Source organism: Rhodobacteraceae bacterium Araon29 (genome assembly GCA_039640505.1).
Taxonomy (GTDB): domain Bacteria; phylum Pseudomonadota; class Alphaproteobacteria; order Rhodobacterales; family Rhodobacteraceae; genus CABZJG01.
Window position 1 is genome coordinate 1417501 of record CP046865.1, and the last position, 115343, is coordinate 1532843.

108 protein-coding genes, 2 tRNA genes, 2 rRNA genes, 1 pseudogene and 1 riboswitch are annotated in these 115343 nt (G+C 50.3%); of the genes and pseudogenes, 62 read left to right on the forward strand and 51 right to left on the reverse strand.

Going from position 1 to position 115343, the window contains the following annotated elements:
* The first annotated feature begins 356 nt into the window (after window positions 1-356).
* Window positions 357-3200, forward strand: a 23S ribosomal RNA gene (locus tag GN278_06645).
* Between the two features lie 103 nt (window positions 3201-3303).
* A 5S ribosomal RNA gene (gene rrf, locus GN278_06650) occupies window positions 3304-3418 on the forward strand.
* A gap of 295 nt (window positions 3419-3713) precedes the next feature.
* Here the strand turns inward: rrf and purD are convergent.
* Window positions 3714-4976, reverse strand: a complete 1263-nt coding sequence (gene purD, locus GN278_06655) for a phosphoribosylamine--glycine ligase (GenBank protein ID XAT60519.1) — start codon at window positions 4974-4976, stop codon at window positions 3714-3716.
* A gap of 70 nt (window positions 4977-5046) precedes the next feature.
* Here purD and GN278_06660 point away from each other — a divergent pair, with 70 nt between their 5' ends.
* From GN278_06660 to GN278_06680, 5 genes are all read left to right on the forward strand, one after another.
* Window positions 5047-6594 (forward strand): exodeoxyribonuclease VII large subunit, encoded by a 1548-nt coding sequence (locus GN278_06660; protein ID XAT60520.1) that lies wholly within the window; start codon window positions 5047-5049, stop codon window positions 6592-6594.
* A 199-nt stretch (window positions 6595-6793) separates the two neighbouring features.
* A complete protein-coding gene (locus tag GN278_06665) occupies window positions 6794-8479 on the forward strand; it encodes an NADH-quinone oxidoreductase subunit F (GenBank protein ID XAT60521.1) in 1686 nt (561 codons plus the stop codon).
* 169 nt (window positions 8480-8648) lie between these two features.
* Window positions 8649-9914, forward strand: coding sequence for a signal recognition particle-docking protein FtsY (gene ftsY / locus GN278_06670; GenBank protein ID XAT60522.1), 1266 nt, complete (start codon window positions 8649-8651; stop codon window positions 9912-9914).
* Between the two features lie 64 nt (window positions 9915-9978).
* Entirely contained in the window at window positions 9979-10881 is a 903-nt protein-coding gene (locus GN278_06675) for an EamA family transporter (GenBank protein XAT60523.1), read from the forward strand.
* An 11-nt stretch (window positions 10882-10892) separates the two neighbouring features.
* Window positions 10893-11489, forward strand: coding sequence for a septation protein A (locus GN278_06680; GenBank protein XAT60524.1), 597 nt, complete (start codon window positions 10893-10895; stop codon window positions 11487-11489).
* An 18-nt stretch (window positions 11490-11507) separates the two neighbouring features.
* Here the strand turns inward: GN278_06680 and GN278_06685 are convergent, their stop codons facing one another.
* On the reverse strand, window positions 11508-12212 hold the full coding sequence (locus GN278_06685) for a glutathione S-transferase family protein (GenBank protein ID XAT60525.1): 705 nt from the start codon (window positions 12210-12212) through the stop codon (window positions 11508-11510).
* 431 nt (window positions 12213-12643) lie between these two features.
* Window positions 12644-12720, forward strand: a riboswitch (SAM riboswitch).
* 58 nt (window positions 12721-12778) lie between these two features.
* On the opposite strand from GN278_06685, the gene metZ reads away from it, so the two are divergent.
* From metZ to GN278_06705, 4 genes are all read left to right on the forward strand, one after another.
* Window positions 12779-13960, forward strand: coding sequence for an O-succinylhomoserine sulfhydrylase (gene metZ, locus GN278_06690; GenBank protein XAT60526.1), 1182 nt, complete (start codon window positions 12779-12781; stop codon window positions 13958-13960).
* A 138-nt stretch (window positions 13961-14098) separates the two neighbouring features.
* Window positions 14099-15190 (forward strand): GTP cyclohydrolase I FolE2, encoded by a 1092-nt coding sequence (locus GN278_06695; protein XAT60527.1) that lies wholly within the window; start codon window positions 14099-14101, stop codon window positions 15188-15190.
* A 58-nt stretch (window positions 15191-15248) separates the two neighbouring features.
* A complete protein-coding gene (locus tag GN278_06700) occupies window positions 15249-16697 on the forward strand; it encodes a potassium transporter TrkH (protein XAT60528.1) in 1449 nt (482 codons plus the stop codon).
* A gap of 4 nt (window positions 16698-16701) precedes the next feature.
* Window positions 16702-18276 carry an acetolactate synthase isozyme1 large subunit gene (locus tag GN278_06705; protein ID XAT60529.1) on the forward strand — a complete coding sequence of 525 codons (1575 nt, stop codon included), beginning with the start codon at window positions 16702-16704 and terminating at the stop codon, window positions 18274-18276.
* A 9-nt stretch (window positions 18277-18285) separates the two neighbouring features.
* Here GN278_06705 and GN278_06710 read toward each other — a convergent pair whose 3' ends face one another.
* Window positions 18286-20034 (reverse strand): peptidoglycan-binding protein, encoded by a 1749-nt coding sequence (locus GN278_06710; protein XAT60530.1) that lies wholly within the window; start codon window positions 20032-20034, stop codon window positions 18286-18288.
* Between the two features lie 239 nt (window positions 20035-20273).
* Between GN278_06710 and GN278_06715 the strand changes: the two genes are divergently transcribed.
* From GN278_06715 to GN278_06750, 8 genes are all read left to right on the forward strand, one after another.
* Window positions 20274-21197, forward strand: coding sequence for a glycine--tRNA ligase subunit alpha (locus GN278_06715; protein ID XAT60531.1), 924 nt, complete (start codon window positions 20274-20276; stop codon window positions 21195-21197).
* Complete coding sequence (locus GN278_06720; protein XAT60532.1) at window positions 21197-21721, forward strand: histidine kinase; 525 nt, start codon at window positions 21197-21199, stop codon at window positions 21719-21721. The genes GN278_06715 and GN278_06720 overlap by 1 nt, the downstream gene beginning before the upstream one ends.
* Window position 21722: 1 nt before the next feature.
* On the forward strand, window positions 21723-23783 hold the full coding sequence (locus GN278_06725) for a glycine--tRNA ligase subunit beta (protein XAT60533.1): 2061 nt from the start codon (window positions 21723-21725) through the stop codon (window positions 23781-23783).
* An 80-nt stretch (window positions 23784-23863) separates the two neighbouring features.
* On the forward strand, window positions 23864-26404 hold the full coding sequence (locus tag GN278_06730) for a pyruvate, phosphate dikinase (GenBank protein XAT60534.1): 2541 nt from the start codon (window positions 23864-23866) through the stop codon (window positions 26402-26404).
* A 263-nt stretch (window positions 26405-26667) separates the two neighbouring features.
* Window positions 26668-27156: a cell wall hydrolase gene (locus tag GN278_06735; protein ID XAT62577.1), complete on the forward strand. Its 489-nt coding sequence runs from the start codon at window positions 26668-26670 to the stop codon at window positions 27154-27156.
* A 105-nt stretch (window positions 27157-27261) separates the two neighbouring features.
* The gene (locus tag GN278_06740; protein ID XAT60535.1) at window positions 27262-28194 is read left to right on the forward strand and encodes a diguanylate cyclase; all 933 of its coding nucleotides are present in this window, start codon (window positions 27262-27264) and stop codon (window positions 28192-28194) included.
* A gap of 25 nt (window positions 28195-28219) precedes the next feature.
* Window positions 28220-29239 (forward strand): dihydropteroate synthase, encoded by a 1020-nt coding sequence (gene folP, locus GN278_06745; GenBank protein XAT60536.1) that lies wholly within the window; start codon window positions 28220-28222, stop codon window positions 29237-29239.
* On the forward strand, window positions 29229-30581 hold the full coding sequence (locus tag GN278_06750; GenBank protein XAT60537.1) for a phosphoglucosamine mutase: 1353 nt from the start codon (window positions 29229-29231) through the stop codon (window positions 30579-30581). Before folP ends, GN278_06750 begins: the two co-directional genes overlap by 11 nt.
* Before the next feature lie 42 nt (window positions 30582-30623).
* Here GN278_06750 and GN278_06755 read toward each other — a convergent pair whose 3' ends face one another.
* Together GN278_06755 and ilvC are read right to left on the reverse strand one after the other, a co-directional pair.
* Complete coding sequence (locus GN278_06755; GenBank protein XAT60538.1) at window positions 30624-31535, reverse strand: EamA family transporter; 912 nt, start codon at window positions 31533-31535, stop codon at window positions 30624-30626.
* A gap of 174 nt (window positions 31536-31709) precedes the next feature.
* Complete coding sequence (gene ilvC, locus GN278_06760; GenBank protein ID XAT60539.1) at window positions 31710-32732, reverse strand: ketol-acid reductoisomerase; 1023 nt, start codon at window positions 32730-32732, stop codon at window positions 31710-31712.
* A gap of 130 nt (window positions 32733-32862) precedes the next feature.
* Between ilvC and GN278_06765 the strand changes: the two genes are divergently transcribed.
* The 3 genes from GN278_06765 (at window position 32863) to GN278_06775 (ending at window position 34998) form a co-directional block, all read left to right on the forward strand.
* Window positions 32863-33318, forward strand: coding sequence for an AsnC family transcriptional regulator (locus GN278_06765; GenBank protein XAT60540.1), 456 nt, complete (start codon window positions 32863-32865; stop codon window positions 33316-33318).
* On the forward strand, window positions 33315-33770 hold the full coding sequence (locus GN278_06770; GenBank protein XAT60541.1) for an AsnC family transcriptional regulator: 456 nt from the start codon (window positions 33315-33317) through the stop codon (window positions 33768-33770). The genes GN278_06765 and GN278_06770 overlap by 4 nt, the downstream gene beginning before the upstream one ends.
* A gap of 100 nt (window positions 33771-33870) precedes the next feature.
* Window positions 33871-34998: an aminotransferase class V-fold PLP-dependent enzyme gene (locus GN278_06775; GenBank protein ID XAT60542.1), complete on the forward strand. Its 1128-nt coding sequence runs from the start codon at window positions 33871-33873 to the stop codon at window positions 34996-34998.
* Window positions 34999-35012: 14 nt separating this feature from the next.
* On the opposite strand, the gene GN278_06780 is transcribed toward GN278_06775, so the two are convergent.
* Window positions 35013-36218, reverse strand: coding sequence for a UbiH/UbiF family hydroxylase (locus GN278_06780; protein XAT62578.1), 1206 nt, complete (start codon window positions 36216-36218; stop codon window positions 35013-35015).
* 70 nt (window positions 36219-36288) lie between these two features.
* A complete protein-coding gene (locus GN278_06785; protein XAT60543.1) occupies window positions 36289-36936 on the reverse strand; it encodes a pyrimidine 5'-nucleotidase in 648 nt (215 codons plus the stop codon).
* 77 nt (window positions 36937-37013) lie between these two features.
* Here GN278_06785 and GN278_06790 point away from each other — a divergent pair, with 77 nt between their 5' ends.
* Complete coding sequence (locus GN278_06790) at window positions 37014-37655, forward strand: FCD domain-containing protein (protein ID XAT60544.1); 642 nt, start codon at window positions 37014-37016, stop codon at window positions 37653-37655.
* Here the strand turns inward: GN278_06790 and GN278_06795 are convergent.
* Complete coding sequence (locus tag GN278_06795; GenBank protein XAT60545.1) at window positions 37630-39519, reverse strand: glycosyltransferase; 1890 nt, start codon at window positions 39517-39519, stop codon at window positions 37630-37632. The genes GN278_06790 and GN278_06795 overlap by 26 nt on opposite strands.
* 80 nt (window positions 39520-39599) lie before the next feature.
* Window positions 39600-40757, reverse strand: coding sequence for a glutamine-hydrolyzing carbamoyl-phosphate synthase small subunit (gene carA, locus GN278_06800; protein ID XAT60546.1), 1158 nt, complete (start codon window positions 40755-40757; stop codon window positions 39600-39602).
* A 168-nt stretch (window positions 40758-40925) separates the two neighbouring features.
* On the opposite strand from carA, the gene GN278_06805 reads away from it, so the two are divergent.
* Complete coding sequence (locus GN278_06805; GenBank protein XAT60547.1) at window positions 40926-41387, forward strand: GatB/YqeY domain-containing protein; 462 nt, start codon at window positions 40926-40928, stop codon at window positions 41385-41387.
* 34 nt (window positions 41388-41421) lie between these two features.
* Here GN278_06805 and GN278_06810 read toward each other — a convergent pair whose 3' ends face one another.
* From GN278_06810 to lipB, 4 genes are all read right to left on the reverse strand, one after another.
* Window positions 41422-41916, reverse strand: a complete 495-nt coding sequence (locus tag GN278_06810) for a DUF2244 domain-containing protein (protein ID XAT60548.1) — start codon at window positions 41914-41916, stop codon at window positions 41422-41424.
* Between the two features lie 127 nt (window positions 41917-42043).
* Window positions 42044-42748, reverse strand: coding sequence for an HAD-IA family hydrolase (locus GN278_06815; protein XAT60549.1), 705 nt, complete (start codon window positions 42746-42748; stop codon window positions 42044-42046).
* Window positions 42749-42828: 80 nt separating this feature from the next.
* Complete coding sequence (locus GN278_06820; GenBank protein XAT60550.1) at window positions 42829-44517, reverse strand: cytochrome c oxidase subunit I; 1689 nt, start codon at window positions 44515-44517, stop codon at window positions 42829-42831.
* Between the two features lie 160 nt (window positions 44518-44677).
* Window positions 44678-45325: a lipoyl(octanoyl) transferase LipB gene (gene lipB, locus GN278_06825; protein XAT60551.1), complete on the reverse strand. Its 648-nt coding sequence runs from the start codon at window positions 45323-45325 to the stop codon at window positions 44678-44680.
* Between the two features lie 219 nt (window positions 45326-45544).
* Here lipB and GN278_06830 point away from each other — a divergent pair, with 219 nt between their 5' ends.
* Complete coding sequence (locus GN278_06830; protein XAT60552.1) at window positions 45545-46027, forward strand: DUF2306 domain-containing protein; 483 nt, start codon at window positions 45545-45547, stop codon at window positions 46025-46027.
* Window positions 46028-46057: 30 nt separating this feature from the next.
* On the opposite strand, the gene GN278_06835 is transcribed toward GN278_06830, so the two are convergent.
* Complete coding sequence (locus GN278_06835; GenBank protein XAT60553.1) at window positions 46058-47803, reverse strand: adenylate/guanylate cyclase domain-containing protein; 1746 nt, start codon at window positions 47801-47803, stop codon at window positions 46058-46060.
* Between the two features lie 380 nt (window positions 47804-48183).
* Here GN278_06835 and GN278_06840 point away from each other — a divergent pair, with 380 nt between their 5' ends.
* Window positions 48184-48393, forward strand: coding sequence for a hypothetical protein (locus GN278_06840; GenBank protein ID XAT60554.1), 210 nt, complete (start codon window positions 48184-48186; stop codon window positions 48391-48393).
* A gap of 9 nt (window positions 48394-48402) precedes the next feature.
* Here GN278_06840 and GN278_06845 read toward each other — a convergent pair whose 3' ends face one another.
* Both GN278_06845 and GN278_06850 read right to left on the reverse strand, forming a co-directional pair.
* On the reverse strand, window positions 48403-48723 hold the full coding sequence (locus GN278_06845) for a hypothetical protein (protein XAT60555.1): 321 nt from the start codon (window positions 48721-48723) through the stop codon (window positions 48403-48405).
* A gap of 60 nt (window positions 48724-48783) precedes the next feature.
* Window positions 48784-49170: a hypothetical protein gene (locus GN278_06850; GenBank protein XAT60556.1), complete on the reverse strand. Its 387-nt coding sequence runs from the start codon at window positions 49168-49170 to the stop codon at window positions 48784-48786.
* 363 nt (window positions 49171-49533) lie between these two features.
* On the opposite strand from GN278_06850, the gene GN278_06855 reads away from it, so the two are divergent.
* Window positions 49534-51105: a long-chain-fatty-acid--CoA ligase gene (locus tag GN278_06855; GenBank protein XAT60557.1), complete on the forward strand. Its 1572-nt coding sequence runs from the start codon at window positions 49534-49536 to the stop codon at window positions 51103-51105.
* Window positions 51106-51112: 7 nt separating this feature from the next.
* Here GN278_06855 and GN278_06860 read toward each other — a convergent pair whose 3' ends face one another.
* Window positions 51113-51571, reverse strand: a complete 459-nt coding sequence (locus GN278_06860; protein ID XAT60558.1) for a hypothetical protein — start codon at window positions 51569-51571, stop codon at window positions 51113-51115.
* Window positions 51572-51958: 387 nt separating this feature from the next.
* Between GN278_06860 and GN278_06865 the strand changes: the two genes are divergently transcribed.
* Entirely contained in the window at window positions 51959-54361 is a 2403-nt protein-coding gene (locus GN278_06865) for a glycosyl hydrolase (protein XAT60559.1), read from the forward strand.
* Window positions 54362-54373: 12 nt separating this feature from the next.
* Here GN278_06865 and GN278_06870 read toward each other — a convergent pair whose 3' ends face one another.
* On the reverse strand, window positions 54374-55579 hold the full coding sequence (locus tag GN278_06870; GenBank protein XAT60560.1) for a DNA photolyase: 1206 nt from the start codon (window positions 55577-55579) through the stop codon (window positions 54374-54376).
* A gap of 178 nt (window positions 55580-55757) precedes the next feature.
* On the reverse strand, window positions 55758-56378 hold the full coding sequence (locus GN278_06875; protein XAT60561.1) for a LysE family transporter: 621 nt from the start codon (window positions 56376-56378) through the stop codon (window positions 55758-55760).
* A gap of 510 nt (window positions 56379-56888) precedes the next feature.
* Here GN278_06875 and GN278_06880 point away from each other — a divergent pair.
* The 4 genes from GN278_06880 to GN278_06895 are packed head-to-tail and all read left to right on the forward strand — an operon-like array spanning window position 56889 to window position 61242.
* Entirely contained in the window at window positions 56889-57632 is a 744-nt protein-coding gene (locus GN278_06880; protein XAT60562.1) for an SDR family oxidoreductase, read from the forward strand.
* Window positions 57633-57636: 4 nt separating this feature from the next.
* Window positions 57637-59430, forward strand: coding sequence for a dihydroxy-acid dehydratase (locus GN278_06885; GenBank protein XAT60563.1), 1794 nt, complete (start codon window positions 57637-57639; stop codon window positions 59428-59430).
* Window positions 59431-59440: 10 nt separating this feature from the next.
* Window positions 59441-60289, forward strand: coding sequence for a 2-hydroxyhepta-2,4-diene-1,7-dioate isomerase (locus GN278_06890; protein ID XAT60564.1), 849 nt, complete (start codon window positions 59441-59443; stop codon window positions 60287-60289).
* A 2-nt stretch (window positions 60290-60291) separates the two neighbouring features.
* Complete coding sequence (locus GN278_06895) at window positions 60292-61242, forward strand: 2-hydroxyacid dehydrogenase (GenBank protein XAT60565.1); 951 nt, start codon at window positions 60292-60294, stop codon at window positions 61240-61242.
* Between the two features lie 11 nt (window positions 61243-61253).
* Here GN278_06895 and GN278_06900 read toward each other — a convergent pair whose 3' ends face one another.
* The 6 genes from GN278_06900 to GN278_06925 all read right to left on the reverse strand — a co-directional run bounded on the left by GN278_06900 (window position 61254) and on the right by GN278_06925 (window position 65197).
* Window positions 61254-62084 carry an EamA family transporter gene (locus GN278_06900; protein ID XAT60566.1) on the reverse strand — a complete coding sequence of 277 codons (831 nt, stop codon included), beginning with the start codon at window positions 62082-62084 and terminating at the stop codon, window positions 61254-61256.
* Between the two features lie 282 nt (window positions 62085-62366).
* Window positions 62367-62699, reverse strand: a complete 333-nt coding sequence (locus GN278_06905) for a hypothetical protein (protein XAT60567.1) — start codon at window positions 62697-62699, stop codon at window positions 62367-62369.
* 248 nt (window positions 62700-62947) lie between these two features.
* Window positions 62948-63757, reverse strand: a complete 810-nt coding sequence (locus tag GN278_06910; GenBank protein XAT60568.1) for a creatininase family protein — start codon at window positions 63755-63757, stop codon at window positions 62948-62950.
* A gap of 681 nt (window positions 63758-64438) precedes the next feature.
* A complete protein-coding gene (locus GN278_06915; GenBank protein XAT62579.1) occupies window positions 64439-64537 on the reverse strand; it encodes a hypothetical protein in 99 nt (32 codons plus the stop codon).
* A gap of 12 nt (window positions 64538-64549) precedes the next feature.
* A complete protein-coding gene (locus GN278_06920; protein XAT60569.1) occupies window positions 64550-64726 on the reverse strand; it encodes a hypothetical protein in 177 nt (58 codons plus the stop codon).
* Window positions 64727-65053: 327 nt separating this feature from the next.
* Window positions 65054-65197 (reverse strand): hypothetical protein, encoded by a 144-nt coding sequence (locus GN278_06925; protein XAT60570.1) that lies wholly within the window; start codon window positions 65195-65197, stop codon window positions 65054-65056.
* 79 nt (window positions 65198-65276) lie between these two features.
* Between GN278_06925 and GN278_06930 the strand changes: the two genes are divergently transcribed.
* On the forward strand, window positions 65277-65471 hold the full coding sequence (locus GN278_06930; GenBank protein ID XAT60571.1) for a hypothetical protein: 195 nt from the start codon (window positions 65277-65279) through the stop codon (window positions 65469-65471).
* A 106-nt stretch (window positions 65472-65577) separates the two neighbouring features.
* Here GN278_06930 and GN278_06935 read toward each other — a convergent pair whose 3' ends face one another.
* The 4 genes from GN278_06935 to GN278_06950 all read right to left on the reverse strand — a co-directional run bounded on the left by GN278_06935 (window position 65578) and on the right by GN278_06950 (window position 69886).
* Window positions 65578-66744, reverse strand: a complete 1167-nt coding sequence (locus GN278_06935; protein ID XAT60572.1) for a CoA transferase — start codon at window positions 66742-66744, stop codon at window positions 65578-65580.
* A gap of 37 nt (window positions 66745-66781) precedes the next feature.
* On the reverse strand, window positions 66782-68131 hold the full coding sequence (locus GN278_06940) for a TRAP transporter large permease subunit (GenBank protein XAT62580.1): 1350 nt from the start codon (window positions 68129-68131) through the stop codon (window positions 66782-66784).
* Window positions 68132-68142: 11 nt separating this feature from the next.
* Window positions 68143-68778: a TRAP transporter small permease subunit gene (locus GN278_06945; GenBank protein XAT60573.1), complete on the reverse strand. Its 636-nt coding sequence runs from the start codon at window positions 68776-68778 to the stop codon at window positions 68143-68145.
* A gap of 76 nt (window positions 68779-68854) precedes the next feature.
* Window positions 68855-69886 carry a C4-dicarboxylate ABC transporter substrate-binding protein gene (locus GN278_06950; GenBank protein ID XAT62581.1) on the reverse strand — a complete coding sequence of 344 codons (1032 nt, stop codon included), beginning with the start codon at window positions 69884-69886 and terminating at the stop codon, window positions 68855-68857.
* 278 nt (window positions 69887-70164) lie between these two features.
* Here GN278_06950 and GN278_06955 point away from each other — a divergent pair, with 278 nt between their 5' ends.
* Both GN278_06955 and GN278_06960 read left to right on the forward strand, forming a co-directional pair.
* Window positions 70165-71076 (forward strand): LysR family transcriptional regulator, encoded by a 912-nt coding sequence (locus GN278_06955; GenBank protein XAT60574.1) that lies wholly within the window; start codon window positions 70165-70167, stop codon window positions 71074-71076.
* A gap of 85 nt (window positions 71077-71161) precedes the next feature.
* Window positions 71162-71692 (forward strand): annotated as a pseudogene (locus GN278_06960) (IS3 family transposase).
* Between the two features lie 278 nt (window positions 71693-71970).
* On the opposite strand, the gene GN278_06965 reads toward GN278_06960, so the two are convergent.
* Together GN278_06965 and GN278_06970 are read right to left on the reverse strand one after the other, a co-directional pair.
* A tRNA-Leu gene (locus GN278_06965) sits at window positions 71971-72057 on the reverse strand.
* A gap of 108 nt (window positions 72058-72165) precedes the next feature.
* Complete coding sequence (locus tag GN278_06970) at window positions 72166-72960, reverse strand: enoyl-CoA hydratase (protein XAT60575.1); 795 nt, start codon at window positions 72958-72960, stop codon at window positions 72166-72168.
* Between the two features lie 181 nt (window positions 72961-73141).
* Between GN278_06970 and GN278_06975 the strand changes: the two genes are divergently transcribed.
* Together GN278_06975 and GN278_06980 are read left to right on the forward strand one after the other, a co-directional pair.
* Entirely contained in the window at window positions 73142-74296 is a 1155-nt protein-coding gene (locus GN278_06975; protein ID XAT60576.1) for a CoA transferase, read from the forward strand.
* The gene (locus GN278_06980) at window positions 74286-75443 is read left to right on the forward strand and encodes an acyl-CoA dehydrogenase (GenBank protein XAT60577.1); all 1158 of its coding nucleotides are present in this window, start codon (window positions 74286-74288) and stop codon (window positions 75441-75443) included. Before GN278_06975 ends, GN278_06980 begins: the two co-directional genes overlap by 11 nt.
* Before the next feature lie 5 nt (window positions 75444-75448).
* Here the strand turns inward: GN278_06980 and GN278_06985 are convergent, their stop codons facing one another.
* Genes GN278_06985 through GN278_07000 form a run of 4 tightly spaced genes read right to left on the reverse strand, consistent with a single transcriptional unit; the run spans window position 75449 to window position 78019 of the window.
* Complete coding sequence (locus GN278_06985; GenBank protein XAT60578.1) at window positions 75449-75847, reverse strand: rhodanese-like domain-containing protein; 399 nt, start codon at window positions 75845-75847, stop codon at window positions 75449-75451.
* 2 nt (window positions 75848-75849) lie between these two features.
* Window positions 75850-76308 (reverse strand): CoA-binding protein, encoded by a 459-nt coding sequence (locus GN278_06990; GenBank protein ID XAT60579.1) that lies wholly within the window; start codon window positions 76306-76308, stop codon window positions 75850-75852.
* The gene (locus tag GN278_06995; protein ID XAT62582.1) at window positions 76305-76670 is read right to left on the reverse strand and encodes a 2Fe-2S iron-sulfur cluster binding domain-containing protein; all 366 of its coding nucleotides are present in this window, start codon (window positions 76668-76670) and stop codon (window positions 76305-76307) included. The genes GN278_06990 and GN278_06995 overlap by 4 nt, the downstream gene beginning before the upstream one ends.
* Window positions 76670-78019 carry a selenium-binding protein gene (locus GN278_07000; protein ID XAT60580.1) on the reverse strand — a complete coding sequence of 450 codons (1350 nt, stop codon included), beginning with the start codon at window positions 78017-78019 and terminating at the stop codon, window positions 76670-76672. Before GN278_07000 ends, GN278_06995 begins: the two co-directional genes overlap by 1 nt.
* A gap of 87 nt (window positions 78020-78106) precedes the next feature.
* Here GN278_07000 and GN278_07005 point away from each other — a divergent pair, with 87 nt between their 5' ends.
* Window positions 78107-78862: a helix-turn-helix domain-containing protein gene (locus GN278_07005; GenBank protein XAT60581.1), complete on the forward strand. Its 756-nt coding sequence runs from the start codon at window positions 78107-78109 to the stop codon at window positions 78860-78862.
* Between the two features lie 126 nt (window positions 78863-78988).
* Here GN278_07005 and GN278_07010 read toward each other — a convergent pair.
* The 6 genes from GN278_07010 to GN278_07035 all read right to left on the reverse strand — a co-directional run bounded on the left by GN278_07010 (window position 78989) and on the right by GN278_07035 (window position 83512).
* Window positions 78989-79072: transfer RNA gene (locus GN278_07010), tRNA-Tyr, on the reverse strand.
* A gap of 148 nt (window positions 79073-79220) precedes the next feature.
* A complete protein-coding gene (gene nusB / locus GN278_07015; protein ID XAT60582.1) occupies window positions 79221-79700 on the reverse strand; it encodes a transcription antitermination factor NusB in 480 nt (159 codons plus the stop codon).
* Window positions 79697-80236 (reverse strand): 6,7-dimethyl-8-ribityllumazine synthase, encoded by a 540-nt coding sequence (locus GN278_07020; GenBank protein XAT60583.1) that lies wholly within the window; start codon window positions 80234-80236, stop codon window positions 79697-79699. The genes nusB and GN278_07020 overlap by 4 nt, the downstream gene beginning before the upstream one ends.
* Window positions 80236-81360, reverse strand: coding sequence for a 3,4-dihydroxy-2-butanone-4-phosphate synthase (ribB, locus tag GN278_07025; protein XAT60584.1), 1125 nt, complete (start codon window positions 81358-81360; stop codon window positions 80236-80238). The genes GN278_07020 and ribB overlap by 1 nt, the downstream gene beginning before the upstream one ends.
* A gap of 165 nt (window positions 81361-81525) precedes the next feature.
* Window positions 81526-82305: a 23S rRNA (guanosine(2251)-2'-O)-methyltransferase RlmB gene (gene rlmB / locus GN278_07030; protein XAT60585.1), complete on the reverse strand. Its 780-nt coding sequence runs from the start codon at window positions 82303-82305 to the stop codon at window positions 81526-81528.
* 73 nt (window positions 82306-82378) lie between these two features.
* The gene (locus tag GN278_07035) at window positions 82379-83512 is read right to left on the reverse strand and encodes a hypothetical protein (GenBank protein XAT60586.1); all 1134 of its coding nucleotides are present in this window, start codon (window positions 83510-83512) and stop codon (window positions 82379-82381) included.
* Between the two features lie 743 nt (window positions 83513-84255).
* Here GN278_07035 and GN278_07040 point away from each other — a divergent pair.
* The 16 genes from GN278_07040 (at window position 84256) to GN278_07115 (ending at window position 97953) form a co-directional block, all read left to right on the forward strand.
* Window positions 84256-85599: an ATP-binding protein gene (locus GN278_07040; protein ID XAT62583.1), complete on the forward strand. Its 1344-nt coding sequence runs from the start codon at window positions 84256-84258 to the stop codon at window positions 85597-85599.
* A gap of 118 nt (window positions 85600-85717) precedes the next feature.
* Entirely contained in the window at window positions 85718-86908 is a 1191-nt protein-coding gene (locus GN278_07045) for a phage portal protein (GenBank protein ID XAT60587.1), read from the forward strand.
* A complete protein-coding gene (locus GN278_07050) occupies window positions 86901-87134 on the forward strand; it encodes a hypothetical protein (GenBank protein XAT60588.1) in 234 nt (77 codons plus the stop codon). The genes GN278_07045 and GN278_07050 overlap by 8 nt, the downstream gene beginning before the upstream one ends.
* Before the next feature lie 33 nt (window positions 87135-87167).
* Entirely contained in the window at window positions 87168-87746 is a 579-nt protein-coding gene (locus GN278_07055; GenBank protein XAT62584.1) for an HK97 family phage prohead protease, read from the forward strand.
* Complete coding sequence (locus GN278_07060; GenBank protein ID XAT60589.1) at window positions 87743-88930, forward strand: phage major capsid protein; 1188 nt, start codon at window positions 87743-87745, stop codon at window positions 88928-88930. The genes GN278_07055 and GN278_07060 overlap by 4 nt, the downstream gene beginning before the upstream one ends.
* A gap of 143 nt (window positions 88931-89073) precedes the next feature.
* The gene (locus GN278_07065; protein XAT60590.1) at window positions 89074-89667 is read left to right on the forward strand and encodes a hypothetical protein; all 594 of its coding nucleotides are present in this window, start codon (window positions 89074-89076) and stop codon (window positions 89665-89667) included.
* A complete protein-coding gene (locus GN278_07070) occupies window positions 89664-90008 on the forward strand; it encodes a head-tail adaptor protein (GenBank protein XAT60591.1) in 345 nt (114 codons plus the stop codon). Before GN278_07065 ends, GN278_07070 begins: the two co-directional genes overlap by 4 nt.
* A complete protein-coding gene (locus tag GN278_07075; protein ID XAT60592.1) occupies window positions 90005-90415 on the forward strand; it encodes a DUF3168 domain-containing protein in 411 nt (136 codons plus the stop codon). Before GN278_07070 ends, GN278_07075 begins: the two co-directional genes overlap by 4 nt.
* Before the next feature lie 24 nt (window positions 90416-90439).
* Window positions 90440-90853: a phage major tail protein, TP901-1 family gene (locus GN278_07080; GenBank protein XAT60593.1), complete on the forward strand. Its 414-nt coding sequence runs from the start codon at window positions 90440-90442 to the stop codon at window positions 90851-90853.
* 2 nt (window positions 90854-90855) lie between these two features.
* Complete coding sequence (locus GN278_07085) at window positions 90856-91182, forward strand: gene transfer agent family protein (protein XAT62585.1); 327 nt, start codon at window positions 90856-90858, stop codon at window positions 91180-91182.
* Window positions 91179-91397, forward strand: coding sequence for a phage tail assembly chaperone (locus GN278_07090; protein XAT60594.1), 219 nt, complete (start codon window positions 91179-91181; stop codon window positions 91395-91397). Before GN278_07085 ends, GN278_07090 begins: the two co-directional genes overlap by 4 nt.
* On the forward strand, window positions 91390-92055 hold the full coding sequence (locus GN278_07095; GenBank protein XAT60595.1) for a phage tail tape measure protein: 666 nt from the start codon (window positions 91390-91392) through the stop codon (window positions 92053-92055). The genes GN278_07090 and GN278_07095 overlap by 8 nt, the downstream gene beginning before the upstream one ends.
* A gap of 15 nt (window positions 92056-92070) precedes the next feature.
* The gene (locus GN278_07100) at window positions 92071-92703 is read left to right on the forward strand and encodes a TIGR02217 family protein (GenBank protein XAT60596.1); all 633 of its coding nucleotides are present in this window, start codon (window positions 92071-92073) and stop codon (window positions 92701-92703) included.
* A complete protein-coding gene (locus tag GN278_07105) occupies window positions 92700-93581 on the forward strand; it encodes a DUF2163 domain-containing protein (protein XAT60597.1) in 882 nt (293 codons plus the stop codon). Before GN278_07100 ends, GN278_07105 begins: the two co-directional genes overlap by 4 nt.
* Window positions 93578-94021 (forward strand): peptidase, encoded by a 444-nt coding sequence (locus GN278_07110; GenBank protein XAT60598.1) that lies wholly within the window; start codon window positions 93578-93580, stop codon window positions 94019-94021. The genes GN278_07105 and GN278_07110 overlap by 4 nt, the downstream gene beginning before the upstream one ends.
* Window positions 94021-97953, forward strand: a complete 3933-nt coding sequence (locus GN278_07115) for a host specificity protein (GenBank protein ID XAT60599.1) — start codon at window positions 94021-94023, stop codon at window positions 97951-97953. Before GN278_07110 ends, GN278_07115 begins: the two co-directional genes overlap by 1 nt.
* A gap of 269 nt (window positions 97954-98222) precedes the next feature.
* Here the strand turns inward: GN278_07115 and GN278_07120 are convergent, their stop codons facing one another.
* A complete protein-coding gene (locus GN278_07120; protein XAT60600.1) occupies window positions 98223-98561 on the reverse strand; it encodes a TraR/DksA family transcriptional regulator in 339 nt (112 codons plus the stop codon).
* Between the two features lie 92 nt (window positions 98562-98653).
* Here GN278_07120 and cysE point away from each other — a divergent pair, with 92 nt between their 5' ends.
* Window positions 98654-99472 (forward strand): serine O-acetyltransferase, encoded by an 819-nt coding sequence (gene cysE / locus GN278_07125; GenBank protein XAT60601.1) that lies wholly within the window; start codon window positions 98654-98656, stop codon window positions 99470-99472.
* Window positions 99473-99591: 119 nt separating this feature from the next.
* Here cysE and GN278_07130 read toward each other — a convergent pair whose 3' ends face one another.
* The 6 genes from GN278_07130 to pgk all read right to left on the reverse strand — a co-directional run bounded on the left by GN278_07130 (window position 99592) and on the right by pgk (window position 106138).
* Window positions 99592-100908 (reverse strand): pyruvate dehydrogenase complex dihydrolipoamide acetyltransferase, encoded by a 1317-nt coding sequence (locus GN278_07130; GenBank protein XAT60602.1) that lies wholly within the window; start codon window positions 100906-100908, stop codon window positions 99592-99594.
* Between the two features lie 12 nt (window positions 100909-100920).
* Complete coding sequence (locus tag GN278_07135) at window positions 100921-102306, reverse strand: pyruvate dehydrogenase complex E1 component subunit beta (GenBank protein ID XAT60603.1); 1386 nt, start codon at window positions 102304-102306, stop codon at window positions 100921-100923.
* A gap of 20 nt (window positions 102307-102326) precedes the next feature.
* Window positions 102327-103316, reverse strand: a complete 990-nt coding sequence (gene pdhA / locus GN278_07140; GenBank protein XAT60604.1) for a pyruvate dehydrogenase (acetyl-transferring) E1 component subunit alpha — start codon at window positions 103314-103316, stop codon at window positions 102327-102329.
* Between the two features lie 123 nt (window positions 103317-103439).
* On the reverse strand, window positions 103440-103742 hold the full coding sequence (locus GN278_07145; protein ID XAT60605.1) for a septum formation initiator family protein: 303 nt from the start codon (window positions 103740-103742) through the stop codon (window positions 103440-103442).
* 145 nt (window positions 103743-103887) lie between these two features.
* Window positions 103888-104781 carry a fructose bisphosphate aldolase gene (locus tag GN278_07150; GenBank protein XAT60606.1) on the reverse strand — a complete coding sequence of 298 codons (894 nt, stop codon included), beginning with the start codon at window positions 104779-104781 and terminating at the stop codon, window positions 103888-103890.
* Between the two features lie 163 nt (window positions 104782-104944).
* Complete coding sequence (pgk, locus tag GN278_07155; protein XAT60607.1) at window positions 104945-106138, reverse strand: phosphoglycerate kinase; 1194 nt, start codon at window positions 106136-106138, stop codon at window positions 104945-104947.
* Between the two features lie 131 nt (window positions 106139-106269).
* Here pgk and GN278_07160 point away from each other — a divergent pair, with 131 nt between their 5' ends.
* The 4 genes from GN278_07160 (at window position 106270) to GN278_07175 (ending at window position 109032) form a co-directional block, all read left to right on the forward strand.
* Window positions 106270-106776 (forward strand): peptidylprolyl isomerase, encoded by a 507-nt coding sequence (locus GN278_07160; GenBank protein ID XAT60608.1) that lies wholly within the window; start codon window positions 106270-106272, stop codon window positions 106774-106776.
* Entirely contained in the window at window positions 106769-107317 is a 549-nt protein-coding gene (locus tag GN278_07165; protein ID XAT60609.1) for a peptidylprolyl isomerase, read from the forward strand. Before GN278_07160 ends, GN278_07165 begins: the two co-directional genes overlap by 8 nt.
* 101 nt (window positions 107318-107418) lie before the next feature.
* On the forward strand, window positions 107419-108381 hold the full coding sequence (locus GN278_07170; protein ID XAT60610.1) for a DUF3179 domain-containing protein: 963 nt from the start codon (window positions 107419-107421) through the stop codon (window positions 108379-108381).
* A gap of 117 nt (window positions 108382-108498) precedes the next feature.
* Window positions 108499-109032, forward strand: a complete 534-nt coding sequence (locus GN278_07175) for a hypothetical protein (protein ID XAT60611.1) — start codon at window positions 108499-108501, stop codon at window positions 109030-109032.
* A gap of 29 nt (window positions 109033-109061) precedes the next feature.
* Here GN278_07175 and GN278_07180 read toward each other — a convergent pair whose 3' ends face one another.
* A complete protein-coding gene (locus GN278_07180; protein ID XAT60612.1) occupies window positions 109062-110315 on the reverse strand; it encodes a tyrosine--tRNA ligase in 1254 nt (417 codons plus the stop codon).
* Window positions 110316-110735: 420 nt separating this feature from the next.
* On the opposite strand from GN278_07180, the gene GN278_07185 reads away from it, so the two are divergent.
* Complete coding sequence (locus GN278_07185; protein ID XAT60613.1) at window positions 110736-112157, forward strand: MFS transporter; 1422 nt, start codon at window positions 110736-110738, stop codon at window positions 112155-112157.
* A 155-nt stretch (window positions 112158-112312) separates the two neighbouring features.
* Window positions 112313-113212 (forward strand): EamA family transporter, encoded by a 900-nt coding sequence (locus tag GN278_07190; GenBank protein ID XAT60614.1) that lies wholly within the window; start codon window positions 112313-112315, stop codon window positions 113210-113212.
* Window positions 113213-113291: 79 nt separating this feature from the next.
* Here GN278_07190 and GN278_07195 read toward each other — a convergent pair whose 3' ends face one another.
* Window positions 113292-113597: a hypothetical protein gene (locus tag GN278_07195; GenBank protein ID XAT60615.1), complete on the reverse strand. Its 306-nt coding sequence runs from the start codon at window positions 113595-113597 to the stop codon at window positions 113292-113294.
* Window positions 113598-113833: 236 nt separating this feature from the next.
* Between GN278_07195 and GN278_07200 the strand changes: the two genes are divergently transcribed.
* Window positions 113834-114559, forward strand: a complete 726-nt coding sequence (locus GN278_07200) for a glutathione S-transferase (protein XAT60616.1) — start codon at window positions 113834-113836, stop codon at window positions 114557-114559.
* Between the two features lie 62 nt (window positions 114560-114621).
* Here the strand turns inward: GN278_07200 and GN278_07205 are convergent, their stop codons facing one another.
* Window positions 114622-114906: a hypothetical protein gene (locus GN278_07205; GenBank protein XAT60617.1), complete on the reverse strand. Its 285-nt coding sequence runs from the start codon at window positions 114904-114906 to the stop codon at window positions 114622-114624.
* Window positions 114907-115343: the final 437 nt, after the last annotated feature.

Consider the following 115343-nt stretch of genomic DNA (forward strand, 5'->3'; position numbering starts at 1 on the left):
CAACACTGTTTGATGCCCCGAGTATGGGTCGCATCTCAGTTTGGTGAAGCAGATTATATCTGCTGACAGCTTTTGGATCTGGCCTTTCCTCGGCCGCCCTTAAGTATGCCGGTCTGAAACGAACAGCGTTGTCCAAGTCAAGTACACTAACCCGAGCAATAGCGATATTGCTCACAGTCTGAACGCACCGACATGTGTTCAGGCGGGAAAGTATGACTTTTGACCAGGAAAAGCGATTGCATGTGAACCAGCGTGTGATCTGCGGATTGAGGATGGTGTATCGATGGTGTTATGCGATGTCTTTTGGCCTCAAGTAGCGCGGCGGTAGGCTTTATAAATCAGTCTGACTTTTTCTGGATCAAATCAAGCGCGAAAAGGGCGTTTGGTGGATGCCTTGGCAGTAAGAGGCGATGAAAGACGTGATACTCTGCGATAAGCCATGGGGAGCTGAGAATAAGCTTTGATCCATGGATGTCTGAATGGGGGAACCCACCTGATACTCAGTTATTGTTAACCTTTTGGTTATGGATAATTGGGTAAAACAGGGACTTAAGACCTGAATACATAGGGTTTTAAGAGCAAACCCGGGGAACTGAAACATCTAAGTACCCGGAGGAAAGGAAATCAATAGAGACTCTGTTAGTAGCGGCGAGCGAACGCGGACCAGCCAAGCCTGATAAGTGACTAGAATGATCTGGAAAGATCAGCCAGAGCGGGTGACAGCCCCGTATAGGAAGCTTTGAAGGATGTATTAAGTAGGGCGGGACACGTGAAATCCTGTTCGAAGATCGGGGGACCACCCCCGAAGGCTAAGTACTCCTTACTGACCGATAGCGAACCAGTACCGTGAGGGAAAGGTGAAAAGCACCCCGACGAGGGGAGTGAAACAGTACCTGAAACCGAACGCCTACAATCAGTCGGAGCACCCTTGCGGTGTGACGGCGTACCTTTTGTATAATGGGTCATCGACTTGGTCTATCTAGCAAGCTTAAGCCGTTAGGTGTAGGCGCAGCGAAAGCGAGTCTTAATAGGGCGCATGAGTTAGATGGATCAGACCCGAAACCGAGTGATCTAGGCATGGCCAGGTTGAAGATACGGTAACACGTATTGGAGGACCGAACCCACATCCGTTGAAAAGGATCGGGATGAGCTGTGCCTAGGGGTGAAAGGCCAATCAAACTCGGAGATAGCTGGTTCTCCGCGAAATCTATTTAGGTAGAGCGTCATCCGAATACCCCGGGGGGTAGAGCACTGGATGGGTAATGGGGCCCCACAGGCTTACTGATCCTAACCAAACTCCGAATACCCGGGAGTACTAGATGGCAGACACACGGCGGATGCTAACGTCCGTCGTGGAGAGGGAAACAACCCTGACCGACAGTTAAGGCCCCCAATTCATGGCTAAGTGGGAAAGCAGGTGGGACGACCAAAACAACCAGGAGGTTGGCTTAGAAGCAGCCATCCTTTAAAGATAGCGTAACAGCTCACTGGTCTAAATAAGTTGTCCTGCGGCGAAGATGTAACGGGGCTCAAGCCATGAGCCGAAACTTCGGATGCATTTAATGCATGGTAGCGGAGCGTAGTGTGACATAATACCTATCCTCTTTAGCCGTCTTCGGGCGGCCTTGGAGGATAAGGTATTTTCTGTGAAGCCGGGCTGTAAGGCATCCGGTGGAGAGATCACTAGTGAGAATGATGACATGAGTAGCGACAAAGAGTGTGAGAGACACTCTCGCCGAAAGTCCAAGGGTTCCTGCTTAAAGCTAATCTGAGCAGGGTAAGCCGACCCCTAAGCCGAGGCCGAAAGGCGTAGGCGATGGGAACCAGGTTAATATTCCTGGGCCAGGAGGAAGTGACGGATTGTGAAGGTTGTTTGCCCTTATCGGATTGGGCAGGCCGCTGATCAGTCCCTGGAAATAGCCCTCCATGAGATCGTACCCTAAACCGACACAGGTGGACTGGTAGAGCATACCAAGGCGCTTGAGAGAACTACGTTGAAGGAACTCGGCAAAATACCTCCGTAAGTTCGCGAGAAGGAGGCCCAGTTTCTACGCAAGTATTGGCTGGGGGCACAAACCAGGGGGTGGCGACTGTTTACTAAAAACACAGGGCTCTGCGAAGTCGCAAGACGACGTATAGGGTCTGACGCCTGCCCGGTGCCTGAAGGTTAAAAGGAGGGGTGAGAGCTCCGAATTGAAGCCCAGGTAAACGGCGGCCGTAACTATAACGGTCCTAAGGTAGCGAAATTCCTTGTCGGGTAAGTTCCGACCTGCACGAATGGCGTAACGACTTCCCCGCTGTCTCCAACGTAGACTCAGCGAAATTGAATTGCCTGTCAAGATGCAGGCTTCCCGCGGTTAGACGGAAAGACCCCGTGCACCTTTACTACAGCTTCGCACTGGCATCAGAATTGTGATGTGCAGGATAGGTGGTGGGCTTTGAAGCAGGAACGCTAGTTTCTGTGGAGCCACCCTTGAGATACCACCCTTCGCACTTTTGATGTCTAACCGCGGTCCGTTATCCGGATCCGGGACCCTGCGTGGCGGGTAGTTTGACTGGGGCGGTCGCCTCCTAAAGAGTAACGGAGGCGCGCGAAGGTTGGCTCAGAGCGGTCGGAAATCGCTCGTTGAGTGCAATGGCAGAAGCCAGCCTGACTGCGAGACTGACAAGTCGAGCAGAGTCGAAAGACGGCCATAGTGATCCGGTGGTCCCGAGTGGAAGGGCCATCGCTCAACGGATAAAAGGTACGCCGGGGATAACAGGCTGATACTGCCCAAGAGTCCATATCGACGGCAGTGTTTGGCACCTCGATGTCGGCTCATCTCATCCTGGGGCTGGAGCAGGTCCCAAGGGTACGGCTGTTCGCCGTTTAAAGAGGTACGTGAGCTGGGTTTAGAACGTCGTGAGACAGTTCGGTCCCTATCTGCCGTGGGTGTAGGATACTTGAGAGGAGTTGCCCCTAGTACGAGAGGACCGGGGTGAACGATCCACTGGTGGACCTGTTGTTGCGCCAGCAGCAGTGCAGGGTAGCTATGATCGGACAGGATAACCGCTGAAGGCATCTAAGCGGGAAGCCCCCCTCAAAACAAGGTATCCCTGAGGGCCGTGGTAGACCACCACGTCGATAGGCCGGAGATGTAAGCGCAGCAATGCGTTCAGTTGACCGGTACTAATGGCCCGATAGGCTTGATTTGATCCAGTAACAGTCAGACTAAAATACTGATTTTACGGTCAATAAAGCATACCAACCCATAAATATTACCTGACTTGGACAACACTTTGATATCATGGATCTTTATTCGGTTTGGTGGCCATAGCACGAGCAAAACACCCGGCTCCATTCCGAACCCGGCCGTTAAGTGCCGTTGCGCTGATGGTACTGCGTCTTAAGGCGTGGGAGAGTAAGTCACCGCCAAACCTAATAAAGACCCATGAAAAAAATATCTCTCTTAAATGATCAATCAAATATATCAAGACATACCAAATCACTCGGCTCTAACAGCAGGCTGACCTAAACTAGTCACCGCTTTAACGGCGTGAGCAAAGTCTTAGGACGAACCTCACGAGCCGCCTTGAATAAACTAAACGTCTGATTAACGTAGTTAACTGCAGCCGAAATTTGCGCCCTATTTTTTCTTTGGAAAAATACTCTGGGGGTCTGGGGGCAAGCCCCCAGAGATGAGTTTAATCCCACAGAATGTTTTCAGTAAAACCTATAAAGCCCGCCAGCCTATATCTCTTCGGAAAAAACCTTCTGGCCAATCGATTTGATCTGCTAAAGCATAGGCTCTGTTGCGGGCTTCTTGTAGGCTCGTGCCCCGCGCTGTGAGGTTTAAAACCCGTCCGCCAGCTGCCACAACGTTCGGCCCATCTTGCTGGGTTCCGGCGTGAAAGCAAATCTCAAATGAGGTCTCGGCAAGGTCTCCTAGTCCTCCGATTACACTGCCTTTGTCATAGCTTCCCGGATATCCATTTGCTGCCATAACAACTGTTATCGCATGGTCATCGGCCCAATTGACCTTGGCCTCAGAAAGGTCTTCATTGGCGGTGGCCAGCAAAAGGTCAAGCGCCTGTGCACCCAGACGCAACATCAATACCTGACATTCAGGATCACCAAACCGAACGTTATATTCGACCAGACGGGGCTGTCCGTCTTTGATCATCAAACCGGCATAGAGCACGCCTTTATAGGGGCTGCCGCGACGGGCCATTTCGGCCATTGTTGGCTCAATAATCTCTTTAAGCGCGCGCTCTGCAATCGCGGGTGAAAGTACTGGCGCCGGGGAATATGCGCCCATCCCGCCAGTGTTGGGGCCGGTATCACCTTCGCCCACGCGCTTGTGATCTTGAGCCGTGCCAATCGGCAGCACTGTTGTGCCATCGCACAGCACAAAAAATGAGGCTTCTTCGCCGTCCATAAACTCTTCGACGACAACTTCTGCGCCGCTTTGCCCAAACTGCCCGCCAAACATATCATCAATTGCCTGAAGTGCGTTTTCCACCTTCATCGCAACAACCACGCCCTTACCAGCAGCCAACCCATCGGCTTTGACCACAATTGGGGCACCTTGCTTGCGCACAAAGGCTTTGGCCGATGCAGCATCGGTAAAATGCCCATAGGCCGCCGTCGGCGCTCTAGCGGTTTCACAAACCTGTTTGGTAAAATGTTTGCTGGCTTCAAGCCTTGCAGCGGCCTGATCGGGGCCGAAGGTTAAAATGCCCGAGGCGCGCAAGGCATCGGCAACACCGGCGACCAAAGGCGCCTCGGGGCCGATAATAACAAAGTCAATCGACCGTGATTTGGCATATGCCACGACGGCTAGGCCATCATTGATATCCAAATCCACGCATTCAGCGATGGTTTGCATCCCTGCATTTCCCGGAGCAACAATGAGATGATCGCATTTTGGGTTTTGTTTGACAGCCCAGGCCAGCGCATGTTCACGTCCGCCGCCACCCAAAATCAAAATATTCATCTCTGTCTCCTCTTGGCCTTTGCTTGCCCGCGTTCTAAGCTGCGCTTGCGCAAGAGGCAAGTGAGGTAAGATGTCTGATTTGATCGATGATCCCAAAGCCGGATTGAATGATCCCGAATTTACGATTTCGGAAATTTCAGGCGCTATAAAACGCCTTATCGAGGGTGAATTTTCCCATGTGCGCTTGAAAGGCGAAATCGGGCGCGTATCCTTTCCCCGATCCGGTCATGTCTATCTTGACTTAAAAGATGAAAAGGCGGTGATTTCAGCGGTCATCTGGAAAGGCGTTGCCGCGCGGTTACAAATCCAACCCGAAGAGGGGATGGAGGTGGTTGCAACCGGTCGGGTGACAACTTTTGGGGGCCAATCAAAGTATCAATTGGTGATCGAACAACTCAAGCCAGCAGGTGTTGGCGCTTTGATGGCCATGCTTGAAAAGCGTAAGGCGGCTCTGGCAGCCGAAGGTTTGTTTCAAACATCGCATAAGAAACAAATTCCCTATCTGCCTGAGGTTATTGGTGTTGTTACCTCGCCGTCTGGTGCGGTCATCCGGGATATTTTACATCGTTTGCGGGATAGGTTTCCGCGCAAAGTGCTGATCTGGCCAGTGGCGGTCCAAGGGGACCGCTGCGCCCCAGAGGTATCTGCTGCCATCGCTGGGTTTAACAGCTTTTCATTAGGGGGGTCTTTGCCGCGGCCTGATTTGCTGATTGTTGCGCGCGGGGGCGGCTCACTTGAGGATTTATGGGGATTTAATGAAGAGGCGGTTGCCCGCGCGGCTTTTGCATCCGAGATCCCGCTGATCTCTGCGGTAGGCCATGAAACCGACACCACATTGATTGATTATGTGGCAGACCACCGGGCGCCAACCCCGACCGCCGCCGCTGAACTGGCTGTTCCCGTGCGCCATGAACTTCTGGCGACGCTTGAAAGCCATGAGGCGCGTATGAGCCGCGCTATGAGCACGGTTTTAACCACCAGAGGGCAGCGTATGTGGGATGTGGCCCGCGCTTTGCCGCGGCTTGAGACGTTATTAGAAAGTCCCCGGCAGAAAATAGATCATCTCGCGGATCGGCTTCCCACAGGGCTTAAATTGGCGCTGCAGCAGCGCCGAGTGAAACTCAACCAGTGCTCTGGCAGCCTTCGGCCCGCAGCTTTGAAAAATATTCTCGTTGTTGCAAATCAGCAAATATCGGCGCTGTCCCCACGGCTTGAACCAGCCTTGCTGCGCGGAATTGATATTCGAAAAATGGCTTTTGCAAATACCCATAAAAGGTTGGATATCAGACCTCTTGAGCGCGTTTTGTTGCAAAACCGTAAAGATTTGGATCAGCTTGGTAAACGGTTCTGTGACACTGGCCTACGCCATATTTCCCAGCTTGGCGAGCAACTCACTGCGCTTGATCGATTGCGCGAAACGTTAGGCTACAAAGCCACCTTAAAGCGCGGTTACGCAGTTGTCAGATCAGACCAAAAGGTCGTGACAACCAAGGATCAGGCGGCCAAATCCGCTAGTCTTGAAATTGAATTCAAGGACGGCAGGATGAAGTTGCGGAGTGGCGGTGGGGCCAAACCGGCGCGGGCAAAAAGATCACCTGATCAAGGCTCTTTGTTTTAGGTTTATCCCCGCTGAATTCAGATCAAGTGATTAAAGCCTTGATCTGCTGCGAATGGCGCAAACCTTCTTCTCCGAGATATGTCTAAAGTGCAAATTTTTCCTCGGCGCAACGCATCCGTCGGGTTCTGTGTCGTTTTTAGCCTCGCGTTTTGACGTATAGTATAGATAGAGTGATTCAAATTTGTCAGCGGAGCTATAAATGGCATTGGATGATCGCAAAGGCGTTTGGAAATCAGGCAAAGGCAAAGGGCGGCGCACGCCCAAGGGGCGGCAATACGATGACGCGGCCCTTACCGAAGTTCGCTTGCTTTTGCAGGGCCGTGGCAGAGATCGGGATTTGCTAATTGAATTTCTGCATTTAATCCAAGACAAATTTGGACATTTATCGGCCGCACACTTGCGGGCTTTGGCCGAGGAAATGCGTCTTTCCATGGCCGAGGTCTATGAGGTTGCAAGTTTCTATGCTCATTTTGATGTGATCAAAGAAGATGAAACACCGCCGCCGGCTCTAACTATTCGTGTATGCGATAGCCTCAGTTGTGAGTTGGCTGGATCGCAGCAGTTGCAAAAAGCACTTGAAGACGGGCTTGATCCAACGGAAGTGCGGGTGCTGCGCGCGCCTTGCATGGGGCGCTGCGATACGGCGCCGGTTTTAGAATTAGGCCATAAACATATCGATCACGCGACACCCGAAAAGGTAAGGTCGGCCATAGCGGCTGGCGATACGCATGCCGTTATACCACAGTATGAAACATTATCAGCTTATCGTAGCGGCGGCGGTTATACTGCTTTGGCCGATCTGCGCAGCGGCGGTGATTGGCAAGAGGTGCAGGAAAAAGTGCTGTCCTCTGGGCTGCGCGGTCTTGGCGGCGCTGGATTCCCATCGGGTAAAAAATGGGGGTTCGTGCGCATGAACGAGGGGCCGCGCTACTTGGCGGTCAACGGGGATGAAGGTGAGCCTGGCACCTTTAAAGATCGGTTTTACCTTGAGCGCACGCCGCATCTCTTCCTTGAGGGAATGCTGATTGCCGCTTGGGCTGTGGGCGCCGAAAAAGCATTTATTTATATGCGCGATGAATATCCTGCGGTACTTGCAATTTTAGCTAATGAAATTTCTGCACTTGAAGATGCAGGTTTGACACCGCCTGGCTATATCGAACTACGGCGCGGTGCGGGCGCCTATATTTGTGGTGAAGAAAGCGCGATGATTGAAAGCATCGAGGGCAAACGGGGCATGCCGCGTCACCGCCCACCTTTTGTGGCAGCTGTTGGTATTTTCGGCCGCCCAACCTTGGTGCATAATGTCGAAACCCTTCATTGGGTGGCGCGGGTATGCCGCGAAGGTCCTGAGATACTTTCTTCAGTGGAAAAAAACGGCCGTGTAGGTTTGCGCAGCTATTCCGTATCTGGGCGCGTTAAAAAGCCAGGCGTTCATCTATTGCCTGCTGGATCGACAATTTCGGATATTATTGCTTCTGCAGGCGGAATGCTGGATGGGCATGAATTCAAAGCATATCAACCCGGTGGTCCATCCTCTGGCCTGCTGCCTGCGCATATGAATGATATTCCGCTTGATTTTGACACCCTGCAACCCCACGGCTCTTTCATTGGCTCAGCGGCCGTTGTTGTGCTGTCTGATCAGGATCGGGCCCGCGATGCAGCGCTTAATATGCTACGGTTCTTCGAAGATGAAAGCTGTGGGCAATGTACCCCTTGTCGGGTTGGCTGTGAAAAGGCCGTAAAGCTCATGCAGTCAGAGACATGGGATCAAGATCTGCTTGAGGACATCAGCGCGGCGATGATTGATGCGTCGATTTGCGGTTTGGGACAGGCAGCGCCTAATCCGATTCGGCTGACCATCAAACACTTTGCCAACGAAATTTAAGCTGGCATCAGAGCAATTTTATAACCCAGGCATTTCCTTGCGGACATGCTTTGGAACAGTGCAGCCCAATTGCTGTTGCTACAAATCCAGTTTAATCATTGGTATGCTATCTTTAATGGGCATACGAAAAAGGATAGATATCCAACTGTATTGGGTTTAGAGGCGCAGAATGGCATTTTTCAAGAAACTAAAAGACAGGCTGTTTAGATCTTCTTCCAAGCTGGAAGAAGGCTTGGACGCAATTGTCGAAGACGGGGGCGTGCAAGAGGCCGAAACCGAAGTTGATGCCAGCGTTCCAGACGTGGCTGAGATTGAAGAGCCGGAAAGCCCGCCTAGCGAAGAACCCCCAGCCGTCGAACCCACTTCTGATGTGCCCTTAGCCGATGCGCCCACGATGGAAGAGCCCGTGGTTGAGGAAACGCCGCATCAGCCGGTAGAAGTCGAGCCGGAAGAAAATATCCCACTTGAGCCCATTCAACCCAAAGACCCAGAGCCAGAGACATCGAAAGAGCCGGCAAAAGCCCCGACGAAAAGTGATGACAAAGTCGGGCAGGGGTTAATCGGCCGATTGATGGGGCGCAGTGCGCAGGCGCCGGTCATGCGCCGTACTCTGGATGATGATATGCTTGAGCAACTAGAAGAGTTGCTTATCGCTTCGGATATGGGGGTGGACACGGCGCTGCGTGTGACGGCGAATTTAGCCGAAGGCCGCTATGGCAAAAAACTGTCAGTTGAGGAAATCAAGCAACTGCTTTCGGACGAAATAACCCGGATTATGGAGCCCGTAGCAAAGCCATTGCCAATTTATCCAAAGACGCCTCAGGTGGTTTTGGTTGTGGGGGTAAACGGGTCGGGAAAAACCACAACAATCGGCAAGCTGGCAAGCCAGTTCAGAGCAGCTGGAAAATCTGTTGTCATTGCCGCTGGCGATACATTTCGGGCCGCTGCAGTAGAACAGCTCCAAATCTGGGGTGAGCGCGCCGGCGTGCCGGTGCTGACAGCGCCAGAAGGGTCAGATCCTGCTAGTTTGGCGTTTGAATCGATAACAAAAGCACAGGCAGAGGGCGCTGATTTATTGATGATTGATACCGCAGGACGATTGCAAAACCGTGCGGATCTGATGGAAGAACTGGCTAAAATTGTGCGCGTTATTCGAAAAAAAGACCCTGATGCACCGCATAACACTTTGTTGGTTCTGGATGCCACCACCGGTCAAAACGCGCTTAGTCAGGTCGAAACCTTTAAGAAGTTGGCAAATGTAACCGGTTTGGTGATGACCAAACTTGATGGAACTGCCAAAGGTGGTGTTTTGGTTGCCTTGGCCGATAAATTTGGACTGCCAATCCATGCAATAGGGGTGGGCGAGCAGATTGATGATTTGGCTCCGTTTGATCCAGAAGACTTTGCCAAGGCCTTAACGGGTCAGGACCTGTAAAAGTTGGAAAAACAAGACACCAGTAATTTGGATAGATTCTTTTTCAATACGTTTAAGCACGCGTATGACTGAGTGGATCATAAGCCTTGAAGGCACCGAGGCCGGCAACACGTTTGCCATGGCTCTTGCTATTTCGGCTGCCTTTTTACATGCCGTCTTTGGCGCTTTGCAAAAGGGCAGGCATGATCCTTGGTTGGCCCGCGGAGCGATTGACTTTGGGTATTTCACAATGGCGGCGCCGGTTGCCTTTTTCATTCTGCCCTGGCCTGAGCCAGCCCTATGGCCGGTGTTTGGGTGGATGTTTCTTATCCACCTAATTTACAAGCTACTTCAAGGTCTTGCCTACACACGGGGCGCCTATACTGTGGTCTATCCAATTGTGCGGGGCTCTGCGCCCATTTTCGCAATTTTAGGTGCGTTTTTGATGTTTGGAGAAACATTATCGGCGGTTCAGTGGGGCGGGGTTTTTGTGCTATTGTCTGGGATATTTGGTCTCGCGATCTTTAATGCGTTTTACCTTCAGGCGGCGCGTGAAACTTTGTTTAGCGCGCTTCTTTTTGCCGTTCCCACGGGCCTTTTTGTTGCGCTTTATACAACCTATGATGCGTTCGGAATTCGGTTGGCGGAAAACCCGATGACCTTTCTGGTGTGGTTTTTTGTCATTGACGGTGTGGCGTTGCCGCCTTTTGCCTACTGGCGTTGGAAAAACATGGCAATCCGACCGCCTGTGATACCGCTTTTACAACGTGGTTTTATCGGCGGCATTGTTGCATTTTTTAGCTTTGGCTCGATAATGTTGGCAACCCGACTAGACAAAGTCGGAGAAGCCGCCATATTGCGGGAAACATCGACAGTGTTTGCGGCAATCATTGGCTGGTACTTTTTAAAAGAAACCGTCGGGCCTTGGCGTGTTGCCCTTATGACGCTTATCGCGGCGGGAGCCGTTATTGTAGAAATCGGCAGTTGAGAGAAAAAGAAATGTCTGAGAAAAACGGGTCGCCCTTAATAACGTCAACACTGGAAATTGGACCAGTCGCTGTTTTTTTTGCCATCTTTATTTGGCGCAAAGGGGAAACGGTGGTCTTAAATGGCGTCGAGTATTCAGCTATTATTCAAGCTACGGCTGTTTTTGTCCCTTTGATGATCTTCTCTACATTTTTGGCTTACTTGGTGAATGGCCGCGTGTCAAAAATGCAAATTCTGACCCTTATAATGGTGACATTCTTTGGTGCATTGACGATTTTCTTGAATGATGAGCGTTTCATAAAAATGAAACCAACCTTGATTTATTTGTTGTTTGGTGGCGTGCTGACCTTCGGGCATCTGCGGGGTAAAAACTACCTTGGGTCATTGATGGGCGAACGTTCCCCAATCCAAGATGAAGGTTGGGCCATCATCAGCCGTAGGGTGACGATGTTTTTTTTCGCATTGGCGTTTTTAAATGAACTGATCTGGCGCACTCAAACCAATGAAGTATGGGTATATTTCAAGACTTTTGGGCTAACGGCCGCCTTGTTCATATTTATGATTTTTCAGTACCCAGTTCTAAAGAAATATGGCGACTTCGAAGAGTAAGTCGCTCATAGATAGTATTTATCTTTGCTTGAACAAAAGCTCTTGAGCTTTTTTATCAGTTTGTAAGTTGGACCGCTGCGCGGCTGCAACTGCTCTTCCGGCTTGAACCGCAGGGCGCGCTTTTATGGCTTGCAGCCAGCGATCAAGATTTGGTTTGTCATCAAGTATTTGCTGTTGCCCGCGCCACAACGATACCCAAGGCCAAAGCGCCATGTCAGCGATCGAAAAAAAATCCCCTGCCACAAATTCGTGCCTCTCTAATTGGCGATTTAATATGCCATAGAGCCGACCCGTTTCGTCCCGGTATCGGTTCTTGGCATAAGGCAGATCATTTGGCGGTGTCATAGCTGGTGCGTATTTAAGAAAGTGATGGGCCTGCCCGGCCATCGGTCCGACGCCCCCCATTTGCCACATAAGCCATTGATCTACAGCCACTCTGTCACGCTCGTTTTGACCGTGGTACAAGCCTGTTTTTCGGGCGAGGTATTGTAAAATTGCGCCTGATTCAAAAACTGATATGGGCGCACCCTCTGGCCCGTCTGGATCAACAATGGCAGGTATTCGGTTGTTGGGCGAAATATTTAAAAACTCTGACTTAAACTGATCACCAGCCCCGATATCAATAAGGTTTACCTCATACGGCAAGCCCATTTCCTCAAGAGCAATTGAGATTTTCCAACCATTGGGAGTGGGCCAATAATACAGCTCTATTGGTTTGGTCATTTTGCCCTCCTAAATAATTCACCCATCATAGAGGGCTTTTTTAGTAATGCTGCAAGGGGGAAAATAGAAAGCTGTAGCTTTTTCAATCAATCATTTGGCGCTGTTTAGATTTTTTTTTAAAATCACTTGACCCCAGCTGGCCAGTATTTCGTGTAGGCAGTATAAATAGGCAGTGCAAAAATAAATGATGAGATGTCGGATATATTCAGACCACTGGCGAACGATTGGTCTTGGCCATGCTATATTATGCTTTGCTTGGCCTAAAGCCGCTTGGGAATTAGAATTGTCTGTCCAGTGAGCGTTAAAAACCTTTACTGCTATAAACTGCCGGATTTATTCCTAAGCCGGCTAAAATCAAATGTATCGTTCAAGTCGTAGGATGATTTGCTTGTTGCTATGTGACACTTGACCGCTTGATGGTGGGGACGTATACGCTGGGATGTGGCGATTTGTTACCGGATTGTGGGCCACGTTAAAAATTTCACTAAAAGGTCAGGAGGAATGCCCCCTTTCGCTTGACCGCGTTACTGGGGGTTTTTTTGAGCCTGATCGGCCCGAGGGATGCAATGAAACAAAATTTAGATAATCGGACCAAAATGGTCCACGCCGGTGTGCGCCGGAGCCAATATGGTGAGGTAAGCGAAGGTTTATTCCTCACACAAGGGTTTGTTTATGACAGCGCTGAACAGGCTGAAGCGCGCTTTTTAGAACCTGCAGAGGATGAGTTTATTTATGCGCGCTATGGCAATCCAACAATTGCGATGTTTCAAGATAGAATAGCCGCTTTAGAGGGGGCAGAAGATGCCTTTGCCACGGCATCTGGCATGGCTGCAGTAAGTGGCGCTTTATGCGCAATGGTGAGCTCTGGGGATCACATTGTTGCCGCGCGCGCGCTTTTTGGATCCTGCCTCTATGTTCTTGAAGAGGTATTGCGCCGATTTGGGGTGGAGGTCAGCTTTGTTGATGGGACCGATATAGATCAGTGGCAAAGGGCTATCCAGCCCAATACAAAAGTTGTTTTTTTCGAAACTGTGTCAAACCCAACACTTGAGGTTATTGATATTACTGCGGTCTCTGAGCTTGCACATGCAGTGGGTGCGAAAGTGGTTATCGATAACGTGTTTGCAACGCCTATTTTTTCAAAAGCATTAAGTCAGGGGGCTGATGTCGTTGTATATTCGGCGACCAAACATATTGATGGTCAGGGCCGGATGTTGGGTGGGGTTATTCTTGGTACAAAGGAATTTATACGAAAAACTATTGAACCTTATATGAAACATACCGGTGGCGCGATGAGCCCGTTTACCGCTTGGGTGATGCTCAAGGGGCTCGAAACAATAGAGCTAAGGGTCCGCGCGCAGGCGGAAACAGCCAAAATTATTGCTAAGCGTTTAACGGGTCACGAAAAACTCTGCCGCGTGATTTACCCAGGTCACCCGGCGCATCCACAACACGCATTGACCATAGCTCAGATGGAAAACGGTGGAACAGTTTTTTCTCTGGACGTAATTGGCGGAAAAAAGGCAGCTTTTGAATTTTTGAATTCGCTCGAAATTGTGATTATTTCCAATAACTTAGGGGATGCAAAGTCAATTGCCACTCATCCGGCAACAACAACTCATCAACGTCTACCCGAGGATCAGAAAGAAGCGCTAGGAATCACAGATGGCTTGATACGGTTTAGCGCCGGGCTAGAACATCCAGATGACTTAATTGATGATATATTACAGGCACTGGATAGAGTGTAATTCAACACATCTGCTTGTTGCGTCAGCATTAAAAGTGATCTGATGTGTCGCATCTCGCGTATTTAAATACGCAACTGGATTTTAAGTCTCCGATTGCATAGACTAGTTAAGAACAGCTCTGGCCAAAAGGGGGCAAGGATGAATATTCACACTCGTACTGTGGAGCAGAAACCAAGCCGTGATCAATTAAACGACGCAATGCGAGTTTTGCGGCAATGGGTTGCACACTCGGACGGCGTCAAAATTGAAACATTGGACGCAGAGATTTTATCACGGTTTTTACCCTCGAAATACCCAGAATTATCAGCGAAATATCCATCAGATTTCGAAGTTGATGAAACCTACAAAGCCAGTATGCCCGACCTGCAGAATGGTCCGAGCAAGTTGATCAAAGGTGAAAACCAGCAGATACAACATGTTGGCATTTCCAATTTTAGATTGCCAATACGATATATCTGCCGTGATGGTGGTGAACAAACGCTTGAAACATCGGTAACGGGAACAGTGAGCCTTGATGCGGATAAGAAGGGCATAAATATGTCCCGGATCATGCGTAGCTTTTACAAGCATGCAGAAAAAAAGTTTAGCTTTGATGTCATGGAAATGGCGCTTGACGATTACAAAAAGGATCTTGAGAGTTTTGATGCTCGTATTCTTATGAAATTTTCTTTTCCGGTCAAAGTGAATAGCTTGCGGTCGGGGCTTTCAGGATATCAGTATTACGATTTAGCTTTAGAACTCATTGATCAAAGCGGAGTGCGTTCAAAAGTTGTACATTTGGATTATGTTTATAGTTCAACCTGCCCCTGTTCTTTGGAACTGAGTGAGCATGCCCGCCGGGAACGTGGCCAACTGGCCACGCCGCATTCACAAAGATCAGTGGCGCGCATATCTGTCGCGCTTAATGAAGCAAAGGTGCTTTGGTTCGAAGACCTTATTGATTTGTGCCGCACTGCTGTTGCGACCGAAACCCAAGTGATGGTAAAACGCGAGGACGAACAAGCATTTGCGGAATTGAACGCAGCCAACCCAATCTTTGTAGAAGATGCGGCGAGGCTATTTTGCAAGCAATTAAAAGCAGATGCTCGGATGGGTGATTTTCGCGTCATCGCGAGCCACCAAGAAAGCTTGCACAGTCATGATGCTGTATCAATTCTCACCGAAGGTAACACCTTTGCTCAGCATTCGTTTGATCCCAAGCTGTTTGCTAGTTTGATCCATACTGGTTAAGCGCCTTTTGTCGATCCACTCTTGACAGTTCTTGGCGGAACAGCCAACGCTGACGCGCATGATTGACCTAAGACCTGTTGGATATGTAATCGGTATCTTGCTGGCCCTTTTAGGGGGGGCGATGGTGCTGCCGTTTCTTGTCGATTTGGCAGAGGGACGCGGCCAGTGGATGGTTTTTGCCCAAAGCGCGATTATTACGGGTTTGTTTGGCACACTTTTGGCTATTGCTTGTTCTAATGGGGTCAAAGAGGGCCTCACCATTCAGCAGACGTTTTTACTCACCACTGGTGTATGGTTGGCCTTGCCGTTATTCGGAGCGCTGCCATTTGTATTTGGGGCCACAGAGGCCCGTTATGTGGATGCCTTTTTTGAAGCTATGTCAGGTCTAACGACCACGGGCTCGACGGTGCTCAGCGGATTGGAAACTCTGCCTAAAGGTTTGCTTTTGTGGCGCGGAATTCTCCAATGGCTGGGCGGTATCGGTATTATCGTCGTGGCCATGGTATTTTTGCCAGAGCTTAGAGTTGGCGGCATGCAAATCTTTAAGGCTGAGGCTTTTGATACATTGGGGAAAATTCTACCCCGTGCGACGACTATTTCAATCCAGATATCCTTTATTTATGTCTCGATCACAATGGCCTGTATCGTGGCCTATTTTTCAGTTGGAATGTCTGCTTTTGATGCCACGGTGCATGCAATGACCACGGTGGCAACGGGTGGATTTTCAAATTATGACTCCTCGTTTGCGGCCTTTCCAGCGGCAGTGGAATATGTGGCAGTGGTGTTTATGATCCTCGCCGCTCTCCCGTTCGTACGGTACGTTCAATTGCTGAACGGCAATCAAACGGCTGTCTTTAAAGATGCCCAAGTACGCAGTTTTTTGATCTTGATTTGTGCACTGGTCGTTATAACTGCTTTGGTACTTTTAAGCTTTGGTCAGTTGGAAAATGAAACGGCTGTCCGAAAAGCCCTTTTCAATATCACATCAATTATAAGCGGCACTGGCTATGCCAGTTCTGATTATATGCAATGGGGTAGTTTTTTAGTCACCTTGTTCTTTTTCATCGGATTAATTGGTGGCTGCGCTGGCTCAACGGCTTGTTCGGTTAAGATTTTCCGCTACCAATTGGTATTTGCTTCGGTCAAAACGCAATTGATGAAGATCAAATCGCCAAATGGGGTATTTGTGCCGCAATATGATGGCCGCGCAATTGATGATGAAGTGCTGAATTCGGTAATGTCATTTTTTACGTTCTTTTTGGCAACCCTCGGTGCGGTCGCTGTCTTATTGGGCATGACCGGGTTGGATTTTATCACGTCACTTTCAGCCGCGGCATCGGCTTTGGCCAATATTGGGCCGGGTCTCGGCCCAGAAATTGGACCAACGGGAAATTTTTCTGGCCTGAATGATACTGCAAAGTGGATTTTATCTGCGGCTATGCTGATTGGCCGCCTTGAACTGCTGGCGGTTTATGCCATTTTGACCGTTCAATTTTGGAGAGCATGATTAGATGAAAAGACCACTAGGCGCACAAATTTCCCATTACCTTAAAAGCCAGGGTGTCGAGGTAATTTTCGGCATCCCAGGGGTACATAATCAGGAAATGTATCGGGGCATTGAGGAAGCAGGTATTCGCCATGTACTGGCGCGTCATGAACAGGGCGCGGGATTTATGGCTGATGGTTATGCGCGTGCAACGGGCAAGCCGGGTGTGGCTTATGTGATTACTGGGCCCGGGCTTTGCAATATTATGACACCCATGGGGCAGGCTTATTCAGATAGCGTATCGATGCTGGTACTATCCTCGTGTTTGGATGAAACATCTGCGCGGCGCGGTCAGTTGCACCAAATGCTGGATCAGGCTGCTGCAGCCCGAACGGTATGTGATTGGTCCGAACCTGCTCATAGTGCGGCGGCGGCCTATACATTGATTGATCGTGCCTTTGAAGAGTTTGCGCACCAAAGAGCGCGGCCGAAACATATTCAGGTTCCGATTGCGCAACTAGAAGCGATTGCTGATCCGGGGCCAGCGCGCCAAGTGCCGGCGCAGCCTGTCACAGGGGGTGAGGCCGCCTTGTCAGCTGTTGTCGGATTGATCCAAAAGGCGAACAAACCGCTGTTTATTTTTGGTGGTGGTGCTGTTAGTGCCAAGGTCATGCCCTTGCTTGAGAAAACAGGCGCTGCAGCCATTTCTACCTTTGCTGGACGGGGTGTGGTGGCGTCGGATTATCCTCTTTATCTCGGGGCGTGTTTGGCGCGGCCTAGTTCTGCAGATGTCATTGCAACGGCAGATTTGGTTGTGGTCATTGGCAGCGAATTGGCCGAGGTTGATTTGTGGCGTGCCCAATTGGGACATAAAGACAGCTTGGTTCGTGTTGACATTGACCCACAGGTATTGGCTGATCCTCAAAGCTCGGATATCCGCATTTTGATGCGGTCTGAAGACTTTGTTGGGCAGCTTACTGCACAGTTAGAGCCAAGCGATAAACGCACGGGCTGGCAGCCAGATGACGTCAAACAAGCAAGGCAAAAATGGACCGCTGAGACCGATGCCGAGTTCCCTGGTATTTTGCCAGTTTGCCGGGCCCTACAAGAGGTTATGCCAGAGCAGGCGATGATTTATTCCGATATGACCCAGTTTGCCTATTTGGCAAAGGAAGTATGGGATATGCCGCGTGCGGCCCATTGGCATCATCCCTTTGGATTTGGCACTTTAGGCTATGCTTTACCCGCAGCAATTGGCGGTGCTGTGGCGCGTAAGGATTTGCCCACTGTTGCCATTGCTGGCGATTATGGGTTTCAATACACGCTGCCCGAATTGGGGGTTGCGGTCGAACTAGGTTTAAGTCTGCCGATCCTTGTTTGGGACAATACCAAGCTGAAAGCCATCGAGGATAGTATGGTTGCTGCCCAGATTGCGCCCAATGCTGTTCAAGCGCTCAATCCAGATTTTAGCGCAGTGGCGCGTGCTTATGGCGCTGCCGCCTGCCGTCCGCAAACGCTGCGTGAACTGCAATCTGCGTTGATTAAGGCCTTTGTAGAACCCTGTCCGACAGTCATCCATATGACTCCTGAACTGCGGTGACTAAAGGATTTAATCCTTCCAGCAATTCACTAGCGCTGTGATAGACCGCGCTTGCTTTGCCAAAAGCACGTCTTCGGTCGGCTTTTGGCCTGAATAGCTCTGGACAAAAATTCCTAAGCTCGCCAGCCGGTCAATAATTTTTTGCGATTTAAGCGCCAGATGCACATTCTGTGGAAGGCTACGAGGACCTGTCGATGCGTCGAGCAGCAAACCCGACACAGCCCCAGCTTGGTTAAGTATCGGACCGCCAGCGTCACCCTTCATAGCAGGTATCGACAGTCTTATAATATCTTCACTGCCATCCAGGCCGCGCATCTCATCCACCGTTCCTTGCGTGATGCTTGGGAAATCGAGCCGTCCTTCATATGAGTAACCTGCGGAAATTACCTGATCCGATAAACCTAAAGGCGCGCGGGCGAATTGGGCCACAGACAGGGGAACCAGACGGCTTTCTGGCGCCAGTATTGCAAACCCAGAAGCTTCATCTGGGCTTAGTATCTTTGCCTTGTAATTCGGCCGGATAGTGATTTCGTCGCACCGTTCAAGCCCGCTTGCGTCGGTGATTACATGCCCATCAGAGGTCGCAAAAATTCCTGATCTAGAAAATAAAGGCTGCCTCAAATCCAATCCGAAAAGAGCGTCTACTTCTTCTAGGGCACCGGTTCCCGCCGTTGGTTCTAGGACGCCTGAGATTGTCTCGAAGCTGTTTTTGATATTCCTAAAAAGTCTCCGGCTCCGCGTATCATCATTAGATGGCCATACCAAGATATAGCCTTTGATCTCACCTTGGCTCATGAATGCTTCGGCAACAGATGTAATTTGACTGTTCTGACCAGTAATAGAAAAGCCAGTCTCATAAAGCCTGCGCGATCCATCAGGTGGCAGAATGCTTAAAGTTTGCAGAGCCCGATAGAGTGCCCTAAGGGCGGCTTTGTTGCCCTTTTGTGAGATTACATAAGCCGACTGAGGACCGCCGTCTGTTGCCTTAAAATGTGCAAGCGGGGGTTCATAGTGGGAAAACTCAAGCACACCCATTGGTAAATTAATGATAACACCAGTTTGCAAATCGGTGATTTTTTCTATTCCCGACTCAACCAGTATTTGATCGTATTGCTTTAGCAAAATATCACGCTGCAATGTGGACAGGACCCCGGTTTGTGGAAACTGATTGGCGTCTTGCCATTGTTTCATTGAGTTCCGCGTACCTGTCCCAAACATGCCATCTATAGAGGAGGTATAGTAGCCCGCCCATTGCAAAGCGCGCTGCAAGTCTTTCTTTGAAGATGTATCCAGTGCGGCTTCTGATTGTAGCGCTAGATCCAGTGTTTCATCTTTAGAGCGGTCGATGGCGCTAAAATCGTATCCTTGGGTTACCTCAACCGCTTGAGACAATATATTTGCCGAACCACTCACGTCTGTATTTTCAGCTGTTTGTGATCCAGGTGACCAAATTTTTTGACGAAAATTATCCCCTGTGGAAATGAAGCTATCGAAAGGAATTTCTAATTCTGTTCGCAGATTTTGATACTCTAATTCTATCTCATCCTGAGTATAGGGTCCAACGGCAATGGCATACCACCCAGAGCCCAAAGAAAACGCATGCACATTTGGCAATCGCTCTGCATATTTGCGAGCTCGATCTTCTGCTTCTAGAAGGCTGGGCTGCGCTTCAACTTGAACCCAAAGGCTATCATCAGCGAGTAAGAGGGTGGGTAAGAAAATCGTCCCTGCAATCACTGATAAAATCTGACGCCACATAAATTCTCCAATTCTAACTCTTGGTGGCTCGTCTGAGTGCTTCAGAGGCCTGAGTTCAACTATTTTTCCTGATATGTAGCGCTCTGCTAAAAACAATGCCAGAGGTACATTAAATATCTGCGCAAATTTTGTCTTGATTGCACCCCGAAAGCAACCCAGATCAGTAGATTGATTGACCCTCGTCGCGGCTTTGCCTAAGTAGAGGCGAGTAAAGCCGTCACAGACAGGGCAATAGAGAAATGACACCCACCAAGCCCACTTCTTTTCAAGATATTATTTTGCGTCTCCAAACCTATTGGTCGGAGAAGGGCTGCGCCATTATGCAGCCCTACGATATGGAGGTCGGGGCAGGGACCTTTCATCCCGCGACAACGCTGCGCTCGTTAGGCTCGCGGCCTTGGGCGGCTGCTTATGTCCAGCCTTCGCGTCGGCCAACAGATGGTCGATATGGGGAAAACCCCAATCGTTTACAGCATTATTATCAGTATCAAGTGCTGATCAAGCCAAGTCCGCCCGATTTACAAGAGCTATACCTTGGGTCCCTAGAGGCTATTGGAATTGATATGGCTCTGCATGATATCCGCTTTGTGGAAGACGACTGGGAAAGCCCGACCTTAGGCGCTTGGGGCCTAGGCTGGGAGGTGTGGTGTGATGGTATGGAAGTGTCACAGTTCACCTATTTTCAACAGGTTGGCGGCCATGACTGCCATCCTGTTTCGGGCGAGCTTACCTATGGTCTAGAGCGGTTGGCTATGTATGTTCTTGGTGTTGACCATGTAATGGAAATGCCCTTCAACGATCCGCAAACCCCGATTGCATTAAAATATGCGGATGTATTCAAGCAAACCGAAGAAGAATATGCGCGGTGGAATTTTGACGTAGCCGATACAGATATCTTGCTGCGCCATTTCGAAGATGCCGAAGCCGCCTGTGCAGCCATATTGGCGCAGGAACCGACTGACCCAAAAACCGGCAAACGCATCATCATGGCCCATCCGGCCTATGATCAGTGTATTAAAGCCAGCCATCTGTTCAATTTGTTAGACGCGCGTGGGGTCATTTCTGTGACCGAGAGGCAAGCTTACATCGGGCGCGTGCGCGCCTTGGCCAAACAATGCGCTGATGCCTTTGTGATGACCGAAGCTGGCGGGTTTAGGGCATAATGGGGAAGTTTTTGGCAATAGTTCTTGTGACCTGCGGCATTATTGCAGGCGGGGCAATGTATTATTTGCAAGTTTATGCTTATTACAGCACGGTTGTGCCAAATGGCAGTACGGATGTGGTTTTGAAACCTCTGGATGGCTCTGTTGCGCAAGCTATTGCGTATAGCGATTACAAAGCAATCGATTCCAACAGTTCGCCAATCCGTTATCGCGCGTGCTTTACTGCCGAAAACACCGCCGATGAGTTAAAGGCGCTTTACGTTACCATCAAGGATGCAGAACCTTTAGTCGCACCGGGGTGGTTTGATTGTTTTGATGCCAAAGAAATTGGCGCTGCTATAGAGTCCCAAAGCGCAACAAGTTTTCTATCGATCGAAAATGTTTCTTATGGCATCGACCGCATTGTCAGTGTGCTTGATGATGGCCGCGGCTATGCGTGGAATAAGATCAATCGATGCGGTAAAATTGCCTTTGCTGGAAAACCTCTCCCACCTGATTGTCCAACACCGCCCGAAAGTAACTGATATGCCAGATCTTCTCATTGAACTTTTTTCCGAAGAAATTCCGGCTCGGATGCAGGCCCGGGCAGCGGAAGATTTAAAAACCAAGGTCACCAATGGTTTGGTAGAAGCCGGGCTGACCTATTTAGGCGCAGCAGGTTTTTCGACACCGCGGCGTTTAGCGCTTACTGTTCATGGCTTGCCAGAAGAAAGCCCTTTGGTGCGTGAAGAGCGAAAAGGCCCCCGCGTTGATGCCCCGGAAAAGGCGATCGAAGGTTTTTTGCGCGGCACGGGTTTAAGCCGAGATCAACTTTCCATTCGGGATGAAAAAAAGGGTCAGGTGTATTTTGCCACACTGGAAACACAAGGCCGGCCCGCCGCACAGATTGTCAGTGCTGTTGTAGAAAATGTTGTTCGGAACTTTCCGTGGCCCAAGTCCATGCGCTGGGGCAGTGGTTCCTTGCGCTGGGTTCGACCGCTGCATTCGATTGTTTGCCTGCTGAGCGACGAAAGCGGCGCACAAATCGTTGATTTGGATATTGATGGCCTGCAAGCGGGTGATAGCACCTGCGGTCATCGGTTTATGGGGCCACAGAGGTTTTCGGTTTCTAGCTTTGAAGATTATACCGCCAAACTTAAGCGGTCGTTTGTCATTCTTGATGCTGCTGAACGTGCGGAATCCATTTGGCAAGATGCTAGCAATCAGGCGTTTGCATTGGGGCTAGAGCTTGTAGAGGATCGCGGTCTTCTGACCGAAGTTGCCGGCTTAGTTGAGTGGCCAGTGGTGCTTTTGGGGCGTATTGAAGATCAGTTCCTTGATCTTCCCCCCGAGGTCCTGCGGGCCTCGATGAAAGAGCATCAAAAGTTCTTTTCACTGCGCAATCCCAAAACAGGCCGCATTGAATATTTCGCAACTGTCGCCAACAGAGAAACCGCAGACCAAGGCGCAACAATTTTGTCGGGCAACCAAAAGGTTCTCGCAGCACGTTTGGCGGATGCAAAGTTTTTTTGGGAAAATGACCTGCGTATTGCCAAGTCTAACGGTTTGACACTTTGGGCGGACAGTCTTGGAAATGTCACATTCCACAACAAGCTAGGCAGCCAGAAGCAACGCGTTGACCGGATCGCCAGTTTGGCCGGAAATCTGGCGCCGTTTGTTGGCGCAGATAAGGGCTTGGCGGAGCAAGCCGCGCAGGTGGCAAAAGCGGACCTGGCCTCGGAAATGGTCTATGAGTTTCCCGAATTGCAAGGTCTTATGGGGCGGTATTATGCCAGTGCCGCTGGTTTGCCCGATACGGTTGCGCAGGCTGCCCAAGCCCATTATTCGCCATTGGGCCCATCGGACACCGTACCATCCGAGCAGGTCTCGGTTGCCGTCGCTTTGGCGGATAAGCTTGATATGCTCACTGGGTTTTGGTCTATCGATGAAAAGCCAACCGGCAGTAAAGACCCATTTGCACTTCGCCGTGCCGCATTGGGTGTGATCCGGCTGCTTTTGGAAAATGGGATAACATTGCCCTTGAAAGAGGCTTTTGCGCTGAGCAAAGCAAAAGTTGATGTTTCTGATTTGCTTGGGTTTTTTCATGACCGTTTGAAAGTATTCTTACGTGACCAAGGACTGCGCCATGATATCATTGATGCATGTGTGGCGCTTGAGGGGAACGACGATTTGCTGCTTGTTGTCAAGCGGGCGAAAGCGCTGTCTGAATTTCTTGTCTCAGAGGATGGAGAAAATTTGGTGCAGGGCTTCAAGCGCGCCAATAATATTTTAACCCAAGCCGAAGAAAAAGATGGTGTTGAGTATTCTTATGGCGCCGATGTGAAATTTGCCCAAAGCGATGAAGAACGCGGGTTGTTCGCGGCTCTTGAGGCCCAGTCTAAAGTGATTAAATCGGCTTTGAAGCAAGAAGATTTTTCCGAGGCGATGCGTGGAATGGCTGCGCTGAGGGTGCCGGTTGATGCTTTTTTCGAAGCTGTGCAAGTAAATACAGATAACGAAGTGGTGCGGCGTAATAGGCTAAATTTACTGAACCTCATTCGTTCCACCTGCTGGGCTGTAGCCGATTTGACAAAAATAGAAGGCTAACGCACCTTTGTAAGGGAAAGCTTTTTCTTGCTTGCGCGGCTAATGGCTTTATGCTGCGCTGACGAAAGAAGGATGCCGCAGTGCAGCAAGAACAATCAGATATAGCGCTAGTGACCCCAAACGCAGCGATTTCCGCCCCGACACATGGGGGGCGTGCCAAATGTTTACAGCGTTTGGTACGCCTTGAATTACCGGTTCCTAAAACGGTCGCCCTGCCTTTTGATGTGGTGCACGGTATTGCGGCCAATCAAATGCCTGATATGGCGCAGATATTAGATCATTTTGATCCAGATACTTTATTATGTGTTCGCCCGTCTTCCCAAAGTATTGACTGGGGCGGGCCAAAGGCAATTCTAAACATTGGTATGAACCATGCGCGGTTTTCGGCGCTTTCCGAGACGCTGGGAACAGAGGCTGCTGCCAAAGTTTATTATTGGTTCATACAAGCCTATTCCATTCATGTGGCACGACTGGACCCAGAGATTTTTGATCATATCCAAGGTCAGGGGCAGGCGGCACTTGAAGCTGCACTGCGCGCCTATGAAGAAGAAACAGAAGAGGTTTTTCCACAAGCGCGTGCGGTACAGTTGGCTGAAGTGTTGCGCTCGATGGCCCGCGCTTGGGAAGGTACCACTGCAAGATTACTGCGGCAGGCCAAAGGCGCGCCAGCAGATGCTGGCCTAGGGCTTGTCGTTCAAAAAATGGCCTTTGGCGTGGGGCGCGGCGAGTGTGGCTTTGGTGTGCTGCAATTGGTTGATAGTGATACAGGAAAGCCAAAGGTAGTTGGGCGATATCGCCGCCAAAGTCAGGGACGTGACGGATTAAGCAGTAATGAAGGTGTGATGTATTTGACCCGCGATAAGCGCGGACCGTCACTTGAGGAAGCCAAACCAGATATTCTTAATACTCTGCAGGAGCAGGCGGTGCTTATGCGCCAGCGTTTGCGCGAAGAAATGCAAATTGAATTTACCATTGAAGATGGAAATCTGCATATTCTTGATGGAATACGTGCGCCGCGCCGCGCCTCAGCAGCGTTGAGGATTGCGGTATCTTTGGCCAAAAGTGGCGTGATCTCTAAACAAGAGGCTTTGCTGCGAATAGAGCCTGGATCTTTGGGCGAATTACTACACAGACAAGTACATCCGGATGCAAACCGAGATGTTTTGGCACAAGCTGTTGCCGCCAGTCCTGGGGCGGCCACTGGCCAGATTGTCTTTAGCGCCGAGGCCGCTCAAGCCAGCGCTGCGCGCGGCGAGCCTTGTGTCTTGGTGCGCCGAGAAACCAGTCCCGAAGATATTCGCGGCATGCATGCGGCCTCTGCGGTGCTAACGGAACGCGGCGGAATGACAAGCCATGCTGCAGTGATTGGTCGTGGATTGGGTCTTCCTTGCGTTGTGGGGGCATCTGCAATCCGCTTTCAGATCAGGAAAAAGCAGCTGGTCACCCCTGATGGCAGGATATTCCAAGAAGGAGATACTTTGACCATTGATGGCAGCAATGGTCAAATACTTGCAGGTGAGCCGCCAATGGTCGAGGCTGTCCTAGATGATGCGTTCCAATCTTTGATGGGCTGGGCTGACGAGATTAGCGACATTGCCGTGCGGGCCAATGCAGATACGCCGGCAGATGCCCAGACAGCCCGTAATTTCAATGCTCATGGTATTGGATTGTGCCGCACGGAACACATGTTCTTCGAAGCGGACCGGCTTACGGTGATGCGCGAGATGATTTTTGCAAATGATAGCAATGAGCGCCGCGCCGTTTTGGACCGATTATTGCCAATGCAGCGGGCAGATTTCATCAAACTTTTTGGAATCATGCAAGGCTTGCCTGTGTGCATACGCTTGTTTGATCCGCCACTGCATGAATTTTTGCCCACTGATCGGGCCGGTCTTCGAGATTTGGCCGAGGCTTTGGATTTGCCGATGTCTGATGTAACACGCCGTGTTGAAGCAATGGGTGAATACAATCCAATGTTGGGACTGCGCGGTGTTCGCTTGGGCATTACGGTGCCTGAAATTTATGAAATGCAGGCGCAAGCCATATTTGAAGCCACTATTGAATCTAAAGACGCGGGTGCACCGGTGGTGCCGGAAATTATGATCCCCTTGGTCAGCGCCAAGCGAGAAGTTGAATTGGTAAAATCACGCATTGAAGCAGTTGCAGCAAGAGTGCGCACAAACAAAGGTGTGGATTTTGATTATAAGCTGGGTGTTATGGTTGAAACCCCGCGCGCAGCGCTTAGAGCCAATGAAATTGCGATCAATTCTGCCTTTTTGAGCTTTGGGACCAATGACCTGACGCAAATGACTTATGGTTTGTCCAGAGATGATGCCGGTAGATTTATGTCTACCTATGTGCAACAAGGCGTGTTCCCGGAAGATCCATTTCACACCCTAGACGTCGAAGGGGTTGGGGAATTGTTACGCCTTGGGGCTGAGCGCGCGCGCGCTTCCAGCCCTGAGGTTGTGATTTCAATTTGTGGAGAACACGGAGGCAGCCCGGAAGCAATCGCATTTTGCCGTGATCATGGCTTTGATTATGTGTCATGTTCACCCTTTCGTGTTCCCGTTGCTCGTCTTGCAGCAGCACAGCTTGCAATCCGGGATCAGACAACTTAAATGCCCCCAAAGCGACTCAGCCTGAGCATTCATTGGCGCTTGGCCTTGTTAATATAAAGGTACCAACTGCCGTTCTCATGCTGGGGTCGACTGGGTCGAAAAGGTGAAGCGCAGTGATACTCCGACTATTTACTTTGGTCTTCTTAATCTGGGGGGCGGCAGCTTCGGTTTTTGCTGATGTGCCAGATACCTCAATATCCACGGCGATTGATCTGGATAGAAAATTTCGCTCTGCCTTATCCCCTTTGACTCTAAGAACGCTGATGCGTAATTCAGAAGAGGGCAATGAAAAACTTTATACGCGTGATTATTTAGTGGCTATTCCCGCGCACAAGGGTGGCAAGCAGTGGGCATGTTTGGCTGAAGCGCTCTATTTTGAAGCTCGGGGGGAAGAGATTAAGGGTCAGTTTGCAGTTGCGGAAGTGATCCTAAACCGGGTAGATAGCGCGGCTTTTCCATCGTCGCCCTGCGGTGTGGTGCATCAGGGTACTGGGCGACGTTTTGCCTGTCAATTTACGTATGATTGTGATGGTCGAGCAGAGATTATTCGTGACAAAAAGGCCTATGTGCAAGTGGGTAAAGTTGCACAGCTTATGCTTGAAGGGGCGCCGCGACGCCTGACCAAAGGTGCGCTTTATTATCACACCAAATCCGTTAACCCGAGATGGGCCAAAAGCTTTTTCAAAACAGCGACTATTGGTCGTCATTATTTCTATGCGCCACCTCAAAAATTGTCAAAAGTAACTGAATAAGGCAATGTGTGACGTAGTTAGCGCTCTGGGTGCCGCGCTTGACCGAGGCACGCTTCAAAGCTTTAGCCTATCACTGTTGAGTGAAACAATTTTGGGTTTGGTACGATGACCAATGAAATTCGGCTCGCTTTTGCGCATCCCTTGGAACGGTCAGAAGCCAGCTCAACAAAGGTATTAGATAGAATTTCGTTGCGAGATCACGTGGTGGAAGTTGAAATTGGCGCCTTTCAGACAGAGCGCGGCACAACCCAACGCATTTGCTTTAATGTTGTCGTAGAAGTAAAGCCCGCTGGTCAAGCTGTCGATGATGTGGATCGTATTTTGTCCTACGATAAAGTGACAGATGCTATTTCGTATGAGTTAGAGCTTGAGCGCTTGAATTTACTGGAAACATTGGCTGAGCGTGTCGCTGAAAGAGTATTACTTGAGCCTCAGGCTCTACGGATTTTTGTCCGGATCGAAAAATTGGATCGCGGCCCGGGGGCATTGGGGGTTGAAATTGTTCGCGACCGTCAGGATATTGCGCAACTCGCAGAGCCGGAGGCAGAAGAGAAACTGCACCCGCGTTTGGTTTACCTGTCAAATGCTGCAATTGCATGCGAGTATTTGACTGGGTGGATCGACAGTTTGAGCGCTTCAGATATCCCAGCAATTTTATGTGTTGGTCTGCCTGAGGAAGCTGGGCCAGAGGCTGCAAATTCTGCTGTTGCACGGCGCATTGCCCTTTTGGCAATCGAACAAAATGCTTGGGTGCTGGCTGGACGCGACAGCCGCTGTGTTGTTGTGGCCTCAAAAACTGAGTTGGACTGGTCGATAAAGAACGGAATGATCAGCGTATGGGCGCCTTCAAAAATGGTATTGGATGCCACCCATCCACCACAGGCTGATGCCAGTGATGGGGTAGGGCTGGCGCAGTGGCTTGCAACAGTTTTAGAGGCGCAGGACATGGTGTTCGTTGGCGAAGAATTCTTAGAAAAAAAGGACTTTAGCGCTCGAGCTCAAGCCATAGGGCCATCCCTTTTACAAGGCTTGAAGTAGCGGTATTTTTAACCCAAATTAACGTATGGAAAACTATTATAGACCGATCCTATCAACCGACACGATGCGACCCGAGCAAGCATATAGTTTTGCCGGTGGCCCATTGTGGTTTTCCCATGCCGAGAAATTAAGCCGCAGCGCGCCTGCTTTGGTTTTGCCAGCGCAAGAGGTGCCTGACGATTGGTTAAAAATCTGGACCTGTCAAAGGTCGTCGATCATGGGCATGTCTTTTGCGATGCCAAAAGTCATGGGTATTCTGAATGTTACCCCAGATAGCTTTTCAGATGGTGGAAAGTTTGCCGGACGCGAAAAAGCTTTTCATGAAGCTTGTGAAATAGTCAACGCTGGCGCTGACATCATCGATATTGGTGGCGAATCTACCCGGCCAGGTGCCGATTTGATTGCCAGTGATATAGAAATTGCGCGCACAGCACCGGTGATTGAACAGATTTCAAAAAACTTGTCTAAGCCAATCTCGATCGACACGCGCAAAGCGGCGGTTGCAAAAGCGGCAGTCGCTGCCGGGGCTGGGTTGGTCAATGATGTTTCGGGGTTCACATTTGATAACGCCCTTCTAGAGTTTTGTGCATCCAAAAAATTGCCGGTCTGTGTGATGCATGCGCAAGGAGACCCTACAACAATGCAAGATCAGCCGGACTATGCAGATGTTTTGCTCGATATATACGATTTTTTGCACTCCCAAATTGCAAAACTCATCGCAGCGGGTATTTCCAAGGATGCAATCATTGCTGATCCGGGTATTGGCTTTGGTAAAACCTTGCAGCATAATTTAACTTTGCTAAACAAAATCAGCATCTTTCATGGGCTCGGCGTGCCCATATTACTTGGGGCCTCGCGAAAAGGATTTATTGGCAAGGTGAGCGGTGAACAGGATGCCCAGAGCCGTGTTGGGGGATCTATCGCAGCGGCCTTGACGGCGGTGTCACAAGGGGTGCAAATAGTCAGAGTGCATGACGTGGCACAAACACGTCAGGCATTGGCAGTTTGGCAGTCTATTACATTAGGATCATTTGATGGCGCGTAAATATTTTGGAACTGACGGCGTCAGAGGGCGTGCAAACCAGTATCCGATGACGGCAGAGATTGCTTTGCGGATTGGAGCTGCAGCTGGGCAATATTTTCGCAATGATGATCACAAAGTCCACCGCGTGGTGATCGGCAAAGACACGCGATTGTCGGGCTATATGTTTGAAAACGCTCTGACTGCGGGCTTAACTTCCACCGGTATGAACGTGCTGTTGCTTGGACCTGTGCCAACACCCGCGGTTGGGCTACTCACCCCGTCAATGCGCGCAGATTTGGGCATTATGATCTCGGCCAGTCACAACCCGCATGAAGACAATGGCATCAAGTTTTTTGGCCCCGATGGTTTCAAGCTCTCAGATCATGTTGAAGCAGAAATTGAGCATTTGATTGAAAATGGTGTCGAGCCTGCAGCAGTTGAGCGGATCGGGCGCGCGCAACGGATTGACGATGGTTTGTTCCGCTATGTCGAACGCGTCAAATCTTCTTTTCCAAACGGGATGCGGCTGGATGGAATGAAAGTCGTGATCGACTGCGCAAATGGCGCCGCTTATCGTGCAGCACCTGAGGTTTTATGGGAATTGGGCGCTGAGGTTATTCCGGTTGGCGTATCTCCTAATGGACTAAACATAAACGATAAATGTGGGTCAACAAAGCCTCAAACAGCGGCTGAGACAGTCGTTAGCCACGGTGCAGATGTAGGCATTTGCCTTGATGGTGATGCCGATCGGGTCATCATTATTGATGAAACTGGCGCTGTTGCTGATGGCGATCAACTGATGGCTCTGATGGCCATGCGCTGGGCTAAAAACAAGCAGTTGCGCGGTGATACTTTGGTCAGCACGGTAATGTCCAACCTTGGTCTTGAGCGCTTTCTGAGCGCCCAAGGTATTGCTTTAGAACGCACTGCTGTAGGGGACAGATATGTGGTTGAGCGGATGCGTGAGGGCGGCTTTAACCTTGGCGGTGAACAGTCCGGCCATATTGTGATGAGCGATTATTCGACAACAGGCGATGGGTTGATGGCAGGCCTGCAGTTTTTGGCTGAGATTGTTCGCACCGGCACCCCGGCCAGCCAGCTTATCAACGTGTTTGATCCGGTGCCGCAACTTTTAAAAAATGTACGCTTTACACCGTCAGAGGATCCTTTGAGCTCGCCAAAGGTCCAGCAGGAAATCACCGCAGCCGAAGCAGCGCTGGGCGATCAAGGGCGTTTGCTGATCCGCAAATCCGGCACTGAGCCGCTGATAAGGGTGATGGCCGAATGCGAAGATCAAGCGCTGCTCATTGAAACAGTCGATAGCATTTGCGCAGCTGTTGAAAACGCCAGCACTGTAATCTAAACAGTCGCAGGCAACGTTTTTTTTAGTGCGAGTATGAAACCACTAAAACCTGAATACGCGGCGCAAATCGCTGTACTGGCTCACTGCGACCCCGCATAAAATCACTGCCATTGAAAGTATTAATTGGGGGTTAAATTTTTCACCTAAAAACCAAATTCCCATAATAACGGACCACATTGGCACTTGGTAATTGGTGAGTGTCAAAAAGACTGGTCCGGCACTTCGGATCACCAAAACTCGAAGAAGATTTCCCAATGCTGTGGGAAAAATACCCAAATATGCTAGATATAACAATGTTTTGGAATCGATGCGAGGGGCGGGACCTTCTATCGCAATAGCCATTGGAACAACGAAAAAAGCACCGATTATTAAGGAAACAGCGGCCAATCCGATGGGGTCGATGGGCGGCAGTCGGCGCATTAAAACCGAGCTAAGCGCATAGCATCCAGCAGCTAAAAAACAGGCGATCCGCCCGGCCCATTCAAGTTCGGCATTAGACGAGAAAGTGGCGGTTTGGCCGATAAGCATAACAACCCCAGTAAAGCCAATAACAAATCCGGCCACACGGCGTAAGGTCAGCCGTTCGCTCGGCACTAAGAAATGTGCAAGCGGTAAAACTATCAAAGCAACTGCTGCCATTGATACCCCGGTGTAGCCTGATGTGACGTGTTGCTGCGCCCAAGTGATTAATTGAAACGGCACTGCCGTGCTTAAAATTCCTACAACGAATAACATCGCCCAAGAGCGCTCGTGGCCAAGGTGGAATTTCCAACCCATAACCCCCCAAAGTGCAGTGGTTAAGGCCGCTCCGATGCTTATTCGGGCAGCGGCAAGCCACATTGGTGATATGCCCTCTAACCCAAGCCTAATGACTGTAAACGCACTGCCCCAGATCAACCCCAAAGCGGCAATCATTATCCAGCTTTTTAATGTGATCCGGGGCTTATCTTGCATTTAGTCTTGGTCCTTTATACGGGCTAAAATCTACCCAAAACAGGCATCGGTTTTACGTCAGTATCGCGGCTGTATTGCGGTGGTGCCAAAAAAAGGCCTGCAGGGTTAATAAATTTGATAAAAAGCACCCCGGACCCACAGCCATAGCGTAGGTCCGGGAAAGGCGTTTAAAAATTAGTTCTTTGCTTTGTCGACCATTTTTCCAGCAGAAATCCACGGCATCATGCCGCGCAGCTTTTCGCCTATTTCTTCGATCTGATGGGCGTCATTCATCCGCCGCGTGCCTTTAAAGAATGGCTGTCCAACGGCATTTTCCAGCATGAAGTCGCGCACAAACTTACCGGTTTGAATATCGGTCAGAACCGCCTTCATCTTGGCTTTCGTCTCATCATAGGGCAAAATACGTGGTCCGCTGACATATTCGCCGTATTCGGCGGTGTTTGAGATCGAGTAATTCATGTTGGCAATACCGCCTTCATAAATCAGATCAACGATCAACTTGACCTCATGCAGACACTCGAAATAGGCCATTTCGGGCGCATAGCCGGCCTCGACCAGCGTTTCAAAGCCCATGCGGATCAATTCAACCAAACCGCCGCATAGAACGGCCTGTTCGCCAAAGAGGTCGGTTTCACATTCCTCGCGGAAATTGGTTTCGATAATGCCAGAGCGTCCGCCGCCAATGGCCGAGCAATAGCTCAGGCCGATCTCAAGCGCCTTGCCAGAGGCATCATTGTTGACCGCAACCAAACAGGGCACGCCGCCGCCTTTGGCATATTCGCCGCGCACCGTGTGGCCGGGGCCTTTGGGCGCCATCATAATCACATCAACGCCGGCTTTTGGCTCAATCAGGCCGAAATGAACGTTTAGGCCATGGGCAAATGCAATCGCTGCACCTTCGCGGATATTATCATGCACATATTTTTTATAGGTTTCGGCCTGCAATTCATCGGGCATGGTGAACATGATCAGGTCGCACCAAGCGGCCGCTTCGGCAATGCCCATCACTTCAAGGCCTTCGCCTTGGGCTTTTTTCGCCGAGGCAGAGCCTTCGCGCAGCGCTACCACAAGGTTTTTCGCGCCGCTGTCGCGCAGGTTTAGCGCATGAGCGTGGCCCTGGGATCCATAGCCTAGGATCGCTACTTTTTTGTCTTTGATAAGATTAATGTCGCAATCGCGATCATAATAAACTCGCATATCAGCACCTTTCTGATTTTTTTGATGTTACAAATATAGAGATATATGTCGAATATACGTTTCTAAAATTATTAAAATATGCTATAAAGAGAGTAAATCATGCTTATAAATATTAGAATAGATAAAAACTATGCTTGATGATCTGGATCGCCGTTTGTTGCGGCGGCTGCAAATCAATCCCGCAATGCCGGTGGCTGAGCTTTGCGATGCAGTGGGCAGCACTGCGGCGGTAATCTCTCGCCGGCTGACGCGGCTGCGCACCAAGCGGGTGATTTTGGGCAAAGAGGCGATCATCGACTGGACCAAGCTGGGCTATAGTGTTGAGGTTTCCTTGCGCATCGGTTTGGATAAAACCCAAAGCCGGGCGTTTGATGATTTTATCGAGGCAGCGCGCGAAGTGCCCGAAGTGATCGAAATTCAAACCTTTCTGGGCCGGGTTGATGTGCGGCTTTCGGTGATTGCAAAAGATATGGCCGAGTATCAGCGAATTTATCGCACCCGTATCCTGACCCTTCCACATATTGCGGATATTGAGGCGTTGATGCAGGTGGCGCGGATCAAATCGGACGAGGCATTGCCCATATGAGCAGTTTCGATGCCACTGATCACGCGCTGTTGCGGCAGCTATCCCGCGATGCAGATCAATCGGCTGCGGCGCTGGCGCAGCAGTTGGGTATGTCGCAACCGGCCATATGGCGGCGGCTGCGCCGGCTTGAGCAAAGCGAGGTTCTCAAAGGTCAGCGGCTGGTGCTTGACCGCGAAAAGCTCGGCTTTGGCGTCACCGTTTTTTTGGGTGTGAAACTGTCGGGCAAAGGCGGTGTTCTGCTTGAGGATTTCGAACGCGCGGTAACAGCAATCCCCGAGGTGCAGACCGTCGAGCATGTGCTTGGTATGTATGATTACCGGCTGCGGGTGGTGGCCCGTGATATAGCAGATTTTGAGCGTATCTTGCGCCGCCGTATTATGACCTTGCCGGGGGCAGGTGATGTTGAGGCCAATGTGCTGCTGAGCGAAGAGCGCCGGCCTGGGCCGCTTTAGCTCTTCGCGCTGCAGTTTTGGCACTGGGCTGCGTCGAAATAGACTTTGCCTTTGCAGGGTGGCTGAATTATTTGTAAATAAACAGTAGGAGAGTGCACAGATGGCTGCGTTACTAGAGCATATTGATCCAGACGGATTAGAAGAGTTTTCGGTTGTTTTCACTGACCGGTCACTAAACCATATGTCCAGTTCTTTTCAGCAGGTGATGAAGGACATCTCTTGCATGCTGAAAGAGGTTTATGCCGCTGATGCGGTGGCCTTGGTGCCTGGCGGCGGTACTTATGGGATGGAGGCTGTGGCGCGGCAGTTCGGTCAGAGCGCCAAAGTGCTTGTCGTGCGCAATGGCTGGTTTTCTTATCGCTGGTCGCAGATCTTTGAGGCCAGCGCCGATGCAAGCGAAACCGAAGTGATGAAAGCGCGGCAGCAGGGCAATGCGCCCCAAGCCCCATTTCGCCCCGCGCCGATCGAAGATGTGGTGGCCAAAATTCATGAGGTGCGTCCAGATATCGTCTTTGCACCGCATGTGGAAACATCTGCGGGGGTGATTTTACCCGATGATTATTTGGCGGCGATGGCCAGCGCAGCGCATGAAGTTGGCGCGTTGATGGTTCTGGATTGTATCGCCTCCGGCTGCGCTTGGGTGGATATGCGCAAAAGTGGTGTTGATTTGCTGATCTCGGCGCCGCAAAAGGGCTGGTCTGCATCGCCCTCGGCGGGACTTGTGATGTTGTCTGAGCGCGCTTTGGCGCGGCTTGAGACTACCACTTCAAACAGTTTTGCAATTGATTTGAAAAAATGGCATGCGATCATGCAAACCTATGAAGGTGGTGGTCATGCCTATCATGCCACCATGCCCACCGATGCGCTGCGCGCGTTTCGCGATACCATGATTGAGACCCGCGAGTATGGGTTTGACCGGCTGCGCGATGCGCAATGGGAACTGGGCAGCCGCGTGCGTGAGCTGCTGCGCGAAAAAGGCGTGCGATCGGTGGCGGCGGAAGGTTTCGGCGCGCCGGGCGTGGTTGTGTCCTATACTGCAGACCCCGGGGTGCAGAACGGCAGTAAGTTTGCTGCAAACGGTATGCAAATCGCTGCTGGCGTACCGCTGGCCTGTGATGAACCCGAAGGCTTTATGACCTTCCGCTTGGGGCTTTTTGGGCTGGATAAGCTTTATGATGTGGATGCAACGGTGGGCCGCTTGCGGCGCGTCATAGATCAAGTGCTATAAAGCTGCGCAGCTTCTTAAGATTGGTTTTTTGCACCTAGCCCGAGGTGCATCAATGCTCGGCGCACTGGCGCAATCCCGTGCAACGCGCCGAGACCCTGCGCGCGTAGATCCCGCAGAATTTGCGGATCGGCCATTGATGCCTGATTAAGCAAGGATATTCCGGCAACACGGGTGCGCAGATCACTGATACGGGCTTTGTTATAGCCGTCAAGCATCGCTTTGTTGCCCAATGTGTCAGGGCTGGCTTTCGCCAGATCACTCAAAGTTTGAATATCTGCCAAGCTCATATTCAAGCCCTGCGCCCCAATGGGCGGGACCACATGGGCGGCCTCGGCAATCAACGCCAGCCGCTGGGCGCTAAGGCGCTCGGCAATCTGGCTGATGATTGGCCAGAGGGTGCGTTGGGACGCCAGTTTAAGCGGCCCTAAAAGCCCACAAGAGCGCGTATTTATCGTATCTTCAAACGCCTCATCCGGCAATACCATAAGCCGCGCCGCTTCAGGGCCAGTTTCCATCCACACCACGGCAGAGGACGGCATCCCCTGATAATCAGGCAGCGGCACCAAGGTAAACGGCCCGCCGCTGCGGTGAATTTCGGTCGAGATATTTTCATGTGGGATCGGGTGGGTGACGGCAAAGGCAAGCGCCTTTTGCCCAAAACGGCGCGTGGTCACGGAAATACCCGCCGCCTTGCGCAGGGGCGAATTGCGCCCATCAGCGGCCAAAATAAGAGCCGCGCGCACCCTTTCGCCAGTGCTTAATGTGATCCGCGCTTCGGCCTCTCGGGAAAAATATCCGGTGCTGGCAACCCCGGTTAAAAAAATCACCTTTGGATGTGCCTTCAAGGCGCTGACTATAACCTTACGCGAAAACCAGTTGGGAACATTCCAGCCGAACGGTTTTTCAGAAACGTCATGGGCATCAAAGTCTTTTTGCTTTCGCACAGTTGAGGGCGCGTCTGCGCCACCGGCGTCGACAATTCGCATTTTTTCAAGCGGCATGGCGTGATCGGCCAAAGCCTGCCAAAGGCCAATATTTGCCAAAAATTGCTGCGCGGGCTGCAAAAAAGCGGTGGTGCGCAAGTCGGCGCCTTTACTGCCGCGCTTTGTGACGGGGGCATTTGGTTCTGCGCAGATCACCGAAAAGCCGGCCTGAGCAAAGGCTTGTGCCGCTATCAAACCTGCCAGCCCACCGCCGGAGATAAACACATCCGTGGTCATATGATCGGCTTTTTCTATCATGGTTCAAACATAGGGCTTTAACCGTCTGCAGCCAAGAGCACGGCCGCGTTTAGACGATCTGCCGCAGGAACGTGGTTAGCGTATGGGTTTCGTAATCAATATAGCCGGAATTTTCTGGGCGGGTGCCATGTACCAAAACCGTGCGCATGCCAAGCGAGGACGGCACCGCTAGATTGCGCGCTTCATCTTCGAACATGGCAGCGCAAGCTGGCGAAAGGCCGTCGCGTTGAAACACCTTTTCATAGGCTTCGGCTTTGGGCTTGGGGTGATAGTTCGCGTGCTCGACACCGTAAACCTTTGCAAACAGGTCCTTTAGCCCGCGCGTGGCAAGAACTTCATTGGCATAGGGGGCTGTCCCGTTTGTATAGACAATCTTGCGGCCGGGCAGCGCTGCGATGGCTTCGGCCAGTTCGGGGTCTGGCATCAAGGCGCTAAAGTCGATCTGGTGGACATCATGTAAAAACGGATCGGGCGCAATACCATGCTCTTGCATCAAACCGGCCAAAGTGGTGCCGTAGGTTTGCCAATAGTGCTGGCGCAGCTGATTGGCAGCCGCGGGCTCAATGCCAAGCAGCCGAACCATATAGTCGGTCATTTTCACCTCGATCTGATCAAAAAGCCGCACCGAGGGTGGATAGAGCGTGTTGTCGAGGTCAAAGACCCAATCGGTGACATGGTCAAAAGCGGGATCGGGCATTGCGTGGGCACCAGTGTTGTGGGGTTGATTTTTGATCTGTTAAGCAGATAGTTAGCAGGCAAATGCCGGAGTGCAATATGAGCCTAAGCAAACAGCAAAATAAAGATGCCTACGCGCTGATCCTAGAAGCGATTGACAGCGGGGTGTATAAACCTGGGGACCGTTTGGTTGAAAGCGATCTGGCTGAGCGCTTCGGCGTATCGCGCACCCCGATCCGCGAAGCGCTTCAACGGCTGGAAACCCAATCGCTTTTGACGCGGGATGGGCGCAGCCTCATTGTTGCCTCGCTGGATCATAATGAAGTTGCCGAACTTTATGTCGTGCGCGCAGAATTGGAAGGCCTTGCCGCCCAGTTGGCCGCCCGACATGCCACCCTTGAAGAAAAGCGTGTGCTGCAGGAATTGGTGGATGAAGATCGAAATATGTTGGGTGATCCGCAGGCTCTAGCCCGCGCAAACCGCCGGTTTCACAAACAAATCCACCTTGCATCACATAATCGCTATCTGGTGCAGCAGCTCGATCTGGTACACCGGTTTATGGCGTTGATGGCCACCACATCACTGGCGGTGGCGGGTCGCGGCGAACGGGCAATGGAAGAACATCAGGCAATTGTCACAGCCATTACTGCCAGCGATGAAGATGCCGCCTGTAGGGCCCTTCGTGACCATATATCAGCCGCGTTTGTCACCCGGCTTAAACAAGAGTCTGCGGCTGTTTAGGGCCGCGTTTGAGTTTGTTTCCGTGGCTGGTTTTATCCCAATAAAACGGATTTATAACCACTTCAAAAAGCGCCTTGAACGCCGCTAATGTAGCCAAAGGATAGTAAAAGTACTGGCTTGGAATCCAAGGCAATAGCCGCAAATGTCCGGCCTTAAAGACACCAATGGCTGATATCAGCAGATCGAGTGTAAAAGCGATTGCGTAAAGGCAGATTAATCCGACAAGCACCGGCGCCGGGACCCCAAAGCTTTCTTGCGGCACAAGCCCCAAAGCGATGAGCCAAAAGCTCCAGCTTACAGGGGCAAGCAAAAACATCAGTATAGCCGGCAAAAAGACCACCTGAAACCCGCAAAACTGCCAAATCCCAAGATCGCGTAGCAGTGTTTTGGGCGACCTCATATGCACCGCATAGGTCATGAAATAGCCTTTGATCCAGCGTGATCGCTGTTGCACCCACGATAGCGGTTTGTTGTTTGCCTCTTCAAACGTAGTGGTCTCGATCATGGCGCAGCTATAACCAGCGCGCGCCAGCCGGATCCCCAAATCGGCATCTTCGGTGACGTTATGGGCATCCCATCCACCAAGCTCGACCAAAGCCGAGCGGCGAAAGTATAAGGTTGTGCCCCCAAGCGGAATAGCAAAGCCGATCTGCGCCAGTGCTGGCAACATGACGCGAAACCAGCTTGCATATTCCATAGTGAAACAGCGCGCCAGCCAATTGCTTTGGGGGTTGTAATAATCCAGCCGGCCTTGCAAGCAGACCGTTTTTGCGCTGACCGACGAAAACTTGGTCACCACCGAGCGCAATTGATCTGGTTCAGGGGCATCTTCTGCATCAAGCACGCCAATAATTTCACCCGAGCAAAACGGCAGAGCATAATTCAAAGCGCGCGGTTTGGTTTTGATCGTACCGGGGGCAGCTTGAATAACGCGTATCCATTTGGGCAATTCAATGGCTGCCAGACAGGCCTTGGTCTGTGTGTCGTGGCGCTCTAAAACCAATATGATTTCCAGATGCGAGCGTGGGTAATTGAGCTTTTCAAGATTGTTTATAAGCTGTGCAGCTATATTTTTTTCCCGATAAAGAGGGATCAAGATCGACACTTTGGGCAGCACGTCCGGAAGCCCCTCAAAGGGTCTTTTTGAAGGCTGTTGGGACTGCAGCGAAAACAACAACGCAATCGCTTTTAGCAGCGTTGAGGCGATCAAATTGGAAGCCATCAACAAAACGCCCAAGATAAAAAAAGGATGAGTGGCGTTCAGGGTAATGAGCAAAAAAACAAGAGCTGCGAGGCCTGCTATCACGGCCCAGCGGATGCCTTTGTGCAGGGATGTAAATCCTAGACCTCGGCAACTTTGTTCGCGCGGGACGCAAACCTCGGCATGGCGGGCCAGTTGGGCCCCAAAAAGCTGTTGCTGGCGGGCCTGAATTTGCGCCCGGCTGGCCCAAACCATTGAGGCCGGCCCTAGCTTGCTTTGGATTGCACTGCGCTGTTTGTTAAAGCGGGATTGATCGCTGGTGGCAACTTGCCAATGGCCGCCATCTTTGCTCCAAGGCACCATTGCCTGTGTGATCCAATAGATCGGATCATTGGTTTCAAAGGGTTTCGGCGCATTGCTATTGTCGGCCACCGCTTTCCCGCTCTGTGCAGCAAGCGCGTTGATCACAGATATTTCGGCGCTTAGAGATTGGGCAATAAGAATCTCGCCCAGCGGTCCTTTGGTGGTTTTTTGCTGATCAAGGGCCAAAGATAATCCACTGCGGGATACATCACCCGCGGCTAATAAAATCTGGCCAAGTGGTTTTGCAACAGGCTTGAGTGCTTGACGAGTGCGCGGCTTTGGCCTTTGCGGTGCGCTCATAATAATCACCTGATCCCTTGGGGCTACAATGCCCGCAGAATGCGCGTGGGTGATTAAAATTTAATTAAACTGCGGCGGGGTCAGGCGCGCTGCGCCATATGCGCTGCAAAACGCTCGAAAAGATAAAAGCTGTCTTGCGGCCCGGGGCTGGCCTCGGGGTGATGCTGAACTGAGTAAACGGGTCTGTCCTGCATCCGTATCCCGCAGTTCGAGCCATCAAAAAGCGATACATGGGTTTCAAGAACCCCTTTGGGCAGGCTTTGACTATCCACGGCAAAACCGTGGTTCATAGAGGTGATTTCAACCTTCCCGGTGTCGCGATCTTTGACTGGATGATTTGCGCCGTGATGGCCGTGGTTCATCTTGACGGTCTTGGCGCCGAGAGCGATTGCTAACATCTGATGCCCAAGGCAAATGCCAAAGATTGGCAACGTTGTTGTATCCAAAATCTCGCGGATCATAGGCACGGCATAGGTGCCTGTGGCCGCTGGATCACCTGGGCCATTGGACAAAAACAACCCATCTGGATCATGCGCCAGCACCTCTTCTGCGGTGGCGGTTGCCGGCACGACGGTCACATCACACCCGGCTGAAGCCAGACAGCGCAGGATGTTGCGCTTTGCACCATAATCAATGGCCACAACTTTGTGTTTTGGTTCGTGTTGGCGGGAATAGCCTTCGGGCCAGGCCCAGCGCATTTCATCCCAGTTATAAGATTGTGCACAGGTCACTTCGCGGGCAAGGTCAAGCCCCTCAAGACCGGCAAAATCGCGCGCGGCGGCGATCAGGGCATCTGTATCAAATACGCCGTCTGGATTATGTGCAATCGCCACATGCGGCGCGCCTTGCTGGCGAATTGCTCGGGTTAGCCGGCGGGTATCGACACCGCCAATGGCAATCCGGCCGCAGGTTTTAAGCCAATCGGCTAAATGCCCCTGTGAGCGCCAGTTTGACGGCTCTGTCGGGTCCCATTTTACCACCATTCCGGCCGCCACCGGATCGCCGGTTTCGTTGTCCTCATCGGTTACGCCAACATTTCCGATGTGAGGAAAAGTAAATGTCACAATCTGCCCGGCATAAGACGGGTCTGTCATAATCTCCTGATAGCCGGTCATGGCGGTGTTGAAGCACAATTCTGCCACTGCTTGGCCAGTTGCGCCAAAGCCGTGGCCGTAAAACAGGGTTCCATCTTGCATCGCCAGACAGGCTGTCGGCGTTGGGGGGGGCGATTTTGCCATGCTGCGACTCTCTTGGGTAAGACTTGAGCGCAACCTAGTTCTATGGGCGATGAGGGTCAAGCACACTTCATATAGGAGGTTAGATTAATCATGATCATAAACTCTTGCTCCTCAAATTTCTTTTGGATACTATAGCGGCTCCGACGGTTTTAATGCATGAGGACTGCTATGGAACTTCGCGCCCGGATTAATGCGGCCATGAAACAGGCGATGAGGGACAAAGCGACAGCGCGTCTTTCGACAGTTCGGTTGATTAATGCAGCCATCAAGGATCGGGATATTGCAGCCCGCTCTGAAGGAAACGATGAAGGCGTCGATGATGCCGAGGTTTTGGCGATTTTGGGCAAGATGACCCGCCAACGACAAGAAAGCGCCCGCACCTATGAAGAAGCCGGACGGTTTGATTTGTCAGAGCGCGAATTGGCCGAGATCAAAGTGATCGAAGAATTTCTACCGCGTCAATTGTCCCAAGATGAAATCGAAACAGCCATTGCAGTAGCGGTGGACAATATAGGCGCATCTTCTATCCGTGATATGGGAAAAGTCATGGGGGCTTTGAAAGCAAAATACACTGGCCAAATGGATTTTGGCGCGGTTGGTCCGCTGGTAAAAGGAAAACTATCCTCTTAACCATCGCCTACACTGTTTAGAATGGCTGCATAGTCTATTGTTTGTATGCCTGCACGAGATGGCGCAAATCATCATAAAGTGCTTTACGTTCCTCTTCGCTCAGAAAAGCGCCGATTTCGACCTCGCGCCCATTGCCGCTAAGCGTGACATAATTTGGCACTGGTCCGCCCTTGGGATGCATTTGAACTTTGGCCCAATACCCGTTGCATGACCAGCTTTGAGTGGCGCCAGAGGGATTTTGGCGTACTAATTCTATCTCTTCGCTGTCCAATGTGAGCTGCTCAAGAATCTGGCGGTTAAAATAGCTTCGGCGTAAAGCAACCCAAATCACTCCTAGTGTAACCATTAAAAACGGTAGCAACGCCCAAAAGACGACAGTCCCCATCAAGCCATATAGCGGCAGCGTGATAAGAGCGAAAGTTGCCAGAATAAACCCTGCAAACCCATTAGGCGGTAACGAATTATGTGGCCAAAGCTCAATTATCCGGCTCCCCGGGCTTTGCTGTTTTTGGATCCAATCATATGGCATAACGCAACCTATCTTTCCTCACCAAAAAGTAGTGAAGCGACGAACAAAGCAAAGGTGCCGCTTTGTCGCATGCATAATTTTGTATGATGCGGGGGCGCTGGGTTCAATATAACCCTGATTGATAGAGCTAAGCCGAGGGTATTTTCGCGGTTTTTAAGAGTGAAATAAGCTCAGCCAGATGTATGATTTCAAAGTCAGGTTTTATAGTCGGTGATGCAAGTTTCTGGCCTGGGTTGTACCAAACCGATTTTAAACCGGCTTGGTTGGCGCCGCTGACATCATTTGTTAGGCAATCGCCCACATGGATTACCCGCTCAGGTACGGTCAATTCCAATTTGGACAGCAAGACATCAAATATGCGCTGATCAGGTTTTTCATACGGAAAGTTTTCGGCCGAAATTATGATATCAAAGTATCGGCCAAAACCGAGTTTATTCGGGTTTGAGTTTCCATTGGTAAGGGCTGCAACCTTTAGCCCGCTTGAGAGTTTTTCCAGCATCGCACGCGCGCCTGGCATGAACTTTACAGAGCCAAATCGAACACGGGTGAACACATCAAGAAGTAAATCGGCAGTTCCCACGGAAAGGCCTCTGGCAGTTACGATTTGGCAAAATGAGGCATGCCTTATGGCAAGCATGCTAACTGCTTTGCCGGCAAAAGATTTCGCCACAAGATCGCGCTGGTGCTGAAATTCATTAATGCTGACCCTGTGGCCGGAATAGGCAAACAGCCAGTCTGACGCTGCTTGCAGCGCTTCATCAAGCGCTGCTTTAAAGTCGATAAGAGTTTGATCTATATCGAATGAGATGGCGTCAAAATGGGTCACAAAAATAGTTTAAACACATAAAAATCATTTTAAGAATGCAAAAAGCCCCGAATTAACGGGGCTTTTCTATGGAATTATCGCACGGTTTAATGTGCCGGTGCTTTGTCCCACTCTTCCTGCTTTGGAAGAATTTCAAAGGTATGCTCGGGCGGTGGAGACGGCAAAGTCCATTCCAGCGTATCAGCATATTCGTTCCAGTAATTGTTTTCAGTCACTTTTGCGCCGCGCAGCAGCGAATAGGTGATGATCCCAATAAAGAATAGGAATGATGCAAAGGATAAGAACGCGCCAAAACTTGACCATTGGTTCCAATAGGCAAACACCTCTGGATAATCAATATAACGACGCGGCATACCCTGACGGCCCAAGAAGTGTTGCGGGAAAAACGTAAGGTTTGATCCGATAAACATCATCCAGAAATGCAGCTTACCCGCCCATTCAGGGTAATGCCGCCCGGTCATCTTGCCAAAATAAAAGTAAATCCCGGCAAAGATTGTAAACACCGCACCAAGCGACATCACGTAGTGGAAGTGTGCAACCACATAGTAGGTGTCGTGATAGGCTCTGTCGATACCGGCCTGCGACAATACGATACCGGTTACACCACCAACTGTGAACAGAAACAGAAATCCAAAGGCCCAAAGCATTGGAGTTTTAAACTCGATCGAGCCGCCCCACATCGTGGCAATCCAGCTAAAGACCTTAACCCCGGTGGGCACCGCAATCACCATGGTGGCCAGCATAAAGTAGGACTGCTGTGTCAGCGACATGCCAACGGTGTACATATGGTGCGCCCAGACCACAAAACCCAGCGCGCCAATGGCAATCAAAGCCCAGACCATCGGCAGATAGCCGAACACTGGCTTACGCGAAAAAGTGGCAATCACGTGGCTGATAATGCCAAACCCCGGCAGCACGATAATATAGACCTCAGGGTGGCCAAAGAACCACAGGATGTGCTGATAAAGGATTGGATCACCGCCGCCGGCAGGATCAAAGAATGTGGTGCCAAAGTTCCTGTCGGTTAGCAACATTGTGATCGCGCCAGCAAGCACAGGAAGCGCTAGCAAAATGAGCCATGCAGTAACAAAGATTGACCATGCAAACAGGGGCACTTTGAACAATGTCATACCGGGTGCGCGCATGTTCAAAAATGTTGTGATCATGTTAATTGCGCCCAGAATGGATGAGGCTCCGGACAAGTGCACCGCGAAAATCGCAAAGTCCATCGACAGTCCGCCCTCATTTACCGATAGAGGAGGATACAGTACCCAACCTACCCCAGAGCCAAGCTGATCATTTCCGCCGGGGGCCAACACTGAACAAATTGCAAGACTTGTTCCTGCAATGTAGAGCCAGAAAGACAGATTGTTCATCCGAGGAAAAGCCATGTCCGGTGCGCCAATTTGAAGTGGCATGAAGTAGTTGCCAAACCCTCCAAACAGCGCTGGAATAACCACGAAGAACATCATCAAAATACCGTGAGCCGTGACCAGCACGTTCCAAAGGTGGCCATTTGGAGCATAGCAGTTGGTGCCGCCTGACACCAATCTCGCTGCGGCCTCTCCGGCTTCGTTGAGGCACATATACTGAACCCCGGGGTTCATTAGCTCCATCCGCATGTAAACGGTGAAAGCGACCGCGATAAACCCGACAAGGGCTGACGAGATAAGGTAAAGTATGCCGATATCTTTATGGTTGGTTGACATGAACCAGCGTGTGAAAAACCCGCGATGATCTTCGTGCTCGTGGCCCTGGATGGCTGCGTCTGCCATGTCTGCCTCCTAATTAAGTTGACATTTGGCAAAGCGACTCAAAGCGGCGTTGCCTTCTTGCCAAATGTTTTAGTGTGCATCGCACCTAGGGGCAATGCACGACTTTGCCGCAGGGGGTGAAAAAATGACGCGGATAGAGCGATTTTTTCTCTCTCAAAATCTAACCAAACACTTTGTCAAACTCTTGCTGCAACGCAACATCTATGTCTTGCAGGGTTATGGGCAATCCTAGATCGACCAAACTTGTGACCCCGTGCTGTGCGATGCCGCAGGGCACGATGCCACTAAAATGCGAAAGATCGGGATCAACATTGATCGAAAGCCCATGAAAAGACACCCATTTCCGCAACCGGATACCAAGAGCGGCAATTTTATCTTCGGTGCGGCTTCCGTCGGGCAGGGGCGGCTTTTCCGGCCGTTCCACCCATACCCCAATGCGGCCTTCACGGGTTTCCCCGCGTACATTGAACTGATCCAGAGTGTTAATAATCCAGCGCTCAAGCTTTTGCACAAAATCACGCACATCTTTGCCGCGTTTGTTTAGGTCAAGCAGTACATAGGCCACCCGCTGGCCAGGCCCGTGATAGGTGTATTGTCCGCCGCGGCGCGTTGCATAGACCGGAAAGCGATCCGGTTCTATCAGATCCGCCGCGCGGGCACTGGTGCCGGCAGTGTAAAGCGGCGGATGCTCAAGCAGCCAGATCGCCTCATCGGCGCGCCCCGCAGCAATATCGTTGACACGAACCTCCATCCAGTCGATGGCACTTTGATATTCGATCAACCGATCCGAGATAATCCATTCAACCATGCGGCCCTCTTGGTTTACGAATGTGATCACATCCGAGCCGTTTTTAAATTTTGCAGAAACTGGAACTGCGCGGATTTGACAGCATCATTAAAGGATTAGAGGCGAATTGCCAATCTGTCTTAGGCGACGGGGAATGTCCTGCCCCTATAAGGACATATTCGAGTGCTATGATCTTTCAAGCACCAAAACGCGCAGGCCATATGGGATCAAATAAAAATTATGGAACTAATTTTACAAGCGCCGATACAAATAAAGTTTCATATCATCTGCGCGCTCTACGCTTTGATTATCGGCCCTGTGGCGATCTTTCGAAATCGACGCGATAAATTGCACCGCTGGCTTGGCTATAGCTGGGTTGTGGCGTTGGCGCTGACCGCGCTTAGCTCGTTTTTTATCTTTGGGTTTCGTATCTGGGGGCCTTTTAGCCCGATCCATCTGCTTTCTGTATTAACTTTTTTCGGCCTCGTGCGAGGGGTGCGGCTCATTCGGCAGGGCCGCCGGGCAGAACACGCCAAACAAATGCAAACGCTATATTTTCTTGCCTTGGGTATTCCGGGCGTCTTCACGCTTTTGCCGGGGCGAATGCTTAGCCATGCGCTCTTTCCCGGCTATGCGGTTTTGGGCTTTGCTTTGGCTGTTGCGCTTTTGGCGGTGGGAATATGGGTCTGGCGCCGGTTCGGACCACTACCGCGCGCGGGATGAAAGTGCACAGGACAGTCGCAATCCGTTGATTTAGCTCAAGCCAGCTTTTTCCATACCTTGAAGGATGATATCCCGCGCGAAATCCGGCACCACTTTGCCGTAATCTTCTCGCGATGTGATATCTGGCCGCATTTTACGGAAGAGTTCGAGCTTCTCTTTTGCTTCAGGCAACCTGTCAAGATTACCCAGGACAGCCACGAGAAAACCAATCAGCATATTATTATTTGGATCTTTGGAAATCGCCCGTTGAATTTGCTCATAGGCCTCATCCATACGATCATTCACCATCAAAAGGCCAACCTCGAACTGCGGCCATTCCTCAAGTTCTGATGGATCTAGAAACTTGACTTTTTCCAAATATTCCAGAGCGCTCTCAATATCGTGATTAAGCGCGCTGACCAAACTTTGATTAAATGCGGTCTGCGCATTGTTTGGGTTCACGTCAGAGGCCAGTTTTGCATAATGGCCTGAATTGACGACATCGTTGATCGACATATAGTAGGACGCCATACAATTAAGTGCATCGGAATTGTTTTTATCGCGATTGAGAATATCTGTCGCAATTTCAAAGATTTGTTTGGAAATTCTATCGTGATGCTTGATATTTTTTGGACTATACCGCTCGCGGATCAAAGTTCGGCATTTAAGCGCATAGGGATCTACAAAATTATTATCCGCTGCAATGGCCTGATCGCAGAGCTGGTGGATTTCTTCGGTATCTGAGCGTTTATTGAAAAGATCAAGCGCCCTTAAATAGGTATCCCAAGCCGAGGCGCTGGTGGCAGATTTGGTCAGCACTTTGGCACGTTCCTCGCTGCGAATGGTTGGGTTAACCTTGCGCGCTATGGCCAGCGAAATTTCATCCTGAACATCGAAAATATCATCCATCGGCCGATCCCAGCGGTCTGACCAGATTTGTTTATCCTGCTCGGCATCAATCAGGCTTGCACTAATGCGGACTTTATTGCCGCCTTTGCGAATGCTGCCTTCAACAAGGTAGCGTACATTGAGTTTTTCGGAGATCTCGACAGTGGTTAGAGTGGTGTCTTTGAAGCTAAAGCTTGAGTTCCGGGAAATGACCGGAAAGGTTTTCCAAAGTGAAAGATGCCCGATAATATCTTCGGTTACCCCATCGGCAAAATACTCTTGCTCTTCATCGTTGCTCATGTTTTTGAACGGTAAAACTGCGATTGCAGGTGGTTTGCCACCCTCGGCTTGCGGCTCGACTGGCTTATCTTGCAATTCTCTGACGGCCATGCCCTCAAAGGTCATGTCAAAGGCATGTACAACGGTGTTTTTGACCTTTTGATCCCCAAGGTCCTTAAACGCCAGGTCAACCTTTTGACTGACAAAATCATGAATGCTTTTTGAAAGGCACACACCGTCCGGTTGCGACAGCGCTTCGAGCCGCGCGGCGACATTCACCCCGTCACCATAAAGATTATCGCCCTCGACGATCACGTCGCCCATATTCAAGCCCACGCGAAAGTGCATTTCCGCCGAACTATCCACCGAGGCATTGCGCTCTTTGATCAGCTTTTGAAATTCGGCGGCGCAAATAACCGCCGAAACGGCGCTTGGAAATTCGGCAAGTACTGAATCCCCCGCGGTGTTGAAAATTCTGCCGCTGTGCTCTTGGAACAAATTATCCAAAATAGCCTTACAGGCGCGAAAGCTTTGCAGCGTTTGGTCTTCGTCGCGTTCCATTAGCTTGCTGAAACTCACCACATCGGTGACAAAAATAACAGCGATTTTACGGATGATTTTATCTGACATGGACGCGCTCTGTGCAGTTGAATGTAAAAGTTTTTGGGTAACGCTTTTGCGACAATATACAGTCAAAATGATAATTTAAACCAGTATTAATTATCTCTTTTTTGGGGTGTTTCGTATATATTTATGTTTCAATAATTTTTATTACTCAAAGTTGCGCTTAGTGATTTAGATGAAAAAACATGCGCCGCCCTGAAAAGTTATAATTAGCGTCTATTCGCTACCAATTTAGATATTCTGGGCAATTCCCTCGCAAAATAGAAGTTGGTTTGCCGCCCAGACACTGGCATGCATTTAAACCCATAAAGGATGCGTGCCTTTAAACTTTTCAAACAATCGGCCGTAAAATAAAGAGGCACATACCCGATGAGAGAGGTGTCTCGATGCAAATACCAACCCACACTCTCGCGTCGCAATCTGTGGTTTCTAGTTTTGCGGTTGGCACAAAGGCAACGGCTAAAGCGGATAAATCAGGTCAGCAGCGCCGGAACAAAAAATACAAGGCCAACGTCACGGTTTCGATAAGCGTCAAGCCGCATAAATCAAAGGCAAAGCACTTTGATTTTGAGGCATATCGTTCGCTTCATGGTTAATCTGCAGGGTTAAATTGACTTGGCGTAGACCGTTTCAAGCGCAAACTCGATATTTTCATCGCGGCTTTCAAGTTTGGCAATTTCGTCACTATATTTTTGTGCAGAGATTACTCTGTTGTTAAATTTGTTTTCTAGATTTTTATACTGCCGTTCGCGCAGAAGTTCATGCAGGTCAAAAAGTCGTGAATACCGAGTTTCCCGATGTTTTTTAAGCGCCAAAGACGGCTCGGTCCACATAAATTTGCAATAGGGGCAAATCTGTTTTGCCCCCGCAAAATCCACGCGCTTCGCAGGTTTGTTAACTTTTGCACAAGATGGACATTTAATCATGTTCTGAGGTTTCTATATCCCATGGTTCTTTGCTATTACTGTATTTCAACCTGAGGCTATTTACTCTGGCTCTGGTTCCTTTTTTGCGGCTTGGAAAAACAAATACATCAGGCCCAGCAAAACAATCATCATAACGGCCAAGCTGGCATCTACAGGTATTGCGCCAACTGCGGCATGATATAGCGGCATTACTGCGAGAATAGCTTGCACCAAAAGCGCTGTAGGGGTTGCATCTTTTAGCCCATCCTCAGAGAGCCATCTGGGCAGCATCCAGAATAAAAGACTGATACCTAACAAACCTGCGCCGTGATGCTCTGCCATAGTAACAATGCCAATAGAATGGTCCCAGCCATTCATGTTTGAAATCATCGGCCCACCAAATAACATCATGAGTGCCATAACACCGTGGAGCACTGCAAATACTTTATAAAGGGTATCTAATTTCATGGAGGCATCCTTGGATAAGAATTTTTTAATTAATAGTTACTAAAATTTTTTTCAAAGCAAAGGTTTTTGGCTGTCTAGTTGAATAAATTAATAATTTTTCGGATATTTATATTTAAATGCTTAAATTTTAGGTACTTTTCTATTTATAAAACCTACTGCTTAATTTTGCTTTAGGCAGTTGTTTTATTGACTATTGTCTCTCAAGTGCGCGACTTTAGCTATGCGTGATATTCTTTTGGCTAAAAAATCAGGGCATTTTAGCCAAGACCGCTTTTCCTCACGTTATACAAAAAAATCTACACTCTATCTATTTTTTCGATAACCTAGGCAAAGCACACCTTCAGCCCAAGGAGAGACCGCACAATGGAAATCGCATTAAGCCCAATGGAGTTTTCACGCCGCGCGCGTCGGCTGTACCCAGATTGCGAAGCGGTGGTAGATGGAGACCTACGTTTTACCTATGCGCAATTTCTTGAACGTTGCGATTGCTGGTCTTCTGCGCTGCAATCGCTGGATGTGGGGCAGGGCGATCGGGTGGCCTATATTGCGCCCAATACCCATGGCCATCTAGAAGGATACTACGCGGTCCCGCAAATTGGCGCGGTGATGGTGCCGATTAATTTTCGGCTTATCCCGCAGGATTTTGAATATATTATCAATCATAGCGGCGCAAAAGTGGTCTGCGTCCATTCCGATCTGATTGAGGCGGTGAACAGCATTCGCGACCAGTTGGTAGGCGTCGAACATTTTGTTGCGCTTGAAGGCAATGCTGAGGGTTGGATTAATTACGAAGAGACACTTGCTGCACAGTCGCCCAAATTTTCTGCTGTGACCATCAAAGAGACTGATTTGATCACGATCAATTATACAAGCGGCACAACGGCGCGTCCCAAGGGTGTGATGGTCACCCATAGGAATGCCTATCTCAATGTGATGGGAACTTTGGCGCATCACCATTTGCAACCCGGTGATCGCTATCTTTGGACCTTGCCAATGTTTCACGCAAACGGCTGGACATTTACATGGATTAATACAGCACGGGGCATGACGCATGTCTGTCTTCGGAAAGTGGAACCACAGCGTATTTTTGAGCTTATCGAAAAAGAAAAGATCACTATGTTTTGCGCGGCGCCAACGGTTTTAATCGGGCTGACCAGCGCCCCGGTAGAGCAGCGCGCAAAAACATCATGGCAGGTCAATGTGTTCACCGCCGGTGCGCCCCCAGCTGCCGCCACCATTAAAATCGTTGAGGGTGAGTTGGGCTGGTCACTGACCCATGTGTTCGGTTTAACGGAAACATCGCCCTTTATCGCCATTTGCGAACTGCGCCCCGAACACCGCGATTTATCCCCCGCCGAAAGCGCAGCGCTTAAAGCCTGTCAGGGGGTCGAGCTTGTCTCGTCGGGCGAATTGCGAGTTGTCGACGAAGGCGGCCATGAGGTGGCGCACGATGGTGCAACGCTGGGGGAAATCACAGTGCGCGGCAACGTGGTGATGAAAGGCTATTATAACGATGCTGAAGCAACCGCTGCTGCCATTAAAAACGGATGGTTTCATTCCGGTGATGCGGCCGTGGTGCACCCCAATGGATATGTGGAAATTCGGGACCGGTTCAAAGACGTGATTATCAGCGGCGGCGAAAATGTATCGTCAATTGAAATTGAAGGATGCCTGCTGACGCATACAGCCGTTCAAGAGGTTGCTGTTGTTGGGATGCCGCACGAGAAATGGGGCGAGTCGCCGCATGCTTTTGTTGTCATTCAACCTGGATCACAGGTCACCGAAGCTGACATAAAACTGCATGTGAGGGATAATTTAGCGCATTTTAAAACCCCTCAATGGGTCAGCTTTGTCGAAGAATTGCCCAAAACCGCAACTGGAAAAGTGCAGAAATTTGTGCTGCGCGATGGTCAAAGTGGCATTTCGCGGCAATAAGTGCGGCTTACCTTTGCTTGTAACGTTCTGATCCCCTTCCGAACATAAAATATGTCTTTCTAACATAACCCCATGGCATAAAGGCTATTGGTAGGATCACGAGCAAAAAAGGAAAAATCATCCCATCTGTTGTATCGTCAGAAAGATTGCCCTCAAGGAACAGTGGAAGGGCCACCAAAATTAACCAAATCGTTTTGTATGCAACTTCAAAAAGCATTATCGGGATCATTTTAACCGTACGAAAAATTCCAATAACGGCACATAACGTAAAGGCAGCCCAGACACTCCAGTTCATGGCGTCAGTTGGGTCCCGTGACAGATCATCAGTGATTATATGGGGCCAAACATCCATAGCCAGCAACGTTGCCATCAAAATAAAAATAAACCTTATCCCATAGATGTTTATTGGACGTATCCCTTCAAATCTATCATGATCTTGCTGAAATAAATTTCTGATTATATTCACTTTATGAGGTCTCCCTTTGTGGTCTTGCCTAAAGCAACGCGCCATTAAATACGGCTTTTAAATAGAAGTGCAGGTTCCTCTGAAATCCTTTAGGATCCTTAGAAACGATCCATTACGGATAAAATGAGCTCAAGGAAAAGACCAAATAAAATTAGATTTAGACCTGCTTTAGAGTAATATTAAAGGACTACCGCCAAAGCCCCAAGCCCTTTTCCGCAAATAACAGCAGAAAAAATTTTGCTCCGCGATGGTAAAAGCGGCATTTCGCGGTAATAAGAGACATGAGCATGAAATAGTCATAGAATGCTCTAGGTGCAGTTTTACTGCGCATTGAAGCGTGGAATTCACAACACATGCCCCAGACAGGCGTAAAAAAATGGTGAATAGATGAAAAGCCCGAAAGAAGTTTGGTCACGAGCTGTTGAATTGGTGTCTGAAATGACATTGCAAGAGCGCGCAAGTCTGATGTCAGGCAGTAGCTTTTGGCATTTGCAACCGCTTGAAAGGTTGGGATTGGATGCGGTTATGGTCGCAGATGGCCCGCATGGCCTGAGAAAAGCGGATATGGCTGTTGATCAGGCGGGCCTGAACGCGTCTGTACCGGCCACCTGCTTTCCGACCGCGGTGACCCTTGCGTCCAGTTGGGATGCCGAACTGCTGCAAGAGGTCGGCGCTGCGATTGGCCGTGAATGTCAGGCACAAGACGTGGCCGTATTGCTGGGGCCGGGTGTGAATATTAAACGCAATCCGCTGTGTGGACGCAATTTTGAATATTATTCAGAAGATCCGTTTTTATCGGGCAAACTGGCTGCAAAATTTATTCAGGGCGTACAAAGCACGGGTATAGGCACCAGCCTTAAGCACTTTGCCGCGAACAACCAAGAATCGCACCGTATGGTTGTCGACACTTTGGTTGATCGCCGCACCTTGTTTGAGCTTTATCTGCCGGCCTTTGAAATCGCAGTCAAAGAAGCGCAGCCTTGGACCGTTATGTGCGCTTATAATAAGTTAAACGGTACCTTCTGTAGTGAGCATAAACCGCTTTTGACCGGTATTCTACGCGATCGGTGGGGGTTTGAAGGCTTGGTTGTCACAGATTGGGGGGCGATCAATGATCGCCCAAAGGCTGTTTCGGCGGGTCTTGAGCTTGAAATGCCAAGCAGCGGCGGGGTGAATGACGATGTGGTTGCCCTCGCGGTTGAGCAAAACGCACTGGCAGAAGAAGATCTGGATCGTGCGGCGCAGCGTGTGAGTGCGCTGATGCTGGCCGCCCAGAACAATTCCAAAAGCTATAATGTTGATTTTGACGCGCATCATGATCTTGCGCGCAAAGGCGCTGCCGAAGGCGCAGTTTTGCTGAAAAACCAAGACCGGTGTTTACCTTTTGATACAAAGCGCTCACTGGCGGTGATAGGCGCCTTTGCCGAAACCCCGCGCATTCAGGGTGCAGGCAGCTCGCAGGTCAATGCCACGCGAATTGAAAAACCACTTGAGGTTTTGCGCAAAATGAATGGCGCGAAGATCACCTATGCGCCTGGCTTTGATCCTGAATTGGCAGAAGATAATCCGGGTTTGATCAAAGAGGCTGTTGAGGCCGCTGAAAAAGCAGATCAGGTCTTGATCCTAGCAGGGTTGCCGCCGCTGTTTGAAGCCGAAGGGTTTGACCGAACAACGCTCAAACAACCCGCGCAAATCGATAGATTGATTGAGGCGGTGTCAAAAGCCAACCCAAACTGTGCGTTTATATTGTCGAACGGCTCTCCGATCGAAATGCCATGGCTTGATCGGGTTCCCGCAGTCCTTGAGGCCTATCTAGGTGGGCAGGCCGGAGCCGAGGCAATGGCGGATTTGGTGTTTGGAAAGCTATCGCCTAGTGGTAAATTAGCCGAAACTTTCCCGCTGTCCTTAGCGGATGTTCCTTCACAGCCTAACTTTGCCAATCATCCGCGCCAGATTGTCTATCGTGAGGGTTTGAATGTTGGCTACCGCGCCTATGGTGGGTCACAAGACGGGGTGCTTTTCCCCTTTGGTCATGGGTTAAGTTATACGGAATTTAGCTATGACAACCTGAAGGTGTCAGGGCAATATAATGCGGCCAACCCTTTGGTTCAGGTGACGCTTGAGGTCACCAACATCGGGGCATGCAGCGGCGCAGAAATCATTCAGCTTTATGTTCGCGATTGTGAGGCATCGGTCTACCGGCCAGATCGTGAGCTGAAGGGATTTCAAAAACTGTCTCTTGCCAGCGGTGAAACAAAGACATGCAGTTTTGAGCTAGATGCAAGGGCCTTTGCCTATTTCGATCTTGAAACTGATGATTGGCAAATAGAGCCGGGCAAATTTGAACTTCTCATTGGTGCGTCCTGCTGTGATATCCGGCTGAGCCGCAGTATTGAAATAACGGGTCAGGAAAGCCCCTCATACAGTCCCAAAGCCCAGCAGCCCTATTATATTATGGACGACGCAGCCCTTGACGATTTGGGATTGCAAATTACGCCTCCAGATCCAATTCGCCCCTATTCGGTGCAAACGACCTTAGAGGATATAAAACATCATTGGCTGGGCAAGCGTTTGATCGCAAAAGTCAATGAGATGATGCGGGAGCATACTGGCGGCCAAACTCCAAGCCCAGTGGTGCAAAAAATGCAGGAAGCGATTGTCACTTCGATGCGGCTAAGCACTCTTCGTAATATGAGCAATGGCGCCGTTAAATCAAAGCACCTAGACCTCCTTATTCATGTTTTAAATGGTGCTTGGCTGCGCGCCATGGCAAGGCTTTTCCGCCGCTAGTTCCGATCCGCTTTAGGGACCCATATTTAAATCTCGCAGAAATTGCGAGATGTGCTCTTTAAAGCGAAAAAAACCGTGCGTTGCTTTGGGCCAGCACATTTGGTCATACTCAGACAGGACCGATACAACGCCGATTCCACTGTCATGCGCTTTGCGCTTCAGGGCCGTAATGAAATCAGATGTCGGACCTACAGTCGCGTAGGGGATGGCAATTTGCGTGGCTGCACCATCAAGGGCCTTTGAAATAATATCATCTGCGCTGGTGGCCTTATGAATGTTTCCAATACGCTCAAACCATCTGTGATCTGCATCTTTAATAAGCATTTCAACAAATTCTATGACGGCGGGTGACATTTCAAAAGGTGTCAGCCTTTCCAAACAGCTTACCCGCACTGCTCCGACAATATTTTCAAAGCTATCGACAAGAGGCGATAAATCCATGTCATCATCGTGAAGAAGCACGAATGTCGGCGCGGCTTTATCATAGTTTTGTGTCTGAGGTGCCGGCAGGCGCGGATGTGTGACAGTTTCTGTGCGCGGCTGGGCCGTAGTTGCCAGACCAGATTGGAAAAAACGCCCATCGGTATATTTTGCGATGTTGTCAGGTCTCGCCAGATAAGTCTTACCTGCGGTTTGCAACCCAGCAACCCAGCGCCAACTCAATGTATTTGAAGCCGGATCGCCATCAAAAAGGTGCCGCAGGAAGAAATCCGCCCCAAGCTCCCATGGCAGCTTTAAAGTAAAGATCCAGATTGAAGCAAACCACATTCGTGCGTGATTATGTAAATAACCGGTATCCGCCAATTCTAGTGCCCAAGCATCAAAGCACTCTATCCCTGTTCGCCCCAAACAGGCCGCTTCCCATTGCTGGCGCAAACCGGATTGAGTGGCGATTTGATTGCATTGAATCCCCAGTTGAGCTTGATACTTGGCCCAAACCGAGGGCCGCATTTCCAACCAGCCTTTCCAATAGGTGCGCCAAAAAACTTCTTGAACAAACTTTTCTGCGTCCTTGAACGAATGATGGTCGAGAACCGACGTCAGCACCTCTGTTTCTGTGATAATCCGGCGCCGAATATACGGGGAAAGGCATGAGACATCCGTATGGCCGCCTGCGCCGCGGTCAAAATTACGCTGTTTCGCATAGCTAATGCCAGCCCGAGGGGCAAAACTATTCAAGTGATATAGTGCGTCGGCTTTGGTGGCTGGAAAGGACATAACTGCATTTAACCCGCTTTTGTTTTTTGATGATCTAATGCAAAGTTTAAGCGGTTCAATCAGTGGTGCTCCTGATTGGAGAACAGCTCAACTGTCCGAAATTATGTTGCGTTTAAGATAATGTGCAGTGGCTCCTAACAAGCTTTACATTCTGGCTTGGCACCGGCGATGTCCCCGATCACACAAATGCACCCGATAGAAGTTTGATACCATAGAAAAAAAACCCGATACCAACCAGGCCATTTAGAGGGCGGTACAGCAAAAGATACATCGCTGCAGCTGTTTTGGAGGAAAAGAAAGTGGCAAAAATAGCATGACCAGAAAAAGATGCTGCGGCAGAGAGCAGGATAAACCCAAATATATTTTGCAAGCCAAGCGTAATTATTGGGAAAAGAGAAATAACAGCAAGCCAAGTTGTAAGAACTTTTGGATTGGTCATCATCACCACGAAAGCTTGCCAGAAAGCTAAAGAAAATGACTGATCCTGAATGCTTTGCAATTGGCTCTGTGGGTTAAAGGCCTTTCTCAGATATCGAACAGCAAAATAGATCAGCAAGCTGCCTCCAAGAATAATCAGGCTTTGATTGGCCAATGGGTATGTTTCAAAAAAAGCAGCCGCGCCAAACAAAGCAGCGCTTGCCCAAAGAAGTATGCCCAAGCCGCAAGCAAGCGCACAGGCCAGCCCTGCGCGATATCCAGAACCAGTTGAGGTTGCGATTGTGTTCAAAACGTTTGGGCCGGGCACAAAGACATTGAGCAAGAAAAAGCCTAACGCCGGTAGCAGATCAAAAAAGGGCATAATAAGTTAAATCTCTTTGCTCAGGCAAAGCCGGATGGATTTTTCATAAATTGGCATCATTCTGTTTCATATATCTCCACTGACAAGTGCCCTGTGCAATTGCTCATCATCAATAACTAGCAAATTGCATGGCTAAACTGAATTTGATAGCCCTGCCTTTCATATCTATGCTCAATTTTTGCTGATTAATCTTGCTTGGACAATTTTAAAAGCCCCTATTATGACCAAACAAAAAAGCCTATGGACGCACGGATAGTCAGGCCAGAGATGAGGTGTAACTTGTCAAGTTTGCAAAGAGATGCCCGCTCTTTGATTAGGCAGATTATATTTCTGTATTCACTTATGGCTATGGCTAAATTATTTCTTGTAAATTAGGCTGTGTACCAGTCCGAAGTATTCAACTTATTTTGGGCCTCGAAACTGGAAGTGGTGCCAGAATTTGACTTTAAGTGTCGAAGCTGTACAGCAGAAGAGGGCTTTCCTTTTCTGCTTTTTTAAAGGGTTACATGTATGAAACAAAGGCTTAAGGGAAAAAACGTTCTCGTTACAGCTGCAGGCCAAGGTATTGGTCGCGCTTCGGCGCTGGCAATGGCGGAAGAGGGCGCTCAGGTGTTTGCAACGGATGTCAACATGACAACTCTGTCCACGATTCGACAGGCCAATCATGAAAATATTGAAATTTTCGAACTTGATGTGTGCGATGATGACAGCGTAAGCGAAGGCGTGCAACGCGCTGCGCCAGACGTGCTTTTTAATTGCGCTGGATTTGTGCACAGCGGGACCATTTTAGAGGCCCGGGATGATGACTGGGATTTTGCTTTTGATCTCAATCTGCGCTCAATGCTGCGCACCATTCGCGCCAGCCTGCCGGGAATGTTAGAGCGCGGCTCGGGGTCGATTATAAACATGTCCTCTGCCTGTTCCTCGATCATTGGCGCGCCAAACCGGTTTATCTATGGCACCACGAAAGCCGCGGTTTTGGGGCTAACAAAGTCTGTTGCGATTGATTACATCACCCAAGGCATTCGCTGTAATGCGATTTGTCCCGGCACAGTCGACAGCCCTAGCCTGCATGACCGGTTGCAGGCGACGGGCGATTACGATGCCGCGATGAAAGCATTTGTAGCCCGCCAGCCTATGGGACGGATTGCACAGGCTGAAGAAATTGCCGCGCTGGTGGTTTATCTTGCAAGCGACGACAGCGCATTTACAACAGGGCAAGGTCACGTGATTGACGGCGGCTGGTCAGGGTAGGAATATGAAGAAAATAGACATCAAAGATTTACGATCCCGCAAATGGTTTATGAACCCAGACAATCCCGAGATGACTGCGCTGTATCTAGAGCGCTATCTGAACTACGGGCTGACCCGCCAAGAATTGCAATCTGGAAAGCCGATCATTGGCATTGCCCAAACCGGCAGCGATCTTAGCCCATGTAATCGCCATCATATTGAACTGACTAAGCGGGTGCGGGACGGTATCCTTGCCTCTGGTGGTACGCCAATTGAAATTCCGGTGCACCCTATTCAGGAAACCGGCAAACGGCCAACAGCAATGCTGGACCGTAATTTGGCATATCTGTCACTGGTTGAAACGCTCTTTGGCTATCCTTTGGATGGTGTCGTGTTGAATATTGGCTGCGACAAGACCACGCCTGCGCTTTTGATGGCGGCGGCAACGGTAAATATCCCTGCCATTGCCTTATCGGTCGGCCCGATGTTAAACGGCTGGTTTCAGGGCGAACGTACCGGATCTGGTACCATCGTCTGGAAAGCCCGTGAAATGCTGGCAGCAGGCGAAATTGATGACGATGGCTTTATGGACCTGGTCGCCAGTTCTGCGCCCTCGGTGGGCTATTGCAATACCATGGGAACAGCCACCACAATGAATTCGCTGGCCGAAGCGCTGGGCATGCAATTGCCCGGTGCGGCAGCAATTCCTGCGCCCTACCGCGAGCGCGGTCAGATCAGCTATGAAACGGGCCGGCGGATTGTGGATATGGTGTGGGAAGATTTACGCCCCAGTGAAATTATGACCCGCGCTGCTTTTGAAAATGCCATTGTGATAAATTCGGCAATCGGCGGATCAACCAATGCGCCCATTCATTTGAACGGCATCGCGCGGCATTTGGGCGTTGAGCTTAACAATGACGACTGGCAAGCGGTCGGGCATCATGTGCCCTTGATAGTGAACCTGCAGCCTGCTGGCGAATATCTAGGCGAAGACTATCACCGCGCTGGCGGTGTGCCGGCCGTGGTCGGAGAGTTGCTGGCCGCAGGTCTGTTGCCACATCCCGACGCGCTAACTGTTAATGGCCACTCCATGGGCGATAATTGCCGCGCGCGCCGCTCAGAGAATGCTGAGGTTATTAAATCAGCTGACCAGCCAATCCTTGCGGATGCGGGCTTTATCAATTTGAGCGGTAATCTGTTTGACAGTGCGATCATGAAAACCAGCGTGATTAGCGAAAATTTCCGCAAAGCATATCTTTCAAACCCAGAAGATATGAACGCTTTTGAGGGGCGGGCCATCGTGTTTGACGGGCCAGAGGAGTTTCACCACCGTATTGATGATCCGGCCGAAAACATTGATGAAAACTCTATCCTTTTCATGCGCGGCACGGGTCCCATCGGCTATCCGGGCGGCGCCGAGGTGGTAAATATGCGCCCGCCTGCCTATCTTTTGAAGCAGGGGGTTGAGGCCCTGCCGTGTATTGGTGATGGCCGCCAATCTGGCACCTCTGGCAGCCCGTCAATTTTAAATGCTTCGCCTGAAGCCGCCGCAGGCGGTGGGCTTGCGTTGTTGAAAACCGGTGACCGTGTTCGTATTGATCTTAACAAATGCACAGCTGATATGCTGGTGACCCTGGATGAATTGGCCGAGCGCGCCCGCATTTTTGAAGCTGAGGGCTATCCGCATCCGGAAAATCAATCACCTTGGCAGCAATATTTCCGTGAGAAAGTTGGCCGTTTTGATGAGGGCATGACCTTGAAAGATGCTGATCAATATCGTGATATCGCACGTAAATTTACGCCTAGGGATAACCATTGAGGAACGACAAATGAAATTAGTTCGTTACGGCGCGCTGGGCGCTGAAAAACCCGGAATTATCGACGCGAATGGCGTTCTGCGCGATTTGTCGGACCATGTGTCCGATATTGCTGGCGACACCTTGTCTGATCCTGCGCTGCAGGCTTTGCGCGCTTTAGATCACGCCAGTTTGCCCGAGGTTAAAGGCAATCCGCGCATTGGTGCCTGCGTCGGCAATATTGGAAAATTCCTCTGCATTGGTTTGAATTATTCAGATCACGCTGCCGAAACCGGCGCGGCCATTCCAGAGCATCCGATTTTGTTCTTTAAAGCCAATTCTGCCATCGTCGGCCCCAATGATGAGGTTTCGATGCCGCGCGGGTCTGTGAAAACCGACTGGGAAGTCGAGTTGGGCGTGGTGATTGGCAAAACTGCAAAATATGTCAGTCAAGCCGAAGCGCTCGATCATGTGGCCGGCTATTGCATCGTAAATGATGTGTCCGAGCGCCATTTTCAAGCCAACCTGACGGGTCAATGGACCAAAGGAAAATCCTGTGACACTTTTGGTCCAACAGGGCCTTGGTTGGTCACTCGTGATGAAATTGCCGATCCGCAAAACCTAGACATGACTTTGGACGTGAACGGGAAGCGGATGCAAAATGGCAATACCCGCACAATGATCTTTACCGTTGCCGAAATTATCGAACATCTGTCCGGCTTAATGACGCTGCATCCCGGTGATGTGATCAGCACCGGAACGCCTCCGGGGGTTGGTTTGGGGATCAAGCCTGAGCCGGTTTTCTTAAAAACGGGAGATGTTATGGAGCTCAGTATTGAAGGTCTTGGCAAACAAAGGCAAAACGTAACACAGGACGCATAGATTTGGCAGAGCTTTTGTTGATTGGTGATGTCACCGACACCATGCGCGTGCGTTTAGCGGCAAAATTTACCATTCATGAGCTGGCGGATATGACCGACCCGTTGGCCTGGTTGAAAGAGCATGGTGCCAAAATCCAATATGTGTCTACCAACGGCCATGACGGGATCAGGCCTGAATATGTTGAGGCTATGCCCGATCTCAAGCTCATTAGCTGTTACGGCGTTGGCTATGATGCGATTGATACTGCGCAGGCTGTAAGCCGTGGAATTTGGGTCACGCACACCCCCAATGTGTTAAATGCCGAAGTTGCAACAACGGCTTTAATGTTGATGTTGGCCTGTTATCGCAATCTATTGGCAGATGATGCTTATGTGCGCTCTGGAAAATGGCAAACCGATGGCAATGCGCCGCTCACGCGCACTGCGGACAACCGAACGGTTGGGATTGTTGGATTGGGACGAATTGGTCAGGCCATTGCCGACAAGCTTGCGCCGTTTAATGCAAAAATTCTTTATCATGCGCGCAATGAAAAATCTGTAGATTACACTTATTACAGCGATCTGACGGCCATGGCCCGCGATAGTGAGGTTTTGATCTGTATAACGCCCGGTGGGCCATCGACCCATAAACTGGTCAATGCCGATGTGATCAAAGCATTAGGGCCAGAGGGGATATTGATCAATGTAAGTCGCGGCTCTGTGGTAGATGAAGCCGCCTTGATCGCTGCGCTTCAAGAGCAGCGACTAGGGGCGGCTGGGCTTGATGTGTTTGAGCGTGAGCCAAAGGTGCCTGCGGCCTTGCGAGCCCTGTCCAACGTAGTTCTGTTGCCCCATGTCGGTAGCGCAACGCATGAAACCCGCGCTGCCATGGGGGCTTTGACCGTCGATAATCTGCTACAACATTTTGAGCAAGGTACAGTGATCAGCCCGGTGCCAGAATGTGCCAAAATGTAAAGGGTACTGGCTTAGATCCCGATTGCAATCACGCCAGTAACAATCATTAATGCGGATATAAGTTTATCAATCGATGGTTTTTCTTTGAAAAAGAAAATTCCAATGATCACCGCAAAGAGTACAGAAATTTCTCTAAGGGCCGTGATTACGGCAATCGGTGCAACCGTCATTGCCCAAACTGCAATTGAATAGGCACCAACTGACGCACCCCCTGCCAGCAAGCCTTGGATCCAAATCGGCCTTGATTTTGGGATCATTTCCCGGCCGCGCAAAGCGAGCCCTGCAATGATGAACAGAACAGCATCCAAGAAAAATAACCACCCTACATAGCCCAAAGCCGTTCCGGAGGCACGCGCACCCAGTCCGTCAAAAAGCGAATATCCGGCTGTTCCAACCGCTGCCATGAGGGCAAAAGGTATCAGTGCCCGCTCTTCTTTGTGGGTAATGATGCCTCTTGCCATTAGTAAAATGCCCAATCCCACCAACAATATACCTGCGATCTGGAGGTTGCTGACAGCATCCGGCAAATAAAGAAGGCTGATTGTGAGCACGATCATCGGCGCGGTGCCGCGGGCGATTGGATACACTCGGCTCAGATCACCCTTTGTGTAGGCAAAGGTTAAAAAAACCTTATAGATCAGATGGCAGAGGACAGACCCTAAGAGAAATAACCAGCTGCCTGAATCGGGGATTGGGTAAAGCGCAATAAGAAAAAGGCCAAAAATGCCATGGCCAAAGGATAAAAGCAGCATGCCTTGAAATTTATCATCGCCAAATTTGATAACCGCGTTCCAGCCGGCGTGTAAAAGTGCAGCAAATAGAACAGCCAGAAAAATATACATGCACGACCTTTCTGAACAATCATAATTTGCCTAATTGGGGCTCTGCTAAACGTTGAACCACACTACAACCTAGTTTGGGCAAAGCAATCGGTTTCATCCCCCCGAAGACGGGCCGATATCGTGCCGACAGATATGCTTTTCATGTACTGGCTAAATTCAAAAAAATCAGGTGTTGCTTGTCGTAATTCAACAGCCCTCATATGGGCGGAATTGAACTTCCATCACCATGTGTAGCCATGTGATCTTATAGGTAATTGGGAATAGCTAATATAGCTGACAGATTTACAAATCCATTCGACATAGAGGCCAATCAATGTCTGTTTTTGCCACGTGATTTATGTAATTCCCGTACATAGCGCTTATCACATTCGAAATAATTTCGATTATCACACTATCTGATAGCCCACTCTTTCTTGCAGTTTCCAATTGGTTGTCAGGCAATTCGCCTTGCTCTAGCGCTTTATCGATAGCAAACATCATCTTTAGGCTTGCTTGAGAATTCGCTGCAACAGCCATACCATTTGGAATAAAGCCGAGATCGCTTTCGATTGCCTCTAAGGATTCTTTGACAACGCCTTCAGCTTCTTCTTTTTTCACTGCTTCAATTAATTGCATTCCAGTACTCCGTTTGTAACCATAAAAACATTAACTGGTTTTTTTTACCTTTAGTTTCGCGTGGTGTCGATATTTATCAACACGCACTGTCATGGAGCATAAAAGTAGAGGAAAAAATAAACAATTTGCATTTTTAAGTCGCGTGGAATTGTGGAATTCATCCGCCTGCCATCGCAAAATATACGCCCCGCAGTTTAGTTTGGTGGTTCGCTGAGTAGAGCAATCATTCCTGACCAATGACGAGCACCCTAACGAAAAGGCACACCACCCGTTTCAGCCAATCTTAGATCTTTGGGAACCGCCCAAGTTTCGGGATCGATCATCAACTTTGCCAGCGCCTCTGCACCAGCTTCTAACATGTTTTCACCCTTCTCAGCATTGGAGCGTGCTGGATTTCCCGCCAATCCATTTTCTGTCATATGAGCAAAAGGTCGCCACCTGTAAGAGTTACGCCCTGCAGATAGAAAATCTTTGCCACCTTCTGGACTTGCAATCTTATCCACGTTCGACAGGTCAACGAGGTCAGGTTCACAAACAAGCATCATTGAAGTTTCGGCTTCACCAGCATGCATGACCCCTGGTTGATCTTCTAAGTATTGTGATAGATCTTCTCCGGCTTCCATAACGTAGGTGGTTGCCACCAAGGTTGCTTTGGATGTTGGAGACAGCTCATCCAATATCTGCTGCATGGCAATTATGTTTCCGCCATGCGCGTTTGAGATAAGAATATCTTTAAACCCTTGTCGCGCTATAGCCTCAATTAGATCCCGCAACACCCGTCTAAATGTGTCATGTGACAAAGTCAGTGTACCTCCAAAAGGCATGTGATGCTCAGACAGTCCTGACCAAACCGTTGGGGCTACCACCACTGGGCGCTTTGCATAGGCTTTGCGTGCCGCACGGTGAGCAACTTCCTGTCCCAAACGCGTATCTGTCATTACCGGCAGATGCGGCCCGTGTTGTTCTATTGAAGCGATCGGCAATATGACGATTGCATTTTCGTTGGCCAACTTTCGCAGTTCATGGGCCTTCAAGCGCGCCCAGTCGACTTCAATCATTTTACGTTCTCCATTTAAAGGTGAAGCGTAGAGCAATAGAGTGCCATATTTCCAGTAGATTTTTACAAACTCAACACTAAGCACTTATTTGCTGGTTGAATTTGGTAAAGCTTTTTAAGCTAGGATCATAAAATCAACTAAGGAATGTATATGGTATTACACTTTAGGCATGAAACAGAACGGATACTCACTTCATCCTGTAGTGAAAATACAAAAACCGATCTCTTTGATGGTTTTTTTGGTGCAGTCTAGAAGAGTTCTATTCCTTATCCCTGCGCTGAATTACTTCTAACATACTGATATAATTAGATTTATAATACTCCAGTTCATCACAATAAAGCGTTTTCTGGTCTGTAATCGGCTGGGGGCCAGTGCCATGGGGGTATACCGGGGTACTGTACTCAGCCATGATCTGAGGTTGGGGTTTTAGAACAGCAAACTACTGAGTGCATACTACCTGCGTTGGGTGTTGACTATGCTAACTGCTAGAGTGTGTGTGGGCTGTGAGTATGGTTATTCAGTAGCTTTCTAAGGCCAGATTGCCTTTGAGGATATGCTATCTCTAAGGCACCCTAGCATGGGAGTGGAGGGCTTTAGAGATGGAGACTACTCTTAATCATGATCATTAAAGGTTACCACTCCTGCAACTTCGTGCGCTGTATCGAGCATTTGGTCATGCGCTCATAAGACGGCTGCACGGGCAGGGGCTTTTAAATTGGGTGTGAATGGAACCTGGTCGACTTTTCGGCTTTTTGCCCAACGTGCTGCGATTAGATCGATACCTTTTCTATTTCACGTGTGGAATAGGATCATAGGTTGAGCGTATCTATCTTCAATTCTGCTTTTGACCCTATCAAGCGTGTCCCAGACGGTCTTGGTGCAAATAAATTCAGGATCCCCCGCGACCGCAACTGTGAGACCTTTGATCGCGTATTTCTCAGGCTTTGCCGCTTCATTGGCTTTGATCATTTACTGCGCCTCATAGACGGCTCCGGTAAGGTGATCTTTCGGTGCGATACGAGCGCCTGAAGGTGAAATATACCCGTTGCTGGTGATCTTTTAATGCCGCATCGCGGCACCCTTGTGCCATTGTCACCAAAGCGTCTTTTTGCTCTTTGAGTTTTCTGTGGATCTGCTGGCGTCCTCCATCCGTGTTTTGAGAACTTCGGATCTGTCGGCGCATCTGATCAGGCCCTTCATCGTGCAGATATTTTTGTCGGTCGCTTCTGTGACATATTTTGCTCGCTGATGACTGGTGGTTGTAATCCCGTGCAGGAGCGGTTCAATATGCTCTTCTTAGCATTTACCGCTTGGGGCAGTTTCTAAAGCTCCAAAGGCCACCTGAATGCCTTTCAGGGTGGTATAGTCTTCCGGCATAGACAGCTGCGCGCCATGCTCTGTAAGACCGAGCGCTTCTATGCTGTCGTATATGTCTAACATTTTTTATCTCCTGAGATATTTTTTTATTCACCACGCAGGGTGGCGGATGATATCTCTTGCCCTGCTTTAAATTTGTGGGATGTCAAAGCGCTCTATGGCTCTTGCGCAGCAGCGCCGTGGGGTGATTTGGCAGGGTAACTGCGCCTGCGGGCCTATTGCAATCAATTTGAACGCAGCGCAATCGAAGGATGTGACTGATGTCGGGCCGGGTACCGATGACAGACAAGGGTCAAAACCTGCCGTTGAATTGGGGGGCGCTCGTTTGTCATGGTAGAGGCAAACTCTCTGACTATAGCAGATTTTTTTGCGGTCTTAAAAAATACCGCGTGTTGAAGATCTGCGAGAATAAAGGTTCTTAATCCTTATCCCCAACTGGATATTCACGGCACTTTCGGTGGATGATCTTCACCACGTGATCGCCACGCCACCGGAACTGTTTCAGCACTCAAACCCGGAGCCGGAAGGTCCTGCAATTGGGTTGAGCCAGAGATCGTGAAGGGAGAGCGGGTAGATCGGATGGCACCTTCGGTCGGATGATCCACTTCCTGAAACAGGTCAATTTCTTTCAGATATTCATCGTTCAGTAATTCGGTGAGCGATTTGACCGGTGCGCAGGGAATGTCCAACTCATCGAGTATCTGTAGCCATTCACCAGATGTTCGTGCCGGCACCACCTTTTCGATTAATGCATAAAGTTCGCCGATCCGTTCGCTTCGGTCGGGGGCGCTTAATACCCAAGAGGCGGTTGCAAGGTCTTCACGCCCAATGAAATTAAGAAAGTGAACCCAATGCTGTTTTGTGTAGGGCAGCACCCCGATAAACCCGTCTTTGGTGGCAAACGGCTTTCGATAGGGCGACGTAAGGCGTTCGTAGCCCAACGACCCGACCGCTGGATCAAAGGTTTCTCCAGCAAGCTGTTCTGCCATCAGAAAATATATCATTCCATCGAACATCGGCGCATCGATATGGCATCCTTTGCCGGTCTTTTGCTGTTGAACAAGGCCTCCAAGAACAGCCATCGCCAAATGCATGCCGCCGACTTTGTCGCAAATAATCGTGGGCAGAAAACGCGGTTCGCCTTTGTCATTTGAGTTCAAAGCAGCAACGCCCGCTGCTGCCTGAATGATGTCATCATAGGCTGGACGTTCGGCAAAGCTTGAGGTGCTGGAAAAGCCGGCGGACGAACAATAAACGAGTAATGGATAGCGTTTGCAAATCTCAACTGGGTCCAGTCCCAAACGTTTTGCGGCAGAAGGGCGCATGTTGTGAACTAGAACATCCGCCTCCTCCAATAAAGTCTGGAAAGTAAGTTGATCAGCTTTAGATTTCAGATCAAGCGTGATCGACCGCTTATTGCGATTCATATTCAGAAAACCCGCTCCCATGCCATCGGACCGGGCGGGGCGGACATAGCGAAAGATATCGCCTGAAGGTGGCTCGACTTTAATAACGTCTGCGCCCAGATCGCCAAGATACTGGGTCGCGAAGGGGCCCAGAACAACCGCGGTCAGGTCCAGAACCCGAATACCTTTAAGAAGATCGAACACTCAAAGCCTCCTGTGGCGGTTTATAGATTGGCCCGCGTCATCCGATTGAGTTTGGCAGCCAAAGTACGATTTGTGGAAACGCCAAAAGCACTCCGACAGTGATAACATCGGCGATGAAGAATGGACCAATGCCGCGAAATACATCCGCCAAGGGGATTTCCAGCGACTTGCCATCGTCATCCACAAGATCGCGTGACACACCGGCAACAACAAAACAGTTTAACCCGATGGGGGGCGTGATCAGGCAGATTTCAGCCATCTTAACTACAATGATACCGAACCAGATCGGGTCAAACCCCAACGCAATCACGGCGGGATAAACAACCGGCAGTGACAAGATCAACATACCAATTGCGTCCATGAACATACCCAAGATCGCATAGGACAAAAGTATACAGATCATTATCACCATAGGAGGTGCATCAAGCCCGACAACCCAGTCCGCAAATGCTGTGGGCAATTCCGCAAAACCCAAAAAGCGGACAAAAAGAAACACGCCCCAAATCAACGTGAATATCATCACCGTAAGTTTGGCAGTTTCCATTGTCGCTTCGTACAGGTTTGTTCGAATTTGCTTTACTTGCCTCGTTATGATTGCTCGATAAATGTATAAGCAAAAAACCACCATTGCCCCCAAAGCGGATGCTTCCGTGGGTGTTGCAGTACCCGTATAAAGCGCGCCAAAAATGATGCCAACAACGATAAAAATTGGCAGCGTTCCTGGGATGGATTCAAACTTTTCACGCCAAGTAAAGCCTCTGATCGGGCGTCCGAGATCCGGCTTTATACTACACATGATCACGATCATGACCGCGTAAATTAGGGCGGATGCAATGCCGGGCAAGAAACCGGCCAGAAGCAATTTTCCGACTGATTGTTCTACGATAATGGCGTAGATTACCAAAATGGCCGAAGGTGGAATTAGCGATGCTAGGGTGCCGCCTGCGGCGATAACACCAGCGGTCAGACGCCTATCATAACCATTTGCGATCATGTCTGGAATGGCAACGCGTGAAAACACTGCGGCTGTCGCTGTCGATGCCCCCGATACAGCGGCAAACCCTGCCGTCGCGAAAACGGTTGAAACCGCCAAGCCACCGGGCACCCAACCAAACCATCGACGCGCGGCTTCGAACAGGCGAGTGGTTAAGCCCGCGTAAAATGCAAGAAATCCGATCAATATGAAAAGCGGTAACACTGACAGCGGATAGGTTACGGTTTTTGAATGGGGGATCGTTCCTGCGATGCCCGCCGCAACGGTCCAGCCCTTCATCATCCAAAGCCCGATGAACCCGGTCAGTGCAGCGGCAACATAGACCCGCACCCCCAAAAACACGGCAATGATCAAACCGCTGACACCTAGCAGCCCGATTGTGAAATTGTCCAGCCCAACCAAAATCAACGCACTCCTTCTTTTTGAGTCATTATGTTTTTGCGTTCCGGATCAGTCTCTGTGTCGCGAATTTCATCCTGCGCCTGCTCGTCCACAGATTTGAGTTTTGGCACGCTTATCGGCTCAAGGTTGGAATTGATCGCCAGGCGCAAATAATCGAGCAATTGCATAAAAAGGCGCAGTTGCAGCACTGACAGGGCAATCGGAACAATCAGTTTCGCTGGCCATGTCGGCAGTTCGATGTCGATTGTACTGTCGCCAAATCTATAAGCGCGAAAAAAGTGGTTATAGGATGAGGGAATCAAAACGCCAACAATAAACATCGCGACAAGTGTGCCGATAATTTCGGTCATCCAGTTGGCGCGCCCTTTCAATCGGGATATCAAAATCTCCATGCGAACATGCCCGCCCAAACGCTGTACGTATGAAATCGACAATACGGCAAAGCCAACCATCGTGACTTCTACGATGTCAACATATCCAAAAATTGGGGCATCAAAGGCAACGCGCAAAACGATTTGCGAAACGCCCAGAAACATCAAGAAAAACACAATTAATCCCGCGATGAAGTTGAGTGAATTTTCAACCGGAATAAAAACCCGATCCACACCGCGAAGAAAACTTCCAAGACGGTCAGTCATTTACTTTCTTTCCAATGCACACAACGGAACGGGCGTGTAGGGGTGACGTTTCGCATCCCTACACGATTTCAACATATCAGTATGTTTGCCCAACTGCAGCAAAGATTGACTCGATCAACCCTCGGGCATCGAAATCACCCTGATTTTCTGCGATCCATTCCTCAATCACCGGCTTGCCCGCAGCTGCGCGAAAGCTGATCAATTCTTCTTCGGAATAGATAACTTCGGTCAGTGTCTCTTTCAGCAACGGGATGTTTACGACATCAATATCAATATAGGATTGGATTTGCGCCGCAATTACATCCTCCCGCACATCGACCAGCAGCTGTTTATACTGATCAGGTAAAGCGTCGTGAGCGTTAATCGAGAATACCATCGGACAATCCGAAGTGCCAGGTGACAGGTTGGATGTATACCAGTCCGACACCTCGTGCAGCTTGTACGCCACATGGCTGTAGGTGAACGGGAACGACGCCGCGTCCATGGTTCCTTGCTGGATCCCGGTATAAACTTCTGTCGCCGTTGACGTTGTCGGCGTGGCTCCAATAACCTTCATAGCGCGCCCGATGCCGCCACCAGCACGCACAGTCAGCCCTTTCCAATCATTCAATGTTGCAGGCGGCGTGCCTCGACCCATAACTTCGTACTGAGGCAGATAGGAAGACACATAAATCATCGCATTCCAGTTCGCCAGTTCTCCTACGACGGCTGGGTTCTGATAGACCGTTTCGCGAATTACCCGGTTATCATCCCAATCTGCCATTGGCAGGAACGGCATCGTCAAAGACATCAGCGCCGGGTTCTTTTTTGGATGATAAAAATTGCACATCATCGCTGCCTCAAAGGCATCAATGGCTATTCCATCGAGGTTTTCGCGTCCCTTCGACAATGCGCCACCATAGTGCAACTTGATCTCCCAGTTGCCGTCGGTCTTTTCAGAAACTAACGCCGCCAGCTCCTCTGCGCCCGCGGTGAAAGCTCTGGGTTTGCCCCAAAGCGATACGTTCCATATTAGTTCCGGGCCATCAACATCCGCCGCAACTGCAGCGCCACTAATCAGCGCAAACGCGGTCGAGACCGCCGCCACCTTCCTAAATAAATTCCGCATTTTCTTCCTCCGTTGATAATTTTCGTGACCAAGAAATCCGAATAATGTCAGGAAAGCCTGCTGTCGGTCATCGCCAATCAGCTTGGGCTGGCATTCGATTTGCATTTTGAAGCCCCTCCCGGGTTCGCCCCAATCCACGTTGACATCACCTGAATCGGTGGGCCCGTCTCAAAACGGTGGATCGTGTCATAGCCAGATTCTTATTCCGCCAAGTATACCTTGACTCATCGCAAGATATAAATGAAATATACATACATATTAATATGAAAATCTGAATAATGAATCTTAGCTTCAAACACTTTCGTGCCTTTGTTGCGGTCGCCAATCACATGCATTTTGGCCTCGCTGCAAGCGAGGTGGGAGTGTCGCAGCCTTCGCTTACATTGACGATTCAACAGCTGGAGGCCGCACTGGGAACTCAGTTGCTGGTCCGAAGCACTCGCAAAGTATCGCTGACCGACATGGGGCAAGAGTTTTTGCATCAGGCAGTCAGGGTGGTCAACGATGTTGATGCAGCGGTCTGCCATGTGCGCGACTTTGTAGAACTGCGAAAGGGCACCATCAATATAGGCTCACTTCCTTCGGCAGCCGTAAATGTCCTTCCGCATGTGTTCAAAAACTTGCACCGGAGTTTTCCAGAGATAAAGGTTGCCGTTCACGATGGTACCACAAATGCGATCCTAAGGAATTTGATATCCGGTAAGATAGATTTTGCGCTGACCAGCAAACCAAAGACCGAACCCGAATTAAATTTTACCCCCCTTTACGACGAAAGGGTTTCTCTATTGCTTCCGGTTGCGCACCATTTGGCTGGCAAGCCATCAATCGCATGGGCAGAGATTATCAATGAAGAAATAGTGGCGGTCTCAGACCAAACCGGTGTTCGTCAACTGGTCGACGAGAAACTGGCAGAACGCGGCATGCGCATTAAAGCGATTATTGAACCAAACTCGATGCAAACAGTCCTTGCCATGACCGCAGCGGGTCTTGGTCCAGGCATTGTCCTAGCACCCTACCCGACAGGAAGCGGAGTAAACGGCCTTGAGAATGTCCGCGCAACAGACCCAAAAATCTCCCGCACCGTTGGGTTCTTGCACCGAGCAACATATCGACCAACTCCTGTTGCACAAAAAGTAATGGACCTGATTTCCCAGTATGTGAGCGACGATGGTTTTCAGGCATTGACATGAGGCGTCACTTGGCTATCCGCATGGCAATCTAAAGTCTGCGAAAGCTATTTGTAAGCACTGTTCAGAACTCCATTCATGTGACAATTTCAATGTTGTGCCCAATCTTTTGGCAGGGGACGTCCATGCGGATCGCCCGAACCAGAAATGGGCAAGCGATATCCGCTATATTTAGACGCAAGAAGGTTGGCTTTATCTGGCCGTCATTCTTGATTTGCATTCACGTCGTGTAATCGGCTGGGCAGTCAGCAATCGAATGAAACGCAATCTCGCGATCCGCGCTTTGGACATGGCTATCAATTTTAGACAACCACCAAAAGGGTGCATTCATCATTCTGATCGGGGCATCCAATATTGTTCGCATGGTTGCCAGAAAATTCTACGTCAGCGCGGCCTTAAGGCGTCGATGTCTGGGACTGGAAATTGTTAGGACAATGCCGTCGTGGAAATCTTCTTCAAAACCATCAAGGCCGAACTGTTGTGGCAAACGTCATGGCCAACGAGACGAGAGGCTGTAATTGCAATCTTCAATTACATAAACGGCTTTTATAATCCACGAAGGCGCCATCCAGCGCTAGGCTGGAAAAGCCCTGTCGCCTTCGAACGAAAAGTGGCATAAAAGAGCACTCGGAGCGGCACGAAAACGCGACAGGTGCACACTGGCCAGACCTAGTCTTCAGTCCCTAAACTATTCAAGGATAGGAATAATGCTGCACAAGATCAGCCGGAACACGTCTTTAGAAGTAGTAATACCCCGCACGATTAAACGTGTAAGGGGCTTTTTTTGGTCAGTTATTTAGTCAACACTCTCTCCAGCCGAATACTAAGGCAAAAATATTTATAATAATGGTATCAATGGGTTATCTATCAGTGAACTGATGTAGTCTGATTGATAAATGGTGCGGTCGAGAAGACTCGAACTTCCACTCCGGTTAAAGAACAGCGACCTCAACGCTGCGCGTCTACCAATTCCGCCACGACCGCACGATCATGGTCAGGGGGGAATAGCGAAATATGGGCGGGATGTGAAGTGGCAATTTGAGCGCTTTGCAAAAAAATCAAGGCTTTTGGCCTTGCCGTGAGAGCCGAGCTTTACTCGCCCTTGAATTTTGGCGCACGTTTTTCATTAAAGGCAAGCACACCTTCCCGGCGGTCTTGGGTCGAGATCGTTCGGTTGTAGGCTTCGATTTCAAAGGCCAAACCATCAGCAAGCCCCATCTGCAAGCCTTTATGGATGGCCTGTTTGGCCTGCCGCACGGCAATAGGGGCATTGTTTGCAATGTTCTCAGCCAGCGTTAGGACCGTTGGCAGTAATTCTTGCGGTGGGCAAATTGCATTTGCCAACCCCCACTCAAGGGCTTCTTGCGCGTCAAATACCCGACCTGATAATATAAGTTCTTTGGCCCGGCGTTCGCCAACCGCCCGAGATAAGGATTGCGTGCCGCCGGCGCCGGGAATAATGCCGATGCGCACCTCGGTCTGTGCAAAACGAGCGGTTTTTGACACATAGACAAAATCCAGGGCCGCCGCCAATTCACAGCCGCCGCCATAGGCCGCGCCGTTAATCGCGCCTATGACAGGCAGAGGGCAGGCAATGATGGCGCGCACCATGCGTTCATAAACCAGATGCTGCGCTTGCCAATCGGCGTCGCTCATTCCATTACGCTCTTTTAAGTCGCCGCCAGCACAAAAAGCCCGATCGCCGGAGCCGGTCATGACTACCGTCCTGATCTCTTTTGGTTTTAATGCTAAAGTTTCAAATAAATCATAAAGCTCACCTGCCATAACGGTATTAAAGGCATTTGCCGCCTCTGGCCGGTTAAGCGTAACCAGCAAGACATGCTTTGAGGGCTCTTGCAGCAAGAGTGTGTCATATGGGGTAGACATTATAAGGCCTCTTTTTGCATTTTGTTGTTGGTTTTCCAAAATGATAGTAGGGCTAGATCAAAGCCATGCCAAGCTTCATTTGCCAATGGTGGTAATAGGCTGCAGGCCATTAAATCAAGTTTGTGCTGGATCATTCCACCTGTATAGATTTGAAAGATAGTAAAGTTTTAGGTGAAGCGTTATGGCACTTGATAAAGAACTAGAGGGCATATTCGTTGTGTCTTTGGAACACGCTGTTGCCGCGCCTTATTGCGGAATGCTGTTGGCCGATGCGGGGGCCCGTGTGATCAAGGTTGAGCGGCCAGAGGGGGATTTCGCGCGAGGGTATGACAAAGGCGCAGAAGGCCAAAGTGCGATCTTTGCCTGGCTTAACCGGGGCAAGGAAGCGCTGTGTTTAGATCTAAAAGATGCAAAAGACTTCGCGGTTCTGCAGGAAATGATCGCGCGTGCGGATATTTTACTCAGCAATCTTGCGCCCGGTGCAATGGACCGCTTGGGGTTAAACGGCGGGGCCCTTCGACAAAAGACCCCCGGATTGATCACCTGCCGCATTTCTGGATATGGCGAAAGCGGGCCTGCGGCGCAGAAAAAGGCATATGACTTTCTGGTACAGGCTGAAACCGGCATGTGTGCGGTCACGGGCAGCCCAGAGGCTCCGGCCAGAGTCGGCATATCAGTTACTGATATTTCCACAGGGTTGACCGCTTTTTCGGCAATTTTGCGTGCATTGATCCAGCGTGGGCGCACCGGGCAAGGCGTTGATTTATCTATTTCCATGTTTGATGTGATGGCTGATTGGATGAATATGCCGCTGCTGGCCCACCGCTATATGGGCAGCGCGCCGGACCGGATGGGGCTAAAACATTCCTTTATTGCCCCCTATGGAGCCTTTGTTTGCACTGATGATCAGCAGGTCTTATTGGCGATCCAAAGCGACCGTGAATTTTTCATGTTTTGCGATCAGGTTCTCGGACGACCCGAGTTGGCAAAAAATCCAAAATTTGCGGATAATCCGGCCCGATACACCAACCGCGAAGAGCTTGATGCAATTGTCACGCAATGTTTTTCCCAGTTTTCTGCCAATTCCGTTGCCGAACGTTTAGATGCCGCAGGCATTGCCAATGCCACACTGAATTCTGTGGCGGATCTTTCGGCGCATCCCTGTTTGAAAAATTCAGTGGCTTCATTTGGCAGCGCCGAGATCACAATGGCGGCCTTGCCAGTTTCTAGCGAGCCGGTAGCAGTTAAAATTGTGCCAATGCTCGATGAGCACGGGGATGCGATACGCCAAGAATTTGCCCCACAACAGTCAAAGGTTAATCAAGATGAACTATGAACTGGATCATCCTGAAATTCGTCACGCAGTCAGTAAGCTTTGTGCTGATTTCCCCGGGACTTATTGGCAAAAATGTGATCGCGAAAATAGCTATCCCAGCGAATTTGTGGCGGCATTGACAGGCGCCGGATATTTGGCCGCCCTGATCCCCGAGAAGTTTGGCGGTCTGTCATTGCCCTTATCAGCTGCCGCCGCAATCTTGGAAGAAATCCACCGTTCAGGTGGCAATGCAGCCGCCTGCCACGCACAAATGTATACCATGGGCACTCTTCTTCGGCATGGATCGGAAACGCAAAAGGCGCAGTACCTGCCGGATGTTGCCAGCGGCGCTCTTAGATTGCAGGCCTTTGGCGTGACCGAACCCAGCAGTGGTACGGATACTACATCGCTAAAGTGTACAGCGCGGCGTGAGGGGGGAACCTATTTGATCAATGGCCAGAAAATTTGGACAAGCCGGGCGGAATATTCGGATCTTTTGGTGCTTTTGGCGCGCACCACTCCGCGCGATCAAGTGACCAAAAAAACCCAAGGTCTGTCTGTGTTTTTGGTAGATATGCGGGATGCGCTTGGTACCTCTCTAACCATTAGGCCCATTCGAACAATGATGAACCATGCCACAACCGAGCTTTTCTTTGATGAAATGCCGGTTCCAGCGGCGAACTTAATCGGCGAAGAAGGGCAGGGGTTTCGCTATATTCTATCGGGGATGAATGCCGAACGTATCTTGATTGCCGCTGAATGTATCGGGGATGCAAAGTGGTTTATCGAAAAAGCCTCTCACTATGCCAGTGACAGAACAGTGTTTGATCGGCCGATTGGGCAAAACCAAGGGGTGCAATTTCCGATTGCCCGCGCCTATTCACAAATGCGTGCAGCAGAGCTGATGCTAAAACAAGCGATTGCGCTTTATGAAGCGGGCGGCAATCCGGGTGAAGAAGCCAATTTGGCAAAGCTTTTGGCCGCAGATGCACAATGGGCGGCGGCAGAGGCCTGTGTACAAACCCATGGCGGGTTTGGCTTTGCGGAAGAATACGATGTCGAGCGCAAATTTCGCGAAGCACGTCTCTATCAGGTGGCGCCGATTTCGACCAACCTTATTTTAAGTTACATCTCCGAGCACGTGCTGGACATGCCCCGATCATATTAGCTTGGTTATTCCAGCTCTTCGATTGGGGCGTCGGCCTTAAGCCAAGCGCTAAATCCGCCTGCAATATGCGCAACAGGGGTAAGCCCCATTTCCATAGCAACTTGGGCGCTTAGGGCCGAACGCCACGCGCTGGCACAGTAAAACAGATAGGTTTTGTCCTGATTGAATATCTCTTTATGGTAGGGGCTGTCCGGATCAATCCAAAACTCTAGCATTCCGCGTGGGCATGAAAAAGCACCGGGGATTTTGCCGCTGCGCTTTAATTCGCGAATATCGCGCAGATCGACAAAAACATGGTCTGGGCTGTCCAAAAGGGCTTGCGCCTCTTCAATGGAGACGGTTGTGACCACTTTGTTTGCTTCGGCCAAGAGCGCTTTGACGCCTTTTGTGATTGTTTGAGCCATTGCTATATTCCTAGATGTAGTTTTGGTTTCCAAAATGGGCGAAAAAGTTCAATCTTTGGGCAGCGGTCCATCACCACCTGCAGGCCTGCGTCTTCGGCTAGACGGGCAGCTTCATCATTGCGTACGCCAATTTGGCCCCACAGAATCTTGGCGCCAATGGCGACGGCTTCTTGGGCAATGCCGAGCAAATCTTCAGGTCGGCGGAACACTTCCACCATATCCACGGGCCGGTCTATTTCAGCCAGTGAATTAAAAACCTTTAAGCCACGGATTTCGGTGACATCCGGGCGCGGGTTGACAGGGATCATTTCATATCCGGTTTCGTGCAACACGCGCAAAACTCCATAGCTGAACTTGGTTTTATCCGGACTAGCACCGACCATAGCTATAGTTTTCACTGACTTTAAAATGCTCTGTAGATAGCTATCGCTATAGGGCTCATCATGGTTCATATAACTCATTGATTTGTCTCCTGCGGTGCGGCGATATCCGCTTTAAGCTCATGAGGGGCAAGGGGGTCCAAAAATGGATTACGATAAAGCTTGTCATGGCTTTCAACACCGATTTCCAACGTGCAGTCACCTCGCGGTCGCGCAACGCATAAAATCACATAGCCATCATTAAGCTGACGGTTGTTAAGTGCGACTTGACGGCGCTGATCTACTTGGCCAGCTGTCAGTTTGGCCGCGCAGGTAATGCAGCCGCCATATTTGCACCCATAAGGCAAATCAACGCCTTGATCCCGCAGACTATCCAGCAAAGGTTTGCGTGGATCAACCTTATAGGCTGCACCGTCCCTGTTGGCGATCGTAATGGTATGCATCATAGCCAGATGTCGCTTGTACAGTCGCCGCCCGGATAGCGGGCTTCATGGCAGCGGCTTGGGCCATTAGGCTCTTGGCCAAAATCGACGATAAAATCCGGATTAAGCGTCATGCCACCATTTACCGGATCACAATCAATCATCACCATCACGCCGCCCTGCTCGCGAATTTCGGGATAGAATTGGTTGTCCCATGTGGAAAACAAAGAGGTGGTTACATAAAGCCGTTTGCCATCAAGGCTAAGCTGGAACATTTGCGGCCCGCCGGCCATTTTCACACCGTTCACCTCGGGCGCTTTGCCCAGCAATCCGCCCATCCAGACCTGGCCTGTCAGCACCGGGTTGTGCGGGTCGCTAATATCATACTGGCGCATATCACCATGCAGCCAATTATTGAGGTAAAGATATTTGTCATCCATCGACACAAGGATTGCTGACATCACGCCGGGCACTGGAATAGGCCATTCTGGATGCGGTTCATTGCCAACATCGATTATTTTTTCCCATTCCCACTTTCCAGCATCATTTTTCCACCAATGAATGACGTTTGAGCTAAGTGCTGCGCCGCAAAACCCATGGGTACTGTCTGGATCATGGTGGAATTTCACTTCAAGCGGGATCAGGCCATCTTCCCCAAGATACATGGTTTCAATGGGTTCTTTTTTCTCAAAATCCCAAAAATGCAGCTCGCGGCCATATTTTAGGTGGCCAACTTCTTCCAAATCAAAGCCCGGCATGAAAGTGTTCGGGGCAGCCCATTCCGAGCTGACCATCACATTATGGCGCGGTTGATACCAAAAATCATAACCGAATTTTATATCGCCCATGGAGTTTTCCCACCGGCCGACGATTTCGAAATCCTTATTCAGCTGCAAATAGCCACCCGGAGCTTCGCCTTTGGCATTGCCTAGAAATGAAATGATTATTTCCGAGCCAAGGCAATGCACCGTGTGGGGGCCACTCAGATCTGTTTTGGATTTAATCTCTGCCCCGTCGATCACTTTGTGCAGACGCGGTGCACGCGGATCAGTAGCCGTATCAACAACATGGATATTATTTGACCGCACCCCAGGAAGAAGCAGATATTTACGCGCCATACTGCTATCATCATGGCAAGATGAACAGGCATTCCAACCCATATGGTGCAACTCGTCACCAATGCCCGGCATTTCCAGCCGGTGGATTACTTCAGAGTAAGTTGAGCTGTGGGGATCAACATCAACAGTGGCAAGATAATCAGGCTTTTGAATGCCGGTTCCAGTATAAATTGCAATCGTATAGAGCAGCTTTTCTTTTGGAGCCTGCATCGCCTCAGCCGGTGATGCATACCCCGGTCCACAACATTCCATAACTGAGCCTCCCTTAAGATTCGCTTTATTTGACTTTTTCATGGGTATCTTATTATATGAGACAAATGTCTGTAAAGTGAGATTATTGTGCATCTTGATCGTGTGATGAAAATACTTGAAGCAGTGGCAACAACAGGCCGGCCTGTTTCGGCACTTGAAGTTCAGAACCTCACTGATTTGCCACGCCCAACCTGCTATCGGCTCTTGCAGACAATGACCGCACAGCGCTTGTTGGACGAACCTGAAACGGGGCGGTTTTTAGTTGGCGAACGGATGGTTCGCCTAGCGTTTCTTGCCCAGCCTGATGCTGATATTTGCGTTGCTGCCGCACCGACATTGCAAGAGGCCGCAGATCAGTTCGGAGAGGCGATATTTCTGTCACGGCTTCGCAATAAAGGTGTGGAAATCATTCATGTCGAAGTGCCCAAGGATGCCAAACGCTCGTTTATTCATCCCGGTCTTGGATTTCGGCCCATGCATGCCTGTTCGTGTTCTAAGGTGATCGCAGCCTATGCCAAAGACGGGTTTCGCGATGATATTTTGGCCGGGCCAATGCGGTCCTTCACCAAAAAAACAAAAAATGATCCGCAGGCGCTGCGCCGCGAGTTTGATAGCATACGTACCGAAGGCTATGCCGAATGCGTTGAAGAGATTGAAGTGGGCGTTTGCTCGGTGGCTGCACCCGTTCAAATCGGCGCCATTGGCCCCACCTTTAGCATTGGCGCCACAGGGCCAGTGCGGCGGTTCACCCAAGAGCGTAGGGCTGAGATTGGCGGCGCTTTGCAAAGCATTAGCCAAACCGTGTCTCAGGTTTTAATGCTGCATGGAACTGCACGCGCCTAATACTTTCGCCTAAGAGCAAAAGTTGCCGGCTTTGCCTTTGAAGTATCAAGTATCCTGAACGTTTGAGTAATGGGCCTTGCCATAAAAAGACCATTCTAAAAATCATAGTGGGGTAAAGTAAGAAAGTGGTGGGCGACCTTGGAATCGAACCAAGCGTGCGTCTCCGCGAGGGAGTTACAGTCCCCTGCCACACCTTGCGGCCTGTCGCCCACTGCTCTTTTGCTAAGAGCGTGAGGCGGTGCTTACAATCGGCTTTTGGCGGCGTCAACAGAAAATTGCCAAATTTATGAGGTGATTGAACCTTGGTTTTAAAAACCAAAAATCAAATTCCAAGCTGTGTAGAAACGGCAGCGCGGATTTAGAAGCTATCGGGCAGGGCGTCATGCGCCATGTGATCTAAAACGGCGTTGACAAACTTTGCCTCTTTGCCCTCAGGAAAAAACGCGTTGGCAAGATCAACATATTCGGAAATGACAACTTTCGGAGGGACATCTCTTGAGACCATTTCTGCTCCTGCCGCGCGGAACAAGGCCCGTAAGGTTGGATCAATGCGTCCCAAGGGCCATTTGGCAACCAAAGCCCGATCGGTCAGCTGATCAATTTGGGCTTGATTTTCCACCGCATTTGCGATGGTTTGGCGAAAAAGATCCACATCACCCTCGGCAAATTGAGCGCCATCGTAATCGGCACCAAAACGGTGGTCTAGGAATTCTTCGCAGACGGCATCCGAGGTTTGATCAGAATGTTCCATCTGAAACAAGGCTTGCACGGCATAAAGGCGGCTCGCCGATTTCATTTTGCGTTTTTGGTTGCCAGAAAGGCTAGGTCTGTTGGTCATGAACTACTATCGCTTGCTATCTGTAATTCATCTGACACAGGTTTAAAGCCGACCCCTTTGCGCTCAGCGCCCCACTTACGAGAGAGGGCAATCAGATGTAGGGCAGCAGCTGCTGCGCCGCCGCCTTTATTTTGATTTTCGGGGTCAGCGCGCACCTCTGCCTGCGTTCGGTTTTCAACCGTCAATATGCCATTTCCAATGCACAAACCCTGTAGACCCAATAGCGTAAGGGCGCGCGAGCTATCATTGCAAACAGTGTCGTAATGGGTTGTCTCACCGCGGATAACGCAGCCGAGCGCCACAAAGCCGTCATAGCTTTTTAGCCGCTCAGCAATGCCAATGGCGGTGGGGATTTCAAGCGCGCCTGGCACTTCTGCGACCTCGTAAATGCCTCCGGCTGCTGTGATTTCAGATGTCGCTCCTGCGATCAGCTTATCTGCAATATCTTTGTAGTAAGGCGCCACAACCAGCAAAAGTTTTAGCGGCTTTTCCAAAGCTGGGCGGGGAAGGGTATAATGCGTTTCCGAGCCAGCCATTATTTTTTCTCCAAAATTTTGCGGGTGCCGATTATTTCCAAACCGTACGCTTCCAGCCCAACGACCTTGGGTGTTGGGGAATTGGTCAACAGCTCAAGCTTTGAGAGCCCCAAAGAGGACAAAATCTGCGCGCCCAATCCGTATTGCCGCAGTGTTTTAGGGGAAACGGCATCACTGTCTTCTACTTTCATCGAGGTATCGCGCAGCAGTACAACAACGCCGCGTTCTTCCTGGGCGACTGTATGCATCGCATCGGCAAACTCTGCTGCGCGGCCATCAGGTCCGACACCCACAATGTCTAGTAGTGGATCCATCGCGTGCATGCGTACCAAAACAGGCTCGTCGGTTGAAATATCACCTTTGGACAAAACAATATGTTCATCGCCATGGGTTTCATCGACGTAAACCCGCATCAACCAGTCACCACCAAACTCAGAGGTGATGGTTTTTTGGGCTTGCACCCGAACCAAATTATCATGCCGGCGCCGATAGGCGATAAGATCGGCAATGGTGCCAATTTTCAAGCCATGTTTTTGGGCAAAGGACACCAGCTCGGGAAGGCGAGACATTGTGCCATCTTCGTTCATAATCTCACAAATAACACCTGAAGGATTTAATCCGGCAAGCCGGCTTACATCGACCGCCGCTTCGGTATGGCCAGCGCGGACCAAAACGCCGCCGTTGCGCGCGCGCAGCGGAAAAACATGCCCTGGTGTCGCTATGTCGGTGCCAGTTTTTGAGGCATCAATGGCAACCGATATGGTGCGCGCACGATCATGTGCCGATATCCCCGTGGTGACACCCTCGCGCGCTTCAATGGAAATGGTGAACGCAGTTTCGTGGCGCGATGAATTATGCGTGCTCATCAATTGCAGGCCTAATTGGTCAATGCGCTCACTGGTTAAGGTCAAGCAAATGAGCCCGCGGCCATGTGTTGCCATGAAGTTAATCGCGTCCGGGGTCGCCATTTGCGCGGGGATGACCAGATCACCTTCGTTTTCACGATCTTCGTGATCGACCAAGATAAACATTTTTCCGTTGCGCGCATCTTCAATGATCTCTTCTATCGAAGAGACGGCATTGTGATAGTCAGGGGTCATCTCACCTGTAGCCTCTTCACTCATGTTTATCTCCGTATCTAAGAGCTTCCCTTAGAGGCTCTGATTTGGTTTTACCAGAGCGCTTTTTGGGTGATAATCACAAACCCGTCAAATCTTTTGCAAAAACCACATGCGCTAGCGAGTATATATTTCAATTTTTTCTCAAACCAAACTTCCATGAAACCTGACCTATATTGGCCGCGCAGCATAAAGCGCGACTGCCGCTGCGTTTGAGACATTAAGCGATCCAAAATTGGCCGCAAAGTCAATCCGCACCAAGCCATCAACCGTTTCTTTTGTGCGTTGCCGCAATCCTGGCCCTTCGGCGCCTAAAACTAGAGCAACCGGCCGATCACGGCGGTCGCTCAGAGCGGCTTCAATGGTTGTTTCTGCCGTGCCATCCAATCCAAAAACAAGATAGCCCATCGATTGTAATTGAAGGATGGTATCGGCCAAATTTCGCAGACGAAGATAAGGCTGACGTTCCAGTGCACCACTTGCGGTTTTTGCCAGTGCTCCGGTTTCGGGCGCACTGTGGCGCTGCGTGCCTATCACAGCGTTTGCCCCAAACACTTCGGCCGAACGTAAGATTGCGCCGACATTGTGCGGGTCTGTGACTTGGTCGAGCAGCACAAGCCGAGGCGCAGCTTGCCCGCTAGCCAGCGCAACATCTTCTAACGTTCCCCAGTTCAGCGGTTTGACCTCAAGCGCGGCACCTTGATGTACCGATCCAGGATCCAGCGGTGCAGAAAATTTGCGTGGGTCGCTAATTTCGGGCTGCATTCCGGATGCCTCGATTGCTGAGGCAAGTTTCTCAGCAGCATTTTTAGTTACAATAAGACGCAATCGTGTCCGCCGGTCATTTAGCAAGGCATCTCGCACAGCGTGCAGGCCAAACAGCCAAACAGTTTCCTGTTTGGCTGCTTTTTTGGATTGTTCTTTTTCAATGACCCAGTTGGGCTTTTTCATCTTGTGCCTTTGATTTGCCGGAAACTTGGATGCAGTCGCTATCACATCCTGAACCGGCAAACCATAGGAATGCTTAGCTTAATGTCGGTCCCAAAGGCAGTTTACGGCTGATGAACGGCCAGATCACAACCCCCAAGCCGGCAAAGCCAAGAGCAAGACAGGCGAAAAAGCCTATGAATGGGATCATACTTAGTCCAAACACAACAACTGCGCCAATCAATGCTGCTATAATCCGCTCTAAAACACGGCTGCCGTCGAAGCTACCGAATTTTTCCAGCACATACACTCCTATGCCAAAGGTCGCGACCAAATAGCCAAGCCAAAATACAACAAAGCCAAAAATCAAAAACAACGGAAGCGTAAGCGCTCCGATGATTGTCAGAACAAGCACCAGCATCAGCCCGAGAATAACGGCGAGTGACAGCATGCCGGACCAAAGCGACGCGAAAGGCGCTTGCACGACTGTACCGGCTGTATAGGACATCCAATTTGGGAAAATCACGGCAAGAATTCCAATAAAAGCTGTGGTTAAAGCAATGTCTTGAAGCGCCTCAATGAGCCACTCTAATGGCCCCCGTGGTTCGTAATCTGGATCATCCTCTAAATGGTTGCCAACTATGAGTTCAATTTGATTGGGTGTGTTGTCTGAACCTTCAAGCGCGTTTATATTCGCTGTTGAGATTTCTAATTTTCCGTCGATTTTCGCGGCATCCGTAAACCGTACATCATCGGAAAAGATTTTTAGATCACCTGCGATGTGGGTCGCTATAACCACGCTGTCTGCCGCCAAAAGCACAGAGCCAGAAATGGGCTGATTTAGGTAAACTGTTTGCGCCACAGCGCGTAAATTGCCGGCCAGTGCCGCATCCAGAGAGACTGTTTGCGCGGCTGCTGACAAGCTACCATTTATTGGCGCGTTGACATAAATTGTTTGACCCAATGCATATAGATTGCCTTCGACCGGCGCGTCTATGGTCACCATACGGCCGGCCATATGCGCGGATCCTTGCAAACTTGATTTGGTTTCAACCGTATCCCCAGCCAAGAACACATCGTTTAGGTTTTGAGCTTTGGCAATAACTGTGTTCCCCGTTGCAAAAAAGTCATTGGCCCAAATGAAGCTGGCATCGTCAGTATTTTCCTGCGCAATAGCCACGTGCGCTACGCCAAAAAAGACGCAGAGCGTAATAATTAATTTCCGTAACATTGATTTTTCCTATAATTTAACGCTTTATGTTAATTCGGATAACATCGCAGAGTTTCCATGGCAGGGCAAGCGATAATATTGCGATTTACCGGATGCAAACAAAGGTTATTGATTTGCAACCAAAACGGTATTTTTTGCATCATAAAACAAGTTAACCCTACCGGTTTGATCCTCTCAAAATATGGGTGCTTAGAGGAAATTAGTTGTCTCTAAGGGTGATGGGTTGGCGTGAGCAGCGTTTAAAATGAAAGAAATGACCTTAGTTACTACATCGGAAAAATATTATAACATTATGAAATAGTTAATAAAAAGAACGTTGCACATTTCAAATCAAATTGACTTTGACCTCAAGAACAATTATAGGTTGAAAAATGCTGGGCGAATGCTGTGTGGGGCTAAACTATTCATTTAGTGCCATATGGTTTCGGTTAGGCGGAGGATCATCGACCCAATTATCAGAGTGACCATGATCCTAAACTCCTCCGAAAGTGAGCCACTATCGAAAGATTGCATCCGACGCCGTCTTGATGCGGCCTTAAGCAGTTTTGTGCAGCAAGTTGAGGCATTAGAAGCCCAAGTGCGCGCAAGAAACTATGCAGATGAAACCCAAGCCCGAGATCTATTTTTGAACCTAAAATTATGGATTAGGTGGGCAAATGAAGCGGAGAAAATACGTGCAGAATCTCAAAAAGTTGCCTCAGGAAATCATTTTGGAAACAACCTCGACCTTGCCGCAGCACGGGCTGGTATCGGGTGCCGCTTGGATCGCCTCCGCAGATGTTGCCGTGAAGGACAAATTTCTAAATGAGCTGAGTGTCTCAGAGCTTTTCGCGCTTCCGTATTTGTTCGAGTTCTGGGCCTTGCCCCATCAGGTTTCACCATCTGGTGCTTGGCGTACATGGGTAATCATGGGGGGGCGAGGCGCTGGCAAAACGCGGGCTGGTGCAGAATGGGTGCGTCATCAAGTTGAAGGCGCAACCCCGCTTATGGATGGTAAGGCGCGTAGGATGGCATTGGTTGCTGATACGTTAGAGCAAGCGCGAGATGTTATGGTGTTTGGTGAAAGCGGTATTCTGGCCTGTAGCCCACCAGACCGCAGGCCCGTTTGGCAAGCCGCTCGAAAGCGATTGTTGTGGCCAAACGGTGCAACCGCAACCGTCTTTTCCGCTCATGATCCAGAGGCTCTGCGAGGACCGCAATTTGATGCAGCATGGTGTGATGAACTGGCCAAGTGGAAGCAGGGGCAGGCGGCTTGGGATAATTTGCAGTTTGCGCTTCGGTTGGGGGATGAGCCCCGTCAATGCGTGACCACAACCCCGAGGAATGTCGGAGTTTTGAAAACAATTCTTGGCCACTCTAGCACGGTGAAAACCCACGCTCCTACCGCTGCTAACCAAGCAAATTTGGCGGATAGTTTTCTTGCAGAAGTTCACGCGCGATATGCTGGTACGCGCCTGGGCCGACAAGAGCTTGATGGGCTTCTTATTGAGGGCATCGAGGGCGGGCTTTGGACCGAAAAAATGCTGAGCGTAGCTCAGGTTGATATCGTGCCTGAACTGGACCGGGTGATTGTTGCCATTGATCCGCCAGTCACGGGTCATAGCAAGTCCGATGATTGCGGAATTATCGTCGCGGGCGCTGTCACCAGCGGACCTATGCAGGACTGGCGCGCATATGTGTTAGCTGATGCGACGATTTCGGGCAGCAGCCCGACGAAATGGGCAACTGCGGCTGTTGCCGCTTTGGATCGGTGGGGTGCAGAGCGGTTGGTTGCCGAGGTTAACCAGGGGGGCGATTTGGTCGAAACAGTTGTGCGTCAGGTTGCCCCAATGGTGCCTTATCGCGCTGTGCGTGCTGGGCGGGGCAAAGCCGCCAGAGCCGAACCTGTCGCTGCGCTTTACGAGCAGGGCAAGGTGTATCACGCAAAAGGATTGGACAAACTAGAAGAGCAAATGTCCCAGATGACTGCGCAGGGCTACCACGGATCTGGCAGCCCTGACAGGGTGGATGCCCTTGTTTGGGCACTTAGTGATCTTCTGCTGGACCCTGCGGCACAAGCACAGCCGCCCAGTTTGCGGGTTCTTTAGGATTTGACGCAACACCGAGCGTACGGTGCCCTAGCCTGGGCTTAATCATTTTCTGATTATTTATCATCAAGACCACGCCACTGGTTATCTTTGGAAAGTTGGAAACAGGAGTGATTACATGTCGCTATTTAATGTATTTGGAAGCCCCGCTTCACCTCAGCAGGCTAAAGAGTATAAATCCAGCGCAAGTTTTCCGGTTGTCACCTATCAAACAACTGGCCGGGTCGGATGGAGTGCCCGAGACCCCGTGAGCATGGTTAAATCAGGCTTTTGTGCCAACCCTGTAGGATTTCGTGCCGTTCGATTGATTGCAGAGGCAGCGGCCGCGCTGCCGATGGTGTTGCAGGATAAAGAGCGGCGGTATGAAAGCCACCCGGTTCTATCACTTCTCGATGCGCCCAACCCTGCACAAACAAGAGCAGATTTGCTTGAAGCACTATTTGGTCAAATTTTACTCAGTGGCAACGGATATCTAGAGGCTGGTTTATCCACGTCCGGTATGCCAATCGAACTTCATGTTTTACGTTCTGACCGCATGTCGCTTGTGCCTGGATCGGATGGGTGGCCCGCTGCTTATGATTATACGGTTGCCGGGCGAAAGCGACGCTTTGAGGTAAGTGGTTCAACCTGTCAGATATGCCATATTCGTAGCTTTCATCCCCATGACGATCATTATGGACTTTCGCCCCTGCAAGCTGCGGCGCAGGCGCTTGATGTGCATAATTCGGCCTCCCGTTGGTCCAAAGCATTGCTCGACAATGCGGCGCGACCTTCGGGTGCAATCGTATACCGTGGTCGTGATGGTCAAGGCAGCCTGAGCGACGACCAATATGACCGCTTGGTAAACGAACTCGAAACCCATCATCAAGGTGCGCGCAATGCCGGACGGCCCATGCTGTTAGAGGGGGGGTTAGATTGGAAACCTATGGGATTTTCGCCTTCTGATATGGAATTTCAAAAAACCAAAGAGGCCGCAGCACGTGAAATTGCAGTTGCCTTTGGCGTACCTCCAATGATTTTGGGCATTCCTGGAGATGCCACATATGCCAATTATCAAGAAGCCAATCGGGCCTTTTATAGGTTGACTGTGCTGCCTTTGGCGCACCGCGTTGCGGCGCATCTTGGTCGGTGGTTGTCTACTTTGAGCGTTGAACCAGTCTCGTTGCGCTTGGATCTTGATGAAATTCCCGCCCTCGCTCTTGAGCGTGATGCGCAATGGCGACGCGTTGCTGAGGCCGACTTTTTGTCTGATGAAGAAAAACGCCGCTTGCTTGGATTGCCAATGATGAACGGTTTAAAGAATGCATAACACCACTCAGCGAAATGGTTTTGAAGCCTTTGATTGTGCCCCAGCTTTGCGGCTGCAAGCTCATGAGGCGTTGGTAAAGCTTCAATTCGATAATATGAACCGTCGGTTGGACAAAATTGAAGTTCTGATCGAAAGGCTCGAAAAAAGATTGTGGCTGACCATGTATGGCGTCGTTGCTGTTATCTTGGCGCAGGCGCTTCAGCAAATTCTGCCAAGCCTGACTTAATCCACTTTCGAAAGGTAAATGATGACTGATCAAATGAATTTGGAGCATAAATTTTGCGCCGTCGAAACGTGCCTAACCTTATCAGGAGATACGGAGATTGAGGGCTATGCAAGCCTTTTTGGAACCCCAGATCGCAATGGTGACATTGTACAAAAAGGGGCTTATGAAAAATCTCTTGCGGCCTTGTCGGCCAATGGGCGGCGGGTGAAAATGCTCTGGCAACATGATCCAGCTCAGCCAATTGGTATTTGGGAAGAAGTACGTGAAGATGCCCGCGGGCTTTATGTCAAAGGTCGGTTGCTCGACAATGTTTGCAAGGCGCGTGAGGCGGCCTGTTTGGTTGAAGCCGGCGCCATTGATGGGCTTTCCATTGGATATCTAACAAAACGCGCTGGAACGAGCGAACAGGGCCAAAGGCTCTTAAGTGAATTGGAATTATGGGAAGTATCGTTGGTGACATTCCCGATGCTGTCTAGCGCAAGGGTCGCGGCCAAAGCAGATTTATATTTTTCTGACCGTGCCGTCGTGAAGCTAGCTGATATTTTTCAATCGGCAACTCAGGAAATGACGCTTTCTACGCCTCATTCAATTAACAGCAGGACTTCATTATGACCCAACCCGACTTACCAACTAAAACCTCGAATGATCCACAGGCAGTGGATCTGCTTACGGCTGCGGCGCATGATTTTTTTGAAACGTCGAACAGTGTTTTAGCCGCCATTCAAACCAAACTTCAAAAACAGGAAAAGCAACTTGCCATGCTCGATCGAAATCAAATCTCCCGTCCTATATTAGCACATCATGATATGCCTGATGCGCCACATAAAAAAGCTTTTAATACCTATTTGCGGTCCGGTGAGGACGGCGATTTACGCGGCCTGGACATTGAAACCAAGGGTCTTTCCAGCGCAGTCAATAGTGATGGGGGATATCTCGTTGATCCCCAAACTGCAAATGCGATCAATTCAAGTCTTTCTGGAGCGGCTTCGGTGCGTGCGATTGCAAGTGTTGTCACTGTCGAGGCAAGCTCTTACGATGTGCTGATCGATCACACAGATGTTGGCGCCGGCTGGAGCGATGAAAATAGTACGCCCAATGAAAGTGATAGCCCTCAAATTGATCGCATCACGATCCCTCTTCATGAATTAAACGCGCTTCCAAAGGCCTCTCAAAGACTGCTTGATGATAGTGCCTTTGATATTGAGGGTTGGCTAGCGACCCGAATTTCTGACAAATTCACCCGCGCCGAAGGGGCAGCTTTTGTGTCTGGTAATGGTATTGACAAGCCCAAAGGCTTTTTGACCTATGACACCGTTTCGGTCGGAGCTGAAGAATGGGGAAAGCTTGGTCACGTGATCACAGGCGCAAGTGGTGATTTCGCCGAAGCAAACCCTGCAGATGCGCTGGTTGATCTGGTCTATGCTCTTGGTGCACATTACCGCGCTAACGCCAGTTTTGTGATGAATTCCAAAACCGCGGGCCGTGTACGCAAACTCAAAGATAATGACGGGCGGTTTTTATGGTCTGATGGCCTGGCCTCGGCAGAGCCAGCGCGTTTGCTTGGATATCAAGTTCTGGTTTCTGAAGATATGCCAGACATTGCCGATTGGGCTCCAGCCATTGCTTTTGGTGACTTTAAGGCCGGTTATACGATTGCTGAACGCCCAGATTTACGCGTGTTGCGTGATCCATTCAGTGCAAAGCCTCATGTGCTTTTCTATGCCACAAAGCGGGTTGGTGGGGATGTTAGCGATTTTGCAGCCATTAAGCTTTTGAAATTCGCCGCTCAAATTTAAGTCAGCGGCGAAATAGGCGGTGCTCTCAGTGCATCGCCTTGGGCGCGCGCCGGATAATGGCGAGTTGGCCGGTTTCCTCCGTCTATGCAACGCGCTTGGCGCGCGCCCGTTCGCATCAATGAGATGACAAAGAAAGAAAACAAATGATTTTGTCTGAAACACACCCAATTCCATCAGAAAATTTGCCGGTTGAGGCCTTGAAAGCCCATTTGCGAATGGGGACAGGGTTTGCTGAAGACACGCTGCAAGAACCAGTTCTTTTTAGTTTTTTGCGCGCCGCTGTCACGGCAATAGAATCTAGGATCAGTCAAATATTACTGCAGCGAGAGTTTCTTTGGGAAACCCCGTCACAAGTGATTATCGGTGATGGGTTGAGATTTCCCATTCGTCCAGTGCGTTCAATTGTGAAAATAATCGCTATGGACAAAGCAGGTATGTCCTCCGTTTTGCCGCCGGAAGCTTATCAATTTAGTTATCAGGGAGATCGGCAAATATTGCAGTGCGCACCAGCCGATAGGGGTGCGGCTGTTACATTGTTAATCACAATGCAGGTTGGAATTCATAGCGAGCTAAACTCGATTCCAGCAGATTTGCTTCAAGCTGTCATGCTGTTGGCTGCCCACTTTTATGAATATAGGGAAGAGACAAATTTAAAAGGCGGCTGCATGCCCTTTGGTGTTTTAAGCCTTATTGAACGCTATCGGCCATGCCGCATTTATGCTGGGCAAATGTCATGAACTTTGCCGCACCAAAGTTATCTCGTTTACTAACGCTTGAAACACCGATCACCCGGCCTGATGGAGCAGGGGGCTATTCCAACTCATGGACTGTTTTAGGTCATTTTTGGGCTGCAGTGGATGTGGCATCAGGCAGGGCCACGTCGGGTGAAACATCCCCTATTACGCGTGTCAGCTACAACATAATTGTACGTGCCAGTCCGGACGGTTCAGCAAGCCGGCCGCGCGCTGGACAGCGATTTCGCGAAGCTCAGCGCCGATATCAAATAAAGACCGTCAAACAGGTCGATGGGCGCGCGCACTATCTTAGCTGCTTTGCGACCGAGGAGCTTGCATTATGAGCTTTGCGAACTCTGCAGCATTGCAATCCGCGATTTATACTCAGTTGTCGGAAGATTCTGAGGTTTTGGATCTGGTGGGGGGGCATATTTATGATGCGATGCCATCGGGTGATTTGCCCGAGTTGTTTATAAGTCTCGGCGCCGAAGTGATGCATGACAAATCCGATGTGACTGGGATTGGTACAGATCATGATTTGACACTTTCGGTGATCACGACCAAGGCCGGGTTTCTACCAGCAAAGGTATTAGCTTCTGCTGTGGGACAAGCTCTTCTTGGCACTTTGCCAGATCTAGAGCAGGGCAGAATAGTCTTTTTTAACTTTATCCGAGCTACAGCGCGGCGCGATACCGATAGTCAAACACGTCGGATTGACATGCTATTTCGCGCGCGGCTCGCTGATGTTTAAAATTCAACAAAATGGAGAACCCCAATGGGCGCACAAAACGGTAAAGACTTTTTAATCAAAGTGGATATGAGCGGTGCGGGTCAATTTGTCACTTTGGCGGGTTTGCGAGCCTCTCGGCTAAGCTTTAATGCCGAAAGTGTCGATGTAACGACCTTAGACAGCCAAGGAGGCTGGAGAGAGCTTTTGGCTGGAGCAGGGGTGCGAAGTGCCTCAATCTCAGGTTCTGGGATTTTCAAAGATGAAAGCACGGATGAACGTGCTCGGCAGATATTTTTTGATGGGAAAACCCCAGATTTTCAAGTGATAATCCCTGATTTCGGAACCATTCAAGGGCCGTTTCAAGTGACTGCTCTTGAATACGGCGGTAGCCATAATGGCGAAGCCACTTATGAAATTTCACTGGCCTCTGCCGGTGAGCTGCAATTCACCGTGCTGTAATGGTGGGCAATCCATATCGCGGTGAAGTGAGCCTTGTAATGAATGGGCGAACCCATAGCTTGCGGCTGACCCTCGGCGCGCTTGCAGAATTAGAAACAGCGCTTAAAGCCGACAGTTTGATCGAACTGGTTCAGCGATTTGAAAACGCCACGTTCAGCAGCCGTGATATTATTGCTCTTTTGATTGCTGGTTTAAGAGGAGGCGGTTGGGAAGGAGACACTAAAGAGTTGCAGAACGCTGACATCAAAGGAGGTCCGCAAACTGCAGCGCAGGTTGCCGCCTTGCTTTTGCATCGCGCTTTTGGGGCGCAAAACTCGGACATTTCGTGAGCAATTCCTTTGACTGGCCCGCATTAATGCGCTTGGGGATGTGTAATTTAAGGCTCAAACCTGACGAATTTTGGCGGCTGAGCCCTCTAGAGCTGAACATGATGCTGGGCCAGTCTGACATAAGTACGTCGCTTGACCGTTCAGGTTTGGCCGCCCTTGAAAAACGCTTCCCTGATATTGGAACTGGACCGTCAGAAGGACTAAAAGATGACTGAAAGCCAAAGCTATAGCGAATTGCAAGACCAACTGGATGCCGTGGACGCAGCGCTTGGGGCAACCACATCAATGGCGGATGATTTTAACACCGAGCTGCGCAAAACCACCCAAGGCCTTGATGCAGCAAAGCGCAGTTCGCAGGCGTTGCAAAGCTCTTTGGATGGCGGTTTACGCAAGGCAATTGATGGGGTGATTTTAGACGGAGAAGGCTTAAGCAATGCATTAAAGCATGTGGGCACTGCTTTGGCCAATACAGCTTATAATACTGCTCTAAAGCCGATAACCGGACACTTAGCTGGCCTAATGACCCAAGGTGTCGAAAGCATCTTTGGCTCTGCCTGGCCGTTTGCAAAAGGGGAAGGTTTTACCAGCGGACGCGTCATGCCGTTTGCCCAAGGCGGGGTGGTTGGTCAGCCAACGCTGTTTCCCATGCGCGGCGGTGTAGGATTGATGGGCGAAGCCGGGCCTGAGGCGATATTGCCGCTCGCGCGCGGTAGAGACGGAAAGCTGGGTGTGCGTGGGGATACAGGTAGCAGTGCGCCAGCACATGTAGTGATCAATATCACCACACCAGATGTGGAAGGGTTTCGCCGCTCTCAAACGCAAATTGCTGCACAGGTGCGGCGCGCCTTGGGCAGCGCAGACCGCAATCGTTAATTGAAGGGACCGTGAATGTCATTTCATGAAATCCAATTTCCAGCGTCTATTAGCTTCGGTTCTGTCGGGGGGCCTGAGCGCCGTACAGACATAGTTTCACTCAGCAGCGGCTTTGAAGAACGCAATACCCCCTGGGCGCATTCTCGGCGGCACTACGATGCCGGTATCGGGATGCGCTCATTGGATGATATCACAACTTTGATATCCTTTTTCGAAGCCCGCCACGGGCAAATGTTTGGTTTTCGATGGAAAGACTGGTCCGATTACAAATCTTGTTTGCCTTCAAGCGTTGTCGGTTACGAGGATCAGGTGATTGGCATCGGTGATGGTTTCAAAAGTGATTGGAGCTTGTTGAAAACCTATTCTTCGGGCGGGCATAGCTATCAGCGACCGATTGTCAAACCAGTCGCAGGGTCAATCAAGGTTGGCATTCAAGGCGAGCAACAATTTGAGCAAGTTCACTTTGATGCCGATCACAGCACGGGGATATTACAATTTAAAATGCCCCCAGCCTCGGGGCTGCAAATAACAGCAGGTTTTGAGTTCGATGTCCCAGTACGCTTTGATACCGACCGAATTCAAACCAGTGTTGCAAGTTTTAAGGCCGGTACTGTACCGAGCATACCGGTTATTGAGGTGCGGCTGTGAAACAAAACGCTCTCTCAAATGCGCTTAGATCACCAAATAAAACTCTTTGTCATGCTTGGGCCATTACCAGAGGAGATGGAACTGTCTTGGGGTTTACTGACCACGATTTAGAACTGTCCTTTGATGGGGTTTCATTCAAACCAAGTGGTGGCTTTTCAGCAGCAGCTTTACAGCAAACCACAGGGCTGGCGATTGATAACTCTGAGGTCTTGGGTGCTATTTCAGATGATATGATCCAAAATGAAGAGATAGAGGCCGGACTTTTTGATGAAGCGACGGTGAAAGTTTGGTTGGTAAACTGGAGCGATCCAGTTCAACGCCAACTGGAATTCTCTGGATTTATCGGAGAAATTCAGCGTAAAGGCAGTCTTTTTCAAGCTGAGTTGCGCGGCTTAAGTTCAGCTTTGAACCGGCCTGTCGGGCATGTGTATCAGGCCCCTTGTACAGCGGTGCTTGGCGATAAAGCCTGTCGGTTTGATTTTCAAACAGCAGGATTTCATCATATTTGCGAAATTGAAAAAGTGGAAAATAACCGGATTTTGCGCTTTGCTGACCTGAGTATTTTTGAACCTGGTTGGTTTATCAAAGGAAAAGTTGTTGTCATTTCAGGTGCTGCCAAAGGGCAACTGCTGTTGATCAAAAGTGATGCCTTTGAAGGTCAAAACCGTATTATAGAGCTATGGGAAACTGTCCGTTCAACCTTACAAACAGGCGACAAAGTAAAGCTCTTTGCCGGATGCGACAAAGATTTTAAAACCTGCCGATTGAAATTCAACAATGCGGTGAATTTTCGCGGATTTCCGGACATTCCACCTGAGGATTGGATCGCTATACACCCAAGCCAAACCACCACGCGTTCAGGAGGAAGTCGGCGATGACATTGCGGCAAATAATTGAAGTATCTGCACGTGGCTGGATTGGAACACCTTGGCATCACCGGGCCTCATGCCGTGGGGCGGGCGCCGATTGCCTTGGGCTTATCCGGGGCGTGTGGCGGGATGTGATAGGCCCTGAGCCTGAGCTTTTACCTGCCTATAGTGATGATTGGAGCAAGCTGCGACACCGCTGGGGTATCCGCAATCGTTTGGCTTCGCATTTTACCCCTCTTGCTGTCTCGATGGCGCGGCCAGGAGACGTAATTTTGCTATGTATATCGCCTAGAAGTGGGGCAGAACATTTGGCGATTCTGGCGCAGAGAGGGGATGTTTTGACACTAATTCACAGCTATCAAAAGCACGGTGTGATTGAGCAAACCTATACGCCATCATGGCGGCGTAGGGCTATGGAAGGATTTTGTTTTCCTGAAAGGTTGAGCTAATGGCAACGGTTGTATTTTCCGCTCTTGGGGCTGGCTTGGGAAGTTCTTTAAGCAGCACTTTTTTAGGACTTTCAATGACTGCTGTTGGACGCTTTGCGGGGGCGGCGGTCGGCCGAGTTGTCGATGCTCAACTGATGGGGCAGGGATCTGAACCGGTTGAGGTTGGGCGGTTGGATCGTCTGCGATTTACGCAAGTTGGAGAAGGACAACCAATCGCACAGGTTTATGGCCGCACACGGATTGGTGGGCAGCTTATTTGGGCCTCTCAGTTTGAAGAGGCCATAAATCCAACAGGTGGTTCTAGTTCAAGCAAAATAGAGCCAGGCGTCGCAGAAAAAAAATCCTATTCTTATTCTGTTAGTCTTGCCATTGGCCTGTGCCATGGGGAAATCACCCACGTGTCCCGGGTCTGGGCGGATGGGGTTGAATTGGGGTTATCAGACATAAACATGCGGGTGCACACCGGCAGTGAAACTCAGTTGCCAGATCTCAAAATTGAAGCAGTCGAAGGCACTGGTAAAGCGCCCGCTTATCGCGGCATCGCCTATGTCGTGATAGAGGATTTGCTGCTTTCCCAATTTGGTAACCGAGTGCCGCAGTTTAATTTTGAAGTGTGCCGTCCAGCACAAAGCCAAATTGGTTTAGATCCAGAAGTCGCAGAGCTTGTGCAAGCGGTGACGGTCATGCCGGGTACTGGGGAATATGCGCTGGCCACAACCAAAGTCAGCTATGATTATGGCCAGGGACAGTCCAGAACCGCAAATGTAAATTCACCCGCAGGGGTGGCGGATATAACCGCTTCTCTCACCATGCTCTCCAATGAATTGCCCAAATGCGGGGCCGCTTCTTTGGTGGTCAGCTGGTTTGGGGGTGATTTACGCTGCGCAGAATGTCAATTGCGCCCCAAAGTCGAACAGCACAAGACCGAAGGGGCAGAAATGGCTTGGCAAGTTGCCGGGCTAGATCGTGCAAAAGCTGAGCAAGTCTTGATGAGTGCCGATGGCCGCCCGATTTATGGCGGTACGCCCTCGGATGCCGGCGTTATCGAAGCGATCAAAGCGCTAAAGGCGGCAGGTCAGGATGTGATGTTTTATCCGTTTATCTTGATGGATCAAGCTGCAGGTAATGAATTGCCAGACCCTTACAGCGATACTTTGGGTCAGCTGGCGCTTCCATGGCGGGGGCGGATCACCCTATCAAAAGCGCCTTCAGTTTTGGCAAGTCCGGATCAAAGCTCAGTGGCTGCTAATGAGGTAAAACAGTTTTTTGGGCAGGCCAAGGCCAGCGATTTTTCAATCGTTAATAACGAAGTGCGCTACGACGGCCCCGATGAGTGGAGCTATAAAAGGATGGTTCTGCATTACGCGTTTCTGTGTCAGGCCGCCGGGGGGGTATCCGCCTTTTGTATCGGCTCAGAAATGCGCGGCCTTATGCAAATTCGCGGTGCTGATAATACCTTTGTTGCGGTTCAAGAAATGCGCAAGCTAGCAGCGGATGTAAGCGCCGTTTTGGGGCCTAAAACAAAGCTTGGCTATGCGGCTGACTGGAGTGAATATTCCGGCTATCAGCCTTTGGATGGGTCAGGCGATAAATTCTTTCATCTCGACCATCTTTGGGCGGACCGCAATATAGATTTCATTGGAATTGACAATTACATGCCTCTGTCTGATTGGCAGGATGGAGACACCCACCGCGATGCAAATTGGGGCTCAATCTATAATATTGATTATCTTAAGGCGAATATAGAAGGCGGAGAGGGCTATGATTGGTATTATCAAACCGATGCCGCACGCAAGGCACAAAGCCGAAAACCGATTACTGATGATACCGATGCAGAGCCATGGATATGGCGCTATAAGGATATTCGCAATTGGTGGTCCAATCCACACCACGATCGTCATTCTGGTGTACGTCAGGCGGTGGCCACTGATTGGGTGCCCATGTCAAAACCCATTTGGTTCACCGAAATTGGGTGTGCTGCCTTGGATAAGGCCACAAACCAGCCAAATAAATTTCTAGATCCCAAATCATCAGAGTCCGATTTTCCATATTTTTCAAACGGCCAGCGTGATGAATATATTCAGATGCAATATTTGCGGGCTCTGACAACCTATTGGGCTGACCCCGTAAAAAATCCTGTCTCACCGCTGTATCACGCCCCTATGATTGATATGACACGGGCCTTTGTTTGGGCGTGGGATGCGCGGCCTTACCCATGGTTTCCCCGCGCTGATGATCTATGGAGTGATGGGGCGAATTATGCGCGTGGGCATTGGATAAATGGCCGTGTTTCAGGAGCGTCTCTGGCATCTGTTGTGGCTGAAATTTGTGAAAAGTCAGGGTTTTCGCATTATGATGTCTCTCAGTTGCACGGCTATTTGCGCGGCTATCATCTCACGCAGGTCACTACCGCCCGCAGTTTACTGCAACCTCTTGCGCAGCGCTATGGGTTTGATGCCGTTGACGATTGTGGGCGTTTGAAATTTCTCCCACGCAATGCTGGCGTTGTGCATGACGTGCCGCCCTCGCATCTGGTCGACAGCTCAGAACTGGCGTCGTTGGTCGAAACCACGCGTGATAGCACACCCGATTTAACCGGCCGCGTGCAGATGACCTTTGCCGAGGCAGATGGTCACTATCAAGTGCGAAGCGCAGAGGTGATCTTGGCAAGTGATCAAACCCATGCCGTGACCAATCACCAAACATCTTTGGTAATGACGCCGCAGGAAGCGCGCCAAACCCTTGAGCGATGGCTGATAGAAACGCGGGTTGCGCGGGACAGCATACGGTTTGGATTGCCACTATCAAAACGCAGCATTGGCCCCGGGGATCGGGTGAGGATGACGGTCAATGATGCACAGGGGATCTATCGGGTAGATCATGCAGAATTAGGGCAGTTTCAGCTGATTACAGCTACTCGGATTGAACCAAGCGTTTATCAGCCCTCGCCCTACAGTGATGCCTCTGTAAGCTTGAAACCTTTCGTGCCACCCTTGCCCGTTCTTGCGATGTTTCTTGATTTGCCTCTCTTGAGCGGTGATGAAGTGCCCCATGCGCCGCATATTGCAGTTGCCGCAGAGCCATGGCCCGGCAGTGTAGCGATCTATAGTTCGGATCAAGATGCAGATTACCACTTAGATCACCTTGTTTATCATCGCTCAAAGATAGGTCAGGTGCTTGAGCCACTGCCGGCAGGGCCACTGGGGCTTATAGATCAGGGACATGTTTTGCGGGTTACATTGCGAAATGCAGATTTGCGTTCGGTGTCCGAGACAGCCCTGTTGGCGGGAAAAAACATTGCTGCAATCGGTGATGGAAGCGCTGCGAATTGGGAAGTGATACAGTTTCAAAATGCTGAATTGATTGGCAAGGATGAATATCAGCTTTCAGGTTTGCTGCGTGGGCAAGCAGGTAGCGATGCCGCAATGCGTGATGTTTGGCCCAAAGGAAGCCTGTTTGTCCTGCTTGACGGGGCTCCGGTTCAATTGGACCTTAAATCTGCAAACCGTCAAGTCGAACGCCACTACCGGATTGGCCCGGCCAAGCGTGCCTTTGATGATCCCACATATCGCCATCAAACCCATAGCTTGTCGGGCATAGGACTGCGGCCATATCGGCCCTGTCATTTGACGGTGAAGGCAGGTGATGGCGGCCTTGATATTGCTTGGATACGGCGGGGCCGGATCGATGCCAACCCATGGTCTGAAACCGAGATCCCGCTTGGTGAAACCTTTGAGCGCTATCGTGTTCGTGTCATCGGTGGCGGGCAGGTGCTCCGCGAGCATTTGGTCAGCGATCCATCATGGCAATATTCCAAAGAGTTTCAGGATATTGACAATCCGAGCGGTGAAAATCTGCCCATTTGGCTAGAGGTGGCGCAAATTTCTGAGCGTTTTGGAGTAGGACCTAGCGCAGGTATAACACTTCCATGAGACCTTTGATGCATGGCGATCTGGTGGCCGCGGGCCGCGCTCTTCTGTCGGTGCCTCCAGCCTGCCGGCAGGCACATATCCGCACGCTCATCATTCGAAGCCGGGCTGCAGACCGATATAGAAAACGGTATGGTAAAAGCCACCGTGACTGGGGGGAAGGGTCGTTGATGAGCTGCGCACGCTATTGTATCCAACCAATAGAGCCACCCTTGTGCGATCCCAATTATGCGCAGGCTTTACGCTGCGTTTTGCAAGCAGCAGCGCCAAGCCTATCCTCTTGCGCAGCCAATACACAGCTGCAGGGCTGGGTTCAGTTCAAGGCGCGCCTTTGAGATAAGATCGCCGCAATCGTTGCAGTAGCCAAAGTCACCTTCCTCAATCCGCGTCAATGCTTGCAATAGGGCTTGGCGCAGGCCATCACGTCGGATTTGATGCGCCCTAGCCATTGCCTGAGCTTGTAGCGCGTCCATGCGGCTAAGGCGTCCAACAGACTGCTGATCCAACTCAACTGTTTGCTGGCTCTCTGCTCCTAAAGTATTTTCTTTGTCAATTTCGGCTAGTTTTTTCTGTATTAACCGGCGGAAATCGGATAAAATAACATCATCCATAAACTTTTGGCCTCAGGCGCATTGAATTTATCTGATGTTGCCTATTTATGCCTTAAGGTGCAAGCAAGGTGTTGGATTTAGGAGCAGGTCCATTGGCTAACATTCATAGCAAGATAAAAGAAATTGACCCAGTATGGGGTAAAATTCGCGTTGAAGCAGAAGAAGCCGTACAAACAGAGCCTTTGCTTGGCGCCTTGTTTCACAAGAATGTGCTTCAGCATGACACCATTGACATGGCCTTGGCACATCGGATTTCGCTTAAACTGGCATCGAATGAGATGTCCGAGCAGTATGTGCGAGAAATTTGTGACCTTGCATATCGCGGGGACTCAGAGCTTGCCAGTTCTGCACGCGCAGACATTATGGCAGTTTTTGATCGCGACCCTGCCTGCCACCGGTTTTTGCAACCGCTGCTTTATTTCAAAGGGTTCCAAGCGGTTCAAGCCTACCGCGTGGCACATTGGCTGTGGTTGAACGAGCAAAAAGATCTTGCCTATTTCATGCAGTCGCGCATTTCCGAAGTTTTTGGTATCGACATTCACCCCGGTGCGTTGATCGGTAAAGGCTTGATGATAGATCATGCACATTCAATTGTGATCGGCGAGACTGCCGTGGTTGGAGATAATGTCTCAATGCTGCACTCTGTGACCCTTGGTGGAACCGGCAAGCAAGAAGAAGACCGCCATCCCAAAATTGGTGATGGGGTGCTGATCGGGGCAGGGGCGAAAGTTCTTGGCAATATCAGCGTTGGGGCGTGTTCACGCATCGCAGCTGGATCAGTTGTTCTTAGCCCCGTACCTGAAAAAACTACGGTTGCAGGCGTTCCGGCAGAGGTTGTTGGAAAAGCAGGCTGCGCGACCCCATCAGTTACGATGGATCAGCTTTTGGCCAGTGAGCAATCAACTCAGTAAGAGTTGAACTAACCCTTCATGATCGCCGTTGGCTTTTCGATACTCTAGAGTGCTCAAATACAATTGGAAAAGGCGGTACCTGACCGCGCCGTCCCAGAAATTTCAATTTTGCAGTTAAATTAGACCAACATTGCGATCGGGTTTTCTAGGTTATCGACGATCGCTTGCAGCAACTCGGCGCCTAAGGCGCCATCAATCACCCGGTGATCCACCGATAATGTCACCGACATCACGGTGGCAACCTCAAGATCACCATCGGCATTGACCACGGGTCGTTTTTTACCAGCGCCCACTGCAAGAATAGCGCCATGCGGTGGGTTGATCACCGCATCAAAATTATCAATCCCAAACATTCCGAGGTTTGATATGGCAAAGCTGCCGCCCTGATATTCATGCGGAGCTAGCCTTTTGTCTTTGGCGCGCGCAGCAAGATCTTTCATTTCGGCGCTGAGCTGCGACAGAGTTTTTTGCTCGGCATCCTGAAGAACCGGTGTGAACAACCCGCCCTCGATCGCCACCGCAACTGCCACATCAGATGGGGTGAGTTGCAGCACGCGATCGCCCGCCCAAACAGCGTTTGCGCTGGGCACAGATTGCAGCGCAAGCGCGCAGGCCTTGATGATGAAATCATTGACCGACAGTTTAACATCGCGCGCGGCCAATTGCTTGTTCAAGTCGGCCCGAAACATGAGTAGCCGGTCAATTTTAATGTCCCGCCGCAGATAGAAATGAGGAACGGTTTGTTTGGCTTCTGTCAGCCGCGCAGCGATGGTTTTGCGCATGCCGTCCAATTGAATTTCCTGATAATCGCGCCCTTGATACATCTTTAGGATGGTTTCGGTTGCAGGGCCGGCCGGCATGGCCGCAGGTGCGCTTGCAGGCGCGGGGCTTACGGCGCCTGTTGGTTGACCTTGAGCCGCTTCAACATCTGCTTTGACAATTCGTCCATGTGGGCCTGATCCCTGCAAAGAAGCAAGATCAACACCTGTTTCAGCAGCCAGCCTCCGCGCAAGCGGTGAGGCAAATACCCGATTGCCTTTCAGGGCAGGGGCATTAGAGGTTTGCGGCGCAGCAGAGGTATCCGTGCTAGACGGCTTGGACGGTTCGGCGGATGGCTCTGGCTGCTGCGGCTTGTCACTTTCTGGGGCCGGTGTTTTACTGCCGCCAGGGGTTGCCAAATCCTCGGCGGTTTCCCCATCCTCAAGCAAGACAGCGATAGCACTGTTAACAGCCACGTTTTCAGTGCCTTCGTCTACATAAATTTTTCCAATGACACCTTCGTCAACCGCTTCAAATTCCATTGTGGCTTTGTCGGTTTCGATCTCGGCAATGACATCGCCGGATTGCACGCTATCGCCTTCTTTGATCAGCCATTTGGCAAGTGTTCCTGTTTCCATCGTTGGGGACAGCGCTGGCATGAGAATTTCTATAGGCATGATCTGCGCTCCTTAACGATAGGTGACTTTTTTGACCGCTGAGATCACTTCATCCGTGGTCACCAAGGCCAGTTTTTCCAAATTCGCGGCATAGGGCATGGGTACATCTTTGCCGGTGCAATTGATCACCGGTGCATCGAGGTAATCGAACGCCTGCTGCATAATGACCGCAGACAGATGGTTGCCGATGGCGCCCACAGGAAAGCCTTCTTCCACGGTGACGCAGCGGTTGGTTTTTTGTACCGATGCCAGTACCGTCTCATAGTCAATCGGCCGCAAGCTACGAAGGTCGATGACCTCGGCGCTTATCCCTTCCTCGGCCAGCTTATCGGCCGCCTCTAGGGCGTAATGCATACCGATGCCGAAACTGACAAGCGTGACATCGCTGCCTTCGCGCCAAATCCGCGCCTTACCAAAAGGCACTGTGAAATCATCCAGCACAGGCACATCAAAACTGCGCCCATAGAGGATTTCGTTTTCCAAAAAGATCACCGGGTTGTCATCGCGGATTGCAGATTTCAAAAGCCCTTTGGCATCCGAGGCTGAGAAAGGCATGACCACTTTGAGGCCCGGAATATGCGCATACCATGCGGCGTAATCCTGACTATGTTGCGCGCCCACCCGTGCGGCCGCGCCATTGGGGCCGCGAAAGACCATTGGCGCGCCCATTTGGCCGCCGGACATGTAAAGCGTCTTGGCGGCTGAGTTGATGATTTGGTCAATCGCCTGCATGGCAAAGTTAAAGGTCATAAATTCCACAATTGGGCGTAGTCCGCCAAAAGACGCACCCACTGCAATACCGGCAAAACCATGTTCTGTGATCGGGGTGTCGATCACTCGCTTGGCGCCAAATTCGTCAAGCAGACCCTGCGAAATTTTGTAGGCGCCTTGATATTCGGCAACCTCTTCACCCATCAAGAACACTGCATCATTGCCGCGCATCTCTTCAGCCATCGCATCGCGCAAAGCTTCACGGACGGTTTGCTGTTTCAGCTCGGTGCCCTCGGGCCAGTCTGGTGTGCTGTCATGAGCTGGACTGATCGGAGCGGCAGGCGCCGTAGCCTCTGCTGCAGGCGCTGTTATCTCAGGGGCGGGCTCTGATGCCTCTTGCGGGGCCGGTTCGCTGGATGTTGCATCAGCGCTATCGGCGCTTTCGCCCTCTTCCAAAAGCACGGCAATTGCGCTGTTTACTTTGACGTTTTCGGTGCCCTCTGCGACTAGGATTTTGCCAATAACCCCTTCGTCGACGGCTTCAAATTCCATCGTGGCTTTATCAGTTTCAATTTCCGCTATAATGTCGCCTGAGGCCACGCTATCGCCTTCGCTGACCAGCCATTTTGCCAGAGTGCCTTCTTCCATTGTTGGGGACAGGGCCGGCATAAGAATTTCGGTTGCCATCTTTTAACTCTCCTTATGCCTTACGCGTAAATATCTGTCCAAAGCTCTGATAGATCGGGCTCTGGGCTGTCTTTGGCAAATTCTGCCGACGCATTGACGATTTCCTTGACCTTTTTGTCGATGGCCTTGAGATCATCTTCACTGGCGTGTTTTCCGGTTAGTAACATGGACCGGACGGTTTCAATCGGATCGCGCTCTTGGCGCATTTTCTGCACCTCTTCGCGGGTCCGGTATTTGGCCGGGTCTGACATTGAGTGGCCGCGATAGCGATAGGTTTTTACCTCTAGAATATAAGGGCCTTTGCCCGCTCTACAGTGCGCAACTGCTTTTTGCCCCGCTGCCTTTACCGCCAGAACATCCATACCGTCGACCGCTTCGCCCGGGATGCCAAAGGCTTCTCCGCGCACATAAAGATCAGGCGTTGATGTTGATCTCTTTTGTGCAGTTCCCATAGCATATTGGTTGTTTTCAATCACAAAAATAACCGGAAGGTCCCAGATCGCTGCCATATTGAAGGTCTCATAAACCTGGCCCTGGTTGGCTGCACCGTCCCCGAAATAGGTGAAAGTGACACGATTATTTTCGAGATATTTGTCCGCAAAGGCGAGCCCTGCGCCAATTGGTACCTGCGCACCGACAATGCCGTGACCGCCATAAAAGTGCTTTTCTTTGCTAAACATATGCATTGAGCCGCCCTTACCTTTGGAATAGCCGTCAATGCGCCCAGTTAGCTCGGCCATCACCCCGTTGGGGTCCATCCCTGCGGCCAACATATGTCCGTGGTCCCGGTAAGAGGTTAGCCGTTTGTCGCCTTCCTCTGCGGCAGCCTCAAGACCCACAACAACAGCTTCCTGACCGATGTAAAGGTGACAGAAGCCGCCGATAAGCCCCATACCGTAAAGCTGACCTGCTTTTTCTTCGAAGCGCCGGATGAGCAGCATATCTTCATAATATTGGGTCAGTTCCTGAGCTGAGATATTGGGCTTTGCTTTGGTTTTGCGTGCCGCCATAGATATACCCTCGGAAATAAATAGTTTAGCATTAAACTATCTCTTACAGGAAAAAATAGTTTTGTGCGAGAGGTAATTTTAGTTTGCATGGAGTAATGAGATAAACTGTTTTTAAACAACAGGTTAGTTGATCACAATTTCGTTTCCACGCACATATCCTAGGATATCGCGGGCTTGCTGATCCAAGAGATCAAGGTCTAGAAACTCGTCAGACATCCGCTTGGTCAGGTTTTCCATGTGCTGAACTTCGACCTGCAAAGCCAGCAGTTCACGCTCTAACTTATTTGTTTCGCTTAGAATTTCTGCGCGGCGGAACAGCCCAAAGTCACCTTGAACGGCGGCAAAGGTGAAATACATCCCAAGACCAAAGGCCAGCCCAAAGGCGGCAATCAATCCCCATGCTGGATGGTGTCGCTGTGTCGTCATTCCTGCCTCATTGCCCATTATAGGTGGACTTTGAGGCAGTATTGCACAGGTGATTCGCTTTGTGAATCCCCCAAATGACGAAAATTAAACGATTTTTTTAATCCTCAACCACGTGGGGTGACGGTGGCCTCAAAAAACCGGTATTTTATCCTGCAACCGAGGCCTGATAAATGCCGTTGATGGATTGACCAAGTGCGTGATTAAAGTCTGCGTCGCTTTGCTGGGCGGATAGCCCTTCGGTTAGCGCACGTGAAAAACTGGCGATCATACCGCTGTTTTGCGCTAGTTTGCCGTTTGCCTCTGTTCGGCTATAGCCGCCCGAGAGCGCCACAACCCTGAGAACCCGAGGATGGTTGATCAACTCTTGATAGTGATTTACTGCTTCTGGCAAGGTCAATTTTAACGTCACCTGTTGATCGGTTGGCAATTGATTTAACCGCTCGAGCAGAGCGGCACTTAACTTGTCTTCCGCCTCCGCTTTATCCGCGATTGAAATGCTCACCTCTGGTTCCAGAATTGGCATTAATCCCGCGTCGATAATATCACTGCCGATGGCAAATTGTTGAGCCACAATTTCGTCAATCCCAGTGGCATTGGCGCCATGGATTACCGAGCGCATTTTAGTGCCGAAGATGCCGGCGCTTTTTGCACGCTTTAAAAGCGCCGTAAGACCCGCAATGGGTTTCATCACTTGAACATCGTTTTGGGTCTCAGCCAGACCTTGATCAACCTTGAGAAATGGCACGACACCGCACTTTGACCAAAGATATTCCGCCACAGGGGTACCTTCGATATCGCGGTCCATTGTATTTTCAAACAAAATTGCCCCCACCACTTTTTCGCCAGTGAAAGAGGGTGATTTAATAATCCGGCAGCGCATTTCATGGATACGGTCGAACATTTCAGCATTGGATGCATAGGCGTCTTCTTCAATCCCATAAAGGCGCAGCGCTTTGGGTGTTGATCCTCCACTTTGATCAAGGGCGGCGACAAACCCGGGCGCTGTTGCGATTTTTTGCATCTGCTGCTGGTCGGTCATAGATAAGCGTCCTTTTACAAAAATTACCTTTTGCGCGCTGCTGTGGCGGCACAAATTCGTGTCATGAACATAGCCTTAAGGCAGTGATCGAACTGTGACAATTGTGGTAGCGCTATCAACTCAAAATAAAGTGACAGCTCTGTATTTTTGAATTTCTTTGTTTCTAATCTCGGATCAGCGCGGCCACACCGGGCAGGGTTTTGCCTTCCATCCACTCAAGAAATGCACCCCCTGCGGTGGAGATATAGCTAAAGTCCTGCGCTGCGCCCGCTTTGTTCAGCGCCGCAACCGTATCGCCGCCGCCGGCCACGGAAATTAGCCCAGCTGACTGGCTTAGCTGCGCAGCTTGTGCCGCCGCAGCATTTGTGGCGCGATCAAAAGGCTCGATTTCAAACGCCCCTAGGGGGCCGTTCCAAATGAGTGTTTTTGCCTGCGTAAAACAGGCCACAATCCGCGCCACCGTTTGCGGACCGGCATCCAAGATCATCGCATTGGCAGGGCAGTCTTGGACCGGTAGCGTTTGATTTGGGGCATGGGCGGCAAAGTCCTGCGCCACCACGATGTCACTGGGCAGAATAATCTCGCATCCGGTTGTGGCGGCTTTCGCCAGGATGCTCAAAGCGGTTTCGGTCATGTCGTGCTCGGCCAGAGATTTGCCCACTGCAACGCCTTGCGCGGCCAGAAAGGTATTGGCCATGCCGCCGCCAATCACAAGGTGATCAACCTTTTCTACAAGGTTGCCCAACAGGTCGAGTTTGGTGGACACTTTCGCGCCGCCCACCACCGCCACCACGGGCCGCTTTGGGGCGCCAAGCGCGCCTTCAAGCGCGCTAAGTTCTGCTGTCATCAACCGGCCGGCGCAGGCGGGCAGCAATCGGGCTAAACCTTCAGTGCTGGCATGGGCTCGGTGGGCAGCCGAAAATGCATCATTGCAATAGACATCGCCGATTTGCGCCAATGCGCTGACAAATGCGGCCTCGTTGTGCTCTTCTTCGGGGTGAAAGCGGGTGTTTTCCAATAGCAAAACCTCACCTGCCTGCATCGCCTCTGCTGCCGTTTGTGCTTTGGGGCCAATGCAGTCTTCGGCAAAACCAATTGTCGTTTGCAGAGCCGATTGAAGCGCGGGAATAAGATGGCGCAGGCTCATTTCGGGCACCACTTTGCCTTTGGGCCGGCCAAAATGCGCGAGCAATATCGGCAGGCCTCCGGCTGCAAGAATGGTTTTAACGGTGGGGACAATCTTTTCAATCCGTGTCGCATCGGTCACACGGGCTCCGTCCATCGGCACATTGATGTCGACGCGTGTCAAAACCCTTTTGTTCCTAAGGTCCATATTATCCAGCGTTTTCCAAGCCATCGGTGTATCCCCGTCCTTATTAACTTTACCCCGCGTCTTTTCCTATATTTGGCCTATGGTCAATGCTGCACCTTGTTCCTTGCGACAAAGCAGCTTAGATAACCCGCTAAAGATCACCAAGGAGTCGCCGGATGGCTAAAATCAAAGATCCAGAAAATACCATTCTGATAGAACTGAAAGACGGAACAGTCGTCATTGAACTGATGCCTGATATTGCGCCTGACCACTGCGAGCGGATGAAAGAGCTGGCGCGCAGCGGCGCTTATGACAACGTGTGTTTTCACCGCGTGATCGAAGGTTTCATGGCGCAATCTGGCGATGTGGCTAATGGCAATATGGAGCAAGACTTCGATTTGCGTATGGCTGGCACAGGCGGATCTGATTTGCCCAATCTTAAGGCTGAGTTTTCCGGCATTCCGCATGACCGCGGCACTTTGGGTGCGGCGCGTAGCCAAAACCCCGACAGCGCTAACAGCCAGTTTTTCATAAACTTTAGTGACAACCACTTTCTCAACCGTCAGTACACTGTCTATGGCCGGGTGATCGACGGTCTTGAACATGTGGATGCGATCGCATCGGGCGAACCACCGGCCGCCCCGGATCGGATGATCAGCGTTAAGGTGGCCGCCGATGCTTAGGGTTGCCGCTATTCTGTCCTTGCTGGCAGGCCCTGTTGTGGCCACCGGTATTGAAATTGAAATCGCCGGCGAGGGTGCAAATGGCACCGTGACGATCGATTTGCTTGAAGATGTTGCGCCGCTCCATGCAGAGCGCATTGCCCAACTGGCCGCCGAGGGGGCCTATGACGGCGTTGTGTTCCATCGGGTTATTGACGGCTTTATGGCCCAAACCGGGGATGTGCAGTTCGGCAAGGCCGGCGGCAATACCTCCATGGCCGGACGCGGGGGATCGACTTTGCCGGATTTGCCGGCAGAGTTTTCCGAAGTGCCCTATGATCGCGGGATCGTTGGCATGGCACGCTCACAAAACCCAAATAGTGCCAACAGCCAGTTCTTTATCATGTTTGCCGAAGGCTATTTTCTAAACGAAAATTATACTGTTGTTGGCCGCGTAACTTCGGGCATGGATGTAATTGATGCGATCAAGCTGGGTCAGGGCCCAAATGGATCGGTGATCGGCGCACCGGACGTTATGATGAAGGTCTCTGTGATCGAATAAGCGTTCACCAATGACTGTATGAGCTTCACAATTACGTGGGCGGGGCTAGACCAGCGCCGCCCTTTTTCGTTTTATAGCCCTAGGTTAAGGGAGGCTGTGACATGCGCCAAATAGTTGTGACCATTTTTGCCATTCTCGCGGCTTTGCCGCTGATGGCGGATCCTGCGCTGTGGGGCCGTGAGTGGCCGCAGACCAATTTTGAAAAAACAACATTGAGCGATTGGAGCGAAATTATCTCGGGTGGTCCGCCCAAAGATGGCATTCCGGCTTTGGTTGATCCTGCGTTTATTGCAGCTGGTGATGCGGCATTGCCGCAAAATGAACCGGTGATCACGGTCGAGTTGGCGCAGCAAACCCCGCGCGCCTATCCGCTGCGCTATCTGATGTGGCATGAGATTGTAAATGACCTCATCGGGGCGCATCCGGTTGCGGTTACCTTTTGCCCGCTGTGCAATTCGGGGCTTACGTTTGACCGGCGGCTGGACGGCCGCGTGCTTGAATTTGGCGTGTCGGGCAAACTGCGCGGATCGGACATGGTGATGTATGACAGGCAAACCGAAAGCTGGTGGCAGCAAGCCTTGGGCCGCGCCATTGTGGGCGAGCTGACCGGAGCGCAGCTGACGCCAGTGGCCAGCTGGATGGAAAGTGTCGGGCAGTTTCGCACCCGCAATCCTGACGGGTTGATCATGGACCAGCCGGATTTTCCCCGCGCATACGGGCGCAATCCCTATGTGGGTTATGACGGCAGTACGGATCCGTTCTTATACAGTGGCGAGCTGCCGCCGCATGATATCCCGGCTTTGGCGCGGGTGGTGCGGGTCGGGCCGCGGGCCTGGCCGCTGGGCAGGCTGCGCGAAGCCGGCGAGTTGAGTGAGGCAGGCATGCATCTGACATGGCGAGCCGGTCAAAGCAGCGCTCTGGACACTGCGCAGATTGCAAAAGGCCGCGATGTAGGGTCAATCCGCGTGCGCGATGCGGCGGGGCACGACCTGCCACATGACGTGATGTTTGCCTTTGCCTTTCACGCCTTTTGGCCTGATGGAGAATGGATGCTTGGCCGCTAGAGCTGCAACGGATGCTGGGCGTCGGCGCGGAATATGCGCGCCTTGCCAGAAAACAGAGTATTATTTAAGGTGGAAATTGTATTTTATTTTTCCACCCTAGGATAAGCTCAAGTTTAAATGAAAACAATTTTAGTGCGCGTAAGTGAAAACATGCCATCTATTGTGTTCCTCACTGCGTTCAAATTGGGTCAAGACGTGATCATCGCCGCTTTAAGCGGGATGTTGGTCAGTTGGCTGGTTTTATTTGTTTTTTACCGTAAAGGACTTGCCTTTGATCCAATTGTTTTAGGCATAAACGTGAATTTTGCCAGCCTCGCGCCGCTAATAATGTTGTTCTATTTGATGGGCTTTGGCGAATTGGCGCAGATAATCGTGAAATATGCAGGCCCGACGGTCTTGCTCTATATCCTGCTGACTGGCGCTGTCTTTGTTTGGGGGCTAAAGCGAGATATTGTTAGGGAAAAAACTGGAGGCCCTGTGGCCATTTGGCGGCGGTCTTATGCATTCATTGGGCTCTGCGGGCTCGCATGCGTTTGGAGCTTTGTATTTGCAGGGGATCAGTTTGTATCCGTTGGGCTTCCCATTATGGTTTTGTTTTTATCGCGTGGCTTTATGGGCGGCCGGTCGGACCCTATGGCAGCGGCCAAATAAACCAGCATCTATAGCCGCCCGCCTTGGGCTTATCCTTGCAAGCACACCAGCGCATGGCGTTTTTTGCCGGCGCTCAGCTTGATCGGGGTCTGCAGCGCGTCTGCATCAATCATCTGGCCTGCATCACTGAGCGCGACATCATCCATGCGCGCCCCGTTTTCCGCAATGAGCCGCTTGGCCTCTTTGCCGGATTTCACAAGGCCGGCTTTGACAATCAACTGCACCACCGAAATACCGCTGCCCACGTCTTCTAAGCTCAGCGTTACGGTTGGCAAATCATCGCCCACACCGCCCTTTTCAAACACTTCGCGCGCGGTGGCTTCAGCTTTGGCAGCGGCCTCTGCGCCATGCAGCAGGGTGGTGACTTCATTGGCCAAAACGATCTTGGCATGGTTAATCTCGGCGTCTTGCAGCGCGCCAAGGCGGTCGCATTCATCAAGCGTTAGCTCGGTATAAAGCTTAAGAAAGCGGCCCACATCCGCATCCGTGGTATTGCGCCAGAATTGCCAGAACTCATAGGGGCTGCGCATATCTGCATTAAGCCAGACCGCTCCATCCTGGGTTTTGCCCATCTTTTTGCCATCGGAAGTTTCCAGCAGCGGCGAGGTGAGCCCGAAGACACTGGCATCTGCAATGCGCCGGCTTAGGTCGATACCGTTGACGATATTGCCCCATTGATCCGATCCGCCCATCTGCAGCATACAGCCATAGCGCTGGTGCAGTTCGAGAAAATCATAGGCCTGAAGGATCATGTAATTAAACTCAAGAAATGACAGCGACTGCTCGCGGTCGATGCGCGATTTAACCGATTCAAAGCTAAGCATCCGGTTGACCGAAAAATGCCGCCCGATATCGCGCAGAAAATCGAGATAGTTCAATTTATCAAGCCATTCGGCATTATTGACCATCACCGCATCTGATGGCCCATCACCATAGGTGATATAGGCCGAAAACGCGGTTTTGATGCCAGCGATATTCTGATCAATTTGGTCTGGCGATAAAAGCGGCCGCTCGTCGGAGCGAAAGCTGGGATCGCCCACTTTCGTCGTGCCGCCCCCCATCAATGTGATCGGCTTGCCGCCGGTTTTTTGCAGCCAGCGCAGCATCATGATTTGCATCAAGTGGCCCACATGCAGCGAGATAGCCGTTGCATCAAACCCGATATAGGCGGGCATCGCGCCATCGCGCAACGCATCATCCAGCCGTGAATAATCCGTGCAATCCGCGACAAACCCGCGTTCCATCATAATTTTTAAAAAATCAGACTTTGGTTGAAAGGTCATATCGGGCCTCGTTTCGGATTGTTCGGTTCATCCTATAGTCCTCTATCCCTTTGAGGGAAAGACCATGTTTTGCGAAAACCCCCATTGCCGTTCTGCCGTGGGGACGGCAGATAATTTCGTCATGGCACTGCATCATGTAAGTTAGCCTTTAGCCGGCCTACAGTTTCATCCAGAAAGTATTGGGACCGAATGTGGGATGAAGATAATCCAAAATTCACTTCGGCTTACTGCAGGGCGATGTTAAGCTCTAGCTCTAATTCACACCCAAAAAATGATTCTGAATTCTTTGAATTGCATTATTGATACTCCTGCGACACTAAATTGATACCCGTGCAGCGCTAAATTGATACCCGTGCAACGCTAAATTGATACCCGTGCAGCGCTAAATTGATACTCGTACAACATTAAAGGGCATATTTTATGACACAAGCACATGAGACTGGTTCGATTAAGTCAGACGCAATCAATTTGGACGGAAAGTGGAAAGCGCTTGCTGTTATCTCTCTGATTCAATTTATTCTTTTGTTAGATGCTACTATTGTGAACGTAGCTTTGCCACAAATCAAAGAAGGTTTGAATCTAACCGATGGTAGTCTGACCTGGGTTGTTACTGCCTACGCAATTTCTGCGGGTGCGCTATTACTTTTTGGCGGTAAGTTGGGCGATGCTTATGGTATTCACCGGGTCTTTATTTTGGGTACTGTCATTTTTGGTGTGTTCTCATTTGTTGCAACGGTGGCGCCAAACGCAGAATGGTTGATTATTGGCCGTGCTGGACAAGGGATAGGCGAGGCATTGGCAGCTGCCACTGGGCTTGCAATGGTCTCACTGCTTTTTCCTTCAGGCGAGGACCGCGCTAAGGCCTTTGGAATATGGGCGGCACTTGGTGGAATTGGTGCGATAGCTGGAGTTATTCTGTCGGGTGTCATAACCGAAACTCTCAACTGGCGCTGGATTTTTGGTATAAATGTGCCATTAATTTCTATTCTTGTAGTTGCCGCGTTTTTGACAATTCCCGTTTTCCCAACCTCCAAAAAAGTGAGACTCGATTTTGGTAATGCTATGCTCATCGCAGTTGGTGTTGTTTTGATGGTGCAAGGTTTGGTTGGCACCAGTATCGAAAGCGAGCACGGACTGCGTTTTGGTCTTGCTGCCGTGGGTTTGATTTTTGGGGCCTTGGTGTTTTATCGCTGTAGAAAGGTTGAAGATGGAATTATTCCTGCACGTCTCTTAAAGTCATCGCCGAGATTTACTGGGTACGTGGTTGTAATTATTTTAGCAGCAACTTCTGGGGCATTATTTTTTCTTGGTGTCCTGCACCTTCAGGGCGGACTGGGTCTTAGCCAAATGATGACCGGCCTTGCATGGTTGCCATTTTGTTTTGGTTTCTTTCCAGGAATATTCCTATCTCAATTTCTGTCACAAAAGTTTAGCCCAAAGACTGCGGCATGCACGGGCCTTATTATATCGGCTTCTGGCTTTGGATTATTTGCTTGGGGGGTCACAACCGATAGCTACTGGTTGGGCATGCTACCTGCCATGTTGGTTACTTCGATCGGCTTTGGTTGTACCGCACCTGTGGCACAATCGATAGCGACGGTTGAATTATCCGAAGAAGACGCGGGAGCAGGGTCTGGCTTAACATCTACGATTCAACAGCTTAGCCAAGTTTTTGGGATAACAGTATTCGTTGCATTAGCCTTGAGCATTGGCAACGGTATCTCGGTTGGCACAGCAGGCCTGGTATTTTCTTTTAGCATTGCCATGCTTTTGATGTTGCTCGGGGGTGTTGTGGTTTGGAGAGCTAAGGGTGTGGACCTTTCAGTGTCTGGATCATCGTGAATTCTCAAAAAAAAACGAAAAGCGCATGCGTCAAGTTTGTAATATAAGTCTTGGATATTGCTAAAACGCTGATAGTCTTTTCACTACATAAATTTGAATGGTTTTTGGGGTGGGTAGCCCATAAGGTTCGTTAAGAATTTAGATGAGGTAATAGCTTGGCCATTAAAAACGCAAAAGCCCATGCAGCGGCCATCGTGGCAGCATCCGTTGCCGGCTTGACGGTGATTTTTACCAGCATTTTAATGCAATCGGTTGACCCGTTGCTGGCGGCAACACTGCGCTATTTTGTGGCCAGCCTAAGCGTGCTGCCATTTTTAATCTGGAATTGGTCTGCGGTTCGCAGAATATCGCCCTGGGATTTCATCGCAATATCCGCGCTTGGGGTTTTGTTTTATTTCCTATTTCCCTTTTTGTTCAATCAATCCTTGGAACTGACCACCGCGGCGCGCGGATCGTTGATTATGTCTTTGCTGCCCATTATGGCTTTGAGCATTGGTGTGGCCTTCAAGGTTGAAACGCTCAACCTGTTCAAAGTACTGGGCTGCGGTCTGGCCATTTTGGGCGTTGGTTTAAGTGTTTATGATGGTTTGGCACTTGGCGCTGCAGGGGCCGATGCGCTAACGGGCGATTTGATTATGATTATAGCCGTGACGATTGCCGCCAGCTTTACGGTTTTCTCGAAGCGCTATTTTCAAAGATACGGGTCATGGGCCGTATCCTATATTGCCATTTGCGCCGGTTTTTTAGTGCCACTGCCGATCACTGCAACGGTGATAGATTTCGGTGTTCTGCCGGCGTTGACGAACTTAGAATTGGCCCTGTTGTTTTTGCTGGGCACTTTAGGGGTGCCCATTCAGTTCGGCTTGTTTTCTTGGAGCCTCAACCAACTGGGGCCATCGCGCGGATCCATGTACATTGTGCTGATGCCGATCACAGCCACTATTTTGGCGGTCATTGCGCTCGATGAAACCCTCAGGCCATTATTTGTTGCCGGTCTAGTTTTGATAGTCGGTGCAATAATTTTGGTCAATCGAGAGCCAAAAACCTCACTCTGAGAATTGCAATAAAACCCTAAAGACAGTATTTTGATCGCTTCAAACTGCTTGCAGATGAACCAAACGCAGAGTTGAGCGCTTAGGTGTCTATGGTGGTGTCCAAAGCCTGATCTAATTGTTGGTCTTTGAGCTGCTGAGTATAGGTTTGAAGATCGAATTGATTATTTTCTTGTGCAATATCAGCAGCAGCATCTGCATTCATTTTGCGGGCTGCGGCGCTAATTTCCACCTTAACGGACGCGGCAGAAGTTTTCTTTGCGACGGGGGCATCGCGCGGCCCTTCGCTGCGCTTGTTTTCAACTGCGATTTGCGCTTTGTCATCCGGGCTACTGTTATAAGCCTGCTTTAAATATGAGCCGAGACTGCTTGCTGTCACTTCTACCATAATAAACCTCAAAAAGACGAGTTAGCGTTTGTAACCCATTGATTGTTTGCTGCTCTTTAAATGTTGTTTTGCCTGTTTTTGAATTAATAGAAAACATATTTTGAAAATTTTTAGAACGGGTGTTGCAGAATTGCTAAATCAGATATCTGGGTAGAACCGCCCTAGAGTGGACCATTTGGACTTTCGGCTTATTAAGCGCTCAAAACTTGGTAGAGCAATGAAATTGCTCTATATTCATGGTAACGAAAGATAAAACGGGAAAAAACATGACACAGCAGCCTGACCTAAAACTTGTGTATTTTAAAATGCGGGCTCTGGCAGAAGCGCCGCAACTTTTGATGCAGTATGCCGGATTGTCCTATGACTACGCTATGTCTTGGGAGTATTTCGACGCCCCTTGGCCAGAGGTCAAATCATCGGTTATGTTTAAACAGTTGCCGATCTTGGTGGTGGATGATCAGCATGTGATTGCGCAAAGCAGCGCGATCCTGCGCTATTTAAACGGGCTTGCAGGGATGACCCTTGCAAACCCCATTGAGGCGGCACGCAGCGATGCCATCCTTGAAGCTGCGCAGGAAATGTTCGCCCCCCTAAACCCAACAATGAACTTTGCCGTCGGCGATGATTTTGAGCAGAAAAAACAGGCGATGCTGCCAATGCTTAAATCGAAATGCGATGATTTTGAACGTTTGCTTGTCGATCAGGGTGATGGCCCGTTTTTTACTGGCGCACACCCAATTCATTGCGATTTTGCTGTCTATCACCACATTTCAATGGCGCAGAGGATGCACGCTGACATCTTGCAGGATTTTCCACGTTTGCAAGCGCTGCTAGAGGCCATCAGCAGCCTCCCGGCGATCCAGGGTTATCTTGCGAAGCGGCCCGAGCTTACCGGAGTGGGCACAAAACCGCAGTTGGTTATTGACGGAGTGCCCGTTCCCACCGGCTTAACGCCGACTTAGGCCTTGCTTCTAATATCATCGCCCGGCACGCTGTGACGCCGTGCCGGAGCAATTTTATGCAATCATGCGCCTGTAAACACAGACCCTGCATAGGCTGAGTCCATGCTCATCGGAAATTCACTGGCCGCTTGGGCGCGAATATCTGCGATTTTTTGCTGCGCGGATTGCCCTGTGGCCTCATCAGGATACTGGGTCACCACACACATGGCAAGATCGCCGGTCCGGATCATTTGAACGCTGGTGGCGCCGACGGACATAATCATGGGTGCAAATTTGCTTGTGGCTTGCGCCTCCATCTCATCGTTCCATTCGGTGGCTGTCCAATGCGAAATTGTTACATATGCCATTTTAACCTCCTACAAAAATCAAAAAACATTGGTTGAACTTGTGTAGCTAAGCACGGGTTTGAACAATTACCTAAATTGACCTCGCGTCAATGTCTGTCTGGTGTTTTCGTGGATGGGGTATTGGTATCGACTTACCGTCTTTCGTCAATCTACAGCGTAGAATTCCGTAAATCATCAAAAGCGTGCCGGTAGCGAAACAGATATAATCATGGACACAAATTCACTTGTGGCTTGCGCTTCCGTATCGTCGTTCCATTCGGTGGCTGTCCAATGGAAAATTTTTACATATGCCATTTTAAATCTTGCTTTTTCTTATATTGCTCTGGTAAATCCCTTTTCGGTCGCTCGTTCTCACCGCATTCTGACCACACTCTACGGCCATTACAGGCAAAAGTGGGGGCAGTATTTGAAGAGTTCATAGACCACCGCCTTACTCG

Excerpts from the sequence above, each read along its gene's own strand:
- purD (XAT60519.1), bottom strand. The coding sequence starts at position 4,976 with ATGAATATTTTGATTTTGGGTGGCGGCGGACGTGAACATGCGCTGGCC.
- GN278_06660 (XAT60520.1), top strand. The coding sequence starts at position 5,047 with ATGTCTGATTTGATCGATGATCCCAAAGCCGGATTGAATGATCCCGAA.
- GN278_06665 (XAT60521.1), top strand. The coding sequence starts at position 6,794 with ATGGCATTGGATGATCGCAAAGGCGTTTGGAAATCAGGCAAAGGCAAA.
- ftsY (XAT60522.1), top strand. The coding sequence starts at position 8,649 with ATGGCATTTTTCAAGAAACTAAAAGACAGGCTGTTTAGATCTTCTTCC.
- GN278_06675 (XAT60523.1), top strand. The coding sequence starts at position 9,979 with ATGACTGAGTGGATCATAAGCCTTGAAGGCACCGAGGCCGGCAACACG.
- GN278_06680 (XAT60524.1), top strand. The coding sequence starts at position 10,893 with ATGTCTGAGAAAAACGGGTCGCCCTTAATAACGTCAACACTGGAAATT.
- GN278_06685 (XAT60525.1), bottom strand. The coding sequence starts at position 12,212 with ATGACCAAACCAATAGAGCTGTATTATTGGCCCACTCCCAATGGTTGG.
- metZ (XAT60526.1), top strand. The coding sequence starts at position 12,779 with ATGAAACAAAATTTAGATAATCGGACCAAAATGGTCCACGCCGGTGTG.
- GN278_06695 (XAT60527.1), top strand. The coding sequence starts at position 14,099 with ATGAATATTCACACTCGTACTGTGGAGCAGAAACCAAGCCGTGATCAA.
- GN278_06700 (XAT60528.1), top strand. The coding sequence starts at position 15,249 with ATGATTGACCTAAGACCTGTTGGATATGTAATCGGTATCTTGCTGGCC.
- GN278_06705 (XAT60529.1), top strand. The coding sequence starts at position 16,702 with ATGAAAAGACCACTAGGCGCACAAATTTCCCATTACCTTAAAAGCCAG.
- GN278_06710 (XAT60530.1), bottom strand. The coding sequence starts at position 20,034 with ATGTGGCGTCAGATTTTATCAGTGATTGCAGGGACGATTTTCTTACCC.
- GN278_06715 (XAT60531.1), top strand. The coding sequence starts at position 20,274 with ATGACACCCACCAAGCCCACTTCTTTTCAAGATATTATTTTGCGTCTC.
- GN278_06720 (XAT60532.1), top strand. The coding sequence starts at position 21,197 with ATGGGGAAGTTTTTGGCAATAGTTCTTGTGACCTGCGGCATTATTGCA.
- GN278_06725 (XAT60533.1), top strand. The coding sequence starts at position 21,723 with ATGCCAGATCTTCTCATTGAACTTTTTTCCGAAGAAATTCCGGCTCGG.
- GN278_06735 (XAT62577.1), top strand. The coding sequence starts at position 26,668 with ATGCGTAATTCAGAAGAGGGCAATGAAAAACTTTATACGCGTGATTAT.
- GN278_06740 (XAT60535.1), top strand. The coding sequence starts at position 27,262 with ATGACCAATGAAATTCGGCTCGCTTTTGCGCATCCCTTGGAACGGTCA.
- folP (XAT60536.1), top strand. The coding sequence starts at position 28,220 with ATGGAAAACTATTATAGACCGATCCTATCAACCGACACGATGCGACCC.
- GN278_06750 (XAT60537.1), top strand. The coding sequence starts at position 29,229 with ATGGCGCGTAAATATTTTGGAACTGACGGCGTCAGAGGGCGTGCAAAC.
- GN278_06755 (XAT60538.1), bottom strand. The coding sequence starts at position 31,535 with ATGCAAGATAAGCCCCGGATCACATTAAAAAGCTGGATAATGATTGCC.
- ilvC (XAT60539.1), bottom strand. The coding sequence starts at position 32,732 with ATGCGAGTTTATTATGATCGCGATTGCGACATTAATCTTATCAAAGAC.
- GN278_06765 (XAT60540.1), top strand. The coding sequence starts at position 32,863 with ATGCTTGATGATCTGGATCGCCGTTTGTTGCGGCGGCTGCAAATCAAT.
- GN278_06770 (XAT60541.1), top strand. The coding sequence starts at position 33,315 with ATGAGCAGTTTCGATGCCACTGATCACGCGCTGTTGCGGCAGCTATCC.
- GN278_06775 (XAT60542.1), top strand. The coding sequence starts at position 33,871 with ATGGCTGCGTTACTAGAGCATATTGATCCAGACGGATTAGAAGAGTTT.
- GN278_06780 (XAT62578.1), bottom strand. The coding sequence starts at position 36,218 with ATGACCACGGATGTGTTTATCTCCGGCGGTGGGCTGGCAGGTTTGATA.
- GN278_06785 (XAT60543.1), bottom strand. The coding sequence starts at position 36,936 with ATGCCCGATCCCGCTTTTGACCATGTCACCGATTGGGTCTTTGACCTC.
- GN278_06790 (XAT60544.1), top strand. The coding sequence starts at position 37,014 with ATGAGCCTAAGCAAACAGCAAAATAAAGATGCCTACGCGCTGATCCTA.
- GN278_06795 (XAT60545.1), bottom strand. The coding sequence starts at position 39,519 with ATGAGCGCACCGCAAAGGCCAAAGCCGCGCACTCGTCAAGCACTCAAG.
- carA (XAT60546.1), bottom strand. The coding sequence starts at position 40,757 with ATGGCAAAATCGCCCCCCCCAACGCCGACAGCCTGTCTGGCGATGCAA.
- GN278_06805 (XAT60547.1), top strand. The coding sequence starts at position 40,926 with ATGGAACTTCGCGCCCGGATTAATGCGGCCATGAAACAGGCGATGAGG.
- GN278_06810 (XAT60548.1), bottom strand. The coding sequence starts at position 41,916 with ATGCCATATGATTGGATCCAAAAACAGCAAAGCCCGGGGAGCCGGATA.
- GN278_06820 (XAT60550.1), bottom strand. The coding sequence starts at position 44,517 with ATGGCAGACGCAGCCATCCAGGGCCACGAGCACGAAGATCATCGCGGG.
- lipB (XAT60551.1), bottom strand. The coding sequence starts at position 45,325 with ATGGTTGAATGGATTATCTCGGATCGGTTGATCGAATATCAAAGTGCC.
- GN278_06830 (XAT60552.1), top strand. The coding sequence starts at position 45,545 with ATGGAACTAATTTTACAAGCGCCGATACAAATAAAGTTTCATATCATC.
- GN278_06835 (XAT60553.1), bottom strand. The coding sequence starts at position 47,803 with ATGTCAGATAAAATCATCCGTAAAATCGCTGTTATTTTTGTCACCGAT.
- GN278_06840 (XAT60554.1), top strand. The coding sequence starts at position 48,184 with ATGCAAATACCAACCCACACTCTCGCGTCGCAATCTGTGGTTTCTAGT.
- GN278_06845 (XAT60555.1), bottom strand. The coding sequence starts at position 48,723 with ATGATTAAATGTCCATCTTGTGCAAAAGTTAACAAACCTGCGAAGCGC.
- GN278_06850 (XAT60556.1), bottom strand. The coding sequence starts at position 49,170 with ATGAAATTAGATACCCTTTATAAAGTATTTGCAGTGCTCCACGGTGTT.
- GN278_06855 (XAT60557.1), top strand. The coding sequence starts at position 49,534 with ATGGAAATCGCATTAAGCCCAATGGAGTTTTCACGCCGCGCGCGTCGG.
- GN278_06865 (XAT60559.1), top strand. The coding sequence starts at position 51,959 with ATGAAAAGCCCGAAAGAAGTTTGGTCACGAGCTGTTGAATTGGTGTCT.
- GN278_06870 (XAT60560.1), bottom strand. The coding sequence starts at position 55,579 with ATGTCCTTTCCAGCCACCAAAGCCGACGCACTATATCACTTGAATAGT.
- GN278_06875 (XAT60561.1), bottom strand. The coding sequence starts at position 56,378 with ATGCCCTTTTTTGATCTGCTACCGGCGTTAGGCTTTTTCTTGCTCAAT.
- GN278_06880 (XAT60562.1), top strand. The coding sequence starts at position 56,889 with ATGAAACAAAGGCTTAAGGGAAAAAACGTTCTCGTTACAGCTGCAGGC.
- GN278_06885 (XAT60563.1), top strand. The coding sequence starts at position 57,637 with ATGAAGAAAATAGACATCAAAGATTTACGATCCCGCAAATGGTTTATG.
- GN278_06890 (XAT60564.1), top strand. The coding sequence starts at position 59,441 with ATGAAATTAGTTCGTTACGGCGCGCTGGGCGCTGAAAAACCCGGAATT.
- GN278_06900 (XAT60566.1), bottom strand. The coding sequence starts at position 62,084 with ATGTATATTTTTCTGGCTGTTCTATTTGCTGCACTTTTACACGCCGGC.
- GN278_06905 (XAT60567.1), bottom strand. The coding sequence starts at position 62,699 with ATGCAATTAATTGAAGCAGTGAAAAAAGAAGAAGCTGAAGGCGTTGTC.
- GN278_06910 (XAT60568.1), bottom strand. The coding sequence starts at position 63,757 with ATGATTGAAGTCGACTGGGCGCGCTTGAAGGCCCATGAACTGCGAAAG.
- GN278_06920 (XAT60569.1), bottom strand. The coding sequence starts at position 64,726 with ATGATCAAAGCCAATGAAGCGGCAAAGCCTGAGAAATACGCGATCAAA.
- GN278_06925 (XAT60570.1), bottom strand. The coding sequence starts at position 65,197 with ATGTTAGACATATACGACAGCATAGAAGCGCTCGGTCTTACAGAGCAT.
- GN278_06930 (XAT60571.1), top strand. The coding sequence starts at position 65,277 with ATGTCAAAGCGCTCTATGGCTCTTGCGCAGCAGCGCCGTGGGGTGATT.
- GN278_06945 (XAT60573.1), bottom strand. The coding sequence starts at position 68,778 with ATGACTGACCGTCTTGGAAGTTTTCTTCGCGGTGTGGATCGGGTTTTT.
- GN278_06950 (XAT62581.1), bottom strand. The coding sequence starts at position 69,886 with ATGCGGAATTTATTTAGGAAGGTGGCGGCGGTCTCGACCGCGTTTGCG.
- GN278_06955 (XAT60574.1), top strand. The coding sequence starts at position 70,165 with ATGAATCTTAGCTTCAAACACTTTCGTGCCTTTGTTGCGGTCGCCAAT.
- GN278_06970 (XAT60575.1), bottom strand. The coding sequence starts at position 72,960 with ATGTCTACCCCATATGACACACTCTTGCTGCAAGAGCCCTCAAAGCAT.
- GN278_06975 (XAT60576.1), top strand. The coding sequence starts at position 73,142 with ATGGCACTTGATAAAGAACTAGAGGGCATATTCGTTGTGTCTTTGGAA.
- GN278_06980 (XAT60577.1), top strand. The coding sequence starts at position 74,286 with ATGAACTATGAACTGGATCATCCTGAAATTCGTCACGCAGTCAGTAAG.
- GN278_06985 (XAT60578.1), bottom strand. The coding sequence starts at position 75,847 with ATGGCTCAAACAATCACAAAAGGCGTCAAAGCGCTCTTGGCCGAAGCA.
- GN278_06990 (XAT60579.1), bottom strand. The coding sequence starts at position 76,308 with ATGAGTTATATGAACCATGATGAGCCCTATAGCGATAGCTATCTACAG.
- GN278_06995 (XAT62582.1), bottom strand. The coding sequence starts at position 76,670 with ATGCATACCATTACGATCGCCAACAGGGACGGTGCAGCCTATAAGGTT.
- GN278_07000 (XAT60580.1), bottom strand. The coding sequence starts at position 78,019 with ATGGAATGTTGTGGACCGGGGTATGCATCACCGGCTGAGGCGATGCAG.
- nusB (XAT60582.1), bottom strand. The coding sequence starts at position 79,700 with ATGACCAACAGACCTAGCCTTTCTGGCAACCAAAAACGCAAAATGAAA.
- GN278_07020 (XAT60583.1), bottom strand. The coding sequence starts at position 80,236 with ATGGCTGGCTCGGAAACGCATTATACCCTTCCCCGCCCAGCTTTGGAA.
- ribB (XAT60584.1), bottom strand. The coding sequence starts at position 81,360 with ATGAGTGAAGAGGCTACAGGTGAGATGACCCCTGACTATCACAATGCC.
- rlmB (XAT60585.1), bottom strand. The coding sequence starts at position 82,305 with ATGAAAAAGCCCAACTGGGTCATTGAAAAAGAACAATCCAAAAAAGCA.
- GN278_07035 (XAT60586.1), bottom strand. The coding sequence starts at position 83,512 with ATGTTACGGAAATTAATTATTACGCTCTGCGTCTTTTTTGGCGTAGCG.
- GN278_07045 (XAT60587.1), top strand. The coding sequence starts at position 85,718 with ATGTCGCTATTTAATGTATTTGGAAGCCCCGCTTCACCTCAGCAGGCT.
- GN278_07050 (XAT60588.1), top strand. The coding sequence starts at position 86,901 with ATGCATAACACCACTCAGCGAAATGGTTTTGAAGCCTTTGATTGTGCC.
- GN278_07055 (XAT62584.1), top strand. The coding sequence starts at position 87,168 with ATGAATTTGGAGCATAAATTTTGCGCCGTCGAAACGTGCCTAACCTTA.
- GN278_07060 (XAT60589.1), top strand. The coding sequence starts at position 87,743 with ATGACCCAACCCGACTTACCAACTAAAACCTCGAATGATCCACAGGCA.
- GN278_07065 (XAT60590.1), top strand. The coding sequence starts at position 89,074 with ATGATTTTGTCTGAAACACACCCAATTCCATCAGAAAATTTGCCGGTT.
- GN278_07070 (XAT60591.1), top strand. The coding sequence starts at position 89,664 with ATGAACTTTGCCGCACCAAAGTTATCTCGTTTACTAACGCTTGAAACA.
- GN278_07075 (XAT60592.1), top strand. The coding sequence starts at position 90,005 with ATGAGCTTTGCGAACTCTGCAGCATTGCAATCCGCGATTTATACTCAG.
- GN278_07080 (XAT60593.1), top strand. The coding sequence starts at position 90,440 with ATGGGCGCACAAAACGGTAAAGACTTTTTAATCAAAGTGGATATGAGC.
- GN278_07095 (XAT60595.1), top strand. The coding sequence starts at position 91,390 with ATGACTGAAAGCCAAAGCTATAGCGAATTGCAAGACCAACTGGATGCC.
- GN278_07100 (XAT60596.1), top strand. The coding sequence starts at position 92,071 with ATGTCATTTCATGAAATCCAATTTCCAGCGTCTATTAGCTTCGGTTCT.
- GN278_07110 (XAT60598.1), top strand. The coding sequence starts at position 93,578 with ATGACATTGCGGCAAATAATTGAAGTATCTGCACGTGGCTGGATTGGA.
- GN278_07115 (XAT60599.1), top strand. The coding sequence starts at position 94,021 with ATGGCAACGGTTGTATTTTCCGCTCTTGGGGCTGGCTTGGGAAGTTCT.
- GN278_07120 (XAT60600.1), bottom strand. The coding sequence starts at position 98,561 with ATGGATGATGTTATTTTATCCGATTTCCGCCGGTTAATACAGAAAAAA.
- GN278_07130 (XAT60602.1), bottom strand. The coding sequence starts at position 100,908 with ATGCCTATAGAAATTCTCATGCCAGCGCTGTCCCCAACGATGGAAACA.
- GN278_07135 (XAT60603.1), bottom strand. The coding sequence starts at position 102,306 with ATGGCAACCGAAATTCTTATGCCGGCCCTGTCCCCAACAATGGAAGAA.
- pdhA (XAT60604.1), bottom strand. The coding sequence starts at position 103,316 with ATGGCGGCACGCAAAACCAAAGCAAAGCCCAATATCTCAGCTCAGGAA.
- GN278_07145 (XAT60605.1), bottom strand. The coding sequence starts at position 103,742 with ATGACGACACAGCGACACCATCCAGCATGGGGATTGATTGCCGCCTTT.
- GN278_07150 (XAT60606.1), bottom strand. The coding sequence starts at position 104,781 with ATGACCGACCAGCAGCAGATGCAAAAAATCGCAACAGCGCCCGGGTTT.
- pgk (XAT60607.1), bottom strand. The coding sequence starts at position 106,138 with ATGGCTTGGAAAACGCTGGATAATATGGACCTTAGGAACAAAAGGGTT.
- GN278_07160 (XAT60608.1), top strand. The coding sequence starts at position 106,270 with ATGGCTAAAATCAAAGATCCAGAAAATACCATTCTGATAGAACTGAAA.
- GN278_07165 (XAT60609.1), top strand. The coding sequence starts at position 106,769 with ATGCTTAGGGTTGCCGCTATTCTGTCCTTGCTGGCAGGCCCTGTTGTG.
- GN278_07170 (XAT60610.1), top strand. The coding sequence starts at position 107,419 with ATGCGCCAAATAGTTGTGACCATTTTTGCCATTCTCGCGGCTTTGCCG.
- GN278_07175 (XAT60611.1), top strand. The coding sequence starts at position 108,499 with ATGAAAACAATTTTAGTGCGCGTAAGTGAAAACATGCCATCTATTGTG.
- GN278_07180 (XAT60612.1), bottom strand. The coding sequence starts at position 110,315 with ATGACCTTTCAACCAAAGTCTGATTTTTTAAAAATTATGATGGAACGC.
- GN278_07185 (XAT60613.1), top strand. The coding sequence starts at position 110,736 with ATGACACAAGCACATGAGACTGGTTCGATTAAGTCAGACGCAATCAAT.
- GN278_07195 (XAT60615.1), bottom strand. The coding sequence starts at position 113,597 with ATGGTAGAAGTGACAGCAAGCAGTCTCGGCTCATATTTAAAGCAGGCT.
- GN278_07200 (XAT60616.1), top strand. The coding sequence starts at position 113,834 with ATGGTAACGAAAGATAAAACGGGAAAAAACATGACACAGCAGCCTGAC.
- GN278_07205 (XAT60617.1), bottom strand. The coding sequence starts at position 114,906 with ATGGCATATGTAACAATTTCGCATTGGACAGCCACCGAATGGAACGAT.